This is a genomic window from Rhizobium sp. RU35A, assembly GCF_900156005.1.
GTDB lineage: Bacteria > Pseudomonadota > Alphaproteobacteria > Rhizobiales > Rhizobiaceae > Neorhizobium > Neorhizobium straminoryzae.
The window spans coordinates 1-114,439 of sequence record NZ_FTMR01000009.1 but is presented as its reverse complement, the minus strand read 5'-3'; the positions used below and the strand labels follow the sequence as shown (position 1 = coordinate 114,439).

99 protein-coding genes and 1 pseudogene (1 of these 100 cut by a window edge) are annotated in these 114,439 nt (G+C 65.2%); 49 read left to right on the top strand and 51 right to left on the bottom strand.

Annotated features, from left to right (window positions below; all coding sequences use genetic code 11):
• Window positions 1-536, bottom strand: partial view of a plasmid partitioning protein RepA gene (gene repA, locus F3H95_RS19400; RefSeq protein ID WP_149747286.1) — the 5' end (the start) only. The gene continues 721 nt to the left of window position 1, outside the view; 536 of the gene's 1,257 nt are visible here — the first part of the coding sequence; it begins with the start codon at window positions 534-536; its stop codon lies off the left edge, out of view.
• 546 nt (window positions 537-1,082) lie between these two features.
• Here repA and F3H95_RS19395 point away from each other — a divergent pair.
• From F3H95_RS19395 to F3H95_RS19385, 3 genes are all read left to right on the top strand, one after another.
• Window positions 1,083-3,227, top strand: a complete 2,145-nt coding sequence (locus F3H95_RS19395; RefSeq protein WP_149747210.1) for a TonB-dependent siderophore receptor — start codon at window positions 1,083-1,085, stop codon at window positions 3,225-3,227.
• A gap of 7 nt (window positions 3,228-3,234) precedes the next feature.
• Window positions 3,235-4,038: a siderophore-iron reductase FhuF gene (fhuF, locus tag F3H95_RS19390; protein ID WP_188134434.1), complete on the top strand. Its 804-nt coding sequence runs from the start codon at window positions 3,235-3,237 to the stop codon at window positions 4,036-4,038.
• A 1,007-nt stretch (window positions 4,039-5,045) separates the two neighbouring features.
• Complete coding sequence (locus F3H95_RS19385; RefSeq protein WP_188134433.1) at window positions 5,046-7,280, top strand: autotransporter domain-containing protein; 2,235 nt, start codon at window positions 5,046-5,048, stop codon at window positions 7,278-7,280.
• Between the two features lie 130 nt (window positions 7,281-7,410).
• Here the strand turns inward: F3H95_RS19385 and fhuB are convergent, their stop codons facing one another.
• The 4 genes from fhuB to F3H95_RS19365 all read right to left on the bottom strand — a co-directional run bounded on the left by fhuB (window position 7,411) and on the right by F3H95_RS19365 (window position 13,035).
• Window positions 7,411-9,567: a Fe(3+)-hydroxamate ABC transporter permease FhuB gene (gene fhuB, locus F3H95_RS19380; protein ID WP_149747207.1), complete on the bottom strand. Its 2,157-nt coding sequence runs from the start codon at window positions 9,565-9,567 to the stop codon at window positions 7,411-7,413.
• A complete protein-coding gene (locus F3H95_RS19375) occupies window positions 9,564-10,463 on the bottom strand; it encodes an iron-siderophore ABC transporter substrate-binding protein (protein ID WP_244618078.1) in 900 nt (299 codons plus the stop codon). Before F3H95_RS19375 ends, fhuB begins: the two co-directional genes overlap by 4 nt.
• Before the next feature lie 13 nt (window positions 10,464-10,476).
• Entirely contained in the window at window positions 10,477-11,310 is an 834-nt protein-coding gene (locus F3H95_RS19370; RefSeq protein ID WP_149747205.1) for an ATP-binding cassette domain-containing protein, read from the bottom strand.
• Between the two features lie 141 nt (window positions 11,311-11,451).
• Window positions 11,452-13,035 (bottom strand): AMP-binding protein, encoded by a 1,584-nt coding sequence (locus F3H95_RS19365; RefSeq protein WP_244618077.1) that lies wholly within the window; start codon window positions 13,033-13,035, stop codon window positions 11,452-11,454.
• A 196-nt stretch (window positions 13,036-13,231) separates the two neighbouring features.
• Between F3H95_RS19365 and F3H95_RS19360 the strand changes: the two genes are divergently transcribed.
• The gene (locus F3H95_RS19360; protein ID WP_188134432.1) at window positions 13,232-13,714 is read left to right on the top strand and encodes a MarR family transcriptional regulator; all 483 of its coding nucleotides are present in this window, start codon (window positions 13,232-13,234) and stop codon (window positions 13,712-13,714) included.
• 74 nt (window positions 13,715-13,788) lie between these two features.
• On the opposite strand, the gene F3H95_RS19355 is transcribed toward F3H95_RS19360, so the two are convergent.
• Window positions 13,789-14,643 (bottom strand): D-amino-acid transaminase, encoded by an 855-nt coding sequence (locus F3H95_RS19355; protein WP_149747203.1) that lies wholly within the window; start codon window positions 14,641-14,643, stop codon window positions 13,789-13,791.
• A 314-nt stretch (window positions 14,644-14,957) separates the two neighbouring features.
• Between F3H95_RS19355 and F3H95_RS19350 the strand changes: the two genes are divergently transcribed.
• Together F3H95_RS19350 and F3H95_RS19345 are read left to right on the top strand one after the other, a co-directional pair.
• A complete protein-coding gene (locus F3H95_RS19350) occupies window positions 14,958-15,902 on the top strand; it encodes a glyoxylate/hydroxypyruvate reductase A (RefSeq protein WP_149747202.1) in 945 nt (314 codons plus the stop codon).
• A gap of 137 nt (window positions 15,903-16,039) precedes the next feature.
• Window positions 16,040-18,358 carry a mechanosensitive ion channel family protein gene (locus tag F3H95_RS19345; protein ID WP_188134431.1) on the top strand — a complete coding sequence of 773 codons (2,319 nt, stop codon included), beginning with the start codon at window positions 16,040-16,042 and terminating at the stop codon, window positions 18,356-18,358.
• A gap of 7 nt (window positions 18,359-18,365) precedes the next feature.
• On the opposite strand, the gene F3H95_RS19340 is transcribed toward F3H95_RS19345, so the two are convergent.
• The gene (locus tag F3H95_RS19340) at window positions 18,366-18,596 is read right to left on the bottom strand and encodes an AbrB/MazE/SpoVT family DNA-binding domain-containing protein (protein ID WP_143125896.1); all 231 of its coding nucleotides are present in this window, start codon (window positions 18,594-18,596) and stop codon (window positions 18,366-18,368) included.
• Window positions 18,597-18,780: 184 nt separating this feature from the next.
• Here F3H95_RS19340 and F3H95_RS19335 point away from each other — a divergent pair, with 184 nt between their 5' ends.
• The 4 genes from F3H95_RS19335 to F3H95_RS19320 all read left to right on the top strand — a co-directional run bounded on the left by F3H95_RS19335 (window position 18,781) and on the right by F3H95_RS19320 (window position 24,263).
• Window positions 18,781-19,962: a M20 aminoacylase family protein gene (locus F3H95_RS19335; protein WP_149747200.1), complete on the top strand. Its 1,182-nt coding sequence runs from the start codon at window positions 18,781-18,783 to the stop codon at window positions 19,960-19,962.
• Between the two features lie 171 nt (window positions 19,963-20,133).
• Complete coding sequence (locus tag F3H95_RS19330) at window positions 20,134-22,422, top strand: FdhF/YdeP family oxidoreductase (RefSeq protein WP_149747199.1); 2,289 nt, start codon at window positions 20,134-20,136, stop codon at window positions 22,420-22,422.
• Between the two features lie 96 nt (window positions 22,423-22,518).
• A complete protein-coding gene (locus tag F3H95_RS19325; protein WP_149747198.1) occupies window positions 22,519-23,013 on the top strand; it encodes a GNAT family N-acetyltransferase in 495 nt (164 codons plus the stop codon).
• Window positions 23,014-23,129: 116 nt separating this feature from the next.
• Complete coding sequence (locus tag F3H95_RS19320; protein ID WP_149747197.1) at window positions 23,130-24,263, top strand: glycosyltransferase family 4 protein; 1,134 nt, start codon at window positions 23,130-23,132, stop codon at window positions 24,261-24,263.
• Here F3H95_RS19320 and F3H95_RS19315 read toward each other — a convergent pair.
• Entirely contained in the window at window positions 24,225-25,685 is a 1,461-nt protein-coding gene (locus F3H95_RS19315) for a hypothetical protein (RefSeq protein WP_149747196.1), read from the bottom strand. The two genes, F3H95_RS19320 and F3H95_RS19315, sit on opposite strands and share 39 nt — an antisense overlap.
• A gap of 139 nt (window positions 25,686-25,824) precedes the next feature.
• Between F3H95_RS19315 and F3H95_RS19310 the strand changes: the two genes are divergently transcribed.
• The 6 genes from F3H95_RS19310 (at window position 25,825) to F3H95_RS19285 (ending at window position 29,656) form a co-directional block, all read left to right on the top strand.
• Window positions 25,825-27,021, top strand: a complete 1,197-nt coding sequence (locus F3H95_RS19310; protein ID WP_149747195.1) for a glycosyltransferase — start codon at window positions 25,825-25,827, stop codon at window positions 27,019-27,021.
• 26 nt (window positions 27,022-27,047) lie between these two features.
• Entirely contained in the window at window positions 27,048-27,863 is an 816-nt protein-coding gene (locus F3H95_RS19305; protein ID WP_149747194.1) for a polysaccharide deacetylase family protein, read from the top strand.
• Between the two features lie 297 nt (window positions 27,864-28,160).
• Complete coding sequence (locus tag F3H95_RS19300) at window positions 28,161-28,370, top strand: cold-shock protein (protein WP_143125888.1); 210 nt, start codon at window positions 28,161-28,163, stop codon at window positions 28,368-28,370.
• 171 nt (window positions 28,371-28,541) lie between these two features.
• Window positions 28,542-28,775: a hypothetical protein gene (locus F3H95_RS19295; protein WP_149747193.1), complete on the top strand. Its 234-nt coding sequence runs from the start codon at window positions 28,542-28,544 to the stop codon at window positions 28,773-28,775.
• 27 nt (window positions 28,776-28,802) lie between these two features.
• Window positions 28,803-29,120 carry a hypothetical protein gene (locus F3H95_RS19290; RefSeq protein WP_149747192.1) on the top strand — a complete coding sequence of 106 codons (318 nt, stop codon included), beginning with the start codon at window positions 28,803-28,805 and terminating at the stop codon, window positions 29,118-29,120.
• Window positions 29,121-29,296: 176 nt separating this feature from the next.
• Window positions 29,297-29,656: a YkgJ family cysteine cluster protein gene (locus tag F3H95_RS19285; protein ID WP_143125885.1), complete on the top strand. Its 360-nt coding sequence runs from the start codon at window positions 29,297-29,299 to the stop codon at window positions 29,654-29,656.
• Window positions 29,657-29,718: 62 nt separating this feature from the next.
• Here the strand turns inward: F3H95_RS19285 and F3H95_RS19280 are convergent, their stop codons facing one another.
• Window positions 29,719-30,357 carry a pyridoxamine 5'-phosphate oxidase family protein gene (locus tag F3H95_RS19280; protein ID WP_149747191.1) on the bottom strand — a complete coding sequence of 213 codons (639 nt, stop codon included), beginning with the start codon at window positions 30,355-30,357 and terminating at the stop codon, window positions 29,719-29,721.
• 118 nt (window positions 30,358-30,475) lie between these two features.
• A complete protein-coding gene (locus tag F3H95_RS19275) occupies window positions 30,476-31,462 on the bottom strand; it encodes an MBL fold metallo-hydrolase (protein ID WP_149747190.1) in 987 nt (328 codons plus the stop codon).
• A gap of 135 nt (window positions 31,463-31,597) precedes the next feature.
• Between F3H95_RS19275 and F3H95_RS19270 the strand changes: the two genes are divergently transcribed.
• The 5 genes from F3H95_RS19270 (at window position 31,598) to F3H95_RS19250 (ending at window position 36,488) form a co-directional block, all read left to right on the top strand.
• Window positions 31,598-32,494: a LysR family transcriptional regulator gene (locus F3H95_RS19270; RefSeq protein ID WP_149747189.1), complete on the top strand. Its 897-nt coding sequence runs from the start codon at window positions 31,598-31,600 to the stop codon at window positions 32,492-32,494.
• Between the two features lie 179 nt (window positions 32,495-32,673).
• Window positions 32,674-34,035 (top strand): O-antigen ligase, encoded by a 1,362-nt coding sequence (locus F3H95_RS19265; protein WP_149747188.1) that lies wholly within the window; start codon window positions 32,674-32,676, stop codon window positions 34,033-34,035.
• The gene (locus F3H95_RS19260) at window positions 33,971-34,795 is read left to right on the top strand and encodes a WecB/TagA/CpsF family glycosyltransferase (RefSeq protein ID WP_149747187.1); all 825 of its coding nucleotides are present in this window, start codon (window positions 33,971-33,973) and stop codon (window positions 34,793-34,795) included. The genes F3H95_RS19265 and F3H95_RS19260 overlap by 65 nt, the downstream gene beginning before the upstream one ends.
• Before the next feature lie 239 nt (window positions 34,796-35,034).
• On the top strand, window positions 35,035-35,562 hold the full coding sequence (locus F3H95_RS19255; RefSeq protein WP_149747186.1) for a cytochrome b: 528 nt from the start codon (window positions 35,035-35,037) through the stop codon (window positions 35,560-35,562).
• Between the two features lie 59 nt (window positions 35,563-35,621).
• A complete protein-coding gene (locus F3H95_RS19250) occupies window positions 35,622-36,488 on the top strand; it encodes a RibD family protein (RefSeq protein ID WP_149747185.1) in 867 nt (288 codons plus the stop codon).
• Here the strand turns inward: F3H95_RS19250 and F3H95_RS19245 are convergent.
• Genes F3H95_RS19245 through F3H95_RS19230 form a run of 4 tightly spaced genes read right to left on the bottom strand, consistent with a single transcriptional unit; the run spans window position 36,414 to window position 39,777 of the window.
• Window positions 36,414-37,220, bottom strand: a complete 807-nt coding sequence (locus tag F3H95_RS19245; protein WP_143125878.1) for a class I SAM-dependent methyltransferase — start codon at window positions 37,218-37,220, stop codon at window positions 36,414-36,416. The two genes, F3H95_RS19250 and F3H95_RS19245, sit on opposite strands and share 75 nt — an antisense overlap.
• Window positions 37,217-38,284, bottom strand: coding sequence for a glycosyltransferase family 4 protein (locus F3H95_RS19240; protein ID WP_143125877.1), 1,068 nt, complete (start codon window positions 38,282-38,284; stop codon window positions 37,217-37,219). Before F3H95_RS19240 ends, F3H95_RS19245 begins: the two co-directional genes overlap by 4 nt.
• Window positions 38,281-38,679, bottom strand: a complete 399-nt coding sequence (locus F3H95_RS19235) for a 6-carboxytetrahydropterin synthase (RefSeq protein WP_149747184.1) — start codon at window positions 38,677-38,679, stop codon at window positions 38,281-38,283. The genes F3H95_RS19240 and F3H95_RS19235 overlap by 4 nt, the downstream gene beginning before the upstream one ends.
• A gap of 15 nt (window positions 38,680-38,694) precedes the next feature.
• A complete protein-coding gene (locus tag F3H95_RS19230) occupies window positions 38,695-39,777 on the bottom strand; it encodes a zinc-binding alcohol dehydrogenase (RefSeq protein ID WP_244618076.1) in 1,083 nt (360 codons plus the stop codon).
• Between the two features lie 166 nt (window positions 39,778-39,943).
• On the opposite strand from F3H95_RS19230, the gene ribA reads away from it, so the two are divergent.
• On the top strand, window positions 39,944-41,050 hold the full coding sequence (ribA, locus tag F3H95_RS19225) for a GTP cyclohydrolase II RibA (RefSeq protein ID WP_149747183.1): 1,107 nt from the start codon (window positions 39,944-39,946) through the stop codon (window positions 41,048-41,050).
• 500 nt (window positions 41,051-41,550) lie between these two features.
• On the top strand, window positions 41,551-42,339 hold the full coding sequence (locus F3H95_RS19220; protein ID WP_149747182.1) for a CDP-alcohol phosphatidyltransferase family protein: 789 nt from the start codon (window positions 41,551-41,553) through the stop codon (window positions 42,337-42,339).
• Here F3H95_RS19220 and F3H95_RS19215 read toward each other — a convergent pair.
• Window positions 42,291-43,259: a lysylphosphatidylglycerol synthase transmembrane domain-containing protein gene (locus F3H95_RS19215; protein WP_149747181.1), complete on the bottom strand. Its 969-nt coding sequence runs from the start codon at window positions 43,257-43,259 to the stop codon at window positions 42,291-42,293. The genes F3H95_RS19220 and F3H95_RS19215 overlap by 49 nt on opposite strands.
• On the opposite strand from F3H95_RS19215, the gene F3H95_RS19210 reads away from it, so the two are divergent.
• The 4 genes from F3H95_RS19210 to F3H95_RS19195 all read left to right on the top strand — a co-directional run bounded on the left by F3H95_RS19210 (window position 43,258) and on the right by F3H95_RS19195 (window position 46,856).
• On the top strand, window positions 43,258-43,497 hold the full coding sequence (locus F3H95_RS19210; RefSeq protein ID WP_143124730.1) for a hypothetical protein: 240 nt from the start codon (window positions 43,258-43,260) through the stop codon (window positions 43,495-43,497). The genes F3H95_RS19215 and F3H95_RS19210 overlap by 2 nt on opposite strands.
• On the top strand, window positions 43,475-45,133 hold the full coding sequence (locus tag F3H95_RS19205) for a sulfatase (protein WP_149747180.1): 1,659 nt from the start codon (window positions 43,475-43,477) through the stop codon (window positions 45,131-45,133). The genes F3H95_RS19210 and F3H95_RS19205 overlap by 23 nt, the downstream gene beginning before the upstream one ends.
• Before the next feature lie 70 nt (window positions 45,134-45,203).
• On the top strand, window positions 45,204-45,461 hold the full coding sequence (locus F3H95_RS19200) for a WGR domain-containing protein (RefSeq protein ID WP_149747179.1): 258 nt from the start codon (window positions 45,204-45,206) through the stop codon (window positions 45,459-45,461).
• Between the two features lie 414 nt (window positions 45,462-45,875).
• The gene (locus F3H95_RS19195; protein WP_149747178.1) at window positions 45,876-46,856 is read left to right on the top strand and encodes a substrate-binding domain-containing protein; all 981 of its coding nucleotides are present in this window, start codon (window positions 45,876-45,878) and stop codon (window positions 46,854-46,856) included.
• A gap of 23 nt (window positions 46,857-46,879) precedes the next feature.
• Here the strand turns inward: F3H95_RS19195 and F3H95_RS19190 are convergent, their stop codons facing one another.
• From F3H95_RS19190 to F3H95_RS19115, 16 genes are all read right to left on the bottom strand, one after another.
• Entirely contained in the window at window positions 46,880-47,272 is a 393-nt protein-coding gene (locus F3H95_RS19190; protein WP_185969770.1) for a BPSL0067 family protein, read from the bottom strand.
• Window positions 47,273-47,522: 250 nt separating this feature from the next.
• Entirely contained in the window at window positions 47,523-48,791 is a 1,269-nt protein-coding gene (locus tag F3H95_RS19185; RefSeq protein ID WP_149747177.1) for an ABC transporter substrate-binding protein, read from the bottom strand.
• Window positions 48,792-48,823: 32 nt separating this feature from the next.
• On the bottom strand, window positions 48,824-49,660 hold the full coding sequence (locus tag F3H95_RS19180) for a carbohydrate ABC transporter permease (RefSeq protein WP_149747176.1): 837 nt from the start codon (window positions 49,658-49,660) through the stop codon (window positions 48,824-48,826).
• Window positions 49,657-50,583, bottom strand: coding sequence for a sugar ABC transporter permease (locus tag F3H95_RS19175; protein WP_149747175.1), 927 nt, complete (start codon window positions 50,581-50,583; stop codon window positions 49,657-49,659). Before F3H95_RS19175 ends, F3H95_RS19180 begins: the two co-directional genes overlap by 4 nt.
• Window positions 50,576-51,751 carry an ABC transporter ATP-binding protein gene (locus F3H95_RS19170; protein ID WP_149747174.1) on the bottom strand — a complete coding sequence of 392 codons (1,176 nt, stop codon included), beginning with the start codon at window positions 51,749-51,751 and terminating at the stop codon, window positions 50,576-50,578. Before F3H95_RS19170 ends, F3H95_RS19175 begins: the two co-directional genes overlap by 8 nt.
• Window positions 51,748-52,596: a metallophosphoesterase gene (locus tag F3H95_RS19165; RefSeq protein WP_149747173.1), complete on the bottom strand. Its 849-nt coding sequence runs from the start codon at window positions 52,594-52,596 to the stop codon at window positions 51,748-51,750. Before F3H95_RS19165 ends, F3H95_RS19170 begins: the two co-directional genes overlap by 4 nt.
• A 185-nt stretch (window positions 52,597-52,781) precedes the next feature.
• Complete coding sequence (gene bioB / locus F3H95_RS19160; RefSeq protein WP_149747172.1) at window positions 52,782-53,861, bottom strand: biotin synthase BioB; 1,080 nt, start codon at window positions 53,859-53,861, stop codon at window positions 52,782-52,784.
• Entirely contained in the window at window positions 53,858-54,454 is a 597-nt protein-coding gene (locus tag F3H95_RS19155) for a biotin transporter BioY (RefSeq protein ID WP_149747171.1), read from the bottom strand. Before F3H95_RS19155 ends, bioB begins: the two co-directional genes overlap by 4 nt.
• Window positions 54,455-54,994: 540 nt before the next feature.
• Window positions 54,995-55,666 carry a GntR family transcriptional regulator gene (locus F3H95_RS19150; RefSeq protein ID WP_149747170.1) on the bottom strand — a complete coding sequence of 224 codons (672 nt, stop codon included), beginning with the start codon at window positions 55,664-55,666 and terminating at the stop codon, window positions 54,995-54,997.
• Between the two features lie 49 nt (window positions 55,667-55,715).
• On the bottom strand, window positions 55,716-56,522 hold the full coding sequence (locus tag F3H95_RS19145; protein ID WP_149747169.1) for an ABC transporter permease: 807 nt from the start codon (window positions 56,520-56,522) through the stop codon (window positions 55,716-55,718).
• Window positions 56,519-57,385, bottom strand: coding sequence for an ABC transporter permease (locus F3H95_RS19140; protein ID WP_149747168.1), 867 nt, complete (start codon window positions 57,383-57,385; stop codon window positions 56,519-56,521). The genes F3H95_RS19145 and F3H95_RS19140 overlap by 4 nt, the downstream gene beginning before the upstream one ends.
• A 481-nt stretch (window positions 57,386-57,866) precedes the next feature.
• A complete protein-coding gene (locus F3H95_RS19135; RefSeq protein ID WP_143124745.1) occupies window positions 57,867-59,036 on the bottom strand; it encodes an extracellular solute-binding protein in 1,170 nt (389 codons plus the stop codon).
• 60 nt (window positions 59,037-59,096) lie between these two features.
• Window positions 59,097-60,191, bottom strand: a complete 1,095-nt coding sequence (locus F3H95_RS19130; RefSeq protein WP_149747167.1) for an ABC transporter ATP-binding protein — start codon at window positions 60,189-60,191, stop codon at window positions 59,097-59,099.
• 3 nt (window positions 60,192-60,194) lie between these two features.
• Complete coding sequence (locus tag F3H95_RS19125) at window positions 60,195-62,267, bottom strand: hydantoinase/oxoprolinase family protein (RefSeq protein WP_149747166.1); 2,073 nt, start codon at window positions 62,265-62,267, stop codon at window positions 60,195-60,197.
• On the bottom strand, window positions 62,264-63,955 hold the full coding sequence (locus tag F3H95_RS19120; protein WP_149747165.1) for a hydantoinase B/oxoprolinase family protein: 1,692 nt from the start codon (window positions 63,953-63,955) through the stop codon (window positions 62,264-62,266). The genes F3H95_RS19125 and F3H95_RS19120 overlap by 4 nt, the downstream gene beginning before the upstream one ends.
• 123 nt (window positions 63,956-64,078) lie before the next feature.
• A complete protein-coding gene (locus F3H95_RS19115) occupies window positions 64,079-66,769 on the bottom strand; it encodes a LuxR C-terminal-related transcriptional regulator (RefSeq protein WP_149747164.1) in 2,691 nt (896 codons plus the stop codon).
• 436 nt (window positions 66,770-67,205) lie between these two features.
• Between F3H95_RS19115 and F3H95_RS19110 the strand changes: the two genes are divergently transcribed.
• The 5 genes from F3H95_RS19110 to F3H95_RS19090 all read left to right on the top strand — a co-directional run bounded on the left by F3H95_RS19110 (window position 67,206) and on the right by F3H95_RS19090 (window position 71,828).
• The gene (locus F3H95_RS19110; RefSeq protein WP_143124764.1) at window positions 67,206-67,985 is read left to right on the top strand and encodes a FadR/GntR family transcriptional regulator; all 780 of its coding nucleotides are present in this window, start codon (window positions 67,206-67,208) and stop codon (window positions 67,983-67,985) included.
• 319 nt (window positions 67,986-68,304) lie between these two features.
• A complete protein-coding gene (locus F3H95_RS19105) occupies window positions 68,305-69,327 on the top strand; it encodes an ABC transporter permease (protein ID WP_143124750.1) in 1,023 nt (340 codons plus the stop codon).
• Window positions 69,327-70,211 carry an ABC transporter permease gene (locus F3H95_RS19100; RefSeq protein WP_143124751.1) on the top strand — a complete coding sequence of 295 codons (885 nt, stop codon included), beginning with the start codon at window positions 69,327-69,329 and terminating at the stop codon, window positions 70,209-70,211. The genes F3H95_RS19105 and F3H95_RS19100 overlap by 1 nt, the downstream gene beginning before the upstream one ends.
• Window positions 70,212-70,215: 4 nt before the next feature.
• A complete protein-coding gene (locus tag F3H95_RS19095; RefSeq protein WP_149747163.1) occupies window positions 70,216-71,049 on the top strand; it encodes an ABC transporter ATP-binding protein in 834 nt (277 codons plus the stop codon).
• Window positions 71,049-71,828: an ABC transporter ATP-binding protein gene (locus F3H95_RS19090; RefSeq protein ID WP_149747162.1), complete on the top strand. Its 780-nt coding sequence runs from the start codon at window positions 71,049-71,051 to the stop codon at window positions 71,826-71,828. Before F3H95_RS19095 ends, F3H95_RS19090 begins: the two co-directional genes overlap by 1 nt.
• 36 nt (window positions 71,829-71,864) lie before the next feature.
• On the opposite strand, the gene F3H95_RS19085 is transcribed toward F3H95_RS19090, so the two are convergent.
• From F3H95_RS19085 to F3H95_RS27205, 3 genes are all read right to left on the bottom strand, one after another.
• Window positions 71,865-72,401 (bottom strand): hypothetical protein, encoded by a 537-nt coding sequence (locus tag F3H95_RS19085; protein ID WP_149747161.1) that lies wholly within the window; start codon window positions 72,399-72,401, stop codon window positions 71,865-71,867.
• A gap of 203 nt (window positions 72,402-72,604) precedes the next feature.
• Complete coding sequence (locus F3H95_RS19080; RefSeq protein WP_149747160.1) at window positions 72,605-74,686, bottom strand: acyltransferase family protein; 2,082 nt, start codon at window positions 74,684-74,686, stop codon at window positions 72,605-72,607.
• A 439-nt stretch (window positions 74,687-75,125) separates the two neighbouring features.
• Window positions 75,126-75,293 (bottom strand): hypothetical protein, encoded by a 168-nt coding sequence (locus tag F3H95_RS27205; RefSeq protein WP_185969771.1) that lies wholly within the window; start codon window positions 75,291-75,293, stop codon window positions 75,126-75,128.
• A 31-nt stretch (window positions 75,294-75,324) separates the two neighbouring features.
• On the opposite strand from F3H95_RS27205, the gene F3H95_RS19075 reads away from it, so the two are divergent.
• Together F3H95_RS19075 and F3H95_RS19070 are read left to right on the top strand one after the other, a co-directional pair.
• Window positions 75,325-76,263: a hypothetical protein gene (locus F3H95_RS19075; RefSeq protein ID WP_149747159.1), complete on the top strand. Its 939-nt coding sequence runs from the start codon at window positions 75,325-75,327 to the stop codon at window positions 76,261-76,263.
• Entirely contained in the window at window positions 76,260-77,081 is an 822-nt protein-coding gene (locus F3H95_RS19070) for a sulfotransferase domain-containing protein (RefSeq protein WP_188134430.1), read from the top strand. Before F3H95_RS19075 ends, F3H95_RS19070 begins: the two co-directional genes overlap by 4 nt.
• Before the next feature lie 130 nt (window positions 77,082-77,211).
• Here the strand turns inward: F3H95_RS19070 and F3H95_RS19065 are convergent, their stop codons facing one another.
• The 4 genes from F3H95_RS19065 to F3H95_RS19050 form a co-directional block, all read right to left on the bottom strand.
• Window positions 77,212-78,810, bottom strand: a complete 1,599-nt coding sequence (locus tag F3H95_RS19065; RefSeq protein ID WP_149747157.1) for an ABC transporter substrate-binding protein — start codon at window positions 78,808-78,810, stop codon at window positions 77,212-77,214.
• A gap of 85 nt (window positions 78,811-78,895) precedes the next feature.
• Window positions 78,896-79,525 carry an SGNH/GDSL hydrolase family protein gene (locus tag F3H95_RS19060; protein WP_149747156.1) on the bottom strand — a complete coding sequence of 210 codons (630 nt, stop codon included), beginning with the start codon at window positions 79,523-79,525 and terminating at the stop codon, window positions 78,896-78,898.
• Window positions 79,526-79,532: 7 nt separating this feature from the next.
• The gene (locus F3H95_RS19055) at window positions 79,533-80,681 is read right to left on the bottom strand and encodes a mandelate racemase family protein (RefSeq protein ID WP_143124760.1); all 1,149 of its coding nucleotides are present in this window, start codon (window positions 80,679-80,681) and stop codon (window positions 79,533-79,535) included.
• Window positions 80,682-81,024: 343 nt separating this feature from the next.
• Window positions 81,025-82,227: a Xaa-Pro peptidase family protein gene (locus F3H95_RS19050; RefSeq protein ID WP_149747155.1), complete on the bottom strand. Its 1,203-nt coding sequence runs from the start codon at window positions 82,225-82,227 to the stop codon at window positions 81,025-81,027.
• A gap of 593 nt (window positions 82,228-82,820) precedes the next feature.
• Here F3H95_RS19050 and F3H95_RS19045 point away from each other — a divergent pair.
• Both F3H95_RS19045 and F3H95_RS19040 read left to right on the top strand, forming a co-directional pair.
• Window positions 82,821-84,215 carry a malonyl-CoA decarboxylase gene (locus F3H95_RS19045; RefSeq protein ID WP_149747154.1) on the top strand — a complete coding sequence of 465 codons (1,395 nt, stop codon included), beginning with the start codon at window positions 82,821-82,823 and terminating at the stop codon, window positions 84,213-84,215.
• A gap of 15 nt (window positions 84,216-84,230) precedes the next feature.
• Window positions 84,231-85,745 (top strand): malonyl-CoA synthase, encoded by a 1,515-nt coding sequence (locus F3H95_RS19040; RefSeq protein ID WP_149747153.1) that lies wholly within the window; start codon window positions 84,231-84,233, stop codon window positions 85,743-85,745.
• Window positions 85,746-85,974: 229 nt separating this feature from the next.
• Here F3H95_RS19040 and mmsB read toward each other — a convergent pair whose 3' ends face one another.
• The 6 genes from mmsB to araD1 all read right to left on the bottom strand — a co-directional run bounded on the left by mmsB (window position 85,975) and on the right by araD1 (window position 93,802).
• Window positions 85,975-87,165 carry a multiple monosaccharide ABC transporter permease gene (mmsB, locus tag F3H95_RS19035; protein WP_142880384.1) on the bottom strand — a complete coding sequence of 397 codons (1,191 nt, stop codon included), beginning with the start codon at window positions 87,163-87,165 and terminating at the stop codon, window positions 85,975-85,977.
• Window positions 87,162-88,724: a multiple monosaccharide ABC transporter ATP-binding protein gene (gene mmsA, locus F3H95_RS19030; RefSeq protein ID WP_142880383.1), complete on the bottom strand. Its 1,563-nt coding sequence runs from the start codon at window positions 88,722-88,724 to the stop codon at window positions 87,162-87,164. The genes mmsB and mmsA overlap by 4 nt, the downstream gene beginning before the upstream one ends.
• A 64-nt stretch (window positions 88,725-88,788) precedes the next feature.
• Window positions 88,789-89,853 carry a multiple monosaccharide ABC transporter substrate-binding protein gene (gene chvE, locus F3H95_RS19025; RefSeq protein WP_142880382.1) on the bottom strand — a complete coding sequence of 355 codons (1,065 nt, stop codon included), beginning with the start codon at window positions 89,851-89,853 and terminating at the stop codon, window positions 88,789-88,791.
• Window positions 89,854-90,002: 149 nt separating this feature from the next.
• Window positions 90,003-91,820 (bottom strand): IlvD/Edd family dehydratase, encoded by a 1,818-nt coding sequence (locus tag F3H95_RS19020; RefSeq protein ID WP_149747152.1) that lies wholly within the window; start codon window positions 91,818-91,820, stop codon window positions 90,003-90,005.
• Between the two features lie 48 nt (window positions 91,821-91,868).
• Complete coding sequence (locus tag F3H95_RS19015) at window positions 91,869-92,795, bottom strand: Gfo/Idh/MocA family oxidoreductase (protein ID WP_149747151.1); 927 nt, start codon at window positions 92,793-92,795, stop codon at window positions 91,869-91,871.
• Between the two features lie 17 nt (window positions 92,796-92,812).
• The gene (araD1, locus tag F3H95_RS19010) at window positions 92,813-93,802 is read right to left on the bottom strand and encodes an AraD1 family protein (protein ID WP_149747150.1); all 990 of its coding nucleotides are present in this window, start codon (window positions 93,800-93,802) and stop codon (window positions 92,813-92,815) included.
• Between the two features lie 576 nt (window positions 93,803-94,378).
• On the opposite strand from araD1, the gene F3H95_RS19005 reads away from it, so the two are divergent.
• Both F3H95_RS19005 and F3H95_RS19000 read left to right on the top strand, forming a co-directional pair.
• On the top strand, window positions 94,379-95,116 hold the full coding sequence (locus F3H95_RS19005; protein ID WP_142880378.1) for a FadR/GntR family transcriptional regulator: 738 nt from the start codon (window positions 94,379-94,381) through the stop codon (window positions 95,114-95,116).
• A 131-nt stretch (window positions 95,117-95,247) separates the two neighbouring features.
• Entirely contained in the window at window positions 95,248-95,406 is a 159-nt protein-coding gene (locus F3H95_RS19000; protein WP_142880377.1) for a YqaE/Pmp3 family membrane protein, read from the top strand.
• Between the two features lie 54 nt (window positions 95,407-95,460).
• On the opposite strand, the gene F3H95_RS18995 is transcribed toward F3H95_RS19000, so the two are convergent.
• On the bottom strand, window positions 95,461-96,837 hold the full coding sequence (locus F3H95_RS18995) for a PepSY domain-containing protein (RefSeq protein WP_149747149.1): 1,377 nt from the start codon (window positions 96,835-96,837) through the stop codon (window positions 95,461-95,463).
• A gap of 69 nt (window positions 96,838-96,906) precedes the next feature.
• Entirely contained in the window at window positions 96,907-97,332 is a 426-nt protein-coding gene (locus F3H95_RS18990) for a DUF2946 family protein (RefSeq protein WP_149747148.1), read from the bottom strand.
• 340 nt (window positions 97,333-97,672) lie between these two features.
• Between F3H95_RS18990 and F3H95_RS18985 the strand changes: the two genes are divergently transcribed.
• The gene (locus tag F3H95_RS18985) at window positions 97,673-99,235 is read left to right on the top strand and encodes a carboxypeptidase (protein WP_149747147.1); all 1,563 of its coding nucleotides are present in this window, start codon (window positions 97,673-97,675) and stop codon (window positions 99,233-99,235) included.
• A 60-nt stretch (window positions 99,236-99,295) separates the two neighbouring features.
• Here F3H95_RS18985 and F3H95_RS18980 read toward each other — a convergent pair whose 3' ends face one another.
• The 4 genes from F3H95_RS18980 to F3H95_RS18965 form a co-directional block, all read right to left on the bottom strand.
• Window positions 99,296-99,838: a hypothetical protein gene (locus F3H95_RS18980; protein WP_149747146.1), complete on the bottom strand. Its 543-nt coding sequence runs from the start codon at window positions 99,836-99,838 to the stop codon at window positions 99,296-99,298.
• A gap of 152 nt (window positions 99,839-99,990) precedes the next feature.
• Entirely contained in the window at window positions 99,991-101,196 is a 1,206-nt protein-coding gene (pcaF, locus tag F3H95_RS18975) for a 3-oxoadipyl-CoA thiolase (RefSeq protein ID WP_142880372.1), read from the bottom strand.
• 10 nt (window positions 101,197-101,206) lie between these two features.
• The gene (locus tag F3H95_RS18970; protein WP_142880371.1) at window positions 101,207-101,905 is read right to left on the bottom strand and encodes a CoA transferase subunit B; all 699 of its coding nucleotides are present in this window, start codon (window positions 101,903-101,905) and stop codon (window positions 101,207-101,209) included.
• Complete coding sequence (locus F3H95_RS18965) at window positions 101,902-102,624, bottom strand: 3-oxoacid CoA-transferase subunit A (protein WP_149747145.1); 723 nt, start codon at window positions 102,622-102,624, stop codon at window positions 101,902-101,904. The genes F3H95_RS18970 and F3H95_RS18965 overlap by 4 nt, the downstream gene beginning before the upstream one ends.
• Before the next feature lie 149 nt (window positions 102,625-102,773).
• On the opposite strand from F3H95_RS18965, the gene F3H95_RS18960 reads away from it, so the two are divergent.
• The 9 genes from F3H95_RS18960 (at window position 102,774) to F3H95_RS18920 (ending at window position 112,803) form a co-directional block, all read left to right on the top strand.
• Complete coding sequence (locus F3H95_RS18960; protein WP_149747144.1) at window positions 102,774-103,535, top strand: IclR family transcriptional regulator; 762 nt, start codon at window positions 102,774-102,776, stop codon at window positions 103,533-103,535.
• 164 nt (window positions 103,536-103,699) lie between these two features.
• The gene (locus F3H95_RS18955) at window positions 103,700-103,888 is read left to right on the top strand and encodes a hypothetical protein (RefSeq protein WP_149747143.1); all 189 of its coding nucleotides are present in this window, start codon (window positions 103,700-103,702) and stop codon (window positions 103,886-103,888) included.
• Window positions 103,889-103,894: 6 nt separating this feature from the next.
• On the top strand, window positions 103,895-104,491 hold the full coding sequence (locus F3H95_RS18950; RefSeq protein ID WP_149747142.1) for a zeta toxin family protein: 597 nt from the start codon (window positions 103,895-103,897) through the stop codon (window positions 104,489-104,491).
• An 87-nt stretch (window positions 104,492-104,578) separates the two neighbouring features.
• Window positions 104,579-105,964, top strand: a complete 1,386-nt coding sequence (locus F3H95_RS18945; protein WP_149747141.1) for an amidase — start codon at window positions 104,579-104,581, stop codon at window positions 105,962-105,964.
• Between the two features lie 511 nt (window positions 105,965-106,475).
• Complete coding sequence (locus F3H95_RS18940) at window positions 106,476-108,317, top strand: FUSC family protein (protein ID WP_149747140.1); 1,842 nt, start codon at window positions 106,476-106,478, stop codon at window positions 108,315-108,317.
• A 215-nt stretch (window positions 108,318-108,532) separates the two neighbouring features.
• On the top strand, window positions 108,533-109,771 hold the full coding sequence (locus F3H95_RS18935; RefSeq protein ID WP_188134429.1) for a GH25 family lysozyme: 1,239 nt from the start codon (window positions 108,533-108,535) through the stop codon (window positions 109,769-109,771).
• A gap of 1,168 nt (window positions 109,772-110,939) precedes the next feature.
• Window positions 110,940-111,155, top strand: coding sequence for a hypothetical protein (locus F3H95_RS18930; protein ID WP_142880365.1), 216 nt, complete (start codon window positions 110,940-110,942; stop codon window positions 111,153-111,155).
• The gene (locus F3H95_RS18925; protein WP_149747139.1) at window positions 111,152-112,318 is read left to right on the top strand and encodes an EAL domain-containing protein; all 1,167 of its coding nucleotides are present in this window, start codon (window positions 111,152-111,154) and stop codon (window positions 112,316-112,318) included. The genes F3H95_RS18930 and F3H95_RS18925 overlap by 4 nt, the downstream gene beginning before the upstream one ends.
• Window positions 112,315-112,803, top strand: coding sequence for a hypothetical protein (locus F3H95_RS18920; protein ID WP_149747138.1), 489 nt, complete (start codon window positions 112,315-112,317; stop codon window positions 112,801-112,803). The genes F3H95_RS18925 and F3H95_RS18920 overlap by 4 nt, the downstream gene beginning before the upstream one ends.
• Window positions 112,804-113,204: 401 nt before the next feature.
• Here the strand turns inward: F3H95_RS18920 and F3H95_RS18915 are convergent, their stop codons facing one another.
• Complete coding sequence (locus F3H95_RS18915) at window positions 113,205-113,903, bottom strand: cyclic nucleotide-binding domain-containing protein (protein ID WP_149747137.1); 699 nt, start codon at window positions 113,901-113,903, stop codon at window positions 113,205-113,207.
• A gap of 209 nt (window positions 113,904-114,112) precedes the next feature.
• Here F3H95_RS18915 and F3H95_RS18910 point away from each other — a divergent pair.
• Window positions 114,113-114,299: pseudogene (locus F3H95_RS18910) on the top strand (respiratory nitrate reductase subunit gamma); the annotation flags it as partial.
• Window positions 114,300-114,439 lie beyond the last annotated feature (140 nt).

Genomic DNA, 114,439 nt, shown 5'->3' with positions numbered 1-114,439 from the left:
AACAGGGCCGACAGCGAGGCCTGCGGATCGAGATCGACCGCCAGCACCCGGTGGCCGGTCAGCGCCAGATACTGCGCCAGATGCACGGCAGACGTGGTCTTGCCGGAACCGCCCTTGAAATTGGTAACGGAAATGACCTGGAGATGCTCGCCGCGGGCGCCATCGCGGCGCGGCAGATAGCTGCGCGCCTTGGCGAGATTGCCCTTCGAGAGCGCCTGTTCGGACAGATAGGAACGCAGCGCATGGATATCGGCCAGCGAATAGAAGCGGCGGCCGCCGGCCCCGGTTTCCGGCTGCGGCCCCTCGCCCGCCAGGGACAGCTGGCGCAGATAGCCATCGGAGACGCCGATCAGCTTGGCGGCCTCGCCAGAGGAGAAGGCGCGCAGGGTCTTGCTGGCGGCCGGCGGAAACAGCCGCTCGCGCATGGCCTTCAACTGCTCCGACAGCGCCTGCGCATCGGCCGCAATGGTCTGATCGGCCGGCAGGCGGGCGTCCGCGCCGGATGCCGATGTGCTGTTTGCCTGACCGCGCGTCATCGACGCCATCCTCATTCTCCGTTGTCGTTCCGGCTACCGTCAAAGCCGCCGGGCCTTGTCTGCCTGCCGGGCGGGACAGGGCGCAGATCAGACCCGCTGCCCCATCACCGCCACCCCTGCCACCCCGCACGGCCTGATCACCGGCCTTGCGAAGCCGGCCGCGGTGCTGCAGGCTTTGCGCAATGCCACCGTTCAGCGCTGCGGACGCGACCGATTCTCTCGATCCATCTTATACGCCCGCTTCCGATACTAACAGGGACCGAAAGCTCTAACGCTGGACAAGGGCAGTTTCGCCCTTATTCCGTAACAGCGTTGCGACATGCACAGAGTCGCGTCAAGCAGTTTTTGGTTAACGCCCGTTAACCGGAAGGCCCTGCCGCGCCGGGATTTTGCCGATATCAGGAAATTATGACGGCGCTTTTCCCCGGCATTATAACTTGACTCTTTTCATCTTCTTTCTATGGTCTGCCCGCAAGACGATCACGGGCGCGTGATCCTGAGGAAGCCGGGTGTGACGCCCCGGGTGTAAGCGAAAGGATGAAGGCGATGCAGCATGTTTCAACACCAGCCGGACGGGCAAGGACAGGGACGCGGCATCGCCTGCTGAGTGCCTCCGTTGCTGCCGTGGCCCTGCTTGGGACCGCCCCGCTGCCAGGTGCCGGAAACATCGCGCATGCGCAGGAAACCGTGCTGGATCCGGTTCTCGTTCAGGGCTCGGGTTCTGTGGAAGGCAACGGGTCGGTGGTGGCCAAGCAGGCCCGCACCGCCACCAAGACCGACACGCCGATCCTCGATGTGCCGGCCTCCGTCTCCGTCGTCACGCAGAAGGAAATCGAGGAACGCGGCGCAACCAACACGCAGGAGGTCCTGGCCTACACGGCGGGCGTCTTCGTCGACGAGTTCGGCTCGGATGACCGTTACGACTATTTCCGCATCCGCGGCTTCGACCAGACCACGCTCGGCACCTATCGCGACGGGCTGGCGGCGCGCATTCCCGCCTGGTTCACCGCGCAGCGGCTGGAACCCTACGGGCTGGAGCGGGTCGAGGTGCTGAAGGGCTCCACCTCCACCCTGTTCGGCCTCAATGCGCCGGGCGGCCTGATCAACGCCATCACCAAGCGGCCGCAGGATGCGCCGCATGCGGAAGTCTACACCACGCTCGGCGACGGCCATGTGGAAACCGGCACGGATTTTGGAGGCCCCCTCGATGCCGAGGGTGTCTACAGCTACCGGCTGACCGCCAAGTGGCAGAATGCCGACATGGGCACCGCCTATTCCAATGACGACCGGCTCTATATCGCGCCGGCGCTGACCATCAGCCCCGATGCCGGCACGTCGCTGACGCTGCTGGCCGATTACAGCAAGCGTGAATCCTCCGTGTCCCGCGGTTTTCCGATGGGGGTCGCGATCGACACGAAAAGCTTTCTCGGAGAGCCGGAACTCAACCGCTTCAACACCATCCAGAAGGATATCGGCTATCAGTTCAGCCATGACTTCGACAACGGGCTGACCTTCCGCCAGTCGGCGCGCTACACGCATATCAGCCTGAACTATGGAGATGTCTACGGCGCCTCCACCGATCCGACCGCCGACCGCACCGCCTTCACCGTGGATGGCGTGGCCGACCGCTTCGTCATCGACAACCAGCTGCAATATGATGCGAGCCTTGACCGCGTGGACAGCAAGACGCTGGTCGGCCTCGACTATGCCTATGACAAGACGCATGAAAACATCCTGATGGGCACGGCCGGCGGCATCGACATCTTCAACCCCGTCTATTGCGGCCTCTCCTGCATCACGCTCGGCCCTTACGTGGACTGGAAGGTGAAGCAGAAGGCGCTCGGCCTCTATGCGCAGGAAGAGCTGACGCTGGACGACCGCTGGATCCTGACGCTCGGCGGGCGCTATGACCATGTCAACACCCGCGCCGACTACCTGCTGACCGGCACCGCCGACGACACCACGGAAAACGCCTTCACCAAGCGCATCGGGCTCACCTACAAGGCGACGCCGGCGCTTTCGGCCTATGCCAATTATTCCACCTCCTTCCAGCCGCTGGTGGCGCCGACGGTCAATTACGGCACCAGCGCCAGCCTGAAGCCGCAGGAGGGCGAGCAGGTGGAATTCGGCGTGAAATACCAGCCGGAAGGGTTCAACGGCCTGTTCTCGCTCGCCGTCTTCGATCTGAGCCAGACCAATGTGCCGACCACGATCTCACCCACCGAGACGCGCCAGACCGGCGAAGTGACGGTGCGCGGCATCGAGCTGGAGGGCAAGTTCGAGCTGTCCGAGCGCTGGAACATGACGCTCGCCTATTCCTACTGGGATGCCGAAATCACCGGCGACGACAATGCCGCTCTGATCGGCAACCGGCCGGAGCGGGTGCCCAGGCACATCGCCTCCGCCTGGGCATCCTACACGCTGCCGGGCAATGGCGTGCGCGGTGACATCACGCTTGGCGGCGGCGTGCGCTATGTCGGCGCAAGCTATGGCGACCGCGAAAACACCGTGAAAGTCGCCGATTACGCGCTCTTCGATCTCTCGGCCCTTTATAAGGTGACTGATAATCTCAACTTACAGGTGACAGCAAAGAACCTGTTCGATAAGGAGTATGTCACCACCTGCTATTACGGCAGCTGCTATTTCGGCGATCGCCGCAGCGTGCTCGCCAGCGTCAAGTACACCTGGTAGGAGGGGCATGGACCTCTGCGAGACAGCGCCTGCGGCGCAACCCGATGCGGCGCCGCACATGCCCGTTCAGGATCTTGGCGATCTGCTGATCGCCCGGACCGGCGACCGTTATGCCGCATTCTGCCGCGGCAGCCACCTGACGGTGGTGCCGGAAGATTGCGAGAGCCTGCCGCTCGTCGAGCTGACGGAACCTGCCACGCTGGACCGCCTGCTCGACCGTTTCGCAAGCCCCCTGCCCGCCGGGACCGACAGGCGGGCCATCGCCTCGCTCTGGTCGCTCTATTATGCAAGCAGCCTGATGATCGGCGCGAGCCTTGCCTTCCTGGAACTGCGGCGCATCCTGCCGCTTTCGCTTGGCGAGGCAAGCCTGCTTATGGACCGGCAAAGCGGCGGCCCGCGCGGCTTCCTCCTGCCCCATCTCGGCCACGTGGATGAGACCGCAAACGTGTTTGCCGGCCTTGCGCCCGCCATTCGCGACAATCTCGACCCGCTGTTTGCCGCCATCGCCCGCCACACCGGCCTTGGCCGCAAGACGCTGTGGAACAACGCCTCGGCCTATCTCAGCTGGGCCGCGTACGAGGCCGGCCGCCACGCCGGCGAAACCCTTGCCGCCGAAGGCCGCCTGCTGACCGAAAGCCCGACCTGGCCGGACGGCTGGAAAAACCCGCTTGCCCGCCTAATCCGCGTGGAATTGGACGAGACAGGCGCCTATGCCGGCCACCGCCGCATCTGCTGCCTGCGCTACGCCATCCCCACCATTGGCGGATGCGGCGCAATCTGCCCGGTCAAGGAAGGGCGCTGCGGGCTGTGAGGCTTTCTTTGGGGGCTCGGAATTGGGGCCGGACCTCAGGCGCAAGGCCGTCGTCCTGCCCTCTTATCAGAATCCAGCATAAAACAATCCGCGTTGGCCTAGGCTGCCGGCACAACCATTCCAGCGAAGATGAGAGTTGCGAAGCAGCTCTCTGACTTTTGTTGTGACGCAATTCCAGCAAGATCGGGCCGCTTTCGCCAAAATTGCTGTCGCTGGACATTAAGACGAGCGCTGGGGTCGTCGATGCTCTTAAAAGAAGCCGCCCCTTGAAGAAGAGCAAACGCTTACATCTCGGCCCGACAAGATTTCATAAATCGAATACCATACATCTACAGATAGATAACAAACCCCAAAAACTCAACGTATTATCGATATTGAAATTAAATAATGAAAATATTAAATTTAATTGATGTGATCGCATATTATAAAATATTAATCGTCAAAAACCTTCCTTGAAAATGAAGGCTTCCGTAGACACCATGACCTATATTCACAAAGACAGAAGGTTATTCGGATTTATTTTGATCGCAAGCACGGCTCTCACCGCCTCGACCGCTTTTGCGGATACCACCTTGGATACATTTGGATTTGTCGCCAGAGGCTCCATTGCCCAAAACGGCACCTCTATGGGCGGTTTTTCGCAATCCAACCTGTACACATCATTTCAGGGTGAGACATATCAGGCGTCTGGAACCAGTTTTCTGAGCGGCCCGACCAGCTTGCTTGCGCCGGCCAGCCAGCAGGGACTGACAGATCCTGACGGGAAAACCGTATCGCCGGTGACCTATATCCTGACTGTTCCCTCGATAGACGCGGACGGAAAGGCAGGCACGTCAACCTATACCTTCGATCGTCTCGGGAAAGTCCTCGTTTCCCCGCAATCAAATAAGTATTCGTTCGAACTCTACGGAACATCGGACAGCGGCGAAGCCGCAAAGCTGACGGTCTCTGGCACTGAGACAACAAACAGCTTGACCGGCCCGGGAGCGAACAGCCTGAGCTTTGCCTTGAGAACCGACAGCGTGACGGTGACCGGCAAGGCAACTGGCCTGACCATGGAAAGCGTCGCCCAGATCGGCGAAGGTTTTACGCTGAACTATAATTTCTCCGATGGCGAAACAGGGTTTGCAGGTTTCCTCACCCTCCCCGGCGTTCTGACCGATTCCAGCGTACCCGGCAGCGTCATCATCAAGAATTCCTCCGATCCGGGCAATGGCAACGGCACGATCGTCTTCGTGAAGGACCAGCAATATACCGGCGGCACGACGATCAACGGCGGCGCCACGCTGCAACTCGGCAATGGCGGAACCAGCGGGTCGGTTCTCGGCGACATCGTCAACAATGGCCAGCTGATCGTCGACCGGTCCGATACCCTTACCTATGCGGGCGTCATTTCCGGCACCGGCTCGCTCACCAAGACCGGCACCGGCACCCTCATCCTGACGGGCGACAGCACCTATACGGGCGGCACCACCATCTCGGAGGGCACGCTGCAGATCGGCAATGACGGCACAACCGGTTCGATTGTCGGCGATGTCGTGAACAATGCCACCCTCGTTTTCGATCGCGCCGGAACCTATGATTTTCCGGGCACCATTACCGGCTCGGGCGCCGTCATCATCGTCGGCGGCTCCACGGTCAACTTCACCGGTGCGAGTGGCTATGATGGCGAGATCACTGTTTCGGATTCCGACTTCGTGCTCTCGTCGGGGGCCGTATCCGGCTCTGCCTATACCATCGAAAGCGGCGGCCGGATCGGCGGCAGTGGAACCATCGGCGGGCTGACGGTGGCCTCCGGCGGCACCGCCGCCCCCGGCTATTCACCGGGCACGCTGACGGTTGCCGGCAATGTCACCTTCCTGGCGGGCTCCACCTATGATGTCGATGTGACCGCCGCCGGTGCGCACGACCTGATCACCGCCACGGGCACCGCCAGCATCCTCGGCGGAACGGTGGCAGTGAATGCAAGTCCCAGCAGCTACAATCCGATGACGAGGGTCACGATCCTTCAGGCGAACGGCGGCGTCACCGGCACCTTCTCCGATGTCACCTCCAACCTCGCCTTCCTGACGCCGCAGCTCAGCTATGACGCCAACGACGTCTACCTGACGCTGTTCCGCAACGACATCAGCTTCGCCAGCCAGGCCGAGACCGCCAACCAGCGCGCGCTGGCGGGCGCCGCCGATCCGCTGGGCTGGAGCAATCCCGTCTATTATGCCCTTGCCAACCTTGCCACCGGTGCGGCACCGGCCGCCTTCGACAGCCTGTCGGGCGAAGCCTATGCCTCCGCCAGCGGCGTGATGCTGCAGCAGTCGAGCTATCTGCGCGATGCGGTGAATGCACGGCTCGCACAGGCGCTGACCCCGGAAAGTGCTGCCTCCGGCCCCGCCACCGCGGCGCTCTCGCCGGAGCTTGCGCCAACGCTGTGGATGCAAGGGTTCGGTGCCTGGGCCAATGCCTCGGGCAATGGCAATGCGGCAAGCACAGCCAGCACCATCGGCGGCCTCTTCGGCGGCCTCGATGTGGCCCTAGATGACACCTGGCGCGCCGGCCTGGTGGCCGGATACAGCCGAACCACCTTCGATGTTGACGGCCGCAACAGTTCCGGCACGAGCGACAATTACGACATCGGCGCCTATGCCGGCGCGCGCTATGGCGACCTCAACCTGAAAACCGGCATCAGCTATACATGGCACGATGCCGACATGCGCCGCGCCGTGGCATTCGACGGCTATAGCGGTGTCAACAGCGCGGGTTATGACGCCGCAACGACGCAGGTGTTTGGCGAGGCAGGCTACACGGTCCACATGGACGACATGACGCTGGAGCCCTTTGCGGGCCTTGCCTATGTCCATCTTGCCACCCGTGACCTGACGGAAACCGGATCGACATCCGCGCTCTCGGTCAGCACGCAGGACATGGACACGCTGTTTTCCAGCATCGGCGTGCGGCTTGGCAGCCAGGTAACGCTGGCGCCGGGGGTCACGATCAGCCCCAGCCTCAGCCTCGCCTGGCAGCATGCCTTCGATGACGTGACCCCGGTCTCCACGGCGCGGTTTGCCTCCGGGTCCCAGGATTTTGCGGTGGCCGGCGTGCCGCTGGCCCGCAACAGCGGGCTGATCCGCGCCGGGCTCGACTATCACCTCGGTCCGAACGCAGTGCTTTCCGCAAACTATAGCGGCCGCTTCGCCGGAGGGGCGCACGACAATGCCGTCAAGGTCGGGCTCACGGTCAATTTTTGACCCCGGCCACCGGACGGGCAGTCGCCTGCGAGTGATGAAGGGCGGATGATGCGGGGGCTCCCGTCTCGTCCGCCGCCTGTTTTCACGAGCCGCTGAACGTTTCCGGCGCGTTCCGAATGCGCCTTTCCCCTTACCGCCCCCGTCGCATCAGCACGATCAAAAACGGCGCGCCGATCAGCGCGGAGACGAGGCCGGCGGGGATTTCGTAGGGGTAGACGGCGCTGCGGCCGATCCAGTCGGCGGCAACCATCAGCAGGCCGCCGAACAGGCAGGCGGCGAGAAGCTGCGGCGCGGCGCGGGTGAAGCCGAGCTGGCGGGCGAGATGCGGCGCCATCAGGCCGACGAAGCTCAGGGGGCCGACGCTCATGGTCGCGGCCGCGCTCAACAGCCCGGCAAGCCCCATCAGGGCAAGCCTTGCCTGGCGCAGCGGCACGCCGATGGCGCTTGCGGCCGAGGCGCCGAGCGGCAGAAGATCCAGCCAGCGGCGGCAAAGCGCAGTCAGGCTCAGCAGCAGCGCGGCGGCAAGCCCGGCCAGCATCGCCCCCTCCAGCGTTACGCCATAGGTGGAGCCGCTCATCCAGCGCAGCAGGAAGATAGCGCGCGGATCGCCGGTCGCGCCGATCACGCCCACCACCGCATCCACCATCGCGCCGAGCGCAATGCCGGCCAGCAGCACGCGTTCCGGCTGAAGGCCGGAGCGGGACGCAGTCAGCACGATGATGGCCAGCACCGCAAAGGCGCCGAGCGCGGAAAAGCCGAGCTGGGTGAACAGGCCGGGTGCTGCAATGACGAAGACGGCAACCGCCACCCCGAGCGTTGCGCCGGCGCTGATGCCCAGCACTTCCGGGCTTGCCATTTCGTTGCCGGTCAGCCGCTGCAGAATGCTGCCGGCCGCCGCCAGCATCATGCCGGCGGCAAAGGCGGCCAAGATGCGTGGCAGGCGCAGCGACAGGAGATCGCCGAAAAGCGCCGGCGGCATCAGGCGGAAACTCATGTCCGGGCTGCGGCCGAAGAAAACGGCCAGCAGCAGCACCAGCATGGCCACGGGCAGGATCACCCGCAGCGCGGCACCGCCGCGGCTGCCGGCAAAAACGGCCGCGACCCGGCGCCCGGCCGCCGGCGCCTGCATCACCCGGTGACGGGTCTTGAGCCTCGGCAGCAGGATCAGCAGCAGCGGCGAGCCGAAAATCGCCGTCACCGCGCCGGTCGGCAGGAAATCGGCGATCTGCCCGGCCAGCGCCATCAGCGCCGTATCGGTGAGAAAGAGCAGCCCCGCCCCGATCAGCGTCGACCAGAACAGCTGGGCACCGGGACGCCGCGTGCCGGCCAGCCGGGCAATGGTCGGCGCCACAAGCCCGATGAAACCGATCACGCCGACGGCGCTCGTCACGAAGGCGGCAAGCGCCACGGCAATCACAATCGCCGCGAGCCTGAGCTCCGCCATGCGAAGGCCAAGCGCCTTTGCGCCGGCCTCTCCCAGCTCGTTGAGGAAGAGCGGACGCAGCAGCAGCACGACCAGAAGACCGGCAAGCCCGAGTTTCGGCAAGAGCGACAGCGGAATGGTCCAGCTCTGCTGCGAGAGCGAGCCGGCGCCCCAGATGAACAGGCTTTCGAGATAGCGGTCGTTCAGCAGCGTCAGCACGGCGGCCAGCGCCCCGCACCACAGGCTGACGACGAGGCCGGACATCACGAGCGAGAAGGGCGAGAACTGGTGCCGCGCCCCCATCAGGAAGACGAGACCGGCCGCCAGCAGGCTGCCCGTCAGCGCCACCAGATCCCGCCCGAAACCGAGCAGGCCCGGCATGAACAGCATGGCCGCCACCAGCGCCAGATTGGCGCCGGCCGAAATGCCGAGCGTGGTGGGCGACGCCAGCGGATTGCGCAGCACCAGCTGGAACAGCGCGCCGGAGAGCGCCAGGCACGCGCCGGCCAGCAGCGCCGTTGCCATGCGCGGCAAGGTGGAGAAGAAAAACAGCGTGGCGGCCATGGCAGACGCCGCATCCGGCGCCGGCTGCGGCGCGGCCAGGATGGGGGCCGCCTGCCGGAAGGCGAGCAGCAGCGCAAGGCCCATCAGCACCGCAACCACCGCCGCCGGCCCGGCATGGGCCCGGAACGCCTGCGGGAAAACAGCCCGCGCCGAACCGGTCACAGCGGGACGTTCCGCCGCCCCGGACAAGGAGACCTCTCCGGCAGCGGCGTCCCCGGCCGCCGTTGCGCACGGTCCGGCCGTGCCTATCCCGCCGGGGGCGGGGCTGATCGCCTGTGGCGTGCCCGGGCGTTTCGTCATGCCGTCTGCTCCAGATGGTCGGTGAGGATGCGGGCAAAGCGCACGGCATCATTCAGCATGCCGAACATCAGCGAGCCCGGCAGCACGGAAAAATGGCCGGGCCGGGCAAGCGGCAGCGCCTGCCAGAGCGGGCTTAGCGCAAGCTTCGGCAGCACATCCGCCGGCACCGGTTCGAAGGCGATCAGCCGGGCGCGTTCGTCGCCGATCTCCGCCAGGCGCTCGATGCCGATGGTCTCGAAGCCCCAGAAATTGCCGGGCTTCGCCCAGGCATTGGTGAGGCCGATCCGCTCCAGCACATTGTGATAGAGGCCGGGCGCGGTATAGATGCGCGCATGGCGGGCATCGAGGAAATTGATCAGCGCCAGCGGCGGCGGCGCAACCCGCGCCAGCCGCGCCCGGCAGGCATCGAAAAAGGCCTCCGTGCGGGCAATCAGCGCCTCGCCCTCCGCCACGCGACCGACACCTTCCGCCAGCCCCCTGGTCGCCGCCACCGCCTTCGGCAGCACATCGCCGCCATCGGCGGTATAGACGCCGAGGCTCAGCGTCGGCGCGACGGCTTCGAGCCGTGGCGTCAGCGCCGCATTGTAGGGCGTGGTGAGGATCAGGTCCGGCTTCAGGCTGGTCAGCACCTCGAAATTGATTTCCCAGGAGGCGCCGAGATCGGCAATGCCGGCCGGCAGCGGCGGCTCCACCACCCATTTGTCCCAGTCGTCGCGGGCGGCGATGGCAACCGGCGTCAGGCCGAGCGACAGCAGCGTGGAGGCAAGGCCGTAATCGAGGCTGGCGATGCGCGTCGGCCCGCCGGCCTTCAATGCATCGGCATAGCCGGGGCCGACCAGCAGCGGGCCGACCAGCGCGCCGGCAGCCAGCCGCAGCGCATCGCGCCGAGCGAACATCCGGGGCATCGGCTCAGCAGACATAGGCGAGCGGGATGTCGAGCCCCGGATGGCGGGTGACATTCATGGCGATGCCGTAGATGTGCTGCAGGTTGTCCGGTGTCATCATCTCGTCCGGGCGGCCTTCGGCGATCAGTTCGCCAGCCTTCAGCGCATAGAGCCGGTCACAGAAACGGCCGGCCATGTTGATGTCGTGCAGCACGATGACGACGCTCAGGCCCTTGTCGCGCGACAGGCGGCGTACCAGCGCCAGCACCTCCATCTGGTGAGCGATGTCGAGCGCCGAGGTCGGCTCGTCGAGCAGCAGGCATTCGGTATCCTGCGCCATCAGCATGGCGATCCAGGCGCGCTGGCGCTCGCCGCCGGACAGGGTATCGACCAGCCGGTCGGCCATCGGCTCCAGATGGGTCAGCGCCAGGGCCTCCTCCACCTTCTGCCGGTCGAGCGCCGAGAAGCGACCGAGCGCGCCATGCCAGGGATAGCGGCCGCAGGCCACCAGTTCACGCACCGTCATGGCATGGGCGGCCGTCACGTCCTGCGGCAGATAGGCGATCCTGCGGGCAAAATCCTGGGCGCCGAGTACGGTGACCGGCTGCCCGCCATAGCGCACGAGGCCGCGACTCGGCAGTTGCTGGCGGGCGAGAAGTTTGAGCAGCGTCGACTTGCCGGAGCCATTATGGCCCACCAGCCCCGCCATTTCGCCGGGCCGGAAGCGGATCGTCACATCCTTCAGCAGATCGCGCCCATCGACGGAGAAGGAAAGCCCCTCGGCGCCGAGCGCCGGCCGGTCACGATCACCGGCGGCTGCCGTTGCAACAGCAAGGCCGGGTGTTGCGGACGCATTCATCTCCATCTCCCACCATCTGACCGGATCCGGCACGGACCCTCCGGCATGGGGGACTACTAAATATGAATGCATCCATCAAGTATTAATGCGGGCTTCTCGCAGGAAGACGGCGTTCCTTCCTGCGCAAAAACCGACACCGTGTCAGGCGGCAGAGCGGGCAGCCCAATCGGCCCGCAACACGGGCTTCAGCGGCTTGCCGCCGGCATTGCGGGGGATCGCATCCATGAAGATCACGTGGGTCGGGCGCTTGTAGGCGGCCAGCCGTTCGCCGCAATGGGCCTTGATCGTCTCGGCATCCAGCACGGCATCCGGGCGCCGCACGATGAAGGCCACCCCCACCTCGCCCCAGCGGGCATCGGCCACGCCGATCACGGCAACTTCGGCCACGGCCGGATGGCTGAGGATCGCCGCTTCCACCTCGGCCGGATAGACATTCTCGCCGCCGGAAATATACATGTCCTTCAGCCGGTCGGCGATCACGTGGAAACCGTCCTCGTCGCAGCGCACCATGTCGCCGGTGCGGAACCAGCCGTCCACGAAGGCGGCGGCGGTCTGCTCCGGCTTCTGCCAGTAGCCCGGCGAGACGGAGGGGCCGCGGATCCACAATTCGCCGACGGCGCCCGTCTCGCAATCGTGCCCGGCCTCATCGCAGATGCGCACCTCGATCAGCGGGGCCGGAAAGCCGACGCTGCCGTGGCGACGGGCGATCTCGGTCTCGTCGAGCGGCATGTGCATCACCGTGCCCGCCTCGCTCATGCCGTAGCCGTTGACCAGCGCCACACCATCCTTGAGATAGGCATCGACCAAAGGCGGCGGCAGCGGCGCGCCACCGATGAAGATCGCCTTCAGCCGTGCCATCCGCTCCGGCGAATAGCCCGGCTGGTCGCGCAGGATGGTCGCCATCTGCGGCACGGCGAAATAATGCGTCACGCCGATCGAATCGTCATTGAGGCAGTTGATGGTCCGTTCCGGCACGAAGCGGTCGGCAATCACCAGTGTGCCCCCCATCATCAGCGTGGTGCGGGCAATCGCCACAAGGCCGATGGTGTGGAAGAAGGGCAGGTCGCAGAAGGTCACGGAACCCGGTACCACCTCGCCGACGAAGGAGAAGTTGACCGCCGAATAGAAGAGGTTGCGCCGCGTCAGGATCACGCCCTTCGGCGCACCCGTGGTGCCGGAGGTGTAGAGGAGGATCGCCGGCTTGTCCGGGTCGCCCTTCAGGCGCTGCATCGGCGCGGTGTCGGCCAGCGCCTGATCGAGACTTTCCGGCGCGCCGGCATAGGGCATGATCGAAAGGCCGGGACGGCCCTCGCGCAGTGTCTCTGCGGCGGCCTGGAACTCCGCCTCGTAGACCACCAGTTCCGGCGCGCAATCGGCGACGATGCCGGCGAGTTCCGCCACGCCGAGCCGCCAGTTCAACGGCACGAAGATCGCACGGATGCGCTGGCAGGCAAAGGCCAGCACCAGAAGATCGACGCTGTTGCGCCCGAGCCCTGCCACGCGAAACCCTTCGCCGCGCGCCTGGAAGGCAGCGTAGAGAAAGGCGGCACAGCGGGCGATGCGGTCGTCGAGTTGCGCATAGGTCAGCGTCGCACCGTCGTTCAGCAGACGGGTGGCGATGTGGCCGGGCGAGACGCGGGCCCGGTATCCCACCGGATCCTCGGCCACCAGCGTAAAGGAATTGCCGAGCGCAAAGCCGGCCATATCCACTTCAGTTGCATGCATCCTCAAGGCCTCCTCCTGCTGATCGCCCCCACGACCAATTAGTATGCAATGCATACGATTTTGCCTGTCATTTGGCAAGAGCGCTTCTGACATCGACGGTTTGCGTATTAAGCACGTCGGCAGGCACTTTGCCGCCGGTCTTGCCATGGCCGCCTCCGGCATGCCTGATAGGCAAAGAGAGATCAGGGACGATTCGATGGATGGAAAGGGGATCCCCCCGGACACGGCAGCGGACGGCGACGGGCTGGAGCGCACCTGGCTGAAGAAGCTGGTGGGGTATCACCTGCGCATGGCGCATCTGGCACTCTACCGCGATTTCGTGGCAGCCATGAGCGATTTCGACCTGACGCAGAAGCAGCTGGCCGCGCTGGAACTGATCGCCACCAATCCCGGCGCTTCGCAGGTGGAGATCGCCAATGCGCTCTCCATGGACCGCGCCACCATGATGGGCATGGTCAAGCGGCTGCTCGGCCGGGACCTCATCGAACGCCGCGCCTCCGAAATCGACCGCCGCCGGCAGGAAATCCGCCTTTCGGCGCTCGGCGAAGAAACGCTGAACACCGTGCACGGCATCATCGACCGGCACGAGGAACGCTTTCTCTCGGTGATATCGGAGCACGAACGGGAGGAACTGATCCGCCTGCTGCGCCGGCTCTACGAGCGCGGGGGCGGGACTTAGAGAGATAGAGTGCGGCCCCTCCCCAAAGACTGGGGAGATCTGTGGGCAATCGCGACTGCGGCTCCGGCAAAAACTCAGATCGCCGAGGCGAGGCGATCCTCGATATAGATCTCGCGCAACCGCGTCGACACAGGCCCCGGACGGCCATCGCCCACCGGCTTGCCGTCGATTGCAACGACCGGCATTACGAAGGCGGAAGCCGAGGTGATGAAGGCCTCCGCCGCCCCCTTCGCCTCCTCGGGCGAGAAGGCGCGTTCCTCGACGGCGAGGCCGGCGCGGGCGGCGAGATCCAGCACCGAGCCGCGCGTGATGCCGTGCAGCAGCGCGTTGGACAGCGGACGCGTCACCAGCACGCCCCCGGCGGTGACGATATGGGCATTGGCCGAGCTTGCCTCCGTCACCAGCCCGTCCTCCACCAGAAACACGTCGTCGGCGCCTGCCTTCTTCGCTTCCATCTTGGCCAGCGAGGAATAGAGAAGCTGTACCGTCTTGATCTGGCGGTTCACCCAGCGTCCTTCCGGCCAGGTGATGACGGAAATGCCGCTCTCCCATTTCGGATTGCCGAGCACCGGCTTCTTCTGCGTGAACATCACGAAGGTCGGCGCGAGATCGGAAGAGAACAGGAAATCGCGGTCTTCCGCCCCGCGCGAAATCTGCAGGTAGATCAGCCCTTCGGTCAGATCGTTACGGGCCATGATCTCGCGATGCAGCGACAGAAGCGTCTCGTCGGATACCGGCGCGGGGATGCCGAGCGCATCGAGCGAGCGCTTCAGCCGCGCCACGTGGCCGGCATAATCGATCAGTTTGCCGCCGATCACCGCCGTCACTTCGTAGATCGCATCGGCAAACAGGAAGCCGCGGTCGAAGACGGAGACTTTCGCCTCGGCTTCCGCGACCCATGCGCCGTTGAGATGGACAATGCGGGACATGCTGCGCCTCCAGCCGAATCTTTGCGTCGGATCGGGTTATGGTCCCGCCCGGCGCATCCGTCAAACGGGATGTCGATCGCAAGCAAGGCCGGTACCGGCTGCGGATCTGGCGAAGCAACCGGCGGGTGGTCGCATTTTCGTGCGTCTCCCCTTACAAGCTTGGGCACCTGCGCCCGATCCGTCGGGTCTGTTCCTGCCTGCCTGCGGAGCCAAGGGAAAGCCGATGGCCAGCCCTGCTGCCCGCTCGCTTTCGGCTTGACGCCTCAACGGAGCGGACGCACAAGGCGCACAAGCCCATACCGGAGATTCTGGCCATGCTGCCGCCGATTGCCTTCGTCACCCGCCTCTCGCCCGAAGAAGAACAGGACTGGCTGGAGGTGTTGCGGCGGACCATGCCGGAGGAGCGCATCCTGCCCTTCCGCGAGCTGATGCAGGAGGAACGGCGGCTGGCCGAAATCGCCATCGTCGCCAATCCGGACCCGGCCGATGTCGCGGCGCTGCCCGGCCTCTCCTTCATCCACAGCCTATGGGCCGGCGTCGAGCGGCTGGTGATGGAACTCGGCGTCACCGCGCCGCCCATCGTGCGCCTCGTCGATCCGGAACTGTCGCGGGTGATGGCCGAGGCGGTGCTGGCCTGGACCTTCTACCTGCAGCGCGACATGCCGGCCTATCGCAAGGCCCAGAGCGAGCGCCGCTGGATCCAGCGCGACTATCGCCATCCGGCGGAAGTCTCCGTCGGGCTGCTGGGTCTTGGCGCGCTTGGCAGCCTGAGCGCGGCCCGCCTCATCGAGGCGGGCTTTCGCGTCGAAGGCTGGAGCCGCACGCCGAAGGACATGCCCGAAATCACCACCCATCATGGCGAAGCGGGCCTCGACACGCTTCTCGCGGCCAGCGACATCGTCGTCTGCCTGCTGCCGCTGACGGCCGAAACGCGCGGCCTGCTGAATGCAGAGCGGCTGGCGCGCATGCCCGAGGGAGCCTCGCTCATCAATTTCGCCCGCGGCGCCGTTGTGGTAGCCGATGACCTGATCGCCGCACTCGACAGCGGCCACCTGGACCATGCCGTGCTCGACGTGTTCGAGGTGGAGCCGCTGCCGGAAGCCTCGCCCTTCTGGTCGCATCCGAAGGTGACCGTGCTGCCGCATATTTCCGCGCCGACCACGCCGGCGACGGCCGCGAAGATCGTTGCGGCCAACATCGCTGGCTGGCGCCGCAACGGGGCGCTGCCGGCCACCGTGGATCGCGGCCGCGGCTATTGATCCCAGGCGAAACCCGCCGTTGCCAAGCGCGCGGCTTGTGAGGCATGATCCGCGCCAGACGACAGGGACGGCGTTCGTCACAGTAGCCGCCTCCTGCCGCAATCATGGCCGGGCGCATGCCCTTGGAACCCAAGCAGATGACGCCATTGCGTTTCCTCCTCGCCCTCTGCCGCCTTTCGGCGATACTCTGCCTTGCCACCCTTCTGTTCGAGACGACGGCCGGCAAGCCAGCCCTGGCCGACGAGACGCCGGTGATCATCCGCCTGCAGCCCGGACAGAGCGAAGCGGATATCGCCGCCGCAATGAAGGCGGCGGGCGGCCGGCCCGTGCAGGTGGAATTTGCCACCGGTGCCGCCCCGGGCGCTGCGCTGCCGCCTGCAATTCCGGCCGCAAGTCCGGCCGCTTCGGCCACCGCCCCGGCGCCCCCCGCTGCCGCCCCCGCCAAGGCCCATGCGCCCGCCACCGCACCCGCAGCAGCCTCGGGCGCCTCGACCGAGGATACCGGCATGCCTGTGGTGGCAATGAACGACATGTGGATGGTCGCCGATGTGTGGAACGCGCTCGCCCAGGGCTCGCAGCGCTCCATCGACGGCCTTGCCGGCCTGCCCGCGGCCTTCCGCTCCAGCTGGCATACGCTGCGGGGCGACAATCACGGTCCGGCTGATGCGCTTCTTTCGGCACTGCTGGCCGGGGGCGTGGGGCTTGCCCTTGCGCTGCTGTTGCGGCGGCTGCTGACAGCCGCGGTTCTGTCGCATGTGCCGGCAAAGCCGGCCTGGCGGGGCATCACGCTGCTGCTGTTCGATCTGGCCGGCATCGTCGTCTACCTGTCGGTCGCGCATGCGGTGCTGCGCCAGCTTCTGACGCGCGGCATGTTTTCACATCAGGTCGGCATGGCGCTGATTTCCTGCGGCGCGGGCGTCCTCATCTACATGGCAATCGGCAGGCTGGCCTTCCGGCCGCCGCTCGAGGGATACCGGCCACTGATCCCGATCAACCGGCCCCACTGGCATTTCGCCATGCTGACCATCTACGGGACGCTGAATGCCTTCATCGGCAACAGCGTGCGGCTGGCCGATATCCGCATGCTGGAGCCGACCGCCGCCGACAGCTGGCTGTTTCTCTCCAGCACGGTGCTGACCATCTTCAAGCTGTGGTGGTTCATCGCCGGCCGGCAGGATATCGCCCGCGTCTTCGCCGGACAGGATGACACACCGTTCCGCCGTGCGGTTGGGACCGCGCTCGCGGATTTCTACATCGTCTCGGCGGTGCTGATCTGGCTGGCGGGCCTGCTCGTCGCCGGCACCTCGCAGAACACCGTCTGGGCGCGGGCAGCCGGCATCACCCAGTTCCTGATCATCATGATCCCAATCCTCGACATGGCGATCGTCTCGCTGCTCGGCCATTTCGCCCGCAAGCGGGAACGTACCTACGGCCCCGGCCTGCCCTCGGTCATCCTGTGGAGCCTGAGAGCCCCGCTCGCCGGCGCGATCTGGCTGACCGGGCTGCACCTCATCGTCGACATGTGGCAACCCCTGATGATGGGCGCCTCGACGCTGGTGACCGGCTGGCTGCTGTGGCTGGAGCGGATCAGCCTTGCCCTCATCGTCAGCTGGAGCCTGTGCGCCTTCCTGATGCGCTATTTCGAGGCAATCGCACCGACCGCCGCCGTCATCATGCCCGGCACGGAGGACGACCAGCCGCGCGAGACGAGCCGCCTGACCACGGTTCTTCCTGTCGTGCGCAACCTCATCCTCGGCGGTGTGATCGCGATCGCCGGTCTTGTCGTCGTCTCCTCGGCCGGCATCGATGTCGCGCCGCTGCTCGCCGGCTTCGGCGTGCTGGGCCTTGCGCTTTCCTTCGGCTCGCAGACGCTGGTGAAGGATGTGGTGTCGGGCATCTTCTTCCTCGCCGAGGATGCCTTCCGCATCGGCGAATACATCGATACCGGCAAGCTGATGGGCACCGTCGAACAGATCTCGCTGCGCTCGCTGAGGCTTCGCCACCACAACGGCCCGATCCACACCATCCCCTTCGGCCAGATCAATTCCGTCACCAATTACAGCCGCGACTGGGGCACCACGAAGTTCAACCTGCGCTTCGACCGCGACGCCGATGTGGAGGTAATCCGCAAGACTGCCAAGAAGGTCGGGCAGTCGCTGCTGACCCATCCCGAATTCGGCGAGGATTTCCTGGTGCCGGTGAAGATGCAGGGCATCTTCGACGTCAACGAAACCTCGATGGTGATCCGCTTCAAGTTCACCGCGCGTCCCGGCAAGCCCAGCATCATCAAGCGCGAGGCGATGAAGCGCCTGCTTGCCGCCTTCAAGGAGGCCGGCGTGCCGCTTGCCTCCAATGCCGTGGTGGTGCGCTCCGGCACCGGTATCGTCCCGGATGGCGCCATCCACGATGGCGGCGCCGCCGCCACCGTCGTGCCGCTCGCCGCCCATCAGGCGTGAGGGGATTTCAGCGGGTCATCGCAAGAATCTGGCCGGTCGAGAGACCCTGACCGGCATGGCCGCGCAGCAGGGCAAATCTCGGTGCGATGGAAGACTGGGGCGCTCCCAGCGGGGTCAGCGTCAATACCCCGTCAGGGCCTTCCCGAACATCCACGCGGCTGCCCGGTTGCAGGCCCAGCCTGTCGCGCAATTCCTTGGGAATGGTCACCTGTCCCCTTGCCGTCACGGTGGATGTCACGCGCGGTCTCCTTTCAGCACCCTCGTCATCGGCAGCGGCAGGCTTCGCAAGAGAGGCCGGGAGCGCCGGAATGGCACGATACACCCGCCAATGCCTTTCTTTCCGCCGAACACTCGGTCTATGCTGGCCGCTTCACCTGCGAGCAACCCCATGCTCCCGCTTGCCCGAACAACCGGATACCCCCATGCTGCACGACAATACGCTGGCCCGTCTCTCCGATTTCGAGGAGACGCATGCCGAATTCACCGCGATCCGCCGCCACCTGCACCAGCATCCCGAACTGTCGCACGAAGAGGCGGAGACGGCGCGCTTCGTGGCGGAGAAGCTGGAAGGCTGGGGCTTTGACGTGACGCGCGGCGTCGGCGGCCATGGCGTCGTCGGCCGGCTGACGGTCGGCACGGGGAAAAAATCCATCGGCATCCGCGCCGACATGGATGCGCTGCCGATCACCGAGGAAACGGGGCTGGCGCATGCGAGCACGGTGCCAGGCGTCATGCATGCCTGCGGCCATGACGGCCACACCACCATGCTGCTGGCCGCCGCAGACTATCTCGCCCGCACGCGACGCTTTTCCGGCACGTTGACCGTGATCTTCCAGCCGGCGGAAGAGGCGAGCGGGAAAAGCGGCGCACAGCGGATGATCGCCGACGGCCTGTTCCAGCGCTTTCCCTGCGATGCCGTGTTCGGCCTGCACAACCATCCGGGCCTGGAAGAGGGCCGCGTGATGCTGCGTTCCGGCCCGATCATGGCGGCCTCCGATACGGCGCGCATCACGATCACCGGCAAGGGCGGCCATGCCTCGCGCCCGCATCTCGCCGTCGATCCGGTCTATGTCGCCTGCATGCTGGTGGTGGCGCTGCAATCGGTCGTCTCGCGCAGCATCGACCCGACCGAGACGGCCGTGGTAACGGTCGGCGCCATCCATGCCGGCGAGGCAGCGAATGTCATTCCGGAGACCGCGACGATGGCGCTCAGCATCCGCTCCTTCAATGCCGGCGTGCGCGACCGGCTGCAGGCGCGCATCACCGCACTTGCCACCTCCGTCGCCGAAGGCCATGGCGCAAGCGTCGAGATCGATTACGGGCGCGGCACGCCGGTGGTCGTCAATTCCGAAGCCGAAACCGCCTTCCTCAAGAGCGTGGTGGAAGATCTGCTGGGGCCGGACAAGGTCAGCCTCTGCCCGCTGATCCCCGGCAGCGAGGACTTTGCCTATATGCTGGAGGAAAGGCCGGGCTCCTTCCTCCGGCTCGGCAACGGGGTGGCGTCCGCCTTCCTGCACAATCTGCGCTATGATTTCAACGATGCGGCGATCCCCGTCGGTGCCGCCATCTGGGCGCGTCTGGCGGAACGCTTCCTGACGGAGTGACGCCTCCGCTCCCGGATCGAAAGCCTGCCCGGCGCGCGGGCAAAGGTCTCCTCGCCGGCCTCTCCCCACAAGGCGAGGCCCGACCCCGCATCCCCCAATCCCCCTCTCCTGCGGAACCTTGCTCCGCCCTCCCGAGTTGCCCGTGGAGCAATCATCGCAGGGAGATGCGCCATGGCCGATCGAGACACCGTGCATTATGATGGGCCGGCGGGGGGCTGGGGGTCGCTGCGCGGCATCACCCGCATCTTCGGCAAGGAATTACCGGCACCGGGCGTGCTCGACACGCTGGCGCACCAGAACAAGCCGGGCGGCTTCATGTGCACGTCCTGCGCCTGGACGAAGCCTGCCCACCACAACCCTCTGGAATTTTGCGAAAACGGCGCCAAGGCGACGCTCTGGGAGCTGACGACGCGGCGCTGCACGCCGGATTTCTTCGCCGGCCATACGCTCTGCGAACTGAAGGGCTGGAGCGATCACGATCTGGAGCAGCAGGGGCGCCTCACCCATCCGCTGCGCTATGACCGCGAGACGGACCGCTATCTGCCCTGTTCCTGGGTGGAGGCCTTCGCGGCCATCGGCGACAATCTGAAGCGGCTCGATCCGCAATCGGCGGTGCTCTACACCTCCGGCCGCGCCAGCCTGGAGACCGCCTATCTCTACCAGCTGTTTGCTAGGCTCTACGGCACCAACAACCTGCCGGACAGTTCCAACATGTGCCACGAGACCACCTCGGTCAGCCTGAAGAAGGTGATCGGCGCCTCGGTCGGCACCTCCGTCTTCGAGGATTTTTCCGCCTGCGATGCGATCTTCTTCTTCGGCCAGAACACGGGTTCGAACAGCCCGCGCTTCCTGCACCCGCTGCAGGAGGCGGTGAAACGCGGCTGCCGCATCGTCACCTTCAATCCAGTCGTGGAAAAGGGGCTGGTCGCGATGATCAACCCGCAGAGCCCGACCGAGATGCTGACCGGCCACGAGACGCCGATTTCCAGCCATTACCTTCAGGTGAAGGCCGGCGGCGACATCGCCGCGATCATGGGCCTGTGCAAGCATGTGCTGGACCGGGAGGACGAGGCCAGGGCACGCGGCGAAAGCGTGCTGGACCATGATTTCATCGCGCGCCACACCCATGATTTCGAAGCCTTCACGGACAAGATCCGCGCCACCTCCTGGGAGGAGATCGAGGACAATTCCGGCCTGACGCGCGAGGCCCTGCGGGAGGCGGGTGAGGTCTATGTCGAGGCCGAGCGGGTGATCGGCATCTACGGCATGGGACTGACACAGCAGGTGCACGGCTTCGACAATGTCGCCATGCTGGTCAACCTGCTGCTGATGAAGGGCAATATCGGCCGTGACGGCACCGGCATCTCGCCCGTGCGCGGCCATTCCAACGTGCAGGGCCAGCGCACCGTCGGCATTTCGGAAAAGCCGGAACTGGTGCCGATGGACAAGCTTTCCCGCCTGTTCGGCTTCTCCCCGCCGATGGAAAAGGGCCTGAACACCGTGGAAACCTGCGAGGGCGTGCTGGCCGGCACGGTGAAGGCCTTCATCGGCCTCGGCGGCAATTTTCTGCGCGCCATTCCCGAGCAGGAGGCGGTGGCGGAGGCCTGGCAGCGGCTGGAGCTGACGGTGCAGATCGCCACCAAGCTCAACCGCAGCCATCTGGTGCCGGGCCGCGCAGCCTATCTCCTGCCCTGCCTTGGCCGTTCGGAGGAAGACCGGCAGGCCGGCGGGCCGCAGACGGTGACGATGGAGGACACGTTCAGTTGCATCCATGGCTCGGTCGGTCGCCGCAAGCCGGCGAGCGAACACCTGCTCTCCGAACCCGCCATCGTTGCCGGCATCGCCAAGGCGGTGCTTGCCCCCAATCCGAAGCTGCGCTGGGACGAATGGGTCGGCGATTACGGAAAGGTGCGTGACCTGATCGAGGCGACCTATCCGCAGGAATTCCGCGGTTTCAACGAGCGCCTGTTCACGCCGGGCGGCTTTTATCGCGGCAACAGCGCCCGCGAGCGGATCTGGAAGACCGAAAGCGGCAAGGCCGAGTTCACGGTACCAAAGGAACTCTCCGCCACCGGCTTCGAGGACCGGCCGGGCCGCTACCGGCTGATCACGCTGCGCAGCAACGACCAGTTCAACACCACCATCTATGGCTACAGCGACCGGCTGCGCGGCATCGAGGGCACGCGCGACGTGCTGTTGATCAACCCCGACGACATGGCCCGCGCCGGGCTTGCGGAAGGCCAGGTGGTGGCGCTCGCCTCGGATGCCGGGGACGGACGGGAGCGACGCGTCGGTGGCCTGAAGGTTCTGCCCTTCGATCTGCCGGATGGCTGTCTCGGCGGCTATTATCCCGAACTCAACCCGCTGATCCCGCTCTCGCATCACGACGTGCAGTCGAAGACGCCGGCGGCCAAGGCGGTGCCGGTGCGGATCCTGACCGGCGCTGCGGCCAGCGGCTAGGACCATGGCCAAATCGCCTCCGGCAGTATAGGCCTTGCATCAGGGCGAGCGGCCGCGACAGAGCGCCCGCGATGCGATGCAGGAGGGGACCGCGCCATGGACATGCTCGTCAAGCTTTACGACCTGAAGCCCGATCCGGCGATCGACCGGCGCATGGCAGACCAGGGCGTGACAATCCGCCGGGCGCTGCCGCCGGAGCTTGCGGCCATCGGCGAGTGGATCGCGCCGCGCTTCGGCAAGGGCTGGGTCAGCGAGATGACGGTGGCGCTGACGCGCAGCCCCGTTTCCTGCCTGATTGCCGTGCAGCAGGGAAAGCTGATGGGCTTTGCCTGCTACGATGCCACCATGCGCGGCTTCTTCGGCCCGACGGGCGTCGATGAAGCGGCGCGCGGCAAGGGCATCGGGCAGGCGCTGCTGCTGAAAACGCTGCTCTGCATGGCCGAAGCCGGCTATGCCTATGCGGTGATCGGCGGTGCGGGTCCGCAGAGCTTCTACCAGCGCAGCTTCGGCGCCACCCCGATCGAGGGCTCCGAGCCCGGCATCTATCGCGGCATGCTGAAATCCTCGAAGCCCGATGGCGTTTCGAGCTGAGGCTTCAACGCTTTCTTGGCAAAGGCCGGGATAGAACGAGGGGAACCGCAGCAGGGCCGCCGGCGTTTCCGGTCCCGGCTGGCGAAAGCGTCACGCCCCTTGCGATCCGAGCCTTCATGACAGAGCCCCTGCCGGCCCCCGCGCCGGAGCCAATTCCCCCCATCGACCCCGCAACCCCCGCGCGGGTTCTGCAACTCGTCACGCATGACAAGCTCGGCGGCGTGCGCGTGCTCGTCTCCATGGTCAGCGAGGGGCTGCGCGAGCGCGGCTATCTGGTGGAAGAGCGCGCCGTTGAGGTGCCGGGCAGGCTTGCAACGCTTGCCAACATGGCGGCCCTTGCCCGCGATATCCTTGCCGGGCGCTACCACGTCATCTTCACCTATCAGGCGGCCGCCTCGATCTTCGGCAATGCCTTCGGCTTTCTGCGCAAGGTGCCGGTCCGGGCGGCGCATCACACCGCCTCGCCGGAGGGCATCCGCCCGCACTGGCGGCGTCTCGACCGGGCCTTCGGCACGCTCGGCCTCTACACGCACATGATCGTCAATTCGGATGCCACCCGCGACGCCTTTGCCGCCTGGCCGGCACGCTACCGCGCCCGCTTCGTCGACATTCCGCACGGCGTCGATCCGCTGCCGCCGGCCGCACACCGCATCGACTGGCGGCGGCGCCTTGCCATTCCCGCCGGCGAGCCGCTGCTGGTCGCCACCGGCCGGCTGGTGGATCAGAAGGACCATGCCACGGCGGTTCGGGCGCTGGCGCGGCTGCCGGAGGTGCATCTGGCGATTGCCGGCGACGGGCCGGAGGAACAGGCGCTGAAGACGCTGGCCACCACGCTTGGCGTGCAGCATCGCCTGCATCTGGTCGGGCCGCTGAAACGCGCCGATCTCGGCGATTTCTTCGCGGCCGCCACGCTCTATCTCTTCCCCTCGGTCTGGGAAACCTTTGGGCTGGCGGGCGTGGAGGCGGCCATGGCCGGGCTGCCGCTGGTGGCTGCCGATCTGCCGGTGCTGCGCGAGGTTCTGTCCAAAAGCGATGCGCCGGCAAACGCCGCGATGACCCGCTTTCATGCCGTGGGCGACGAGGCGGGGCTTGCCGCAGCGGTTGTCGCGCTGCTCGGGTGCCTCCCCTCTGCCGAGATCCGCGACCGCTACGCCGCCGATCACCGCCGCCACCACAGCCGGCAACGCATGCTGACGCTCTATGCCGGCTTCCTAGAGGCCGCGCTTCGCCAGACGGCCAAGCAGCGGTGAGGCGAGCTTCTGCGCCATGGCGCTCAGGTTGAAGATGTTCCAGCGGATGGCGAGGACAAGGCTCGCAGCGCCGATGGCGAGCACCGAAAGCGCGGTGCCGGCGACCGGACCGAACAGTGCCTCCGCCTCGAAACCGCCCGCGAGGATCAGCCCGCCGAGCCCGACCAGCAGAGCGGCGCGCGGCCAGTCCACCGGCATGCGCAGCGCCTTCGGTGCGCCCACCACGTAGACCACGAGCGCCGCCGCCTGGCCGATGGCAAAGGCAAGCGCCGCCCCATGCGCGCCCATCGGCTCGATCAGCAGCAGCGCGGCGCAGGCGGCTGCGGCAATCATCACCACCGAGGCTGCGAGTTCGATCAGCGAGGACGCGCCAAGATAGATCACCTGCCCGAAATAATGGGCGCGCAGCACCAGAAGCGCATTGCCGATCAAAAGCGCCGGCAGCACGTCGAGCGCCATGTCGAGATAGGCAGGCGCCAGCACCACGCTGAACACCAGCCGCCCGAGCAGGAGGAAGGCGACCGTGCCGAACACCACGACGAAGGCCTGCGAGACGAAATCGCGCCGCAGCACGGCGTTCGCCGCCTCCCGCTCACCACGCATCATGTGGATGCGGGCATGGGCGACATAGCCGGCGCTGATCGCTTCGGCGAGAACGAGAAAGGTCTGCTTCATCAGGTCCATCACCGCGCCATAGGGTGCCACGGTGGCGGCATCGGCGTGATGTTCGAGCAGGATGCGGTCAATGTTCATCGCCGCCGCCGAGGCGCCGAAGGCAATCGCCAGCGGCCAGCCATAGCGCAGCATGGCCGCGATTTCCGCACCGACCGGCTGGCGCAGGCCCTCGCGCCAGAGCGTGCGGGCAAAATGCAGGTAGACCGGCACGGTGCCGAGCGCATAGCCGAGCCCCACCGCCACCAGAAGCGCTGCCGGCTCATGGAACAGCAGCAGGCTCGCGCTGCCGAGCCCCAGCGACAGCAGGCTGCGCAGAATGGTCGCCACCGCCACCAGCCCCGGCTTCAGATGCGAGCGGCTGATTTCGGTGCCGGCGAAATGCAGGGTAAAGCAGGCCGAAAGCACGGCACTTCCCCAGGCGATGTGGCTGTCGATCACCGAAAGTGCGGCCAGCACCCAGATCGCCAGAAGCGCAGGCGCCAGAGCGATGGCGGAAATGGAGAGCAGCGACAGGGCGAAGCGATCCGCCGCCTCCTGCCGGAAGGTGCCGAAATGCGCATAGACGGCCCATTGCACGGTGAGACTATAGACGATGAAGCAGATGGAAAAGCCGATCAGATACTGGCCATAGAGGTCCGGGCTGGACAGCCGCGTGAACAGCGCGACGGACACGACGTTGATGACGGCCGCCAGCGCCCGGCAGGCCAGGTAGATCGATACGTCGCGTTCGCCGGAGTGCGCGCTCACCTTGTCCGCCATTCGTCTAAAATTAGTGTTTTCCGTCTAGGTCTTGCATCTGAGACACGCCGCAGGGCGCGTGTGAACAGGGTCTATCAGGAAGCGCTTAACATCCTCTCCGAGGTGAAGGGTAACGAATTTGTCCGGTATGGCTAACGCGGCTGCGGGTCGCCTTGCCTTCCTGGTGCGGGGGCTGGATGGCGGAGGGGCGCAGAAGGATGCGATCCTGATGGCCAATGCGCTTTCGGCTCTCGGCATCGCGACTGCGATCGTCACGCTTGAGGCCCGCGGGCCGCTGCGTACGCTTCTTCGCGCCGATGTTCCCCTGATCGATCTCGGCGCCGGCGAAAAGCTGCGGCTGGCGGCTGCCGGCCCCGTGCTTCGCCGCCTGCTCTCGCAGACGCCGCCCCGCGCGCTGATCGCCTCCGAGGCCGGGGCCAATGCGCTCGTCTCGCTGGTCGCCTCCACCCTTCCCCGGCGCAAGCGCCCCTTCATCCTGCTGCGTGAGGTGGCAACGCCCTCGGTGGCGGTGACCGGCGACCCCTACTGGCAGAACCGGCTGGGCTATCGGCTGGCCCCCTTCACCTATCCGCGTGCCGATCTCGTCACCACCTTCACCGAAGGGGCGCGACAGGATCTGATCAGCCGCTTTCGCGTGCCCGCCGGCCGCGTCGTCAATCTCGGCACCAACACGGTGGTCACGCCGGAAATGCGCCGCCAGATCGAGGCCACGCCGCGCCGGGTACAGCCGGGCGCCATCGTCTCCGTCGGCCGGCTGTCGCCGGAAAAGGGTTTTGCAACGCTCATCGCCGCCTTTGCCCGCCTGCGCGCCACGCATGCCGAGGCAACGCTGACCATTCTCGGCGAGGGGGCCGAACGGCCGGCGCTGGAGGCCGGGATCGCCCGTCTCGGGATCGGCGATCGGGCGCGGCTTGCAGGCCACGATCCGAACCCGGTGGCGCGGCTCCGCGAGGCGGCCCTGTTCGTCTCCGCCTCCAGCCATGAAGGTTTCGGCAATGCCATCATCGAGGCGCTGGCCTGCGGCGTGCCGGTGGTGGCAACCGACGCACCCTATGGCCCGCGCGACATTCTGGACGGCGGCCGGTTCGGCCCGCTGGTGCCGGTCGGCGACGCCGAAGCGCTGGCCACCGCCATGGCTGCGACGCTGAGATCCCCGCCGGACAGCGCGGTTCTGATGCGCCGCGCCGCCGATTTTTCCGTGGAGGCGGCGGCAGAGCGTTTTTGCGCCGTGCTGGTCGAGGCGGGGCTTGACGTCAATGGCGCCTCCATTTCGACGAGAGAGACCCCTTCAGGCACGCCGGAGACGGTCGTCCGTCGGAGGTGACGGCTTCGCCCGGCAAAGGATCGAGCATGAGGATCAACAGAGATGAAACCGGGCGCGGCCTGCGCGACACATCGATCAGGGAAATCCTGCACGGGTTTTCCCGCAAGGTCGGCCGGCATATTCCCTTCCGTCCCCACTGGCTGACCCTGCCGGAAGCGGTGGTTGCCTTTACCTTCGATGATTTTCCGGTCTCAGCCTATGAGAATGCCGCGCCCCTTCTGGAACAGGCCGGCATGCGCGGCACCTTCTATCTGGCAAGCGGTCTGATGGGCGGGGCGGAAAACGGCGAGCCGATCGTCAGCGAAGCCATGGTTGCCGATCTGGCAGCGCGTGGCCACGAAATCGGCGGACACACCCATGGTCACATCAACGTGCAGCGCACGGCGCGCGCCGACCTTCTGAACGATGTCGCCGAAAACGAGCGACAGATCCGCCGCATCGTCGGCGAGCCCGCCCACCCCTTTTCCTTCGCCTATCCCTTCGGCATGATCTCCACCCGCTCGAAACTGGCGCTGATGGGCCGCTATCCCGGCCTGCGCGGCATCAAGATCGGTCTCAATCGCGGCCTCATCGACCTTGCCCACCTGAAGGCACAGGAGCTTTACGACACCGCCCAGGACCGCCGGTCGCTCGGCGCCCTCCTGGACAGGGCGAAGGAAGAGCGCGGCTGGCTGATCTTCTATACCCATGACGTGCGCGAAAACCCGACCTCCATCGGCTGCTCCCCCGCCCTTTTCCGCACATGCGTCGAGGAAGTCGCCCGGCGCGGCATGCGGGTGGAAACGGTTGCCGAAACGCTGGCGCGGATCGGCACGCATTCGCTGCCCTGCAGATTTTTTTGAGAAAAATTGCGCGCTTCAAAGCGGTGGAATGCCGCTTTCATTGTCCTTTGGAAATTCATCGACCGAATAATGGGCAGCGTTTGCAGGATTTCACGCCGCAGGTCTCGACCGAAAACAAATGTTTGACTTATGGGCTGAGGGAGCCTATGTAGGTTTTATCGATATTTTCTTGCCGAGATTTGTTTACTGCGCGATTGGCACCGCGTGTTGATCGACCCTCTCTTTAAAGCATCGTTATCACCTCCGCTGCGCGCTCCCGTGCGGCGGCCCCTCACTGTTGCTAAGAAAGGGTCCATCATGACCACTGGCACCGTAAAATGGTTCAATTCCACCAAGGGCTTCGGCTTCATTCAGCCGGACAACGGCGGCGCTGACGCCTTCGTCCACATCTCTGCCGTCGAACGCGCCGGCATGCGCGAAATCGTCGAAGGCCAGAAGATCGCCTATGACCTCGAGCAGGACCGCAAGTCCGGCAAGATGTCGGCCTGCAACCTTCAGGCTGCCTGAGCCCGGTTTCTCTGCTTTCCCTTGACCACGGATGTACTGGCACTGCCGAGAGCGGAGAACATGTCCCGGTTCAGTGGAGCCGTCCTGACCGGAACCGGCTCCCACACCACGAGAGGTCAGGCGATTGCCTGGCCTTTTTTTCTGCAAAGCGCAGCCCACCGGAAGATCATCATGAACGAAAAGCACAGCAAGGCGCGGCAGACCGCGGAGAAGGCATTCAGCAAGACCCGCGTCGAAACCGCCAGCCGTGAACGCGCCTTCCAGGAGGTTGACACGATCGACCGCGCCCGCCAGATGAAGACGTCGCGCCTCAGGGAAGCACGTCTTGCCAGGGAAGCGGTGGAAACCGCGCGCGTCGAGCGCGAAGGCTCCGGCACGCGTGCGCCGAGCCCGAAAACCCTGTAAACACGCAACCGCAGGACCCAAGACACCATGAACACGCATGTTCCGACCGTCATTCCCGACATCGAGCTGACGCCGACCCAGCTGCGGGCGCTGAAGCTTGCCAAGGATGGCGACCTCCATCCGCAGGACGGCAACCGCTGGACGCATCGCGATGCGACTGTCACCTATGCCCGCACGGATCGCTTCAAGGAGCGGCCGATCAAGATCAAGTTCACCACCACCGCTGTCGTCACCCTGCTGCGCGAAGCCGGGCTGATCCGCGAATTGGACGGGGACGCCACCGAGGCCGGCCGCCCGCACGGCATCACCATGGCCGGCAAGATGTGGCTGCTGAAGCACAAATGAGCCGGACGACTGCGGCGACAGAGCGGGAAACGCCCTCTCCCGCCGATGCCTGTCCCGATACGGGGGCGGTCGTTGCATCTGCGCCCGTGTCAGCTGCTCCTGCCTCCGCGCCGGTTGTGTCCACGCCCGCGGCAGCTCACCTCGCCGCCCGGTTGCCCGATCACTGGGCCGCCCGGATGGCCAGTCATTGGGCGCCCGAATGGGCCGAACCGCAGCCGTCCGGTGAACCGGACGACGAGGCGGAGCTTCGGCCCGACTGGGACTGCCAGAGCTGCGGCGCCTGCTGTTCCTATTCCGCCGAATGGCCGCGCTTCACACTGGAAACCGACGAGGCGCTGGCACTGATCCCGCCACAATTCGTCGCAGCCGACGAACGCGGCATGCGCTGCGAGGACAATCGCTGCTCCGCCCTTGCCGGAAAGGTCGGCGAACACACCGCCTGCCAGGCCTATGCCGTGCGCCCGGAGGTCTGCCGCGACTGCCTGCCCGGCGACCACGCCTGCCGCACCGCGCGCGCCGCACACGGGATAAGGTAGGCGAAGGTGCCTTCGGGCCGCTCTTGCAGGATTCCGTGCCGCACCCGTGCCTGCAAGGGTTATCAATCGCCCCCGTCGGGAGACTCGAGCGTATCCAGCCGCCGGCGCAGGCTCGCATTCTCGGCTTCAAGCCGTTGCAATCGCTCGCGAAGCGGAGCCACCGCCTGCTCAACCTGCTGTTCGGTATAGCGCGGGGTGATGTGCTGCGGGCAGTTCCAGTCGAACGCCTCCAGCCGAAGCCTGAAGATCCGTTCCGCTCTTCCCCTGTAGGTCGCGTCCGAAACCAGATCCGTGAGGTGCGGGTCGGCGTCGAGCGTCAGCCGCTCCACATGCGCATAGATCTTCAGCCTCGCCCGTCGCACATAATCCATCAGAAACAGGCAGGTCCGGTCATTGGCCGCGAAATTGCCGGCGCTGATATACTGCCGATTGCCGCGATAGTCCGCGAAGGCCAGCGTCCGGGGATCGACGACCTTGAGGAAGCCGGGCTTTCCGCCGCGATGCTGAACATATGGCCAGCCCGTTTCGGAAACTGACGCCATGTAGAAGCTGTCGCGTGCGGCAATGAAGGCGATCTCGGCTTCCGTGAAACTGTCGGAGGGGCGGTCGTGCGCGCCCATCCATATCTCCTCCACCCCCATATCCGCCTGAGCGGCACGCACACTTGGCGTCACGGCAACCTCGAGGAAATGATAGGGCATGTCCGATCTCCCTGCACCGGCAGGCCCGCATCATCGACTGTGGATGCGGGGCCGGTCCGTCATTGGCAAGCCGAACCGCAGCCCGCCACGTTGTATCCTTCGGCCCGTCGCGCGGCCCTCAGTCCTGCAGGGCCCAGTCTGCCACGTCCCAGCGCATCCCGCCACGTTCGGCCACGATACGGCCGAGCCCGGGGAAAGGCATGTGCGTGGCAGCGATCAGCGCACCCTCCGACGCCGCACGCGGAAAGAAGCGATCGCGCATGGCTTTCGCAGCTACCCGATCCTGCTCGAACAGGAAAAACACATCGGTCGCGGCCGGATGCACGACCGGAAAGACCATGTCCGAAACCATGATCAGGCTCTTGCCGCCATCGTCGATCCGCACCCCGATATGGCCGGGTGTATGGCCGGTGAGATCGACGATCGAGACGCCCCGCACGATCTCGCGCTCCCCGTCGATTGCCTGCAGTCTCGGATAGAGCCGGACAATCTCCTCGGCCATCCTGAAGCTGGTCTGCAGATAGTCCGGTGCGCCACTGCGCTTGGCGGGGTCGGTCCAGTGGCTGACATCGCGGCGATCGATGTAGAGTTCGGCCTTGGGATAGTTGTTCTTTCCCCCCAGAACGAGGCCGCCCATGTGGTCCTGGTGCATGTGCGTCACGATGATCGCATCGATATGATCCGGCGTCAGGCCGAGCGTCGCCAGCGCCTTGGGCAATCGGCCTGTCTGGCCGATGGAACCGGCCGCGCCGGCATCGATGAGGATGCGGCGTTCTCCATCCTCGACCAGATACTGATTGAAGAGAAACCGCACGCCGCTCTGGCGGGCGGTAGACTGCGCAACGGCCGCCTTCTCCACATCTGCGGGGCTGCGCCCTGGAAAATAGTCATAGGGCATGTCGGCATAGCCGTCGGTCAGGGCCGTTATCGTGAATCGGCCGATGCGAATCTGCGCGAGCGGCGTCACGCTGACAGGCGTCTTTGCGGCCGCCTGCGTCGAGGCAAGGGCAGAGACCGGTTCTGCCGTGAGTCCCCCAAAAAGGCTGCCGCCGAGGAGGCCGAGCGGAAGCGCTGTTGCAAAGGCGCGGCGGGAAAGCTGAGGCATGACGTATTCCTCCTGATGATCGGCGAGGCGGGGAGCAGGGCTGCGCCCCGTGACGGAAGAAAGCGTATGACATCTACAACCGGCAGGATATGATACTCATTCGGGAAGCTTGTTCCCGTTTTCCGGAAGGATGCCATGGACCGGTTTGACGCGATGTCCGTGCTGCTGGCCGTGGTTGATGCCGGCAGCCTCTCAGCCGGGGCGCGGCGGCTGAATGCGCCGCTCGCCACGGTCAGCCGCAAGGTCTCCGACCTCGAAAAACATCTCGGCGCGCGGCTGGTGCTGCGCACGCGCCGGGGCCTGACCCTGACGGAGGAAGGGCGCGCCTTCGTCGTCGCGTCGCGTCGTATCCTGGACGAGCTGGACGCAGCCGAACGACAGGCGGGCGGCGATTACGGCGCGCTGCGTGGCGGCCTGCACGTGACCGCCCCGATTGTATTCGGCGAGCGCTTTCTCATGCCCATCGTGCCCGAATTCCTCAAGGAACAGCCGGACATCAGTCTTCGCCTCAGCCTCATCGACCGTCAGCTCAGCCTGACGGACGAGCATATCGATGTTGCGGTGCGGATCGGGCACCTGACCGATAGCGCGCTTGTGGCGACCCGCGTCGGCGCGGTGCGTCGCGTCATCTGCGCAAGCCCGGACTATCTCGCCCGCCATGGCGTGCCGCACAAGCCGGACGACCTTGCCCGTCACGACGGCATCAGTTTCCAGGGATTTGCGACGGCGCCCGAATGGCGCTACCGGCGGGATGGTGCAGCCTTTGCCGTCGAGCCACGCCCCAAGCTTTCGGTCAATACGACAGAGGCCGCCATTCAGGCTGGCCTGGCGGGCATCGGCATTATCCGCGTGCTGTCCTATCAGGTCGCCGAGCATCTGGGCTCCGGCGCCCTCATGGAACTTTTGCCGCAATTCGCGCCGGAGCCGCTGCCGGTCAATGTTGTGCATGGGCCAGCCGATCCGCTGCCCGCCAAGGTGCGCTGCTTTCTGGACTGGGTGGCCCCCCGCCTGCGCGCGCAGATGGCATCGTGACGTCCCCCACCAGCCCCGTGACGGGAAGCCGCTGCCGGCAAAACGCCGCATGCCCTTTGCACTTTATAAACCATAAGCTGTTTCACTGATGGCGACGGAGCCTGCCGGGCGGGTGGGCCGAGGCGGATCCGGGTTCCGCCACCGCCCACCTTTCTCTTGCCTCACCGGAGCAGCCTGCCGTGCCGACATCCCTTCCGCCGCTGCCAGACAGAGCCGAGGCGGAGCCTGCCAATCCCGGCGCAAAGCTTCTGTTTGCCCTTGTCGGCCTGTTCTACTGGATCACGCTGACGCCCTTTCCCGATCTCAGCATCGATCCGGTTCTCGTCAAACCCGCCGGCTGGTCGCAGATGCTGGCGGCCATCCTGTTCCTCGTCCTGATTGCCCATGCGCTGCAGCCGCAGATCCGCGGCATGGTGATGCGGCCGCGCGCCTTTCTCTGCCTTCTCTTCGGTTGGTTCGTCTTCACAGCCGCCGTCTCGCCGGACATGGCCAGCGCGCTGAAGCGCATCATGATTGCGATGACCGTCACCGTCAGCGCCAGCATCTTCCTGCTTTTGCCGCGCGACGAGCGGCAGTTTGCCAGGCTTGCCGGCGCCGGCGTGATGCTGATCCTCGGTCTTTGCTATCTCGGCGTGCTCGCCTTCCCCACCCGCGCCATCCACCAGACGAACGATTTTCTGGAGCCACAGCATGCCGGCCACTGGCGCGGGCTCTACATGCAGAAGAACGAGGCGGGCGTGGCGATGGTGCTGATCAGCTTCGTCGGGCTTTATGTGGCGAGCAGCTGGTCGAAGCGCATCGGCTACGCCATCGTGGCGGCCGCGGTCTTCTTCCTGCTGCACACCGGCGCGAAAACCTCGATGGGCATGCTGCCGGCCATGCTGGTGCTGGCGGCGCTGGTGGAACGCTTTCCCGTGACCCGCCTGCCAATCGTCTTCGGTGGCGTTGCGCTTCTCAACCTTCTCACCATCGGTGTGGTGGCGATCCGGCCGATCCGCGATTTCGTGCAGTCGCTCGGCATCGACGCAACCTATACCGCGCGCGCCGACATCTGGCTTCTCGGGCTCGACGCCATCGCGCAGCGCCCGATCACCGGCTATGGCTTCGACGGCTTCTGGCAGACGCCGGAACTGAAGAACAGCACGCTCTCCATCGCCACCTGGGCGGTGAAGGCGGTGGATGCGCACAATGCCTATCTGGATGCCGCCATCAATGCCGGCCTGCCGGGTCTCCTGCTGATGCTGGTATGGGTTCTCTATCTTCCGCTGCGACATGTCGCAAAAGCGCAGGAAAGGAACAATTTTAACGCTCTGGCGCGGCTGTTCTTAAGGGTCTGGTTATATTCGATCTTCCTGGCCGGTCTGGAAAGCGTCTTCATGACGCGATCGGGTCCGGTGTGGTTTTCCCTGTGCGTGGCCATGTTCGGCCTGGGCTATCAGGCCCGCTGCCGCGCTGCGGGGGTCAGGAGTATCGAACATGACGATGATCAAGCTCTCGCCCAAGGCTCTGCCGGTTTCCGATCCGCGCAAGGACAAGGATGACAAGACCGCAACGCTGTTCGGCATCCGGTTCAGCACCGTGGATACCGATGGCCTGGTCGATACGCTGGCTGAAGAGGCCGTGCCGCGCGGGGCGGGCCTTCGCCTGCTCGTGACCGCCAATGTTGATCACATCGTCAACCTGCGGCGGAACGAACGATTCCGCGAGGCCTATCGCTTCGCCTGGAGGGCCGTGATCGACGGCACGCCCGTCTTTCTCTATGCCCGGCTGCGCGGCCTTGCCCTGCCCGGCAAGGTCACCGGTTCGGATCTCTTTCCACGGCTGATCGCCCGGCTGGAGCCCGGCGTGCACCGCATCCTGCTCGTCTCGCCGACAGAGGATACCAGCCGCCGCCTTTACGAGCGGCTGCAGCAGATGGGCTTTACCGATCATATCGTGATGACCGCACCGCCGGCCTTCGAGGACGACAAGCGTTTCGCCCGCTGGCTGATTGCCGCCGCCCGTCGCCAGCAGACCACCCACCTGATTCTCGGGCTCGGTGCGCCGAAATCGGAGATCTGGATGCACGAGCACGCCCGCCAGTTGCCGGATTGCTACGGCATGGCGCTGGGGGCGGCACTCGAATTCTACGCCGGCACCAAGCAGCGGGCGCCCGTCTTCATGCGCCGCGCCGGCATCGAGTTCCTCTGGCGGGTGATTTGCGAGCCGCGCCGGCTTGCACGCCGCTATTTCGTCTCGTCCTGGTCCTTCTTCCGTGCCATCGCGGAAGACCTGCGTGGCAAGACTTTGCCGCGCCCCTGAGGCGACGGCCTGTCTGCGACCGGAAGATCATTCCCGCTGCGACGTGTCCCCGCGGACCGTCCGGTCGCGAGGAGTTGATCGCAACGCTGCGCCATGCCTTAATCCGGCCGAACGGATCGGGCGTACAGCATCCCGTCACAAACCGGCGATGGGCTTCGGAAAGACCGTTGCCCACGAGGCAGGATGGCCCGGGCCCCGGCAGCTTTTGCGGGAGCGCCGCCGGCCAGAGGGGGGAAACCATGAGCGAAGAACGGCGGGAGGCGCAGTATCCGGCACGGTTGAAGGCCCTGCACTGGCTGGTGGCCGGGCTTGTGCTGGCGGTGTGGCCGCTTGGCTATTTCATCCGCTTCACCCGCGATGAGGTGAAGCTCGATTTCTACCTGCTGCATGAAAGTCTTGGCTTTCTCGTTCTGTGGCTGATGCTGCTGAGGGTCGGGGCACGGCTGACGGCACCTGCCTTGCCGGATGCGGCACCGGGGCTGGAAGGCGTTGTCGCACGCGCCGTGCATGGCCTGCTCTACCTGCTTCTGGTGGTCATGCCGGTCAGCGGCTTCCTCGCCACCAATGCGCATGGCTTTCCGCTCTCCTGGTTCGGCCTGATCCCCATCTGGAGCCCGATCGGAAAGGCGCCGGAGATCGCGCCGATCTTTTCTGCCATCCACGCCTGGAGCGCATGGATCCTGTTGGCGAGTTTCGCGTTACATCTTCTGGGCGTGTTCTATCATCACCTCATCCGCCGCGATTCAACCCTGTTTCGCATCCTTTGAGCGAACCGACGGCTGGATCGCGACCCCAGACAGCAAGACGACGACCGGAAAGACGGATAATGCGCACCATCAGGATGACCGAGACGATCTGGGCGAGCCTCCTTGCCATGCGCAGCAGGCCCCAGGGGTCAAAAGGGACACAGGCGCTGAAGGGCGACATTCCGGCGCTTGAACTCTACGGGCCGATCGCCGCCGCGGATGGTCCCTTCGTGCTGGGTCAGGTAGGCCAGTCGCTCGACGGACGGGTCGCGACACCTGCCGGCGATGCGCGCGATATTTCCGGCCCCGACGGTCTTGCCCATCTGCATCGCTGCCGGGCGCTGGTCGAGGCCGTCATTGTCGGCGTCGGCACCGTGAAGGCCGACAATCCGCGCCTGTCGGTGCGCGAGGTCCATGGTCCGGACCCGGTGCGGGTGGTGATCGACTGCCACGGCGAACTGACCGGCGAGGAAGGCCTGTTTCACGATGGCGGCGCGCCGGTGATCCTCGTCCAGTCGCGCGAGGCCTGGGCAAGGCCACGCGGCGCGCAGCTGATCCGCCTGCCGCTGACCTCCGCCGGACTGTGTCCGCATGCCATTCTGGAGGCGCTGTCCGAGCGCGGGCTGTCGCGCATTCTGGTCGAAGGCGGGGCGCGCACGCTCTCCCGCTTCATCGATCAGGGTCTGGTCGACCGCCTGCATGTGGCGATTGCCCCGCTGATCATCGGCTCCGGCCCGACCGGGATTTCGCTGCCGCCGATCGAGCAGCTTGCCGATGCGCAGCGCCCCGCCGCCAGGGTGTTCAACCTCGGCAGCGACATCCTGTTCGACTGCGCGCTGAAATCCCCGGCAAACGCGGGCCTCGCGGCCGGATCAGCCCGGCGGCAGGGCCAGAAGGTCGAGATGCCCCACCGCGCAGCCGCCGCGCTCGCCCCGGACATAGGCTAGCCGGAAGGCCAGCCATTCGCCGATCACCTCGGCCGGCAGCGTTCCCACCTCCAGCACGGGATCGACCATGCCGCGCAGGAAGGCGATGTGCAGGTCGGCTTCCGCAGTGCCGATCCGCCACGGCGTTTCCGCCGTTTCCACCCGATAGCCATGCGCGAGAAGGGCGGCCGACAGATGCGGCACGGCCTCCGGTCCGAGTGCGGGGCCAAGCCCCTTGTCCGTCAGCTGGTGCCGGTTGAAATCGGCAAGCACGCGCTGGTCGAGCGGGTGCGGCCGCGCCCAGGTGACCTTGCCGTCGTAATTCAACGCCGCATAGAGGGCGATGCGCCGCTCCGCCAGCCGCGCCACGAAGCGATCGATGAAGTCTGCGGAGGCGAGGTCGAAGAAGGCCGAGGCCGTGACCAGAGACACGCCATCATCCGGCAGCGCCTCCACGATGCCAAGATCGCGGGTAAAGAAATCGATGTTTTCCGTGCCGATCTGCCTTGCCGCCTCTTCCAGCAGCGCCGGATCGTGGTCGAGCAGCCGCCAGAGGCTTCTGGCCGGCAGATGCGGGTTCAAGGCCCGATAGGTGGAGCCCGTGCCGCAGCCCACATCCAGCACGGCGACGGGCCCTTCGGCGGCCGCCCGCGCGGCAAAGAAGGCCGCCGCCTTGTCCAGGAGAACCGGGCTTCGGGCCGCCTGATCGGCCGGTTCGCGCAGGGTCAGCCATTTGGCATCGAAGCCGCTCATGAAACGCCTTTCGCAAGATCGGCCAGAAGGCCGGAGAGGGAACGGGACACGATTGCGGCGGTATCCTGCCAGCCGGGCAAATTTAAGCCCGCCGCGCGCGAAGCCTCGGCAAATTTGCGGCGTTCCTGCGGCGAAGACAGAAGCCGGCGCAAAGCCGCGGCAAAGGCTGCCGGATCATCCGGGGCAACCAGCAGCCCCGCCCCGTCCGGCACCACATCCGGCACCGCGCCCGCATGGCAGGCAACGACCGGCAGCCCCTGCGACAGGGCTTCCGCAAACACCATGCCATAGCCTTCATAGCGGCTGGCAAGCGCGAAGAGATCGCCGGACGCCATCAGCGCGCGCGCATCCGGCCGGTCGCCGAGAAAGGTGACCCGATCGGAGAGGCCGAGTTCGTCGCAGAGCGCCGCCAGCGCCTGTGCGGTGTCCGGGTCGAGGTCGCGGCTGCCGGCAATCGAGGCCCGCCAGTCGAGGTCTGCGATGGCGGAAAGCGCGCGAAGCAGCGTGTCATGCCCCTTGCGCTTCGTCAGCGTGCCGACCGAGACGATATGCGGCGGCACGTTGCCACCTGCCGCCAGCGGTCCGGGTTCGGTTCCCGGCAGGGCCACCGTGATCCGCGCCTCCGGAACATCATAATGGGCGACGAGTTCGCGCGCCGTCATCGGCGAGGTGACGATGACATGGCGCGCATGGGAGAGCGCACGGATTTCCGATTGCCGCAGCACAGCCTGCGCCGCCTCGGAAAGTCCGGTTTCCAGCGCCAGCGGGTGATGCACGAGCGCAACGATGGCAAGACGCCCCGCCTCGCGCGCCGCCCAATCCGGCAGCACACCGAAAGCAAGGCCGTCGATCACCACCAGCCGCCCGTCCGGCAGGGCAGAGAGGCGCTCCTCGGCGCCTTGCCGCTGTGCCGCATCGGGGGCCGGAAAACCCTCGCCGAGCGACAGCGGCTCCACCGCCCAGCCGAGCGCGGAAAGCCCGGTGATCAGCTGGCGATCATAGGCATAGCCGCCGGTGTTGAGATCGAGTCGGCCCGGAAAGGCGAAGGTCAGCGGCGTCCTCACAGATCAGCCTCGTACCAGCCGCGTGCCGCATGGCTTTCGTGAAGCAGCACGCGCAGGCGGCAGATGCGGGCACTGCCCGGCCCCAGCCTGCCCTCCGAAACGGCCTCTTTCAGCGCCTCAAAAATGTGCTTGGCCAGCACTTCGGTCGTGGTGATCCTGCCCTTGAACACCGCAAGCTCGTCAAGGTTCTGGTAGTTCAGCGGCTTCAGCACGGCAGAAAGAACCTGGGTGGCAAGACCGATATCGACCGCCAGCCCGTCCTCGTCCACATCGCGGGTAAAGAAGGCGGCATCCACCACGAAGGTCGCGCCGTGCATGCCCTGGGCCGGGCCGAAGACGGGCCGCGGCAGGCTGTGGGCAATCATGATGTGGTCCCGGACCTCGACAGCAAACATGCTTTTTCTCTTTCTCTATACATCGGACTGGTAGGTGATGCGGTGGCACAGCGTGGCGGTTGATTCTACGATACGGGCATAATCTTCCGGTAGATCAGCAAAGCGGCTCTCGCCGGAAATCAGCGCATCGAGACGCGGATCGGCAAGCAGTTGCAGCGCCTTGCCGAGGCGGCGGCGGAAGCTCCAGCGGGCGCGACGGTGTGCAGGGATGCTGCCCACCTGCGAGGAGACGATGGCAAGACGGCGGGAATGGAAGGCGCCGCCGAGCGGCAGGCTGACAGTGCGCGCCCCATACCAGCTGGCCTCCACCAGCCGCGCCTCGGGACCGGCAAGATCGATCGCCTGCGACAGTGCGGCCCCGGAGCCGGACGCATTCACCACCACGTCGAACTCGCCCTCCACATGGTCGGCAAGCGCAAAGTCGAGGCCGAGACCGGCGGCAAGGCTTGCCCGCCCGAGATCGCGGTCGATGAGGAGAACCTCGGTGCCGGCGATAGAGGCGGCAAGCCGCGCCGTCAGCGCGCCGACCACGCCCGCGCCGAAGACCGCGACCCGGTCGCCCGGCTGGATCAGCGCATCCCAGACGATATTGAGCGCTGTTTCCATATTGGCCGCCAGAACGGCACGTTCTGGCGCGAGATCCGGGGGCAGCGGCACAACGGCCTCTGCCGGCACGACAAACAGATCCTGATGCGGATGCAGCACGAAGACCGGCCGGCCGAGCAGCGCCTGCGGCCCCGCCTCGACCTGGCCCACCATGGCATAGCCGTATTTCACCGGGAACGGAAAGGCGCCCCCCATGTTCGGTCCGCGCATGCGTTCGTGCTCGCTTTCCGGCACGAGGCCGTGAAAAACGGTTGCCTCGGTGCCGCGGCTGATGCCGCTGAACAGGGCACGCACCAGCACCCGCTCGCCGGCACAGGTCGTTTCGCCGGAAGGCACTGCCGAGGTGTCAAATGTCAACGGCTCCTGACGCAGAACCGCCTGCCCCGGCGCATCGAACCAGAGGGCCCGCGCGGTCAGCGCCGGAGTGACGGGGGCAGAGGTGGAAGAGAGGGACGAGGCGGTGGCAGGCGGTCGTTCCGGTGGATGGTCCATGCGGCTCCCTGGCGTCGGTTCGGGTGTGGCGGTTCAAGCCGCCTCTATCTAGGGCAGTCGCGCCGAAAGACGCCGGGGCAGCCCATCAAAATTAATTTATATTCGCTCTGCGATCCGTTGTCTTTGGCGGGGCGTAGCGCCACCTAACAAGACCAAGGAGGCCAGCATGACAGCCAAGAGCCCATTTTCGCTTGAATTTTCCGATCCCGCCATCGAGGTGGAGCGTGCCGTTTCCGAGCTGCGCTACGGTCGACCCGTGCTGTTCGGCAACAATACGCGCCAGCTTGCGGTGCTGGCCCTCGATGCCGTTTCGCCCCGGGTCTTTGACCAGTTCGCGGAAACAGTCGGCGATAGCCATGAATTGCTGATCACCCGCCAGCGCGCCACGCGCCTCTCGCTCAAGACCAATGGCGACGTGGCCGTGCCGCTTGCCGGCATGAGCTTCGACGAGGCCTCCCGCCTGTCCTATGCGCTGGAGGCAAAGATGCCGGCGCGCGTGCGCCCGGCCGAGGCGCTGCTCTCCTCCACGGCGGAGCTTGCCCGCACGGCGCTGCTGCTGCCGGCCATGGTGGCCGCCGACGTGACCGATCTTCAGGATCGCTTCAGCGCCTGCTGCCGCCTGCACGCCGACCGGCTGACGCGGCTTTCGCCGGCGCGCGAAAACTTCCAGAAGGTGGTTGAGACCCGCGTGCCGCTGAAGGATTACGGCAATGCGCAGTTTGTCGTCTTCCGCGGCGGGCTGGCGCAGAAGGACCAGGTGGCCATCATCGTCGGCAAGCCCGACATGACGAAGCCGGTGCCGATCCGCATCCATTCCTCCTGCATCACCGGCGATCTCTGCGGCTCGCTGAAATGCGATTGCGGCGACCAGCTGCGCAACGGGCTGGAGCTTCTGGAACAGGCCGGCGGCGGCGTTCTGCTCTATCTCGATCAGGAAGGTCGCGGCACCGGCATCGGCGCCAAGATGCGCGCCTATGGCTATCAGCATCGCGGCCTCGACACCATCGATGCCGATGCGGAACTGGGCTTTGCCGAGGATCACCGCCGCTACGAGATGGCGGTTGCCATGCTGCGGCTGCTCGGCATCGCGGAAGTCGTGGTCTACACCAACAACCCGACCAAGATCGCGGCGCTGAAGGCCGGCGGCATCGGCGTGCATGCCCGCACCCCGGTTCTCGGCCGTGTGACGGCGGAAAACGAGAACTACCTGCGCACCAAGACGCTGCGGGCCGGCCATATGCTGGACATCGAGACGCTGGTGGCGGCGGAGTGAGGACGCCGGGTGGGGGAAAACGCTCATCCGTTCGCAACACCCCTTCACGCAGCAAAAGTCCCCTCCCCAACCCCTCCCCACAAGGGGGAGGGGCTAACCTAGCGGCAACGCCCCTGCACCCATTGAACGAACACGGCCTCTTCTGCGGTCTGATCCTGATACCGGGCGAGGCGGCGCCACACGGGGTCTCCCCCCCTTGTGGGGGAGATGGCGGCAGCCAGAGGGGGTTTTTGCCGCAAAGTTTAATGTGGCGGGGTCCGAAGGACGGGTCGAGACAAGCGGCTCGAACCCAGGCGGCAGCCAAAGGGGGTTTTGCCCCCGGCATTCGACGTGGCATGGTTCGAAAGCCGGCCGAAACTTGCCCGCCGCCAACGTCCGGGATCTGAAATCGCAACCGATGCCGGCCCACCAGGGCCCAGACAAAACCGTGGTCCATCACAGATGCCGGTCCGGCCGCCGCCCGTGACGGCAAGGCGCCGCAGGCGCAAGGAGAGCGTCCCATGTCGATCAAGACCCGTTTCACCGGTGCTCGCTGGGCGCCGAGGCTTGTTGCGATCACCCGCACGGTGGATCCGCTGCTGGCCGATACGCTGAAGGTGCTGGGGCTGGTCTATGTGGCCTGCGTGTTCAGTTGGGGCATGGCCGCCCTGCATCTGCCGCTGGAGATCCATGTGCCGGTGATTGCGGCCCTGCTTCTGGCCGGCATTTTCGCCCTGGTATTGCGCGGCCTTCCCGCCCACCGGCATGCCCGCTTCGGCTTTGCCAATCTCGTCACCTCGCTCCGCGCCGGCATCGTCAGTCTGGTCGGCGCGACCGTGCTCTTCTCGCACAGCTTTGGCGCGGCACATTTCGACAGCCTGATCTGGTGGACGGTGGCGGCCGTGCTGTTCGCGCTCGCCCTCGATGGCGTCGATGGCTATCTCGCCCGCCGCTATCGCCAGCAGTCGGAGCTTGGCGCGCGCTTCGACATGGAGGTGGATGCGCTGCTGATCCTGATCCTGTCGATCGGCGCAACAGTGCTCGGCAAGGCGGGCCTCTGGGTCGTGCTGATCGGGCTGATGCGCTACGCCTTCGTGATGGCGCAGTGGTTCCTGCCAAAGCTGCGCGGCGAGCTTGCGCCCTCTTTCCGGCGCAAGGCGGTCTGCGTCGTGCAGGTGGCGGTGCTGTGCCTGGTGCTGGTGCCGCAGGTGGTGCCGCCCGTTTCCACCGCCATGGCGGCCATCGCGCTTGCCGCACTCCTCTATTCGTTCGGCGTCGATGGGATCGCGCTGATGCGGCGGCCTGCGTGAGCATGGCGGGCGCCTTTGGGATGCCGGCCAAGCGCCAGAATGACGAGCCCCGGCAGGGCGCCCGCAAGCGCCAGCGCGCCATAGAGAAGGCTGGCGGAAAGCCCGGACGCACTGGAAAGGCCGGCCAGCGGCCAGAGCGCTGCGGCCGCCGCCTCGCGCGTGCCCCAGCCGCCGAGACCGGTCGGGATCAGCATGGCGGCCAGCGTCATCGGCACGATGGTGACCATGGCCGCAACCGGCAGCGGCGCGCCGACCGCATCGGCACTGACGAGAAACAGCGCGACATAGCCGCAGACCACCGCAAGGCTGAGGCCGCCCTGCCGCAGGAGCGCGCCGCGCCGGACAAAAACCTCCGCCAGCTCATCCCGCAACCCGGAAAAGCGGCGCAGCAGCAGCAGGGCCGCTATGACGGCGGCGGTGAGCACCGCCCCAGCCAGCAGCAGATGGTGACCGGCCTGCAGGGCCGCACCCGGCAGCAGGGGCCAGAAGGGAATGCCGACGAGACAGAGCGCCAGAAAGGCGATCTGGCCGGACAGCCGCTCGTAAACCACCGCGCGCGCCGCCCGCTGCCAGCCGCCCGCGCCATCTTGCGCCATGCGCCAGGCGCGCAGCACATCGCCCGCCATGCCGCCCGGCACCACCTGGTTGACGGCGCTGGCCACATAATATTCCCGGATCGCCGCGCCGGCCGTGATCTGCTGACCCAGCCGTTCGGCCGCCAGCCGCCAGCGGAGAGCGGACAGCACGATCTGACCCTGCACCAGCACCAGCCCGAGCGCCACATGCCACAGCGAGACCTGCGCCAGCGCGTCGAGGATCGTGGCCGGCTTGATCCAGAAAGCGAGCAGCGGCAGCAGGCACAGCGCCGCAAGGCTTGCGGCGATGCGGACCAGTATTCTGGCGCGCGAGGCGGTCTGCATGGGTCTGCCCTTCCGTGGCCGCGGCAAGCACGGGCTTGGCGGCGGGTTCGTGTTTCGCATCCTCGAAAGCCGGCGCACCCCCGGAAATTCCAGCGAGAGCCAGGCAGGTGTTCATCCGGCATTGCGGCGCGGGCATGGCGCCCTTGCGCGGCTTTCCCGCCGGGGCTTTCTCCGGCGCAATGTCATATCCTACGCAGAACGGCAGACGATAGACCATGACGACCCCGACGATCGATAGGCCCATCCCCGGCTCCCGATACGGCGCGCGCCGCGCCTGTCCCCCGATGCTCTCCGCCCTGCTGTTCCTGCTGGTCGGCGCGACCATTCTCAACCTGCCGGATCATCCGGGTGCGCTGAAGGTGGAATTCTTCCTGCGCCTGCCGCTGGAGGTGCCGGCCCTTGGCGTGCTGCTGCTGTTACCCGGCCGGCGCTGGAAGCGGGTGCTGACCGGTGTCGTCACGCTGCTGGCCACCCTCATCCTGTGGCTCAAGCTTGCCGATATCGGCACGCAGGCTGCCTTCCAGCGTCCCTTCAACCCCTATCTCGACGGCAAGATGCTGCGGGACGCCTGGAACATCGCCGCCGGCAATCTCGGTGCGTTCACAGCATTGCTCTGCGTCGTGGCGGCGCTGCTGGGGCTCGCCATCGTGATCCTGCTGTTGCGGCAGGCGATGGCCGGGCTCGCGCGGCTTGAAGGCCGGCCCCGCCGCCTCGGCCTTGCCGCCGCCGCAGCGCTGCTTGCCATCGGCGGCCTGCTGCACGGCAAAGACGCGGACCTGCCGGTCACCGCCGAGGCGGGCCCCTATCTCTCCGAACGCCTGCAGCTGATCGTCGCCTCGGTGCGCGATCTCCAGGCCTTCGACCGCGAACTCGCCGAGGCCCGGGGACCGCAGAGCGGCCGGGGCCTGTTTTCCGCCGTCAGCGGCCGGGACGTCATCCTGGTCTTCGTCGAATCCTATGGCCAAAGCGCGGTGGAGGATCCGCGTTACGCCCCAACAATCCGTCCGCGCCTGGAGGGCATGCAGCGCGATCTGGCGGCAGCGGGCTTTGCCAGCGCCAGCACCTGGATCACCTCTCCGACCGTCGGGGGCCTGAGCTGGCTCGCGCATGGCACCTTTCTCTCCGGCCTCTGGACCGACAGCCAGGCGCGCTACGACCGGCTGATGATCAGCAAGCGCCCCAGCCTCAACCGGCTGTTTGCCGAGGCTGGCTGGGAAAGCGTCGCGGTGATGCCGGCCATCACCATGGACTGGCCGCAATCGGCCTATTACGGCTATGACCGGATCCTTGCCGCCGCCGATCTCGGCTATCGCGGAAAACCCTTCAACTGGATCACCATGCCGGACCAGTACACGCTGTCTGCCTTCCAGCGCAGGGTGCGCGACACACCAGACCGCAAGCCGGTGATGGCGCAGGTGGTGCTGATCTCCTCGCATGCGCCCTGGACGCCGGTCGCGCATCTCGTCGATTGGGACACGATCGGCGACGGAAGGATTTTCGACGCGCAGGCCACCGGCGACCAGCCGCCGGCCGTGGTCTGGGCCGATCCGGACAATGTGCGCCGCCACTATCTCGAAACGATCGATTACAGCCTTGCAGCGCTTGGCAGCTATATCGCCCGCGATGGCGGCGACGCGCTGTTCCTCATCATCGGCGATCATCAGCCGGCCGCGATCGTCACCGGGCCGCAGGCCTCGCGCGCGGTGCCGCTGCATGTGGTGAGCCGCGACAAGGCCCTTGTCGCCCGCTTCGAGAAGGATGGCTTTGCCGCCGGCCTCGTGCCGCCCTCCGCCCTGCCCGCCACCCGGATGGACAGCCTGCGCGACCGGCTGATCCGCCTTCTGTCCGGCGCACCGCTTCCATCACAGGGGTGAATCGAAGCCAGCCGACCGATTCAAAACTCTCGTTGGACAGCGAGGGCGCCGGCTTGCGAATCTTGCCCCCATGCAAAACGACAGCTTTCCGGTCTTTCTCGGCCACCGCATCGACCCGGCGCGCAACATGGCGCGCTTCTATCTGATCGCCATCGAAACCAACCTGTTCGGCGAAACCTGCCTGCGCCGCACCTGGGGCCGCATCGGTACGCGGGGCCGGATCGCCGAGGAGATCTTTGCCGATGCCGCCAGCGCCGAACAGGCCATGGCGGCGCTTGCCCGGCGCAAGCAGCAGCGAGGCTATCGGGTGGCGGGGGAGGGTTTGTGAGGGGGCGGACGGGTCAGCCCCTCCTCCTTGTGGGGAGGGGTTGGGGAGGGCCTTTTTGAAGCTTGCGGAACGCTCTGTGGCAGGCCAAACCGCGTGTCTCGGCCCATCCTTCGGACACCACCACATTAAACTTACGGGCCCCCCCTCTGGCTGCCGCTTGGGGTCGAGCCGCGTGTCTCGACCCGTCCTTCGGACCCCACCACAAGGGGGGAGACCCCGTGTGGCACCGCCTTGCCCCAATCGGCCCGCAGACGGTGATGGGGTCGCGGGCGTTGCGGCCAGGTCAGCCCCTCCCCCTTGTGTGGAGGGATTGGGGAGGGGTCTTTTTCGGGGAGCGCACCATCCATGCGCCCTCCCCTGTCGCATCCCCGACATGCAGAGCGGCTAATCAGCCACTCCCATGAGGATTGCGCGATGACGACATTGCAGGAAGTGGCGGAGCGGGCAGGCTGTTCGCTGGCAACGGCGAGCCGGGCGCTGAACGCCTCCGGCTCGGTCAGCCAGACTGCGATGCGGCGCGTGCGCAAGGCGGCGGCCGATCTCGGCTACCGCGTGCCGCCGCCCGCCACGCGCCGCGCCGCGGGCCGTCCGGTGATCGGCGTGCTGATCCCGAGCGTCACCAATCCGGTGTTTGCCGCCTCGCTCTCCTCGATCCAGAACCGCATGCTGGTGGCCGGCCACGGCGTGCTGATCGCCCAGTCGAACTATGATCCCGTGCAGGAGGCCGATGCGGTAGCGGCGCTGCTGACCGAACGGCCGACGGGACTGATCCTCACCCTCTGCGATGCCGAAAACAGCCGGGTGCTGAAGCAGCCGCTGCCGCCGACCGTGCTGTTGAACAACCGCCCGACGACGGGTTTTCCCGCCGCCGTGACGGTGGACAATCGCGAGGCCGGACGCCTCATCACCCGCCATCTCGTCACGCTCGGCCACCGGCGCATCCTGTTCATTTCCGGCGATTTCCGCGCTTCCGACCGGGCCAGGCTGCGCTATGACGGATATCTGGACGTACTGCGGCAGGAGGGTCTGCCGGATTTTGCGGCGCTGCAGATCCCCTTCATCGGCGCGCCCGACCAGCTCGACCTGTCGCCGGCGCTGGCGGAGATCGCGCCGAGCGCCATCATCGCCTCCAACGACCTGCTCGCCTGCGGAGTGATCGGCGCGCTGCGCCGCCTCGGCCTCAGCGTCCCCGGCGACATCTCGGTCGCCGGCTTCGACGGCATCGCCATCGGCCAGCTGATGGACCCGGCGCTCACCACCATCGAAATGCCGGATGCCAGCATGGGCGCGGTGGCCGCCTCGCTGCTGCTCGACATCGCCGACAACGGCGCCGCCCCCCGCCATCTGGAAGTCGGGTTTTCGTTGAGAACCGGCGGCACCGCGCGGCGGCTCTGACGGGCGACGCGACACCGCGTGGGTCACTCAATGATATAAAAGCACTCCGCCCGGTTGGAGCGCCTGCGTGTGACGGACTGGCCGGTGCGGATAGTGCGCTGCCTGACCTCGCCCTGCTTGTTCCACTGATCGAGAACCTCGATGCCGGCTTCGCTGTGGGAGAGGTAGATCGCGGCGTGCTGCCCCAGATCGTCCGTCACATTGTATTTTCCGTCCGCGAAAGTGGCGATGGCCGTGCCCCGCGCAATCTCGTCCGACCCGCACTCCATCACCCGGCGACCGGGATGCCACGACGCGGTTTGTGGCGCCCCCGTCGCCTGCCGGACGAACTCCACGCATTCGGTATTGCCCTTGGCATTGGCAAAGCGGCCGCGACCAAAGACATCGGCCTCGCTGATCTGCAGGAGATAGGCCATCCGCACCCCCATTGTCACCGGATGCATCACGACAGTGAAACATGGAATATTATTTATTTTTTGCTAGAAACTTTCAATCAAAATCATCGGAAATACGCATACTGAATATCGACAACATATATTTACGGCTCGATCTCGCAATGGAGAAGGCGAGTCCTGCTTTTTTATTTGATCCCCTTTCTCGAGAAATAGAAAACCCGCCATGCAGATACACGGCGGGCTGTTTGTCATTCGCAAAGAGCAGTGCGGTTTACGTGCGCGGCAGCAGGCGCTTTACCTCCTTGGCGGCATCGTCCAGAGCCTGCTGCGGGGTGGCGGACTGGTCGACGACGCGGGAGATGTTGTCGACGATGGTCTGCGTCACGCGCACGCCGTTCGAACCCGGGAAGGCATACCAGGGGATCATGCGCGGCATCTGGTTGAGGCCGGCGAGGAAGAGCGGGTTTTCCTTGTAGAAGTTGCCGAGATAATCCGGCGACTTGGCGGCCAGCTCGTTGTTCGGCACGTAGCCGGTGCCGGGAACGACGACGGAAGCGCCATAGGGGCCGGCGGCAAACTTGGCGAACTTCCAGGCGGCGGCCTGCTTGGCGGCGTCATGGGTCAGGATGACGACGGCATTGCCGCCGGTCGGCAGCTTGCCGTTTGCCGGGTCGATCAGCGGGATCGCGGCAGTGCGCAGGTCGAACTTGCCGCCGACATTCTTGATGGTGTTGCGCAGCGCACCGGTGGTCTGGAAGGTGAAGCCCACCTTGCCGGCCACGAAGGCCTGTTCGCCCGCCGCCTTGGTGAAGACCGGCATGCCGGCTTCCTTGACCATGCGGTCGATGATGGTCATGGCCTTCAGGCCTTCCGGACCGTTGAAGGCCACCTGGCCCTCGTCCTTGGAGAGCATGGTGCCACCGGCGCCGAACAGCAGCGCGGAGAACATCCAGTCATCGCCCTGCCAGCGGAAATCGATGGAATCGACGCCATTGCCGAGCGCCTTGATCTTCTTGCCGAGTTCGATCACCTCGTCCCAGGTCTTCGGCGGCTGGTCCGGGTTGCCGCCGGCAGCCTTCACCAGATCGGCATTGTAATACATGATCGGGTTGGAGGTCGCGAAAGCGAGGCCCACCTGCTTGCCATTGACCTGGGCAAGTTTCAGGATGGTGTCGGAGAAGCCCTGATCCGCCATGCTCTGCTTGTCTTTCGCGATCATCGGGCCGAGATCGACCGGGATATCGCGCTCGTTGACCATGCGCAGGCGGTTGAGGCCGATGAAGGTCACGTCAGGCATTTCGGCCGTGCCGGCCTGGCGCATGATGGTCTGGATGCCTTCCTCATAGGTGGCCGAGGGATTGGCGAACTGGATCTTGATGTCCGGGTTCTCGTCCATGAACTTCTTCGAGATCGTGTCCATCACGTCCTTGAAGAAACCGGGCATCGGGTAATGCACGGTCAGCACCGTGTCTGCCTTTGCCGGCAGGGCAAAGGCCATGGTGACGGCGGCGGCCGCCAGGATTTTCTTGAAATGCTGCATGGCAGGTCTCCAGTGGGATGGGATTGAACCGGTCAGCCCTTCAGACCGGTCATGGTGATGCCCTCGACGAAGCGTTTCTGTGCCAGCAGGAAGGCGGCGACGAGGGGAAGCGTGATGATGAGGGTGGCGGCCATCAGCGCGCCGTAATCGTCTCCGGCTTCGGCGGCGCGGAAATAGAGCAGGCCGAGCGGCGGCGTGGCATAGGCCTGGTTGGAGACGACAATCAGCGGCCAGTAGAGGTCGTTCCAGTGGGCGACGACCGAGAAGATGGCAAAGGCGGTGACCGCCGGCCAGGCATTCGGCACGATGACGCGCGCCACGATGCCAAGCTCCGACATGCCGTCGAGCCGCGCCGCGTGGATCAGATCGTCCGGCATGGCCCGGAAGAACTGCAGGAACAGGAAGATGCCGAACACCGAGATCGAGAAAGGCGCCACCAGCGCGACATAGCTGTTCAGCACGGAAAGCTTGTCGAAGGCGACATAGAGCGGCAGCGCGGTCGCATGGATCGGCACCAGCAGACCCAGCATCACGAGCGCCATCATCAGCTTCGCGGCGGGAAATTTCAGCTTGGCCAGCGCATAGGCGCAGGGCACCGCGATCACCACCTGGAAGACGAGGATCAACCCGCAGACCACCACGCCGTTCCACAACAGCCGCGGCATCGAGACCCGCGAAAACGCCTTGGCAAAATTCTGCAGGAAATAGGGCTGGTCCGGGATCAGCGACAGCGAGGAGGTGAAGATCTCGCTCTGCGCCTTGCCGGAGGTGGAAACCATGAAGATGTAGGGCGCAAGAAAGATCAGCGCGCCGAGGATGAGAAGGCCGAGACGGAAGGCGCGGCCGAGCGTGAAGGGGGTAGCGGTCATGCGTAATGCACCTCCCGGTCCAGCAGGCGGTATTGCAGCACCATCAGCACCACCAGCACCGCGAGGAAGACGACGGTCATGGCCGAGGCATAGCCGACGCGCAGATAGACGAAGCCTTCCTGATAGATGGTGAAAAGCAGCACTTCGGACGCCTTGTTCGGGCCGCCCTCGGTCAGCGTCTTCACCGTTTCGAACACTTTGACCGCATTGATGATGCTGATGGTGATGACGAAGAGCGTGGTCGGCCCCAGCATCGGCCAGGTGACGAGGAGAAAGCGGTCGAGCGCGGATTTCGCGCCATCCACTTCGGCTGCCGCATAGAGATCGCGCGGAATGGCGGTGAGGCCGGCGAGAAACAGCACCATGTTGAAGCCGGCGCTCTGCCAGATGCCGATGATGGCGAGGCTGTAGAGCACCATGTCGGAGGCGCCGAGCCAGTTCGGCCCGGCAAGCCCGATCATCCTCAGACCCGCATTGATCGGCCCGATCGAGGGGTGGAACAGGTATTGCCAGACGGTGGCCATGGCCACCAGCAGCGAGGCGACCGGCAGGAAATAGGCGGTGCGGAAAAACGAGCGGCCGATCTTTTCGCCTTCGATCAGAAGCGCCAGTGCGAGCCCGAGCAGCAGCGAGACGGGCGCGACGATCGCCGTATAAAGCGCGGTGTTCGACAGCGATTTCAGGAAGGTGCGGTCGGAGAAGAGTTCGGCATAGTTCTCGAAACCGACGAAGCGGAAGCTGCCATAGCCCAGTTCGAAATCGGTGAAGCCGAGGAAGACGACGGCAACCATCGGCCCGACGATGAAGGCAAGGATGAGGATCACCGCCGGCGCGACCAGCAGCCAGGCGGTGCGCGACTGGCGGCGCGCCTGCACGTCGATCATCGGCGCGGAAAGCGAGGCGGTTGCGGCGAAACTAGCCATGAATGCTCTCCCGCACGGTTTCGGTGGTTAGCGCCGCCTCCAGCCGTTCGCCGGTCGCGGCAAACACCAGCATGCGCTCCGGCTCCGGCAGCACCGACACCGGCATGCCGACGGCGATGCGCCGCGCCTCGGCCGGCGAAAGCTTGGCCAGCATCCCCTCGCCCATGCCATCGAGCCGCACCGAGACGATCACTTCCGAGCCTAGAAATTCCAGCCGCTCTGCCTGGGCCGGCAGGCCGATAGCGGGTCCGGAGGCGGCGCGCGGCACCACACGGACATGTTCCGGGCGGATGGCGAGCGTGACCGCCGCGCCGGGCGTAAGCGCCTCGCGCGGCTGGAGCGTGACGGGACCGAAAGCGATCCGGCCATCGGCGCCCACCCGGCTTTCAATGCTGTTGATGCGCGGCTGGCCGAGGAACCGCGCCACCTCGATATGGCGCGGATCCTCGTAAATGGCCTCGGGCGAAGCGAGCTGAAGAAGGTTGCCGCCGATCATCACGGCAACCCGGTCCGCCATCGACAGTGCTTCGGCCTGGTCATGTGTCACGTAAAGGGTGGGAACGCCGGCGCGACGATGCAGATCGACGATTTCGCCGCGGGCATGGACGCGCAGGTTGGCGTCGAGGTTGGAGAGCGGCTCGTCCATCAAAAACAGGCTCGGACGGCGCACCATGGCGCGGGCGAGCGCCACGCGCTGCCGCTGGCCGCCGGACATCTGGCCGGGCTTGCGGTCGAGCAGGTGCTCGATCTTCAGCGCGCGGGCCATCTCGGCCACCTGGCCCTGGATGGTCTTGCGGATCGCCTTCTGGCCGGGGGCAAGCGCGCCGAGAAGCGGCGTGCGGCCAAGCCGCGACAGCTGGCGCATGGCCAGCGGCACGGCAATGTTCTGCCCCGCCGTCAGATGCGGATAGAGCGCATAGGACTGGAAGACCATCGCCACATTGCGCTCGGCCGCCGGCAGCACGGTGAGTTCACGTCCGCCCGCCGTCACCGAACCGGTGGTCGCCTGTTCGAGGCCGGCGACGATCCGGAGCAGCGTGCTCTTGCCGCAGCCGGAGGGACCGACCAGGGCGATGAACTCGCCGGCTTCCGCCTGAAGCGTGATGCCCTTCAGGATGGCATTGTCGCCGAAGGATTTCGTGATGTTGTCGAGGTGCAGCGCGCTCATTCCGCCGCCTCCCCCGATGTTCCGGCGTCAGGTGCGGCCGGCTTCGGATAGACCTCGTCGATGACGTCATCGATGACATGGGCGACCATGCCCGGCACCGCGACGATCTCGCTGGAAACCGCAGGCCCCTCGAAGGTGTGGATGACGGCGCCGATCAGCCGCTCGCCGGGCATTTCGCGCTCCAGCGTATCGATGACGAAGGCGGCGGACGGACCCCAGACGAAGCGGGTCCCGTTCCATTCGCCCGTCCAGGCCCAGTGCAGGTGGCCGGAGCCGACGAGGCCGACATCGTGGCGCTCCATCATCTCGTAGAGGCGGGCGCGCGGTGCGGGGCGCACGCTCCAGTAGCCGGTATCGCCCTCATGCGGGTCGTCGACGAAGATCGGCTTGTGGGTGAACAGCGCGATGCGGCGGGTCCCCGCGCCCGCCATCGCCTCGGCCAGCCAGTCGAGCTGTTCCTGCTCGTCCGCATTGTCCATGCCGAGCAGCAGCGTGTTGAAGCCGATCAGCCGCCAGCCCTCGATATCGTGGATGAAGCGGTCGGCGCCGACCAGCCCGTTCCAGCGGGCAAGCCTGACGGCATCGACCGGCTGGTAGGAGCCCGGCAGATGGCCGACATCGTGATTGCCGGGCACGATCAGCATCGGCGCGGAGGCCTGGCGCATCAGCGCCAGCGAGAAGGCGATGTCGTCTTCCTTGTCGGCGCCGTCCACGGTCAGGTCGCCGGTGTGGATGATCAGATCCGGCTTCTCCGCCTCCAGCCAGGACAGCAGGGGCGCCCAGTTGCCGTTGAAATGCGTTTTCGACGGGCTGAAATGGGTATCGGTGATCTGGATGACCTTCACGTGCGCAACTCCGATGCGGGGGCGCCGGGCTCACCGCCCGGCTCTTCATCGGCAGAGGTCATAGAGGCCGCTGTTGTCAGCCGCGTAACAGGCCTTTCCGTCCTGTTTCCATTTTTGTCATCCGGGCGTCATGGTTTGCCATCGGGGCGCGAGGCCCCGGCAGCCCCTCAAATTTCAGGGGGCCCTCAAATTTCGGGAGAAGGAGCAGTGGTCGCAAAGCGCATGCCGAGCCGTTGCATCAGATCCACATCGCGGGCCCGTTCCGGATTGCCGGTGGTCAGCAGCACATCGCCGGTGAAGATGGAATTGGCGCCGGCGAGAAAGGCGAGCGCCTGCAACTCGTCGCTCATTGCATGGCGGCCGGCCGACAGCCGCACCACGCTTGCCGGCATCAGGATGCGGGCCAGCGCCACCAGCCGCACGAAGGCAATCGGCTCGACGGGTTTCGCCTTGCCGTGGATCGGCGTGCCGGCAATCTCGTTCCACATATTGAGCGGCACGCTTTCCGGATGCGGAGCAAGGCCAGCCAGGATCACCAGCATGGCAATCCGGTCCTCCACCGTCTCGCCCATGCCGACGATGCCGCCGGTGCAGAGCTTGATGCCGCCGCGCCGCACCTCGGACAGCGTCTCCAGCCGGTCGTCCATCGTGCGGGTGGTGACGATCTGCGAATAGAAGTCGCGCGAGGTATCGATATTGTGGTTGTAGTAATCGAGACCCGCCTCTCCCAGCCGCGCCACCTGCGCCGGGCTCAGCATGCCGAGCGTGACGCAGGTTTCGAGACCGAGATCGCGCACGCCCTCGATCATGGCGCAGACGCTATCGAGATCGCGATCCTTTGGCGCGCGCCAGGCAGCGCCCATGCAGAAGCGGGTGGCGCCGGCCGCCTTGGCGCGGCGCGCCTCCTCCAGCACCCGCTCCACCGCCATCAGCTTCGTCGCCTTCACGCCTGTCTTGTGATGCGCGCTCTGCGAACAGTAGCCGCAATCCTCCGGGCAACCGCCGGTCTTGATGGAGAGCAGTGTCGCAGTTTCGATCACCGCCGGATCGAAATGGGCGCGGTGGATGGTCTGGGCGCGAAACAGCAGCTCGGGAAACGGCAGGTCGTAGAGCGCACGCGCCTCATCTTGCGTCCAGTCGAAGCGCAGGCCCTTTTGCGGGGCTAGTTGCGCGTGGTGGGCCCCTGCGGCGGCGCTTATCGCGCCGGCCGGCGGCGGGGTGGTCCGGTGCAGCGCCGGACCGGTTGCCGTGAACGCCGCGCTCATCGGCCGGAGTTTCCGCCAAAGGGGCCGCCAGAGGGGCCGCCAGACAGGTTGCCCAACCGCTGCCAGGGCAGCGTCGCGCCCGCCGCCACCAGCGCCATCTTGACGATATCGGCCGGCAGGAAAGGCAGGAGACCCACGGCCATCACCCGGTCGCCGGGCACGAACTGCGCCAGCCAGGCAAGACCAAGCGCATAGATGACGGCAAGGCCGCAGAGCATCGCGCCGATGCGGCCGAGCGTGCCGCGCCCCCTCGCCAGCCAGGCCGTCACGCCGGCGCCGATGAGATAGCCAGCCAGATAACCGCCGGTCGGCCCCATCATGTAGGCGATACCGATGCCGCGCTCCGGCGTGCCGGAAAACACCGGCAGACCCGCCGCCCCGGCCGCCAGATAGGTGGCCAGCGTTGCGAGCGCCAGCCGCGGCCCGGCCGCCACCGCAATCGCCATCACCGCCAGCGTGTGCAGCGTCATCGGCACCGGCCAGAACGGAATCTGCAGCTTCGCCGAAAGCGTGATCAGGGCTGCGCCGCCCACGGCCAGCGCCGCCTGACGGGACAGAGTGCGCCAGTGCGGCGCGGGAGTGGATTGCAACATGGGTCACCTCGTAAATTATAGATAATTTTGCAGTGCCGGGCGAGGATTCCAGATATGAGGGAGAGTCGCAAGGGTATTTTATAGATAATTTGAGGATTCAGATAAAACATCGGGAAGATGGCGGTGGGAGGCAGGCCTGTGCACGTGCCGGGTGGATGTGCGGCGAGCAGGAGTTTTGGGGGAGAGATGACGGCGGTGGCGGGAGAGCGCGCTGGAAAGGATAACGGCCCACTCGGTGGATGCAGCCCCCTCATCCGCCCTTCGGGCACCTTCTCCCCGAGGGGAGAAGGCAGGGAGGATGCCGCTCGCTACATTTCCTTAAGCACTTTTTTTCAACGGTATTGAATGGTGACAGCCATTCGAACCGCTGTGACTTTAGGGTGGCAAGGCCGCCACACATCCCTTCTCCCCCACGGGGAGAAGGTGCCGGCAGGCGGATGAGGGGGCGGCACCCGAAACCGATCAGGCCTGCCGGAGCCAAACCTGCGGGCCGCGCGACCAAGGCTCACTTCTACCAATCTCAAAATTATCTATAAAATTTCATCCGATGATCGCAAACGCATCGCGGGTCGCGCCGCCGGCGGTCGCGACGGGGCGGCGGCCGATCCATTGGACGTGGCGGGAAAGGATGGTGCAGGCGGCATCCACCTCGCCCTGGCGCAGCGCGGAGAGAATGGCCTGGTGGTCGTGGTCGGTCTGGGCTTCCCAGTTGGAGCGCCAGGCGGCGAACAGGAAACGGGCGCTTGCCTGATGCAGGTCGTCGATGGCGGCCAGCAGGCGCGGCATGCCGCAGGGGGTGACGATCAGCCGGTGAAAACGGCGGTTCGCCTCCTCCCAGCTGCGCACGTCGCGCGAGGCGTCGCCGGCGCGCGTCGCCTCCTCGGCGGCATCGAGAATGGCGGGCGTCAGGTGGGCGGCGGCGTGCTTCAGCGCCAGCACCTCCAGCGCGGCGCGCATTTCCGCCACTTCCTTGACCTCGGAGAGCTGGAAGGAGGCCACGCGCACGCCGCGGCGCGGCTCGCTGACGGCCAGCCCCTGCGCCTCCAGCCGGCGAAAAGCCTCGCGCACCGGCACGTGGCTCGCCCCGAATTCCTCCGCGATATGATCCTGCCGCAGACGCGTGCCGGGCGCGATCGCGCCGGCGATGATCCGGTCGGCCAGCGTGCGGCTGATGCGAACCGCAAGCGTCTCTTCTTTCTTTGCTGCGCTCATGGCGCCTTGATAGGCCGCGCGCGGCCGCTTGTCGATTGGGCAAACCGCCTCATTCGGTCAGCCGCCCGCGACGCCGGATGAGCGCCGGCCCCGCCACCAGCGCCACGCAGAGCACGGAGACGAGGAAGATCGCCCCGGACATGGCATAGATCGTCGGCGACGCCCCGGCATTCATCTTGCCGAACAGCACCACCGGCAGCGTGTTCTGCCGCCCCGCCAGATAGAAGGCGCGGGTAAACTCGTTGAGCGACAGCAGGAAGGCGAAGAGGAAGGCGCTGACGAGGCCGGGGCGGATCAGCGGCAGGGTGATGTCGAGGAACTGCCGCAGCCGCCCGGCGCCGAGATCGGCCGCCGCCATCAGATAGCTGCGCTTGACCACCGACAGGCTGGTGAGAATGACGATGAAGGCAAAGGGCAGCGCCCAGAGCAGGTGCCCGCCGATCACCGTAAGCATCGAGGCCTTGATGCCGGCGCGCTGGAACACAGCAGACAGCGCCAGCCCCTGGATGACGCCCGGCACGAACATCGGCAGAAGCACGGTGAGGAACCAGGCGGTGCGGCGCCTATGCAGTTCGCGATGCGCAAGTGCGGCGAGAAGTGCAAGCAGCGTCGCGACAAGCGCCGTCACCAGCGCGATCAGCAGCGACTGTTCGAGCGCCGCGATCAGCTGATTTTCACCGCCAAGCGCCAGATACCATTTGACGGTGAGATCGGAGAGATGCGGCAGGCCGGGCTGCAGCGCCGGATTGAAGGAAACGCCGAGCAGGTAAAGTGGCGGCGCATAGATCACGATCAGGCCGAGCGCCGTGATCGTCCAGATCGCCAGCCGCGAGAGGGTGCCTTCCGTCTGCATCATGCATCTCCCTCGCCAAACAGGCGGGCAAGGCCGAAGCGCGCATTGCCCGCCAGCACCAGCCCGAACACCACGGCAAGCACCACGGTGGAGATGGCAAGGGCCAGCGGATAATTGGCGACCCGCATCACGTCGTTGATCATCACGGAGACGATGCTGGCGCCGGCCCCGCCCAGCATCTGCACTTCGGTGGAGGAGCCGGCCACCATCACGAAGACGAAGAGGAAACCGGCAAACACACCGGGAAAGGTGAGCGGCAGAAGCACGGTGCGCAGCATGGTCCAGAAGCCGGCGCCGAGATCGCGCGCCGCCTGCATCGTCACCGGGTCGACGCGGCGCATCGAAAGAATCAGCGGAAAGGTGGCAAACGGCAGATAGGAGGCAACAAGCCCGACGATCACCGCGAAATTGGAAAACAGCAGCCAGTCGAGCGGCCTGTCGATCAGCCCCGCCTCGATCAGCAGCGTGTTGATGACACCGGTGCGCCCCAGCACCAGCCGCCAGGAGAAGGAGCGGATCAGATAGGAGGTAAAGAAGGGAATGGTCATCAGGGCCAGCAGCACCAGCGACAGCCGCCGACCGGCGAGAAAATGCACCGCATAGGCCGTTGGCCAGCCGATCAGCAGGCAGATCAGCGCGGTCACCAGCGCCTTGGCAAGCGTGGAGAGGATCACCGTCCAGCGCCCGGCCTCGAGGATCGCCGCATAGGCGGCAAGGCTCATGTCCGGCCGGATCCAGTAGGTCACCGGATCCCAGGACCAGAAACTCCACACCACCACCACCATCAGCGGCACGAAGCCAAGCGCCAGGATCGCCGCAAGCGGCAGGGCGGCAAGACCGAACGTGGAAAGGAGAGTGCGGTTCATCGGCGGGCAACCTTGCGGGCGGGGGGCGGATCGGGATGGTTCATGGCGTGGCTTTCAGGGGTGCAGGATGGTGGCGCCAGGGGCTTTGGCGGGCAAGGGCTGGCGCGACGAACCCTGCCGGAAAGGCCGCTCCCTCTCGGACACCCCCACCGGTCGTCATCCTCGGGCTTGACCCGAGGATCCAGGGTCGCCACCACCGTCGGGTTCTTGCAGTGGCATCCGACGACATGGACCGTCCCTCATCATCGCGGCTGGCGGGTTTGTCGGTGGATCCTCGGGTCAAGCCCGAGGATGACGACGGAGAGGTTTTGACCGCAAAACAGGAGCCGCCACGCACCCGGAAGCCGTGGGGAACCGCCGCCGCCTGCCGATCTCCCCCCTTGAGGGGGAGATGTCCGGCAGGACAGAAGGGGGTGCGCCGCCCGGCATAAGGCCAGTCGAAAAGGCCCGCCCCTGCCCTGCCGGACAGGGTGATCCGCCCTCACGCGTTGCGCAGCTTCTGCCACCATTCCTCGTAGAGCTGGAAATTGTCCGGCCGGCAATTCTGCCAGTAGACTTTTCCGCCGAACTTGGCCTTCACGTGGTTGCCGAGCGCCTCGACGGCCTCCGGCTTGTAGGCGGAAGCGTTCTTGCGGGCATAGGCGACATTGTTGTCGGTCGGCACCAGATAGCCACGCAGCTGGCCGAGTTCGCAGCCATAGAAGCCGCCGAGCAGGCCGTTGACGAAGGCATGCGCCGCATCGGTCACGCCGCGGGTGGCCGCGCCCTTCAGCAGCACGGTGTTGTTGCCCCAGCCCTCGTACCCTTCCACGGGGGCTGCATATTCCACCTGCAGGCCGCGCTTGCGGCCCTCGTAGACGATCGGCTCCCAGCCGGTCATGGCGTCGACTTCCTCGTTCGCCACCAGCTGCACGCCCTGTTCCCAGCCATTCCAGAAGGTGCGGAACTGGCCGTCCTTCTTGTGCTTGATGAGGAATTCCATGACGAGGCCGAGTTCGGATTCGGAAAGATTGCCCGGATCCTTGATCGGCTTGTTTTCCGATTCCTTGAGATACATCGCCGTGAAGATTGCGCTGTTGATCCAGGCGTCCTCCATGGCGACGCGGCCCTTCAGCTTCTTGTCGAAGATCACGCCGTAGCTGTCGACCTTGCCGAGCTTGTCGGGGCGGTAGATGATCGAGTCGGCATTGACGACGGTCGGAATGCCGTATTGCTTGCCCTCGTGGCGCAGATACGGAATGTCCTTGGCCCACTGCCAGACGCTGTCATAGTTCGGGATCTTGGAGAGGTCCCAGGGAATGATGGCGCCCTGTCGGGCCAGTTCCTTCTCGGCGCCGCCCTGGAAACCGCCGACATCGAAGAGATCATTGGCATTGCCGGCAACGAGGCGGGCAATGACGGGGCCGACATCGTTGCCGTTGTCGGTGAATTCCGGCATCACGCCGGTCTCCTTGGCAAACGCCTGCCACTTGTCGGCAATGTCGAGCGTGGCGGTGGCCCAGAAGGCGACGCTGCCGGCCGCCCGTGCGGCGGAGGCGCCGAGGCCGGAGAGCGTTACCGCTGCCGTGCCGGCCCCCATCAGCTTCAGCAGATCGCGCCGGCCGAGATTGCTGGCCAGCGCGGAAGAGGGTGTTTTCAAAAAGTCTCTCATGTCATTCCCCTTTTTTATCAACCAGGATTGAGAGGCGTGGCGCCCCCCGGCAATGAAAGGTCATGCGGCGGCCGGCAGCCCCGCATTGGAAATCAGCATGGCGCCGCCCGGCTTCAGCCCCACCTCGACCAGATGGCCCTCGGCCGGCACGGGCTGGTCCGCCTCCAGCGACACGACCACCCGCTGCCCATCGGCAAAGGCCAGCGTCACATCGTGATGGAGACCGCGATAGCGGGTTTCCACCACCTTGAGACGCAAGGCAAGCGCATTCTTCAACTCAACATCAGAAGACGGGTGAAGAAGCAGCCGGTCCGGTCGCAGGGCAACGACGCTGTCGGCCGGCCCTGCGGGTCCGCCCATCCGGACCGGCACTTTCTCACCCGCAATCATGGCATAGGTTGCATCGGCCTCGCGGATAACACCCTGATGCGTCAGCAGCGTGTCGATGCCGACGAAGCGCGCCACGAAGGCATTCGCCGGCGCCTCGAAGAAGCGCGCCGGGGCATCGATCTGCTCCAGCCGGCCGCGATGCATCACGGCCATGCGGTCGGAAAGGCTGAGCGCCTCGTCCTGATTGTGCGTCACCAGAATGAAGGTGGCGCCGGTGCGCTTGTGCAGCCGGCCGAATTCGTCGCGCATCTGCTGGCGCAGCCGCTCGTCAAGGCCGGTCAGCGGTTCGTCGAGCAGCAGGATGCCGGGTTCCATGACCAGCGCCCGGGCAAGCGCCACGCGCTGCCGCTGGCCGCCCGAGAGAAGATTGACGTCGCGCGGACCAAAACCGCCGAGTTCCACCAGCTCCAGCGCAGACTCGATGCGGGCGGAAAGGGCGGCCCCGCGCAGCCCCTTCAGCCGCAGCCCGTAGCCGACATTCTCCGCTACCGTCATGTGCGGAAAGAGGCCGAGGCTCTGGAACACGGTGTTGACCGGGCGGCGATTGGCCGGAATGCCCGCCATGTCGCGCCCGTCGAAGGCGATGCGCCCGCCGGTCGGCGCGTCGAAACCGCCGATCAGCTTCAGAAGCGTGCTCTTGCCGCAGCCGGACGAGCCGAGAAGCGTGAAGAATTCGCCGGCCCGGATCTCCAGCGAGACCGCGTCCACGGCCCGGACGGGGCCGAAGGCGCGGGTGACGGTCTCGATCTGGATCGAAATGGCCATGGATCAGCGCTCTCCGCCCGGTGCGTCATCAATCTCGCGGATGATCATGATGCCTTCCGGCGTCAGATCCAGCCGCTGTCCCTTCAGAACCAGAGTTGTGGCGGTAGATTCCTCCACAATCAATGGGCCTTTGAGCGTCATCCCCTGCGTCAGTCGGCCGCGCTCCCAGACCGGGCAGGACACCCAGCCATCCAGCCCGCCGAAATAGACGTTGCGATGGCCGCTGGCGCAGAGCTCTTCAGCATTCCCGGCCGGCTTCTGCTTCGGCACGGCAATCACCGGGCCGCTCAGCACCGCTTCGAGATGCAGCATGGTGATCTCGATCGCCGAATGCGGCAGACGGAAGGAATAGGCCTTTTCATGGGCGGCGTGGAAGCGCTCGGCAAAGGCTTGCGCGCTCTCGCCCTTCTCGTGCAGGGTGAAGACGCCGTGTTCCTGCCCCCGGTAGCGCGCCTCGATGCGGTGGGTGAGGCGGATCTCGGCCTGCTCCCCCTTGGCGAAATAATCCACCGCCTCGCGCTCCAGCCCGGCAAAACGGCTGTCGGCACCGGCAAGCGCCGCATCATCAAGCGCGGAGAACCAGCTGGCGCGGAAATCGGCGCGCGGTTCGGCCGCCAGCATGCCCCAGGCGGAAAAGATGCCGGGATGCAGCGGCACCACGGTGGATTTCACCTTCAGTTCGCGACCGAGGCTTGCGGCAAGCGCCGGGCCTGCGCCACCGCTGATCACGAAGGCCGCATCGCGGGGATCATGGCCGCGCTGCACGGTGACGAGTTTCAGCGCATTGATCATGTTGGCATGGGCGATCTCGATGATCGACAGCGCCGCATCCTCGATGGTCATGCCGAGCGGTTCGGCCACGGTGGCAATCGCCGCGCGGGCCTTCTCCACGTCAAGCGTCATGGTGCCGCCGGCAAAGGTGGCGGGATCGAAGACGCCGATCGTCACCAGCGCATCCGACATGGTGGGTCTGTCGCCGCCGCGACCATAGCAGGCAGGCCCCGGCATGGAGCCGGCGCTTTCCGGACCGACGGTCAGGGCACCGCGACCATCGATACGGGCAATCGAACCGCCGCCGGAACCGATCTCGACGATATCCACCACCGGCACCTGCACGGCGTAGCCAGGGTTGATGCGGCTGCGCTCCAGCCGGTATTCGGCATCCAGCGTCGGGCGACTGTCATGGATCAGCGAACATTTGGCGGTGGTTCCGCCGACATCGAGCGACAGAACCTCCGTCTCGCCGATCAGCGCACCGATGCGCGCAGCCCCCGCCACACCGCCGGCCGGGCCGGATTCCACCAGCGTCAGCGGGCTCTTCACCACCTGGTCGAAGGTGGCGATGCCGCCGTTCGACTGCATGGCATAATAGGGGCAGGTCAGCTCCTGATCGGTCAGCGATTCTTCCAGCCGTTCGAAGTAATACTGGATGATCGGCTGCACATAGGCATTCATGACGACAGTGTTGGAGCGCTCGTATTCGCGCCACTGGCGCGACACCTCGTGGCTGGCGCAGATGGTCGCAAAGGGCAGCGCGTCGGCAAGAATGTCGGCGCACAGCGCCTCGTGCTCCGGATTGGCATAGCTGTGCAGGAAAAGGATCGCGACCGCATCCACCTCCGCCTTCATGCAGGCGGCGATGATCGGCTTGAGGTCGTCGAGTTCCATCGGCGTGACGACCCGGCCCCTGGCATCGATGCGCTCGCGCACCTCGAAGCGCAGGTTGCGCGGCACGAAGGGTTCCGGGCTGTGGAACTGCAGATTGTAGAGATCCGGCCGGTTGCCACGGCCGATCTCCAGCACGTCGCGAAAGCCGGCGGTGGTGACGAGCGCGGTGCGCACACCCTTGCGCTCGGTGATCGCGTTGATGACAGTCGTGCCACCATGCGCGAAGAAGGTCACGTCGCGGCGGCGCAGGCCGTCCTTGCGCTCGGCCATGGCGATGGCATCGAGCACGCCGAGCGACTGGTCGTCCACCGTCGTGAGGCTCTTGGCCGTAAACACCTCGCCGGTGCGTTCGTCATAGCCGACGAGATCGGTAAAGGTTCCGCCGACATCCGTTGCAAGCCTGATCATGGGGTCTCTCCCTGATAGCCGTAGAGTTGCCGTGCCGCCGCCTCGGTCAGCAGGCCATGGGTGATATCGCGTCTGACATGTTCGGTTTCGCGCTCTTGCGCAGGTCCCCAGCCGCCGCCGCCACCGGTGATGATGCGCACCACATCGCCCTGCGCGAGCGGAATATGCGGCTCGCGGCCGAGGCGGCGGGTTTCCGTCGCATCGGCAGGCACGATCTCCAGCCGGTTGGGCGAGCCGTCCGCGCCGCCATCGATGCCCCAGGGCGCGGTCTCGGTGCGGCCGAAGCTGCAATAGGCCGACGCGGTCTCGCCGAGGATCTCGTATTCGCGGATGATGCCGAAGCCGCCGCGCCGGCGCCCGGCGCCGACCCCACCCTCGACATTCAGGGCATAGCGGCGCACCCGCACCGGAAAACGCGCCTCGATGGCTTCGACCGAGTAGTTATAGGTATCGCCGTCGGTCAGCGCGATCAGCGCATTGGCGCCGTCGCGGCCCTCGCTGGCGCCCCAGCCGCCATGCTGTGGCTCGATATGGATGAAGGGCTGGCCGGCTTCGTCGACCCCGGAAATATAGACCACGCAGAGGCTGGAATAGGAGCCGGCGGAAAAGCGCGACGGCATCAGCGGCGCCAGCGCCTTCCAGACGAGTTCGGAGGCATGCACCGACCCTTCGTAATACCAGCCGGTCGGCGCCGGCTTTTCGGCGGTAAACAGCGTGCCGGGCGGCGCGATCACCGTCAGCGGCCGGAACCAGCCCTCGTTGGAGGGGGCCTGCGGGCCGACCAGCGCCTTGACGATGGTGCGCACCGCCGATTGCAGTGCGCCGCGCGCGCAGTTGATCGGGCCGGCGACGGACGGCGGGCAGCCGGTGAAATCGGCGGTGATCTGGTCGCCGGCAATCGTCACGGAGACCCGCACCGGGATCGGATCCGGGTTGACGCCATCGCCATCGATCACGTCCTCGGCGCTGTAGGTGCCATCCGGCAGGGCGGCAATCGCGGCACGGCTCAGCCTCTCGCTGGCGGTCAGCAGGTTTTCGAAGGCATGGGCAAGCGTGTCCGCCCCGTATTTGTCGGCGATCTCGCCGATACGGCGGGCAGCCACCCGCACGGTTGCCATCTGGGCGGTGAGGTCGCCGAGCGCAATCTCCGGCAGGCGCACGTTTTCGCGGATGATCTGCAGGATATCGTCGCAGAAGCGGTCGCCGCGGGCGATCCTGACACCCGGCAGGCGCAGCCCCTCCTGAAAGACGGAGGTGGCATTCGGCGCAAGACTGCCTGGCACCGAGCCGCCGACATCGAGATAATGCGCGACATTGATGGCATGGGCGACCAGCCTTCCCTTGTGGAAGATCGGCTTGACCACCGCAAAGTCGCAGGCATGCGTGCCGCCGGCGTAAGGATCGTTGGTCAGAAGCACATCGCCATCGACAAGATCGGCGCCGAAGCGGGCGAGAAGGCCCTTCACCTGCGTGCCGAAGGTGCCGGTGAACAGCGTGATGCCGTTCATCTGCGCCGCCAGTTCGCCCTCGGCGGTCAGCACGCCGCAGGCAAAGTCCAGCACCTCGTAGATCACCGGGCTCATGCTGGTTCGGGCCATGACGATGCCCATCTCGTCCACGGTCGCGAGCAGCTTGCCCTCGATGATTTCCTGCGTCACGGGATCGACATAACCGCCGCCTGCCAGCATGCCTCGCCTGCCCTCTGCCATTTCTGCACGAGGGCGATGCTAAGGCGGAAGGGGCAGCGGTGAACAGCCTGCCAAAAGGGTAGGCCACCCGTCCACCCGCCCCACCCGTTCGGGTGGGTTGCATCAACGGCGCAGCACACCTTTTTCCCGCGCCGTGGTGACGGCAGCGGTGCGGGTGCTGACATTCAGCTTGGTGAAGATGTTGCGCAGGTGGAACTTGATGGTGTTGTCGCTGAGATCGAGCCTGCGACCGATCTCCTTGTTGCTGAGACCGGCAGAGAGCAGGTCCAGTACGCCGCGCTCGCGATCGGTGAGCGCGGCCCCGGGAATGGCGATTTCGGACGCCATGCCCTTGACCAGAAGGTCCGGCCCTGCATCGGCGAGCATGCAGCGCTCGAGCCTCTGCCGGGCCACCACCGGAAAGGCCGGATCGGCGGCAAGCCCCCGCAGCGTCTCCATGAACGGAGCCCCCTCGATGCTGAGCGAGGCGGGATAATCGGCAAGCGGCGTCGTCGTCGCGAGATCGCAGAGCATGCTGCGCGCCTCGTCCACCCGCCCCTCGGCAAACAGCAGCCGGATGCTGACCAGCGTCAGTTCCACCGAACGCAGAAAATGCGGTTTCTGCTGCTGGTGGGTCAGCAACCAGTCCAGCGCCTCGCGCGCCTTGCCGGGCTGCCCCAGCGCCAGATAGAGCCGCGTCCACAGAAGGGCCGGCGTGGTGCCGCGCAGATGGACCGGCAGGGCGTTCAGCCGCTCGGACTGGATGAAGACGCGCCCGTAGCCGGAGCTTTCCGCCGCGCGAACCGCCTGTTCCACATCGCCGGAGCAGAGAAACAGGATGCAGCGCTCGCCATCCACCAGCCGGATCAGCCGTTCGAAGCCGCGCCGCTTGGCCGCCGCCCGCACCCGGTCGATGGAGCCATGCGCGCCGACGTGATCGCCGCTCAGCCGCAGCACCCGCTGCTGGGCCATGAAGCCAGCGGCGAGCAGATCGAACCAGGTGTCGTGCCGCTCTACATGCGGCAGCGCCCAGGCTAGCCGCTCGGCCGCCGGCGCCAGCTCGCCGCGCATCGAAATCAGTTCCGCCTTCAGCACCTGGCCGACCGCATCGAGATCGCTGCCGGCGCCGATATTGGCCTGCGCCTCCTCGATGAGCCGGTCATAGGCATTCTCCGCCTCCGCCACATCCCCGCCGAAGAAGGCCGCCTGTCCGACATGGGTATAGAGATGCATCGCACCGAAATCCGCCCCGCCATCGCGGAAGGTGCGGATCGCCAGCTGCCCGTAATGGCGGGCCCGCTCCAGATCGCTGCGGATCAGGAAATTGTAGGAGAGCATGTTGAGCGCCAGCGCCCGGTGGATCAGTTCCAGCCCCTCCTGACGCATCAGGTCGTCCTCCAGCGCGGCCAGATCGGCGGCGCTGGCGAAGTGATCGAAATAGAGCGACAGCAGGACCTTCACCACACGCAGATCCGCCGCATAGGCGGGCAGGCTGCCGACGGCGCGCTCGGCAATCGCCAGATAGTGGTTGGCGGACTCCAGTTGCCCGGCCTTGGCGCTGACCACCGAGAGGCCGAGCGTGGTCAGCGGAAAGCGTTCGAGATCGATCTCGCAGGCATGGGCGCTGATGGTCTGAAACAGCATGGTGCCGCCGCGCGTGGTGGCATAGACGCGCCGCCAGCCGCCGGCGGTCTCGACGATGCGGGCGGCGAGATCCGCACTGCCGGCCGAGAGCGCATGGCGCACGGCCTGATCGCAATCCCCCTGCCGCTCGTACCAGCGGGCCGCGCGCCGCAGCGGCGACAGCGTGTCATAGCCGCGCCGCGCCGCCATCTGCTTCAGGAAGGTGTTGAACACCGGGTGCGAGCGCATGAAACCGCCCTGCCCCGCCAGATGGGTGATCGGTAGCGCATGCTGGCCAAGGCGCTCCATGACCGCGCCCACGTCCGGCTGGTCGATGATAGCGGTAACCAGTTCGCGACTGAAGGCCGGCAGCGCGGCCGTCTGCAGGAGGAAATGCTGGATGTCGTCCGGCAGCTGCTGGAACACCTGTTCCGAAAGATAATTGCCCATCTCGGCATTGCTGCCGTCGAAGGAGGCAAGCACGGCATCCGCCTGCGGCTGCTCGCTGACCAGCAGGCGCACCATCTGCAGCGCCACCGCCCAGCCTTCGGTTCGCCGGTTCAGTTCCTCCACCTGGGCCGGCGTGAGGCCGAGGCTGCGCTCGGCAAAGAATTCCTGCGCCTCGTCGCTGGAAAAGCCGAGATCGGCGACGGTGATCTGCTTGAGTTCGCCATGCAGGCGCAGCTGCGACAGCGGAAAGCGCGGCGGGCTGCGCGAAATCAGCACCAGCTTCAGGTGGTCGAGGCTGCGATCGGCCAGGAGCTTGGCCATCAGCGTCTCGGTCGCGTCGTTCTGCGCGAGGTGATAATCATCGAGGAACAGCACCAGCGGGCGGGTGATGCGCTTGAGGCGGGTGGAGAGTATGGACAGCATCGAGGCAACCGGCAGGCTGCCGGCATCGAGGCCGCGACTGTCTTCCGGAAGGACCTGCTCCAGCGCCTCCAGAAGCGTCGCCAGGAATTGCTGCTGGTCGGCATGTTCCTGATCGAGCGCCACCCAGAGGCAGGCGATGCCCCTGGCCGACAGCGCCTCATACCATTGCTGGCCGAGCGACGTCTTGCCGTAACCGGCCGAGGCAACCACCGTCGTCAGCCGGCGCGGGCCGGACCGCTGCAGGGTCTGCAGCAGGCCGCGCCGCCGGATGGGCCTGTGGCCGCTGATCGGTGGTGCAAAACGGTTTTCGTCGCTCATGGCTGACAGCTTGCTGCGAGCCATGGCAAATGGCAAGCTGGCGAGAGTGCTGAAATGCGCTTAAACCCCTGCAAACCCTACAGAAGTTGGGGGTTCTGACAAAGAAAATTCACGTTCCTCACAACAAATGTGATCAGTCTGCGACACCGCCCAACCATCGCGAGCGGCATTCGCCACCCCGCCGGGGGCACGTGTAACGGCGGCAGGCGGCCTGCAAAATCCGCTCGCTGGTGATGGGGCCTCTCCATGGGCCGGTTTCAGACCGGCGTCGACAGGGACAGCGGCCACCACCCAGGGAGCAAAGCGGCAGGTCGGCGGTGCCGGACTCACGCCTCCCCTAGGCAACCGCCCCTGCCTCGCGTAAAGATGCCTGACAGGTTTGCAGGTCAACGGGGCAGGCATGCAGAGAACGGGGAACAGGATGGCAGAGCAGACGATGGCCGCAATACCGGCGGCAGGATCGACCGAGGCAGTGCTGGCTGCAGACGGCCAGCAGGGCAAGTCGCTCGCCTTCCGAATCAGTTCGGCGCTGCGCCAGCAACTCACGGCCGGCGCCTTTCGGGCCGGCGACCGGCTGCCGAGCGAAAGCGCGCTGACCCGCGAATACGGCGTGAGCCGCACCGTGGTGCGCGAGGCGATCGCCATCCTGCGCGCCGACGGGCTGGTGGAGGCCCGCAAGGGTGCCGGCGTGTTTGCATTGGAGATGAAGCCGGCGGAGGAACGGCCGTTCGACGACCTGACCACGGAGCGCATCTCCTCCGTGATCGAACTCCTCGAACTGCGCACGGTGTTCGAGGTGGAGGCCGCCGCACTCGCCGCAGCCCGCCGCTCGGCCCTGCAGATCGAGGCCATCGTTGATGCGCATCGCATCGTTGCCGACTGTCTCGCCGCCAGCAAGCCGACCCGCGACGCCGATTTCAACTTCCATCTCGCCATCGCCAAGGCCACCCAGAACAGCCGCTTTCCGGAATTCCTGCAGCTCATCCGCACCGGCATCATCCCGCGCGGCGACCTGCAGGGTTCACCGCCCGGCAGCCGGCCGAAGGACTACAACCTGCATCTGCAGGAAGAACACGCACAGATCGTCGACGCCATCATCGAGGGTGATGCCGAGGCCGCCCGCAGCCGCATGCGCGCGCATCTGAAGGGCAGTCTGGAACGTTACCGGGCCCTCTTGCGCAGCCAGACCGCCGCACAGCCGGACGGCGATCGCTGAGGTTCTGGCGGGGCCAGCCGGCGCGTTTCGCTCGCTCGTCCATCTCCCGAGATCCGCTCCCCAACCCTGCTCCACACGCAAACGTGCCGCCCTAGCCCTTTGGTTGGGGCGCCCCCCCGGCACGCGCCGCGATCACAGGTCAGCCAGCCCCCTCGGGCGCGGCCCCGCATCCGTTGCGCCAGGACGGGGGCAGAGCGACAACCATACCCCCGCACCCGACCTGCCGGCTTGACACCGGAAGATCCATGTGACAGGTTCGACCAAACCTGTCTGACAGGATGACGTGGCCGCGTGAGGAGCGGTCGCATCTGGAGGAACCATGCCATTCCATTCCCTTCGCATCGGGCGGGCCGCGGGGCAGGCCGGCAGCATTGCCGTCACGCTTCTCGGCCTCCTGATGCTGACCTTCTTCATCGGCCGCATGATGCCGGCCGATCCCGTGCGCGCCATGGTGGGCGAGGATGCGACCCGCGAGACCTATGAACAGGTCTATCGCGCGCTCGGCCTCGACCGGCCGCTGTGGGAGCAGTTCTTCTATTATCTCGGCGATGTCGCGACCGGCAATTTCGGCACCTCGATCCGCACCGGCCAGCCGGTGATCAAGGACATCCTGCATGTGATGCCGGCCACCATCGAGCTTGCCACCTTCGCGATCCTGATCGGCGCGCTGCTCGGCATTCCGATGGGTGTGCTGGCCGCCGTCAACAAGGAGCGCTGGCCGGATCACGTCATCCGCGTGCTGAGCCTGATGGGCCATTCCATGCCGATCTTCTGGACGGGCATGATCGCGCTGATCGTCTTCTACGCCCATCTCGGCCTGGTCGGCGGCAGCGGGCGGATGGACCAGTTCTATATCGGCCTTGTCGACGAGCGCACCGGCTTCCTCCTGATCGACAGCCTGATGGCCGGCGAGATGGACGTGTTCTGGTCGGCGCTCAACCACCTGATCCTGCCGGCCTCGCTGCTTGGCTACTCCTCCGCCGCCTACATCACCCGCATGACACGCAGCTTCATGCTGGACCAGCTCGGCCAGGAATATGTCACGACCGCCCGGGTGAAGGGCCTGTCGCGGGCGCAGACCATCTGGCTGCATGCCTTCGGCAACATCCGCGTGCAGCTCGTCACCATCGTGGCGCTGGCCTATGGCTCGCTGCTGGAAGGCGCCGTGCTGATCGAAACCGTGTTCGCCTGGCCGGGTTTCGGCCAGTATCTGACCAGCAATCTCATCATCGGCGACATGAATGCCGTGATGACCTGCGTGCTGATCGTCGGCGTCATCTTCATCGGCCTCAACCTCTTCTCCGACCTTCTCTACCGCTTCTTCGATCCGAGGACCCGCTGATGAGTGCCCGCACGCAAACCCTGACGGCGCCGGCCTGGCTCGGCACGCTGTCGCGCATCGCGCTGTTCCTGCTGCGCAGCCCCACCTCCGCCTTCGGCCTGCTGGTGCTTGCCCTGCTGATCGTGTCCGCCCTGTTCGCGCCGCTGATCGCCACGCACGATCCTTATGTGCAGAACCTCGCCAACACGCTGAAGGCGCCGGGCAACGGCCACCTGTTCGGCACCGACGAACTCGGCCGCGACATTTTCAGCCGGCTGATCTTCGGGGCCCGCATCACGCTGTCGATCATCTTCCTCGTCTCGATCATCGTCGGGCCGATCGGGCTTGGCATCGGCGCCACCTCCGGTTATCTCGGCGGCAAGGTGGACATGGTGATGATGCGCATCACCGACATTTTTCTCTCCTTCCCGAGCCTCATCCTGTCGCTCGCCTTCGTCGCTGCCCTGGGCCCCAGCCTCAACAATGCGATCATCGCGATTGCGCTCACCGCCTGGCCGCCGATCGCGCGGCTGGCGCGCGCCGAGGCGATGACGGTGCGCAGCGCCGATTACATTGCCGCCGCCCGCCTGCAGGGGGCGTCCGCCACCCGCATCATCGTCAAGTCGATCATGCCGATGTGCCTGCCCTCGGTGCTGATCCGCCTGACGCTGAACATGGCGACCGTGATCCTGACGGCCGCCGGCCTCGGCTTTCTCGGCCTCGGCGCCCAGCCGCCCTTGCCGGAATGGGGTGCGATGATTGCCACCGGCCGTCGCTACATGCTGGACAACTGGTGGCTCGTCACCTTCCCCGGCCTTGCCATCCTCTGCGTCAGCCTCGCCTTCAACCTGCTGGGCGATGGCCTGCGCGATGCGCTCGATCCCAAGCAGATGAACCGGAGGTGAGACGATGAGCCCCATTCTCCAGGTTGAAAACCTGAAGGTGCGCTATGCGGGTGCGACGAGCGATGCCGTGCGCGGCATCTCCTTCACGCTGGGTCGCGAGCGGCTGGGCATCGTCGGCGAATCCGGCTCCGGCAAGTCCACCGTCGGCCGCGCGCTGCTGAAGCTTCTGCCGGGCGCCACGATCAGCGCCGACCGGCTGCGCTTCGAGGATGTCGATCTGAACGGCCTTTCCGAGCGGCAGATGCTGTCGGTGCGCGGCAGGCGCATGTCGATGATCCTGCAGGATCCGAAATTCTCGCTGAACCCGATCCGTCGCGTCGGCGATCAGGTGGCGGAAACCTATCTGCGCCATTTCGACGTCAGCCGCAGCGCCGCCCGCGAACGGGCGCTCGCCATGCTCGCCGCCGTGAAGATCCGCGATCCCGAGCGGGTCTACCGCCAGTATCCCCACGAGATTTCCGGCGGCATGGGCCAGCGCGTGATGATCGCCATGATGCTGCTCGCCGATCCGGATCTGGTGATTGCCGACGAACCGACCTCGGCGCTCGACGTGACCGTGCGCCTGCAGGTGCTCGACATTCTGGACGGGCTGGTGCGCGAGCGCGGCATCGGGCTGATCATGATCAGCCACGATCTCAATCTCGTGCGCAATTTCTGCGACCGGGTGCTGATCATGTATGCGGGGCGGGTGGTGGAAACGCTTTCCGCCGCCGATCTTGACCAGGCGGAGCATCCCTATACGCGCGGGCTTCTGGCCGCGCAGCCGCGCATTGGCGGGCCACGCCGGCCGCTCGCCGTCCTGGACCGCAAGCCCGACTGGCTGGAGGAGAAAGCCTGATGTCCGTGTCCGTCGATGTCCGCAACCTGTCGATCACCTTCGGCGCCGGCCCCTCGGCCGTGAAAGTGCTGCCCGACGTGTCCTTCTCGGTAAAGCCCGGCGAATGCTTCGGCCTCGTCGGCGAATCCGGCTCCGGCAAGTCCACGGTGCTGCGCTGCCTGTCGATGCTGACCGATTTCTGGCAGGGCGACATCCTGCTGGATGGCCAGTCCGTGCGGCAGCTGCCCTTGATTGCCCGCTGCCGCATGCTGCAGATGGTGTTCCAGGATCCCTACGGCTCGCTGCATCCGCGCCAGTCGGTGCGCACCGTGCTGCACGAACCGCTGGCGATCCACGGGCTGGATGACCGCGAGGCCCGCATGCGCCGGGCGCTGACCGATGTCGGACTGCCCGTCGCCTTCCTCGACCGCTTTCCGCACCAGCTGTCCGGCGGCCAGCGGCAACGCATCGCGATTGCCCGTGCGCTGATCCTCGAACCCTCGCTGCTGCTGCTCGACGAGCCGACCAGCGCGCTCGACGTGTCCGTGCAGGCGGAAATCCTCAACCTGCTGCAGCGCCTGCGCGAGGAGCGCGGCTTCACCTATCTGCTCGTCACCCACGATCTGGCGGTGGTGGACCATATGTGCGACCGCTTTGCCGTGATGCAGCGCGGCGAGGTCACGGAAATCCTGCCGCGCGAGGCCATCGCCGACAATCGCGCGAGCCACCCTTACGCCCGCGAACTGATCGCCGCATCACTCGCCTATGAGGGCGTCCGCCCCGCCACGGCCCGGGCCTGACGGCCCCTCGCCGGCAGGGGCGGAGGATGCGTGTGCTCAGGCGCTTTCGTCGGGCGCGGCAAACGGCTCCAGCTCCGGGTCGAACGCCACCTCGGCGACGTTGTTGAACACGGCGGTTGCCAGCATGATGCCGCCGAAGGCGACGAGATCGACCAGCACCTTGGCCGGATAGCGCGCCTTCAGCGCCGTCCAGATCTCGCCCGGCACCGCGCGGGAATTCAGCACCATCGCCCGGCCGAAGGCATCGAGCAGGTGATCCTCCGCGCGCAGTTCCAGCCGGTCCGGATCGGCACCGGAGAGAATGAGCGCCCGCCGGAAAAAGGTGACGGCGATCTTCGAGCCCGCCTCCTCCGAAATCGCCTTGCAGAACACCTGCACCGCCCGGTCGTCCAGCGCCGGGTCAAGCTCCGCGCGCAGTGTGAACCATTCCGCATAGATGCGATGCGCCTCCGGCGAATGCAGAAGCGTGCGCTTCATGTTGGTCATGCGCCCGCGCGCGGCAATTTCCGCGTCATGCGCCGCGCGAATATGGTCCGGCGCTGTATCATAGTCGATCATCGGGATATGCGGCATGGGGAGCGGGTCCTGCGGTTTGCTGCGATACGGGCGGTGTGAGCGCCGGGTCGGAAATTCAAGAAGGGCAACCGCTCCGACCATGTCGGACCGGCCAGCTGCAACGGTTGCAATGTGCCTGCAGAACCACCAGCGCCAATCAACGGGATTGTCAGGTCAATCTCATGGATTGGGCATGCGGTAAACGTGATGCAGGCGTGTTCCTATCGAAATTTATCCCATAAACGATGAACGACATATTCCGAACCGCGACGGCTGAGATGGTCATCGTCACTGTAGAGGAGGACGCCATCCTTGCTGCCATAGCAGTATTTTTCGTCGCACAAGGCCTCCGCCAGATCCACAACCTTCACATCCGCTCGGGACGCCAGAACCTGGCTCAGCCGCGCTCGAAAATCCCGATTTCGGGACTCAAACTGGGACCTCAAAACTGCGCAGGGTTCCCTTGTCCTGGAGGTCAAGGTTATCGGTCGAGAAGCCAGGCATGAACGAATATCAAAACCCAACTCCGGAACATCGAGCAGGTATGTCACCTTTTTGCCGGCAGCCAGCAGGGCATCAAGTGTGGCCCCGAGCGCCCCGAAGAAGACGTCGGAATTGCTCTTTGCACCCTGCGGGTTGTTTTCGTCATGAAGAACCCATTGACCGTACCGATCACCGTCAAAATCGCCAAAGCCATTGGAAGTCGTATACAAGGGGCCTCTTGATGCGAAGATCACCTCTTCAATCGTTGGAGTGTTGATGATTTGTTTGAGAGGGTCGCTCATTTTGACCAGGCAGTTCTGGGTGTCATCACCTGAACTCATTTTACTGACGACATTCAGCAGCGGCGGGCACCCGCCACCACCACCGAAGACAGCGACGCCCTTGCCCTGCGCGGAATAGAACTCCCGAAGCCCCACATATATTCTGGCAGCGTGACTATCACCCATGATAACAACCGAGGGGTTCGAACCAGAATAAAAACATCTCGTTCCCCTGGCGATGAGAGGATCGCAAAGCCAACCCTTGGTCATTCGGTCAATCTTGAAATCCAGATCATCCATCTGATTCTGAACAAATTTGACAGAATCTCGAAATTTCAGCCCATCATGCACATACACACTATATCCGGCAGACCCGATGACGATCATCAGCAGAACAAGAATCGAAACCTTCGCCTTGCTGCCGCCATCCTGGCGGATGGGACGCTCCACGAACTGATAGGTGAGCCAGGCAAGTCCGACGGACATCATTACCGCCGCGATACGAATCGCGTGCCCCGGCACCTCGCCCTCAACGATTCGAGCAAACGACAGCAGCGGCCAATGCCACAGATAGAGCGGATAGCTAATCAGGCCAAACCACACAAAGATTCTATTCGATAATATTTTTCTGCCGATCCAGGCAGATTCACCGGAAAGAATAATAAAGATAGCAGACAAAACCGGCACGACGGCCCATTTCCCGGGAAATTCCGCGCCTTTGTCAATGTTCACAAAACCATATAAAAGGATAAATATTCCAAATACAGAAATAATATTTGATATAAAAACTTTGTTATCAGATATAAAATTCAGAACAATAAGCCAAATTGCATTTAAATGCTTCTTTCCCTTCAATTCATGGTGACAACGATGCGCGGGGAGCAAAAGCCAGGCCAGAATGCTTCCGCACGACAACTCCCAAAATCGGGTCTGAGGCGTATAGAAGGTGGCGACAGGATCCTTTTCAACATTCCAGACATTCATAGAAAACGAGACTATCGTAATCAATAAAACGAATAATAAATTTGATTTCGATTTACCGTATCGCAAAATCCATATCATAAACGGCCATATTATGTAAAACTGCTCTTCTATGCACAAGCTCCACAAGTGCAAAAGAGGTTTTGTATCTGCAGCATTATCAAAATAACCTGTCTCGCTCTGCAGCAGGAAATTTGAAACGAAACCAGCAGCAGCGGCAATGTGTTTTCCCAACTGCTTATACTCATCCGCCAGAAGTCCGAACCATCCAAAGGAGAAACTGGCGGCGAGCACCAGGAGCAAAGCCGGGAATATTCGCCGGATACGCCTTGCGTAGAAAGCGGAGAAACTGAACATGCCGTTATCAAGGCTCTCAAAGATGATGGTCGAGATCAGGAAGCCCGAGATAACGAAAAAGACGTCAACGCCAATGAAGCCGCCTTTGACCACCTGAGGGAATGCGTGGAACGCGACGACAGCCAGCACGGCAATAGCCCGCAGACCATCAATGTCGGGTCGATATTGAGGATGGGCCAGATGCCGGGGGGGTCTTGTCATTGCGCTGTCGGAGCCTTGTCGGATGGATCAGACTGCGCGTTTGCCAGCCTTCCCGGCAATTCATAGCGGCCATGACAGGATTTGTCCCGACCCTCTGTGTGGAGAGGTCTTGCGACGTTTGCGTGTGGCGTGAGAAGCCATCAGGCTTGGCTGCGCCGGGCAAACAGCAGCATAACGCGAAATGCGGGTTGAGTTCCCGGACAGTCTCTCGGCACCGACCAAAGCGGACGGAACACAGCGAGCCGGCCGGCCCTCATCGGGGATACCACCTGCGATCCGCGGCACCCCTCGATCACAGTTCGAAACGAGAGGATCCAGGACCTGCCGAACCGCTGCCTCGCAGGTTGAAAGGGCGCCCCTTGGAGCGGGTAGACCACCCGGTGGTCTCGGGCTGGTCAGATAGGCTAAAATCGGACAACCGACAGAGATAGTATTGTTTTCACACCTGATATTCCCATCTATCGAGTTCCGATAGCATGTTTTCCTCAGGGATTTTCAGATATGCAAGCGACAGGTGAAATAACCTGCCGATGCGGATTTGACGAACACCCATTGGCCAGACCAGCACCCATTGGAAGGAGAAGATCCCCGTAATGCCTGATGCCATGTTGAATCGCCATGCGTGTGTCGTTCTAGGCATGCATCGAAGTGGGACTTCGGCTCTGGCGAAGCTTCTGGTGACGCTGGGGGCTGATCCGCCGGCGCGGCCCAATCCCCCCTCGCCCGACAATCCGGAAGGCTATTTCGAACCGGCGGAGATCATCGAACTTCACGATCAATTGCTGGCCGCCTGCGACACGGCCTGGTTCGATCTGAAACCGTTTTCCCTCGAGGCAGCCGCCCCTGAACGGCTGGAGGCGATCACCGGCGCCCTCGCCGCAGCACTTGCGGTGGATTACCCGCCGGCAACCGCCCCGTTTCCGCTGATCAAGGATCCGCGGATGTGTCGCTTCTTCCCCTATGCGCGCCAGTTGCTGGCGGCTTCGGGCATGGCCTGTTCGGTTGTGATGGCCCTTCGCCATCCGACGGAGGTCGCTGCCTCGCTCGGACGGCGCGACCAGATCTCGGCAACTTATGCCGGCCTTCTCTGGGCGCAGCATGTCATCGCCGCCGAACGCGACAGCCGCAGCGTGCCACGGGTCACGGTCTCCTACGGGGCGATGATGGCCGACTGGCAGGGCACTGCCCGGCGGATCCGCCGTCTGCCCGGCCCGTGGGGTGCCGCGGACCTCGCACAATCCCCTCTGAGGCCGGATCTGCGGCACCACACCGGCCTTGATCCGGTCGACATGTTCGGTCCCCGCCTCGGCCCCCTGCTCGACCGCCTCCACACCGCGCTGACAGGACTTGCAGACCTCGATGACGATCTGCAGCAGGCCCGCATCGACATTGCCGCCGAAGACCTGCTGGAGGCGGCAGGCCGGCATGAAAAGGTGATGACGGCGGAGTATCTCTTCCGGCGGCTTTCCGCATCCCCGCCGTTCTGGCGCTCACCCGACCCTGTCCGCGATCAGACTGCACTTGCCGCGATTTTCGACGATCTGCACCAGGCATGCAGCAGGACCGACGACGCGTGACGGGACACAGCGCCGAACGGGTCGGTCTCTTCATTGCCGGGGTGCAGAAGGCCGGCACCACCAGCCTGGATGTGTATCTTCGAAGCCACCCGTCGCTCGCAGGCGCACGGGTGAAGGAGCCCCATTTCTTCGATGACGAAAGCCTGGACTGGAGCAATCCGCAGATCGAACGCCTGCATGCCCTCTATCCGCCACCCGTGGCGGGCACCCTCCGCTTCGAAGCGACGCCGATCAGCAGCTTCTGGCCGCATGCACTGGAGCGGATCCAGCGCTATAATGCCACGGCGAAGATCATTCTCCTGCTGCGCGATCCGATCGAAAGAGCCTGGTCGCAGTGGTCCATGCAACTGGATCGCGGAACGGAAACATTGTCGTTCCCGGAAGCAATCGAGGCCGGCCCGCGGCGTCTGATCTCAGAACCGCTCGGACGAGCCTGGCGGGATCACTCCTATGTGGAGCGCGGCTTTTACCTGTACCAGGTCCGCCGCGTGCTCAGCCTGTTTCCGGCCTCACAGGTTCTGTTTCTCGAATCGCGGGGCCTTGCAGCGGACCCTGCCGGCACAATGGCGCATATCGCCGGCTTCCTCGGCGTTGCGCCATTCCCGCCGGTTTCCTCCCTTCGCGAACGGCAAAATCCTTTGCCGGACCTCGCACCGCAGCCGAAAGACATTCTTCGGCTGCGCGACCTCTTTGTTGCCGATGCCAGGGCGACCGTTGCGGTCACCGGCATCGACGCCCGCCACTGGCCCACATTGGCGGCCGATCCGGTTGCCGCCTTCCTGGCAAGCCATCGGACAGAAAGGACGGGTGGGCCGTAACCGGTCACCGGCGCAAGATGCGATGGCGCACTTCAAGCCAGGCAGGCCGGGCACGACCAGGCCGCGCAGCGGCGGAGCCCGATGACGGGCCATGCCCCCGCCGAGGGCCGACGGGGTGGGCGCCTTTCGATCAGCGGCTCTTCGTCACCTTTTCGAAGCGTGACAGCCAGGGGCTGACGATCATGCCCTTCACGTCGCTGCGATAGGCAGCGGTGTCGATCACCTCGGAGAAGGGCTGGATCGGCATGACCAGTTCGTCCATGTAGCCCTGGAGATCCTCGTAGAGCTTGGTCTGGCGGGCCGGGTCGCGTTCCACCAGCGCCGTCTCGATCATCTTGTTCAGCTTGTCGTCGAAGAAGCTGGTGCGCCAGCTCTGGTAGTTGGTGAGCTTGGCCTCATCCGCATTGTTGGGATTATAGGCCATCGAGCGCAGGTTGTTGTCCGGATGCGGCTGCTGGCCGCCGCCGCCGCGGCCGACGAGCAGTTCGAACTTGCGGTCACGCATCGCACCGTAGATCTGGTCGCCGGAACCGCTGATCATCTGGGCGCGGATGCCGGCCTGGGCGAGCGTGTTCTGGATCGCGGTCGCAGCCTTCAGGAAGGGATCCTCGGAGAGAACGCGCAGTGTCGTGTCAAAGCCGTTCGGATAGCCGGCTTCCGCCAGCAGCGCCTTGGCCTTCGCCACGTCCAGCCCATAGCCCTGGTCCGGCAGCGAGCCCATCACGCCGCTGCTCAGCGACCGCTGGTGGAAGGTGCCGTAATAGGGCATCACCGCATCGTTGATACCCTTGTAGTCGATGAGGTAGCGCAGGGCCTCGCGCACCTTGCGGTTGGCAAATTTCTCGTCCTTCATCGACACGGCCAGATAGTAGAAGCCGGAACCGGGCGTCGACTGGATGGTGATCGCCTTGTCCTTTTCGAGTGCGGCGAGATCCGGCGCCTGCATGGAATAGGCGACGTCGATATCGCCCTTTTCCAGCATCAGGCGCTGCGACTGGGATTCCGGCAGATGGCGCATCAGCACGCGCCGCATCGCAGCCTTTTCTCCCCAATAGGCATCATTGCGGGTGAGAATGATGTATTCGTTGGATTTCCACTGGGTCAGCGTGAAGGGGCCGGAGCCGGCGGAGTTTAGCGTCAGCCAGCCGCCGCCGAGATCGCCGTCCTTCTCGTGCGAGAGCGCCGTCTTGCTGTCGATGATCGAGCCCGGGCCGTTCTGGGCAAGGATCATCAGCAGCAGGTTCGGGTCGTCCGGCTGCGGCAGGGTGAGGACGAAGGTGTGATCGTCTTCGGCCACCATCAGCTTGTCGGCCGCCTCCAGCTTGAAGCCGCGCGTCTTCAGGAACGAGGATTGCGCGAGGTTGCGCAGGAGCAGGCGCTTCAGGCTCCAGGCCACGTCCTTCGCCGTCACCGGATTGCCCGAGGAGAATTTCGCGTCCTTGCGCAGGAAGAAGCGGATGGAGCGGCCGTCGGCGGCAATCTCCCAGCGCTCGGCAAGGCGCGGATGGACGCTGCGATCCTCGGGCGACAGCATCACCAGCGTGTCATAGACGTTGTTCAGCACCTGCACCGTTTCGCGGCCGGTGATGGCGGCCGGATCGAGGGTCAGGATATTGCTCATGGTCGTGGCGACCACCAGCTGGTCCTTCGGGGTCTCCGCGCCGGCCGGCAGCGGCAGCGATCCGATCAGAAGGGCGCCGAGCGCCACGGTTGCAAGTCGAAGTTTCATGATTTCCTCCCTGATGGTCGCGCCTTCGGCGACCCTTGCTGTTGCGATCCGCGGCCGTCGTCCTCCGCCGGCCGTGCGGATCCGGTCATGCCATTATCGCGCGCACCGGCCCTTCGAGCGCCCGCCCGATCGCAGCGGTGGCGGATCCATCGAGATGAACGCCATCGGCGGGCGAAGCCTTCGCCACCGATCCCGCATCGAAGAAGCCGGCGCCGGCCTCCTCAGCCACCAGTGCGAGAAGCGGCGCCAGCCGTTCGGATTCCGCAATGCTGCGACCGCCGGCCGGCACGCCGCCCGGTCCCGCACCGCAGGGCGGCGGCGCCACGATCAGAAGTTTCGGCCGGGCGCTGCGCGGCTTGTAGGGAAAGGTCTCGACGATTTCCGCCAGCCGGCGCATCCCGGAGGATGCCGCCTCGGCCCGCCCGCCATGCGCGGGCTTCAGATCATTGGTGCCGAGCATGATGATGACGAGATCGAGCGGCATGTGGCTGGCCAGCGCCACGGCCAGCGCCTTTGCCCCGTTGCGGCAGGCAGGGCCGGTGTGATCGTCATAGCAGGTGGTGCGCCCGCCAAGCCCTTCGGCAATCACCCGCGCCGTGCCGTCAAGCGCCTGCTCCAGCACCTCCGGCCAGCGATGCTGCGGCGGGTGGCGAAGCCCGGTTTCGGGATCGGCACCCCAGGTCAGACTGTCGCCGAAGGCGAGGATGGTTCGCATCGGCCCCTCACCGCACCCGGTTGTTTTCGATGACATCGAAATCGATGTCCTCGCCGAGGCCGGGGCGATCCGGCACATGCACGAAACCGTCGGCATCCATCGGGTCGGACAGCGATTTCAGATAGTCGTGCCCGTCGTCATATTCGAGGAAGGGATGCAGCAGGCCGCGCTCGTACCAGCGGCAGTTCTTGGCGGCGGCCACCACATGCAGGTTCATGGCCGTGTTGCCATGCACCTCGCAGTCCATGCCGAAGCATTCGGCCATGCGCATGGTCTTCAGCGCCGGCGTGATGCCGCCGACATCGTTGACGCCGGTGCGCAGGATGTCGCAGGCGCCGGCCTTCACCCATTCCGCCCGGTGCCAGTGCTTGCCGGCCGCGCTTTCCGGCCCGACGACCGGGATATCGAGATTGTCCGCCAGCCACTGGTAGGAGGACATCGACTGCTCGTCCATCGGCTCCTCGATCCAGTCGAAGCCGAGCTTTTCGAGGCCGCGGCCGAGCGCCAGCGCATCGCTGCGCGAATACCAGTGAAAGGCATCGATCATCAGCCGGATATCCGGGCCGACCGCCTCGCGCACTGCGGCACAGGCCTTCAGATCCATGCCGACATCCGGCGCCCAGCTGACCGGCGGCATCCAGGTGTGCAGCTTGATGCCCTTGTAGCCGCGCCTGACCAGCGTTTCGGCAAAGCGGCCGTAATCCTCGGGCGTCGCAAGGCCGCCCTCCAGCTCGTCGCCGCACATGATGGAGCCATAGGCCAGCACCTTATCGCGATAGGCGCCGATCAACTTGTAGACAGGTGTGGACAGCACCCGGCCGGCCAGATCCCACAGCGCGCAGTCGACCACCGCCAGCGTCCGGTCGGTCAGCTGGGCGGCGGACCCGCGCTGCCAGTGGGCGAGATCCTGCCACAGGCGCTCGCGGTCGCGGTGATCCTGGCCGATCAGCACCTTCTTCACGAATTTTTCGATGACATGCGGCCGCACGATTTCCGGCGCGGTGAAGGAATGGCCTTCCGCCCCATCCTCGGTGCGGATGGTCAGGATCGCCTGCTCCACCTGGTGCGGCGGGCCGGGATGCGCATGGCCGGCGCTGTCGGAATGGCGGCGGGTGGTGGTGCGGAACACGCGCACGCTAACATCGGTGATGATCATCGGCTTACCTGCAGTCTGCGGAGACAGCGCCTCCGCTCGTTGTCGCACAGGTTATACGAGAACCTCGTTATTTCTGTCAAATAGATATCACCAACCTATCAGACAGATTTTTCTTGAACGCGTATGCGCTCTGCTCCCGCGCGAAGCGGGCGGGACGCAAGGCCCATGCCGGAGGTTTTGCCCGGACCGTGAATATGCCACCGGCGTTCCGCTGTGACTCGTCAGTCAGGGCGCGCCGACAGGACAATATGCCGGCGCATCACGTCGCCCACGGGCGGACGAGACATGTGCGCGGTGCGTCAGGAACGCAATGAGGAGCGGATCCCGGAGCGTCCCGTCATCGTCACCCGAACGGCCGCGTGATCGAGGTCGCCGGCTCGGTAAAGAAGACGGGGCCGGTGTCGGACATGTAGATGATGTCTTCCAGGCGCACGCCGCATTCGCCATAGATCGCCAGCATCGGTTCGTCGGAAAACACCATGCCCGGCGCCAGACGGGTCGTGTTGCCGCGCACGATGTAGGGGTCCTCGTGGATGTCCATGCCGAGGCCGTGGCCGGTGCGGTGCGGGAGGCCGGGCACCTTGTAGTCGGGGCCATAGCCCGCATCGGTCAGCACCTTGCGGGCGGCGGCATCCACGGCCTCGCAGGTCGCGCCCAGTTGCGCGGCGTCAAAGGCGGCGCGGTGGGCCTTCTGCTCCAGCGCCCAGATCTCCCGCTGGCGGTCGGTCGGTTCGCCGAAGACGTAGGTGCGGGTGATATCCGAGCAATAGCGATGGATATGGGCGCCGAGATCGATCAGCACCATATCGCCCCGCTTCAGGGTCTGGGGATAGGGCACGCCATGCGGATAGGCCGTGGCCTCCCCGAATTGCGCAGCGGCGAAGATGTGGCGCATGCCGAGCCTTGCATGCGCGGCGGCGATGAAATCCGTCACCTCCGTTGTCGAGACGCCTTCGTAAAGCCCCTGCCAGACCGCCTTGTGGACGCCGAGGCTTGCCGTCATCGCCGTCTGGATGATGGCGATTTCCGTGGCGGACTTGATCTGGCGGCAGCCAGTGATCAGGGGCTTTGCGCTGATCACCGGCAGCCGCTCCCCGAGATGGCCGGCGATCGGGTCGGAGAAGGTGAAGGGGGTGGCGGGGTCAAGGGCGAGACTGTTGCCCGCAGCCGGAAGCCGGCAGGCGATATCGGCAACGAGCGCCGTCGGATCCTCGTGCTCCTCCCAGGTGGCAATATCGCCAGCAAGGGTGATGAGGGTTTCCGTCTTCGGCTGCTCGAAGGCGGGGCTGATATAGATGGGGGCGCCCGAGGACGGGATGATCGCGCCATGCAGGCGCTCGCTCGCCCCGAGCGACATCGCGGTGAAATAGGTCAGGCTGGAGGAGGTGTCGAGATAGACGGCCTTCACCCCCGCCTCCCGCATCAGCGCCTGCAGCCGGGCGACGCGCGCCTGCAACTCCGCAAGCCCAATCGGGGGCACCGCTGCCGCAATGTTCTCGAAGGTGCCGAGAGACTGGGCAAACGGGATATAGTGAGGCGCGCTCATGCTGGACATTCCTGTGGATCGGGCCTGTGGATGGGGCCGTTGGGTTGGGTCGGTGGGTTGGGCCAGTGGGTGGGGCCAGTGGCTCGGATGACGGGGACACGGCGGTCTCGCCGGCGGCCGCACCATGCGGTCGCACCGTCGCATAGGCTTTTTCAGGCGGACAGTGGCAATGGCATCATCCCTGTTGACCAAGATCATAATACAAAATGTCGACATTGTCGCAATCAACAATCGGGGCTGATGGCTTGCCGCCCGCAAACCCGCACCGCTCGCAGCGGCCGCGCCTGCCGTTTCGCCGGAAGAGACGGGATCGGCTTCCAACTCCCCTTCTCGCCCGGCGCTCCCTGCTTCAGGCAGCCGCCCGCTCCATCCCTGATCGGCACGGGCGCTTTCATGATGCACGGTTGAGTGGCATCATGGCGGCAGCCGGCCTTGAGCCCGACGCTCGACCGCATCGCTAATTATGCAATACGCCTCTTCATGTATGCAAGATTGTTGACAATGTGTACGATGTCGTCCAGTTTGCTGCTGTGCCGCCCACAGGGCGGGGAAGGCACGCGCAAAGGTCGCAGCCGCCCAACAGAGGAACGCACATGTCTGGTACCTCCTTTCTCAGCGACATGTTGCAGGGCATCACCGAGCGCGGGCGTGCACTGTTTTTCGCTGGCCCGCGCGCCCGCGACGCGGCAGCGGAACTCGATATCTCGACGCTGTGCGACATGCTGCTGTCCAGCCGCGGTGAAGCATCGGGCATGGCGATCGCGGCGGAAATTCTCGACCGCTGGAGCCGGCTTGACGCCGGTGAGGCCGCAGACTTCCTCAAGATGCTGGCCAGAGGCTTCGGCGCCGATCCCGCCCGGCTGGAGCAGGCGATCGACCGCTACCGGACGGAGAAAAGCCCTGCTTCCGTCATTGCGCTGCACGAGGCAGCCGAACCGCGACGGCAGGAACTGCTCCGGCGGCTGAATCTGGCGCCGAACGGAACGGAACGGCTGGTGCGCATGCGCGAGCAACTGCTGGCGATCAAGGCCGGCGATGCCGATCTCGGCGCCGTCGATCTCGATTTCGCCCACCTGTTCGGTTCATGGTTCAACCGTGGCTTCCTGACCCTGCAGCCGATCGACTGGTCGACGCCGGCGCATATTCTCGAGAAGATCATTCGCTACGAGGCCGTGCACGAGATTGCCGGCTGGGACGAGCTGCGCCGCCGGCTGCAGCCCTCGGATCGCCGCTGCTTCGCCTTTTTCCACCCGAGACTGAAGGACGAGCCGCTGGTCTTCGTGGAGGTGGCGCTGACCCGCGGGGTACCGGCGGCGATTGCCGACCTCCTGGACGAGGGACGCGCGCCGATTGCCGCCGACCAGGCGACGACAGCGGTCTTCTACTCCATCTCGAACTGTCAGGATGGCCTGCGCGGCATTTCCTTCGGCAATTTCCTCATCAAGCAGGTGGTGGAGGATCTGCGTCGGGACCTGCCGGGGCTGAAGACCTTCGTCACGCTGTCGCCGGTGCCGGGATTTGCCGGCTGGCTGTCATCGGCACGCCGCTCCGAAGCGGGGCTTGGCCTTGGCGAGGCGGACATGGCCCTCCTCGAGCGGCTGGGGGATCCGGCCTGGGCCGGCGATGCCACCCTGGCGGGGGCGCTGGAGCCGGTGCTGCTGTCACTTGCCGCCCGCTATTTCCTGGTCGAACGCACGGCCGCGGGCCGTCCCCTGGATCCGGTGGCACGGTTTCATCTCGGCAATGGGGCGCGGCTGGAGCGACTGAATTTTCTCGGAGACCGGTCGCCGAAGGCGCTTGCCCAGGCACATGGGCTGATGGTCAACTATCTCTACAAGCTCGAGGACATAGAGGCCAACCACGAGGCACTGGCCCAGCGCGGCGAAGTGACGGCGGCCCCGGCGGTGACTGCGCTGCTTGGTCGGGAGAAGGACATGCGACGCAGCCCGCCGGCCATGCCGGCAAGAGCCGCGCGCGCGGCGAACTGAGGAGGAGAACACGCGATGAGCAACCATCTTTTCGATGCCATTTGCGCGGCCGCACCCGGCCATGCGCCCTTCATCCTGCTGAAGGACGGCACGGTCTGGACCTATGACGACGCAATCGCGCTGTCCGGACAACTGGCCGGCGCCATCAGGCGGCTGGGCGTCACGCCGGGAGACCGGATTGCCGTGCAGGTGGAGAAGAGCGCGGAAGCCCTGATCCTCTATCTCGCCTGCCTGCGGGCCGGCGCCATCTATCTGCCGCTCAACACGGCCTATACGCTTGCCGAACTCGACTACTTCATCGGCGATGCCGAACCACGCCTCGTGGTCGTCTCGCAAAGGGCGCGGGAAGGCGTGCTCGCGATCGCCGAGCCGCGCGGCGCCATCGTGGAAACGCTGGAGGCCGATGGCACGGGTTCTCTCATCGACCTCGCCCGGAACGAACCCTCCGATTTCAGCAATGCGCCTCGCGAACCGGACAATCTGGCTGCAATTCTCTACACGTCGGGAACCACCGGCCGCTCCAAGGGCGCGATGCTCTCGCATCACAACCTGTTGTCCAACGCGCTGACGCTGAAGGACTACTGGCGGGTGACGGCGCAGGATCGGCTGATCCATGCGCTGCCGATCTTCCACACCCATGGCCTGTTCGTGGCAACCAATGTGACGCTGCTCGCCGGCGCCTCGATGCTCCTTCTGCCGAAATTCGATCCGGACGAGGTGCTGGGGCTGATGCCTCAGGCCACGATGCTGATGGGCGTGCCCACCTTCTATGTGCGCCTGCTGCAGAGCGCCGCGCTGGACCATGCGGCCACATCCGGCATGCGTCTGTTCGTCTCCGGCTCCGCGCCGCTGCTTGCCGAAACCCACGCGGAATTTTTCCGGCGCACCGGCCATGCCATTCTCGAACGCTATGGCATGACAGAAACCAACATGAACACGTCCAATCCTTATGACGGCGAGCGGATCGCGGGTACGGTCGGCTTTCCGCTGCCGGGCGTTACGGTCCGGATCACCGACCCCGCAAGTGGCGCGGTCCTGGCGGCCGGGGAAACCGGCATGATCGAGGTCAGCGGCCCCAACGTGTTCAAGGGATACTGGCGGATGCCGGAAAAGACGGCGGCCGAATTCAACGCCGACGGCTTCTTCATTACCGGCGATCTCGGCAAGATCGATGCGAAGGGCTATGTGCACATCGTGGGCCGCGGCAAGGATCTCGTCATCTCCGGCGGCTACAACATCTATCCGAAGGAAGTGGAAAGCGAGATCGACCAGCTGGAAGGTATCGTTGAAAGCGCGGTGATCGGAGTACCGCATCCCGATTTCGGCGAGGGCGTCACCGCGATCGTCGTGCGCAAGGCGAATGCCGCCGTCGACGAGCGCGCGATCCTCGCCGCCCTGCAGGACCGGCTTGCCCGCTACAAGCAGCCGAAGCGCATCATCTTTGCCGAAGACCTGCCGCGCAACACGATGGGCAAGGTGCAGAAGAATGTGCTGCGCGAGCGCTATGCCGCGCTCTACCAGCCGGCATAACTGAACCGCATCCGCCATGGCGCCCTGCAACAGGCAGGCCTCCGCATGTTCCGCGCCCGGTGGCGCGGACGTGTCAGCTCGCTTGCAGCTGCAAGCAGGCCTTCAGCTGTCGAGGGCCGCCGCAGGTCATCGACGCATGCCGGAAAAAGCCTCCGGAAAAATGCAGAAAGGCCGCAAACCCCGGAGGATTTGCGGCCTTCCGCTCAGGTCGGAACGCTTGGGAGGATGCTCAACGACGCTGGTTGTAGACGTCCACGCAGACGGCGCCGAGCAGCACCAGGCCCTTGATGACCTGCTGGTAGTCGATGCCGATGCCGAGAATGGACATGCCGTTGTTCATGACGCCCATCAGGAAGGCGCCGATGACGGCGCCCGTCACCTTGCCGACGCCGCCATAGGCGGAGGCGCCGCCGATGAAGCAGGCCGCGATGACATCAAGCTCGAAGCCGGCGCCGGCCTTCGGGGTGGCGCTGTTGAGGCGGGCCGCGACGACGAGGCCGCCGAGCGCTGCCAGAACGCCCATGTTGACGAAGGTCCAGAACACCAAGCGCGCGGTCTTGATGCCGGACAGTTCGGCGGCGCGGGCATTGCCGCCGACCGCATAGATCTGGCGGCCGATGATCGTGCGGTTGGTGAAGAAGCCGTAGGCCGCCACCAGGATCGCCATGATGATCAGGACGTTCGGCATGCCGCGATGCGAGGCAATCAGATAGGCGATGTAGCCGACGGCGGCGAGCACCACGATATTCTTGCCGACGAAGAAGCCGAAGGGCTCGGTCTCGACGCCATGCGAGAGATGACGCGCGCGGCTGCGGATGTTCTGCCATACGAGCAGCAGGGCAAGGGCCACGCCCAGGATCAGCGAGGTGACGTAGAGCCCGCCTTCCGACGAGAAGAATTCCGGAATGAAACCGGACGAGAGCTTCTGGAAGGTCACGTCGAACGGGCCGATGGAGCGGCCGCTCAGCACCGCGATCATGAAGCCGCGGAAGACCAGCATGCCGGCCAGCGTGACGATGAAGGACGGAATCTTGAAATAGGCGACGAAATAGCCCTGCACCGCGCCGATCACGCCGCCGAGGATGAGGCAGATGATGCTCGCCGTGACGAAGTCGAAATTATACTGCACCATCATCATCGCCGCGACGGCGCCGATGAAGCCGGCCACCGAGCCGACCGACAGATCGATATGGCCGGTGACGATGATCATCAGCATGCCGAGTGCCATGATGACGATGTAGCTGTTCTGCAGGATGATGTTCGTCAGGTTCAGCGGCTTCAGCAGGATGCCGCCGGTGGCAACCTGGAAGAAGATGACGATGACGACGAGCGACATCAGCATCCCGTATTCGCGCAGATTGTCCTTCAGGAACGCGGCCGCCGAGGGACGCGCGGGCGCGGAGGTTTCAGTCGTGGTCATTCTTCTCTCCCCTTGCGGCGCATGATGGCGCGCATGATGTTCTCCTGCGTGGCGTCCGCGCCGGCCACTTCGCCGACGAATTCGCCCTCATGCATGACCAGGATGCGATCGCAGATCCCGATCAGCTCCGGCATTTCCGAGGAGATCACCACGACTGCCTTTCCGGCATCCGCGAGTTCGTTGATGATGGAATAGATTTCGTATTTCGCACCGACGTCGATGCCGCGGGTCGGCTCGTCGAGGATCAGCAGGTCCGGATTGGTGAACAGCCATTTCGACAGCACCACCTTCTGCTGGTTGCCGCCGGAGAGCTTGCCGGTTTCCTGATAGACGTTGTGGCTGCGGATGCGCATGCGCCCGCGGAATTCCTGGGCGACCTTCATCTCGGAAATGTCGTCGATGACGGCGCGGCGCGCCACACCCGGCAGATTGGCGAGCGAGATGTTCTTGCGGATGTCTTCCGACAGGATGAGGCCGAGCTGCTTGCGGTCTTCCGTCACATAGGCCAGGCCCGCATCGATCGCCTTGGTGACGGTGGAGACATCCACGGGCTTGCCGTGCATCTTCACCGTGCCGGTGATATTGCGGCCCCAGGAGCGGCCGAAGATGCTCATGGCGAATTCGGTGCGACCGGCGCCCATCAGGCCGGAAATGCCGACAACCTCGCCGGCGCGAACCTGCATGCCAAGGTTCTTCACAACCTGGCGCTGGGTGTGCTGCGGGTGGTAGACGGACCAGTTTTCCACCTCGAAAATCACCTTGCCGATGTTCGGCGTGCGCTTCGGGTAGCGGCTTTCCATGTCACGGTCGACCATGCGGCGGATGATTTCGTCTTCCGAAATCACGTCGGCATGGCAGTCCATCGTGCCGACGGAGCGGCCGTCACGCAATACGGTGATCTGGTCGGCCACCTCGGAAATCTCGTTCAGCTTGTGGCTGATCAGGATCGATGTGATCCCCTGCTTGCGGAATTCCTTGAGCAGTTCGAGCAGTGCCGCGCTGTCCTTCTCGTTCAGCGATGCGGTCGGCTCGTCGAGGATCAGCAGGCGCACGTCCTTCGACAGTGCCTTGGCGATTTCCACCAGCTGCTGCTTGCCGACGCCGAGATTGGTGATCAGCGTATCCGGCTGTTCGCCAAGACCCACCTTGGCCAGCAGCGCCTTGGTGCGCTCGTGTACGGCCGAACGGTCAATCACGCCGAAACGCGACGGCGCATTGGCGAGAAAGATGTTCTCGGCAATCGACATCAGCGGGATCAGCGCCAGTTCCTGGTGGATGATGATGATGCCGAGGGCTTCGGTATCGTTGATATTGCGGAAGTGCCGCTCCTCGCCCGCAAACAGGATGGAGCCTTCATAGGAGCCGTGCGGATAGACGCCGGAGAGCACTTTCATGAGGGTCGATTTACCGGCGCCGTTTTCGCCGACCAGCGCGTGGATTTCCCCTTCGCGCACGGTGAAACTGACCTCGGACAGTGCCTTGACCGCGCCGAAGGACTTCGAAATGCCGCGCATTTCAAGAATCGGCGGGCGTTCGGCCGCAGTGACGGGTGCGAGCATGCCATCTTCTCCGATGGGGAGTTGGAAATGGGCGGCGGCGTTTCCGCCGCCGCCCCGATTGATCTTACTTCAGCTTGTCTTCGGTGTAGTAACCGGAACCGACCAGAACTTCCTTCCAGTTGGTCTTGTCGACGGCAACCGGCTTCAGCAGGTAGGACGGAACGACCTTCTTGCCGTTGTCGTAGGTCTTGGTGTCGTTGACGGTCGGCTGCTTGCCGCTCATGACGGCGTCAACCATGTCGACGGTGACCTTGGCGAGTTCGCGGGTGTCCTTGAAGATCGTGGAGTACTGTTCGCCAGCGATGATCGACTTGACGGACGGAACTTCAGCGTCCTGACCGGATACGAACGGCATCGGCATGTTGCCGGAACCGTAGCCCACGCCCTTCAGCGAGGACAGGATACCGATGGAGATGCCGTCATAGGGCGACAGAACAGCGTTCAGCTTCTTGTCGGCGTAGAAGGCGGAGAGGATGGCGTCCATGCGGGCCTGGGCGGTTGCACCGTCCCAACGCAGCGTGGAAACCTTGTCCATGCCAACCTGGCCCGAACCGACCTTCAGCACGCCCTTGTCGATCAGCGGCTGGAGAACGCTCATGGCGCCGTTGTAGAAGAAGAAGGCGTTGTTGTCGTCCGGCGAACCGCCGAACAGTTCGATGTAGAACGGACCCTTTTCGGTGTCGGCCTTGAGAGCCTTGACCAGCGTGGTGGCCTGCAGAACGCCGACCTGGAAGTTGTCGAACGTGGCGTAGTAGTCAACGTTCGGCGTGTCGCGGATCAGGCGGTCATAGGCGATGACCTTGATGCCCTGGGTTGCAGCCTGCTGCAGAACGTCCGACAGCGTGGTGCCGTCGATGGAGGCGATCACGAGAACCTTGGCACCCTTGGTGACCATGTTCTCGATCTGCGACAGCTGGTTCGGAATGTCGTCTTCCGCGTACTGCAGGTCGACGCTGTAGCCGCGTTCCTTCAGCACCTTCACCATGTTGTCGCCGTCGGCGATCCAGCGGGCGGACGACTTGGTCGGCATGGCCACGCCGACGAGGCCCTTGTCAGCGGCGCCGGCCGGCGCGGCGAAGGCCATGGCTGCAAAAACGGCAGCCGTGGTGAGAGACTTCAGAAATTTCATGTTTACTCCTCCTGAGTGGCGAGGCTCCCTTCGAACCCGCCCGTAAAATCCCCCGTGGGCGGCGTAGCCGTCGCCCACATGTTCTCTTGAGCCTTGAAGCACCCCCGGCTCCGGGTCCTTGGACCCTGCACCGGATCGGGCGCCCCCTCTCAGTGGTTGTCGCGCGGAATACCTTCCGTCTGCGCGATCCGCTGATACTTCACGGCCGGTTCCAGAACCGCGCCGGTTTCCATCTGCCCCACGATGCCGCGCTGGATTTCCTGCCACGGCGTCTGGTGCTTCGGATACTGGTAACCACCCTTCGCCTCAAGCTCGGCGTAACGGGCGGCGATCTCCTCCCCGGAGATCAGGATGTCGGCCTTGCCGCGGCCCACGTCGATGCGCACGCGGTCCCCGGTCTTGAGGATCGCCAGACCGCCGCCGGCGGCGGCTTCCGGCGAGGCATTCAGGATCGACGGGCTGCCGGACGTGCCGGACTGGCGGCCGTCACCGATGCAGGGCAGCGAGGTGACGCCCTGCTTCAGCAGGTAATCCGGCGCGCGCATGTTGACGACTTCGGCAGCGCCCGGATAGCCGATCGGGCCAGCGCCGCGCATGAACAGCACGGTGTTGGCGTCGATGCCGAGCGAGGGGTCGTCGATGCGGTGATGGTAGTCCTCCGGACCGTCGAACACCACGGCGCGGCCTTCGAAGGCATCGGGATCGTTCGGGTTCGACAGATAACGGTCGCGGAACTCCTTGGAGATCACGCTCGTCTTCATGATGGCCGACGAGAACAGGTTGCCGCGCAGCACGCGGAAGCCGGCGCGCTCCTTGAGCGGCTGGTCGTAGGGGCGGATGACCTTCTCGTCCTCGATCACGGCGCCACGGCAGTTTTCGCCGATGGTCTTGCCGTTGACGGTCAGCGCGTCCTCGTTGATGAGGCCCTTCTGCATCAACTGGTTGACGACCGCCGGCACGCCGCCCGCATGGTAATAGTCTTCACCCAGATATTCGCCGGCCGGCTGCAGGTTGACGAGCAGCGGGATCTCCTCGCCATAGGTCTGCCAGTCGTCGACCGTCAGTTCGACGCCGAGATGGCGGGCAAGGCCGTTCAGATGGATCGGCGCATTGGTGGAGCCGCCGATCGCCGAATTGACGCGGATCGCGTTGATGAAGGCATCCTTCGTCATGATGTCGGACGGCTTCAGGTCTTCCTTGACCATTTCGACGATGCGAAGGCCGGTCAGGTAGGAGATTTCCTGGCGGTCGCGGTAGGGCGCCGGGATCGCGGCCGAACCCGGCAGCTGCATGCCGAGCGCTTCGGCAAGCGAGTTCATCGTGGTGGCCGTGCCCATGGTGTTGCAGTAACCGGTGGACGGGGCCGAGGAGGCAACCAGCTTGACGAAGCCGGCATAGTCGATCTCGCCCTTTGCCAGCAGTTCGCGGGCCTTCCAGACGATGGTGCCGGAACCGGTGCGTTCGCCGCGGAACCAGCCGTTCAGCATCGGGCCGACCGACAGCGCGATCGCCGGGATGTTGACGGTGGCAGCGGCCATCAGACAGGCCGGCGTCGTCTTGTCACAGCCGATGGTGAGCACCACGCCGTCGAGCGGATAGCCGTACAGCACTTCCACGAGGCCGAGATAGGCGAGGTTGCGGTCGAGGCCCGCCGTCGGGCGCTTGCCGGTTTCCTGGATCGGATGCACCGGGAATTCGATGGCGATGCCGCCGGCTTCGCGAATGCCCTCGCGCAGACGGTTGGCCAGTTCCAGATGGTGGCGGTTGCACGGCGACAGGTCCGAGCCGGTCTGGGCAATGCCGATGATCGGGCGGTCGGACTGCAGTTCGGCCTGGCTCAGGCCGAAGTTCATGTAGCGCTCCAGGTAGAGCGCCGTCATGTCGGCATTGGCCGGATTGTCGAACCAGGCGCGCGAGCGCAGCTTGCCATTCGGGCCGGTCGCGGTGGGAAGGGTATTGTTGCTCATGGGCTTGTCTTCTTCTGCAAAAGCGTGAACGGGAAGGCCGGCTCCGGCTCAGTCCTCGAAGGTTTCGACCACGTGCCGACGGCCCAGCATGAAGGCATCGGCCACATGCACCAGCGGCGAGAAATCCGTGTCCGACTGACCGCCATTCACCAGAGACACGAAATGCTTGTAGAGATTGCGGTATTCGCGATCTTCCTCGACGATCTGGGCCTCTCCGTCAACGAAGAGGCGGCTGCCGCCATGGGTCAGCACGACCGGGCCTTCTTCCGTCTCGACGCGGATGTCCCAGGTCTGCGGGCCGGTCTGGCGCCAGTCGAAGGCCGCCGTCAGGGCGATGCCGCTCGCACTGCGGAATTCGAGATCGGCCGCAATCGGTGCTGCCCGGTTGGCCGGGAAGGACAGATCGGACGCGGTGAGGTGGAAGCTCTCCGGCATGATGCGCGTGACGATCGACAGCGCATTGATGCCCGGATCGAACACGCCGAGACCGCCCGGCTCCCAGATCCAGTCCTGGCCGGGATGCCAGTGGCGCACGTCTTCCTTCCACTCGACATGGACGGACTTGACCGTGCGTTCGGCAAGAAGCTTGCGGGCCGGCTCGACGGCGGCCGCCTCGCGCGAGTGCCAGGTGGCGAACAGGGAAACGCCCTGCTGGCTGGCCAGACGGTCCAGCGCGAAGACTTCCGCAATGGTAGCGCCCGGCGGCTTTTCCAGCATCACATGCTTGCCGGCGAGAAGGGCTGCGCGCGCCTGCTCGAACCGGCCCTGCGGCGGGGTGCAGAGCGACACCGCATCAATCTCCACGCCGGAGGCGAGCAGCGCATCGATGTCAGTGAAACAGTGGACGCCATCAAGCCTGGCATTGCGGCTGGCGACCGCAACCAGCTCGATACCGTCATTGGCGGCGATCGCCTGGAGATGCTGGTCGCGGGCGATCTTGCCGAGACCGACGATGGCGAGACGAATGGAGGACATGAGAAACGCGAGACCTCTTAGAGCGGACGGATGGCGACCGGCGCGTCCTCGGCGACGGCCAGGCGGTTGACAAGCGTCAACTTGAACGGGGCAGCGGAAATCTCGAACTGGTCGCCCGGCTCGGTCTTCACGCCCGCCGTGAACGACAGCGTCGCCGTACCGAAGAAGTGCACATGCAGGTCGCCCGGACGGCGGAACAGATCATACTTGAAGTTATGGTGCTCGAGATTGGCGATGGTGTGCGACATGTTCGCTTCGCCCGACAGGAAGGGCTTTTCGAAGATCACCGCGTCGCCACGACGGATCAGCGAGGTGCCTTCCACATGCTGAGGCAGTTCGCCGACCAGAAGTTCCGGGCCGAGCGCGGCCTGGCGCAGCTTGGAATGGGCGAGCCACAGATAGTTGCCCTTTTCCGTAACGTGGTCGGAGAATTCGTTGGCAAGGCAGAAACCGAGGCGATAGGGCGTGCCGTCCTCGCCGATCAGATAGATCGCCGCAAGTTCCGGCTCCTCGCCGCCATCGAGCGCGAAGGCGGGGGAGACGAGGTCCTCGCCGGTCGCTTTCAGCTGCGAGCCGTCGCCCTTGTAGAACCATTCCGGCTGCACGCCGGTTTCGCCGGCCTTCGGCTTGCCGCCCTCGACGCCCATCAGGAACATGCGCATCGAATCGGTCGGCTTTTCTTCCGACTGCGCCGCCTTGTGCATCTTGTCACGGCCATCGGCGGAGCCGAGATGGGTCAGCCCCGTGCCGGCGACGATGAAATGGGCCGGGTCGGCATGGGTGACCGGCAGCTGCAGGCGGCCTTCGGCCTGCGCCACGGAAAGGTCCACAACGGGGCCGGCCGGCAGGGTTGCGATGTAGTCGGCAAAGCCCTGGCCCGCGGCGATCGCCTTGCTTGCCAGCTCGTAGGTGGAGGAAACGCCCTCGACAACCCGTGCCTCGCCCTCGCCATCCCAGGCAACAACACGCACCCGGCCATCGACCGCAACCTGCAGAAGTCTCAACATGATTTTAATGCACCCGTCTCACGATTCGGCATGGCGCCCGTATCCGGCCATGCCCTCCTCCCCGCGCCGTGGGACGCGGTCTTGTCAATAATATGACTATTTGCCCGAAAGCCCTGTTGTCAAGCAACCTAGCACCCTTTCTTCTGCATGCACAACAGGCAGGCACTGGGCAAAATGCCATCAATCACATCAAATTATAACGATTTAATCCGAAAGGGCGCTGTTTTCTTCGCAAAGCCGACAAAAAGTCCGTTTGCAAAAGTCATATTATATGATCCTTATGCCCTCCAATCTGTCATCATCCGGGGGAGGACTTGATGAAACGGATGCACCTCAGGCTGGCGTGCGCGGGAATTCGCGCCCTTTTCGGCTCTGAAAATGCATGGGTTTTTCAGCTCCGGGAGGACGGAATCGGGCCGAAACCGGCCTTGTCAGTACGCGCCCTCGGGACCTACACGAGACGCGGTGCTGAGATGGAACCGGAGACGGCGAAGCGATTGCGGGCAGCGATATTCGCACCGCCGGGGAGAAAGCCCGGGCGGCTGTGGATAACGGGCCGATCTGAAGGAGAGTTTCGTGGGTCTGCTTGAAACGACCATCGCCGGCAGGAAGCGGGGCAGCAGCCACGCGCATGTGGTGGCAGAGCTTGGCAGTGCGATCGTATCGGGTGCCATTGCCGAAGGGGCGATCCTGCCCGGCGATGCGGACCTGTCGCTGCGATTCGGTGTCTCCCGCACCGTGCTGCGCGAGGCCATGAAGACGCTCGCCGCCAAGCGGCTGATCGAGCCGAAGGCTAAGGTGGGCACCCGCGTGCTGCCCCGCTCGAACTGGAATTTTTTCGATCCCGACGTGCTCGGCTGGCGCTGCGATGCGGGCGTCGATCTCGATTTCATCGAATATCTGGCCGAAATGCGCATGGCGCTGGAACCGGCGGCGGCCGCCGCCGCCGCAGAGCGCGCCACCAGCGACGATATCGTCGCGCTCTATGCCATCGCTGCGAAGTTCGACGATCTCACGCACACGCCGGAAAGCATTGCCAAGGTGGATCTCGAATTCCATCTGGCGATTGCCCGCATGTCCGGCAATCCGTTCATGCGCTCGGCAAGCGCGCTGATCGAGGCGGCGCTCGCCATCGCGTTTCGCCTCTCCTCGCCTGCCGCCTCGCCGGACATGCTGGACGAAGTGGCGGCGAATCACCTGCGCATCGCCCATGCGATTGCCTCGCGCGATCCGGAAAAGGCCGTGGCCGCCATGCGCCACGTCATCGAGATCGGCCGCGGCCGCATCGAGAAATCCCTGGAAACGGCGGGCTGACACCCGCCGCCTGCCCTGCTGCATCCGGATTGAACCAATCGGCTTCTGTCGCGTTGCTGCGGCTCAGACCGATATCCGGCGACAAGCCCGGATGCCGGTGAACCGCAATCCGTTTGCCAAAGGGGCACTCCGTGGACCTGATTCGCCTTCTCTTCGCCATCCTGCTGCCGCCGCTCGGCGTCTTCCTTCAGGTTGGGCTTGGCCTGCAGTTCTGGCTGAACATTCTTCTCACCCTCTGCGGCTACCTGCCCGGCATCATCCATGCCGTCTGGGTGATCGCCCGCCGGTAAACAGAGATCAGAGGGGGCATCAGCGGATGCCCCCTCCCCTCTTCGCCCTCTGTTTCAGGCGCGCGCCCGGCGCGGCCTCGAAAGCTTCAGATAGGCCATGTCGAGGATCAGCAGCACGATCAGCGAGGCACCGACCAGCGGGAAGATCAGGCCGCCCACGACGAGGATGGCGATCAGGCCGCGAAACACGCGCGGGTCTGATGGCATCGGCGGCACGCCGAGCGCGCCTTGCGGGCGCCGCTTCCACCACATGACGCCGGCCGAGACGGCCAGCAGGATAATGGCCATGCAGGCCATCGTCAGCACGATCTGGTTCGCCAGCCCGAACTGCTGGCCGAGATGCACGTTGATGCCCCATTCCAGCGCGCGGCCGAGCGGGCCGTAATCGGCATAGCTCATGTCGAGGAGCGGCGTGCCGCTATACTGGTCGAGATGCACGACGCGCTGCTTTGCGAGATCATCCGGATAGACCGAGCCACTGTAGACGCCGCTTGCCTTCTGCGGCAGCGCCACGGAATAGCCGCGCGTCAGCCCCAGCCCGTCGAAGGTGGCGATGGCGCGGTCGAGGCCGATCGGCTGCATCCCCTGCCCGGCCCCCGGTGCAGCTTGTGGTGACAGCGGCACCTTCGCCTGCTCCAGCGACCAGGTGGTTTTCGCCACGTGATCCAGATGCTCGCCGGACATCGGCACATCCACGCGCACGCCCGCCGGATAGCCGAAATTGTTGCCGTTCGCCCATTCGTTGACCTTGGCGCCCCAGACGCCCGACCAGGGCATGCCGGTGACGGCGAGGAAGACGATGACGACGCCGACGAAAAGCCCGGTGACCGCATGCAGGTCGCGCCAGAAGACACGCCGCGCCGGCGTGCCGCGCACGGTGATGACACCGCCCGTCTGCTGGCGCGGCCACCACAGATAGAGGCCAGTGCCGACCAGCAGGATCGACCAGCCGCCGGCGATCTCGATCAGATAGCGGGCATAGGTGCCGAAATATTTGAGGCTGTGCAGCGTGCGGATCGTCCACATCACTGTGCCGCGATCCGGCAGACTGCCCAGAACATCGGCCGTATAGGGATTGACGTAGACGGCAAGGCGGGCGGTTTCGGTTACCACCGTCACCTCCGTGGAGGCGGTCGGCGTGGCGGGTGTGGTGAATTTCACCGCCTTGCCCGGAAAGGCGGCGAGTGCGGCCGTGACCTGCGCCGAGGGTGTCGCGCGCGTCTCCTCCACCGCCACCTGCTTCAGATCGCGGTGGATGAGGTTGTCGAGTTCGTCGCGGAACAGATAGAGCGCGCCGGTCAGCGCCAGCGTGATCATGAAGGGCAGGACCAGCAGCCCCGCATAGAAATGCCAGCGCCAGACGGCGCGGTAGAGATCGGCGGCGCGCGTCGGGCTCGACGCGGCGCTGCGCCCGAAGGTGATGTCGGACATGGTGTTTTCCTGAAATGAAGACAGAGCAGGCCGGCGCAATCCCTGCTGCCGGCGGTGCGAAAACTTGGCTCAGATCAGGATAGGCGGAGCGCGGGCTGCCCCGCTCAGGCCGCGCAGCAGGGGCTGCGGGCGGGCATCTGCGGCTCTTGCAAAGACCGGTTCGTCCGGTGGCGCGACAAGCGTTGGCGAGCCGGCTGCAGGGGGCGCGAGCAGCGCGACAGACAGGTTGGCCGCCAGCCGGCAGAGCGTACCGCAGCAATCCGGCAGGAGCCTGCCGTGATCGGTCTCGTGATCGCTCTGGCCGGCACCGGTGGCGGCCGCCTGATCTTCATGGGCGGCGGGTCCCTGCGGACCATGCGCGGTGCAGAGCGTGCCCTGATCGGTCAGCAGGGCGGCTGCCATCATGCTGCGGCTGTAATCGCCGACGGCGGCCTGCAGCAGCAACAGGTAGCCGAACACCAGCGCAAGCGCGCCGGCGAGCATCCTGTCCCGCATGATCTGCCGCATCACCTGCATAAGTGTGGCGTTGCCCCTTGACCCTTGTCCCTTGGTCAGGTGACCAGAAAACCGGCCACCTTCCAGCGTCCGCCCCCGCGAACGCATCCCCTCGCCGCTCCCGTCACATCTGCATCCGGCATGGGCTGACCTCTTCTTTACCGGCTTGTGGCGGCCGTTCAAGCCAAGTTGAGTTTCCCTATTGTCGCACCGCCCTACATTGAGGGCGTCTTGCGGCGGCACGGACTGTTTTGAAGGCGGACATCGCAACGGTGTCTTCGAAGCCAGCCCCTCGCCCGGACCAGATACAGCGGCCTCTGCCGCAGCAGGAGATAACGACATGCGCCTTGCCACATGCTTTGCCCTTCTTGGCGCCTGCCTGCTTTCGGTAGCCGTGGCGGCTCCCGACCTCGTCGCCCCACCCGCCTTTGCCCAGCAGGCCGGCGGCGGGGATACAGGTGGGGAGGAGCACCCGCCGCGCACTGCGGGGGCGGAGCGCAGCGGCGGGCTACTCGATCTGCTGCCGGCCGATGCGGTGAGCGAGCATGTGCTGCAGACCGCCGCCGGCCCCCTCCCCTATTCGGCCACCGCCGGTACGCTTGCGCTGCGCGGCCAGGATGGCAAGGTGACGGCGAAGATCTTTTACACCGCCTATCGCGCCAGGGATCGCGCGCCGGGGCGCCCCGTGACCTTCGCCTTCAATGGGGGGCCGGGGGCATCCTCCGCCTATCTGCATCTCGGGCTGGTCGGCCCGAAAATTCTTCCGTTTTCCGGTGACAATGCCGATGGCAGCCGGCCGGCGCTTGCCGACAATCCGGAAAGCTGGCTGACCTTTTCCGATCTCGTGCTGATCGATCCGGTTGGCACGGGCTGGAGCCGCGCCGTCAGCGACGAGGCGGCCGGGCGCTTCTATTCCGTGCGGCAGGATGCCGAGAGCCTTGCCAAGGCGATTTCCCTCTATCTGCGCGACAATGCCGATCTCTTGCCGGCACCCAAATATCTGCTCGGCGAAAGCTATGGCGGTTTCCGCGCCGCCAAGGTGGCGCTGGCGATGAAGAACAGCCAGGGCCTGATCCCTTCCGGCATCGTGATGATCTCGCCGCTGATGGAAGGCCGCTTCGTGTTCGGCAATGACGGCGATCCGCTGGCGGCGGCGCTGCAGTTTCCCGCCTTGGCCGCTGCCGAACTGGAACGGCAGGGCCGTTTCGACCCTGAAAAGGTCAGCGAAGCCGAACGTTTTGCGATGACCGACTATCTCGCCACCCTTGCCGGCCCCTGGCCGCAGGGCGAGGCGGCGGAAGCCTTCTATCGCAGGATTGCCGGCTGGACCGGGCTTTCGGAACAGGCCATTGCGCCGACCCGCGGCTTTGTCGGCGATCTCTACGCCAAGCAGGCCGGCGGCCCCGGCCGCATTCTGAGCCCCTACGATGCGGGCGAAACCCATGCCGATGCCTATCCGGAATCGGTCTTCGTGCGCAATGACGACCCGGTGCTGGAAGGCTATACCCGCGCCTATGCGGCCGCCTTTGCGGCTTACGCCCGCGACAGCCTCGGCTTCCGCACCGAGATGACCTACACCCTGCTGAACGAGGAGGTGAACCGGCGCTGGGAATGGAACGGCGGGCGCGGCGGCGACAGCCGGGTGACATCAAGCATCGCCAGTGACCTGCGCGACCTTCTCTCCACCATCCCCTCCTTCCGGCTGATGGTGGCGCATGGCTATTCCGACATCCTCACCCCGTTCGGCGCCAGCCGCTACGTGCTGAACCACCTGCCGCCGACGCTTGCCGAGGGCCGCACGCAGCTTACCCTCTATCGCGGCGGCCACATGTTCTACACCCGCGACGACGACCGCCGGCAGATGTTTCAGGATGCGCGGGCGTTTTACGGCGGTGGCATGTGACGGCACCTACCCATTCTTCCTGTACCACATGAGTGGCAAGGTTCGAACGGATCGCGTCCGCTATTCGCGATGCGGCGCACGAGGCATGATGAGGTCAAAGGCGCCCAGCAGCTTCGTCCCGCCACTGAGGGCTTCTGCCAGAGCCTTTTGCAGTTCCATGATGGTGGCTTCCCGCGCCCTCTGGGATACCACCTGGAACGACGGCTTTGTAAGGCTGGCCGCCAGAAGGCCGATGTACTCAAGCTCGCCATAGAATTGTACGATGTTCTTGATCAGAACATCAGGCAGATCAGATAGCGTGTTGAACTTCGATTTGTAGATGTCACTGTAATAGAACACCACGATATGCGGCGCATTCTGCGGAGACGCGGCGAGAAAGCCCGCAATATCATGAAAATCAATCTGCCCCCCGTCCTCTCGCAGATTATCGACGTTCAGCTTCACCTCGGTATACAAGGCGAGGATCATCTTCCGTCTCTCACGGATGTTTCGCCGCCTGCCGATGTATCCGTCGATGACGTATTTCAGAAAAAACGTAACAAGCGCGATGATCGCAGCAATATTCACGACATTATCGAAATGAAACGTATCAGCAACGGGCATTTTTGCTCTCCGTATCTGACAATGTTTTCAATAGTACAGAAAAAATGGATTATGTAAAAGGAATATTAATTATTCTTGCTGCGAAGCATGTATGCTTGATGCAAGCCGGTTCGATCCGCCGCAAGCACCACGGCGGATCGAACGGTAGAGGGTTATACCCGCTCGAGCGCCACGGCGATGCCCTGGCCCACGCCGATGCACATGGTGGAGAGCGCGTAGCGGCCGCCGGTGGCCTTCAGTTCCAGGGCGGCGGTGCCGGCGATGCGGGCGCCGGACATGCCGAGCGGGTGGCCGAGCGCGATGGCGCCGCCATTGCGGTTGACGCGGGCATCGTCATCGGCGATGCCGAGGTCGCGCAGCGTCGCGATGCCCTGGGATGCGAAGGCCTCGTTCAGCTCGATCACGTCCAGCTGGTCGACCGTCAGGCCCAGCCGGGCGAGCAGCTTCTTCGAGGCGGGCGCCGGGCCAAAGCCCATGATGCGCGGCGGAACGCCGGCGGTCGCGCCGCCGAGAATGCGGGCAATCGGCGTGAGGCCGTGCTTCTTCGCCGCCGCTTCCGAAGCGATGATCAGCGCGGCCGCGCCATCATTGACGCCGGAGGCATTGCCCGCGGTGACGGTGGCGCCCTCCAGGCGGTTGACCGGCTTCAGCTTGGCCAGCGCCTCCAGCGAGGTGGCGCGGGGATGCTCGTCGCGATCGACGATCAGCGGATCGCCCTTGCGCTGGGCGACGCTGACCGGGGTGATTTCCAGGGCCAGCCGGCCATTCGCCTGGGCTTCCGCAGCCTTGGCCTGGCTGCGCACGGCAAAGGCATCCTGGTCCTCGCGGCTGACCTTGAAATCGATCGCCACGTTGTCGCCGGTCTCCGGCATCGAATCCACGCCATACTGCTTCTTCATCAGCGGATTGACGAAGCGCCAGCCGATGGTGGTGTCGTAGATTTCCGCATTGCGCGAAAAGGCCGTCTCGGCCTTCGGCAGCACGAAGGGGGCGCGGCTCATGCTTTCCACGCCGCCGGCAATCATCAGCTCCGCCTCCCCTGCCCGGATGGCGCGGGCCGCGGTGATGACCGCATCCATGCCCGAACCGCAGAGCCGGTTGATGGTGGTGCCGGTGACGGAGACCGGCAGGCCGGCAAGCAGCGCCGACATGCGGGCGACGTTGCGGTTGTCCTCGCCCGCCTGGTTGGCGCAGCCGAAGATCACGTCTTCCACCGCCTCCCAGTCAAGCCCGGCATGGCGGGCGATCAAAGCTTTCAGCGGCACGGCGCCGAGATCGTCGGCACGCACGGAGGACAGCGAGCCGCCGAAGCGGCCAATGGGCGTGCGGATGTAATCGCAGATAAAGGCGTCTGTCATGATCTGTTCCTCAAAGCGCCGGCACGGTGAGATCGGCCACGGGGCCATCGGTGTGAAGGGGGGCGCCGGTCATCGCCTGCAATTCCTCCAGGCTCATGGCGGCAAGCTTTTCGCGCACCACGAACCGGCGGTCGCGGATATCGATGACGGCATGGCTGGTATAGACGCGGGTGATGCAGCCGACGCCGGTCAGCGGGAAGGTGCATTTCTCCACCAGCTTCGGCTTGCCATCCTTGGTGACATGTTCGGTGATGACGAAAACCTGCTTGGCACCATGTACCAGATCCATCGCGCCCCCGACGGCCGGCACGCCCTTGGAGCCGACGCGCCAGTTGGCGAGATCGCCGTTTTCCGCCACCTGATAGGCGCCGAGGATCGCCACATCCAGATGCCCGCCGCGCACCATGGCGAAGCTGTCGGCATGGTGGAAGAAGGCGGCGCCCGGCTTCAGCGTCACGGCCTTCTTGCCGGCATTGATCAGGTCCCAGTCCTCCTCGCCGGCGGGCGGTGCCTCGCCGAAATTCAGGATGCCGTTTTCGGTGTGGAAGATCGCCTGCCGGCCGGGCGGCTGGAAGCGGGCGACCATTTCCGGAAAGCCGATGCCGAGGTTCACATAGGCGCCGTCCTCGATATCCTGCGCGGCGCGCCAGGCGATCTGGGCGTTGGAGAGCTTGATGTCCTCGCGGGTGTTGAGCGTGGTGTCGGTCATACGTGGGCCACTCCGGCTCGGATGAGCTCTTCTTCCTGTTGCGGGTTTTCGACTTCGACGACGCCGTTGACAAAGATGCCGGGGGTGACGACCTGTTCCGGATCGATGCCGCCGGCCGGGACGATCTTCGAGACCTGGGCAATGGTGGTGGCAGCCGCCATGCACATCAGCGGATTGAAGTTGCGGCCGGCCTTGTTGTAGGTAAGGTTGCCGTAGGTATCGCCGAGCTGACCCTTGACGATGGCGAAATCCGCCTTCAGCCAGCGCTCCTGCACGTAGGCGCGTCCCTCGAATTCGGCGATCACCTTGCCTTCGGCCAGTTCGGTGCCATAGCCGGTCGGGGTGTAGAAGGCGGGGATGCCGGCGCCGCCGGCGCGGATGCGCTCGGCCAGCGTTCCCTGCGGCACCAGTTCCAGTTCGATCTCGCCGGCCAGATATTTGTCCGTGAAGGCGCGCGGATCCGACGAGCGCGGGAAGGAGCACACCATCTTCTTCACCATGCCGGCATCGATCATGGCGGCGATGCCGATGCGCCCGTTGCCGGCATTGTTGTTGATGACGGTGAGGTTCTTCGGGCTGCCGGTCGCGAGGAACCGGTCGATCAGCGCGTGGATGAGTTCGATCGGCGCGCCGGAGCCGCCGAAGCCGCCGATCATGAGGGTAGCCCCGTCATGGATGGCGGAGACGGCCTCTGCCACGCTGGCAAGGGTCTTGTCCATTCTGTCTCTCTCCCAAGGACATTCGAGATGGCAGCAGTTAGCGCCTTCGAGTTGCCAGCCGTCAACTTTTTTTGTGCGTTATTTGACTTTTGTTCATATATCGCACAATCTGACGTCCAGATGCCAGTATACGCGCACGGGGAGGGATCATGCGGGACACGGATTTCATCGGCGGCCTCGCCAAGGGCCTGCGCGTGATCGAGGCCTTCGGCGAGGCTGAGCCGCGGCTCTCCATCTCCGACGTGGCAAAGCTGACGGGCCTCGACCGCGCCACGGCCCGGCGCTGTCTGCTGACGCTCGCGGAACTCGGCTATGCCGATTACGACGGCAAATTCTTCACGCTGACACCGCGCATCCTCCGGCTTGGCCACGCCTATCTCTCCGCCACGCCGCTGCCGCACATCGTGCAGCCCTTCCTTGACCAGCTCTCCGAAACGGTCAGCCAGAGCGCATCGGTCAGCGTGCTGGACGGGGCGGAGATCGTCTATGTGGCGCGCGCCTCGCAGCGGCGGGTGATGTCGATCAACCTGATGCCCGGCAGCCGCCTGCCTGCCGCCTGCGCCTCCATGGGCCGCGTGCTGCTGGCGGCGCTGCCAGAGGCCGAGGCGCGTGCGCTGATCGGCCCCGCCCCCCTGAAAGCCTATACACCGCGGACCAAGACCGATCCGGAAGAGGTGATGGCAGAACTGGCGGAGGTGCGGGGCCAAGGCTACGCGGTGATCGACCAGGAGCTGGAGCTTGGCCTCTGTTCCATCGCCGTGCCGCTTGCCGATGCGAGAGGAAGGGTGGTGGCCGCACTCAACATCGGCGCCCCCGCTGCCCAGGTGGCCGCCGCCGGCATGGCCGACCGCTACCTCCCCGCCCTCCAGGCCGTCGCCCGCCAGCTGCGCCCGCTGCTGCGGCAGGGCTGAGGCGACTCACGGCGGGACTTGGCCTGTTGACAGCTGTCAACCGATTCGTTGGCGGGCGCACCGGTGGGGTGATGGAGGGGGTGCGACGACCCTGCCCGCTTCTCAAGGCGGCGTTTGCCTTTCCCCTCTCCCCTCTGTATCCTTGCGCGCAAAGGAGCATGATCATGTTGCTTGAGACGCTCGAAAAAAACCGCGCCGCCTTGATGCGGATCGGCCACCAAGCCGTAGAGCGCGGCGGGGCTGTTGGGCTTGTGCCGAGCTGCGGCGACCTGAAGGCAGACAAGACGACAGAAAGCGGGGATGCGCCGCATACTCCAAAGGCGAAACTGCCGGCGCGCGTCGCCAGACGATAGACGCTTATGCCGCCCGCCCATTGCATCGTGCTGGCCGGCCCGAACGGTTCGGAAAAATCCTCTTCCTTCGAGGCGCTGCGTCCGCCGGGCATCCTCGTCAACGTCAATGATATTGCCCGCTCGCTCGGCTCGGCTGCGTCCGACAGTGCGCGGGCCATTCGTGCCGGCCGCATGGCGATTGCACAGATCGAGGCGTTGATCGCCTCCAGGACCAGCTTCACGTTTGAAACGACGCTCAGCAGCCACCACGCGCTGGACGTAATGCGGCAGACACGCGCCGCCGGTTTTTCCGTCGGCCTGTATTATGTTATTCTGGATACGCCCGCGCGCTGCATCGAGCGGGTCGCGTTCCGCATTGCCACGGGCGGGCATCCCATTCCGCCGGGCGTGATCGTTCGGCGCTACGAGGCCTCGCTGGCGCATCTCCGCGAGGCCTTGCGGATGGCGGACGAGGTGGTCATCGTCGACAACTCGAACCTCACGCCGCGCATCCTGTTTGAGATTAAGAGCGCCGTCCTTCGCCGCCAGGACATCGAGCGGGACAATCCTCTTCATGACAGGTTGCAGGGCATCATCTCGGACGCCTATGGCCTGGCGATCTGACGAGACGACGGGCTGAGCGACATCTTGCGCGCCGCCGCGAAACATTCAAGGATGGCGGCCTTTCATCCCCGAATCCGGTTGCCGCTCATGACATCGTTCTCGCCCGAATTTTCCGATCGCTCCGCCACCATCGAAACCGCTGCTGCGGCGCTGAAGGAGGGCCTTGCCACGGCCCGGCAACTGGCGGAGGCGGCGCTGGCGCGGATCAACGATCCGGAAGGGGAGGGCGCGCGGGTCCATGTGCGGCGCAACGACCAGCGTGCGCGAAAACTGGCCGAGGCCTCCGATGCCGTTCGCGCGGCCGGGCATGTGCGGTCAGCGCTGGAGGGCCTGCCGATCTCGGTGAAGGACCTGTTCGATCTTGCCGGCGAGACGACGCTCGCGGGGTCCGTGGCGCTGAAAGATCAGCCGCCGGCCGCCGCCGATGCGCCGGTCGTGCAGCGGCTGGTCGCGGCGGGCGCCGTCATCACCGGCACCACCAATATGAGCGAGTTCGCCTTTTCCGGCATCGGCATCAATCCGCATTACGGCACGCCCAAAAACCCCTTCGACCGCGCCACCGGTCGCGTGCCGGGCGGCTCTTCCTCCGGGGCGGCCGTCTCGGTGACGGATGGCATGGCGATTGCGGCGATCGGGACCGATACCGGCGGCTCGATCCGCATTCCCTCGGCGCTCTGCGGCCTGACCGGCTTCAAGCCGACGGCGCGGCGCGTCCCGACGGCGGGCGTCGTGCCGCTGTCCACCTCGCTCGATTCGATCGGTCCGCTTGCCCGCAGCGTCACCTGCTGCGCGCTGATCGATGCGGTGATCTCCGGCGAAGGGCAGGGGGTGCCGGCGGCCTTGCCGATCCGTGGGCTGCGGCTTGCCGTGCCGCAGACCGTCGTGCTGGATGCCATGGACGCAACGGTGAGTGCCGTGTTTGCCCGCACGCTGTCGCGCCTCTCCGCCGCCGGTGCCATCCTCAGCGAGATCGCCGTGCCCGAATTTTCCGAGGTGGCCGGCATTTATGGTCGCGGCGGGCTGGTGGCGCCGGAAGCCTATTTCTGGCATCGCGACCTCCTGCAAAGGGCCGGCGACACCTACGATCCGCGGGTGAGGACCCGCATCCTGCGTGGCCGCGATCTTTCCGCGGCCGATTATCTCGATGCGCTTTCTGCGCGCGCCGACTGGCAGGCGCGGACCATGCACCGGCTTGGCGGTTACGATGCGGTGATCCTGCCGACCGTGCCCGTCATCGCGCCGGAAATCGCGCCGCTGCTTGCCGATGATGCCGCCTTCTTTGCCGCCAACGGGCTGGTGCTGCGCAATTCGACCCTCTTCAACTTCCTGGATGGCTGCGGCCTCTCGCTGCCTTGCCATGCGCCGGGCGAAGCGCCGGTCGGCCTGATGGTGGCGGGCCTGCCGATGCAGGACCGTTCGATCCTCGCGGCCGGCCTTGCCATCGAGGCGGTGCTGGCAGGGCAGGCGGGGTGAGGGCGGGGCATCAACCCGGCCCCTTGACCGCGTCCGTTCTCTGCGAAGATGATGCAGTGCATGAAGCAGTCTGTGGCGATCAGTTCTCATTCGCAGATGGCGCAAGCGCAAGCTGAAGGGGAGGGGAGGGCAGCGACAGACGACGGACATTCTTGCCCTCGACAGCCTGTGCGATTTCCTGCAAATATTTGCCACCATCCGCACATCTTTGGGGCCGGCCGATCGTGGCGCACGGAATAGGGGCAGCAGCGACAGGTAGAGGCAAGCAGGCGGGAACCACGCCCGCAAGCATTGGCGACGACACCTGATCGCCCCGCGCGCCCGGCGATTACTGTGTAAGTGATTGGTCGGACCAAATATTCTCCAAAATACGTGCAGAAAAGCCGGATTTACGGTCAAAGACGAAACTGGCAGGACCAATTACAGACCAGGCGCGCGAGACAGCTGCGCGCCTGGGCGAAAAGAACAACAAGCCGGCGCCGGGGAGGGGCGCCTCTGGCTGGGGTGACATATGACGAGACGTCTTCGGTGGCTGGGGCGCCGCCTTGAGCTGCGATCCTTCGGATTGATCCCCGAACACTTCAACCGCGTCGAGGGCTATCGGGCGGCGCTGGCCGTGGCCATGCCGCTCGGCCTTGCGCTGGCAACCGGTCACGCAGAATGGGGCTGGGCGGTGTTTGCCGCCTACTGGACCTGTCTTTGCGATGCGCCGGGGCCCGATACCTTGCGCAGCCGTCTGCTCGGCGTGTTCGTTGCGGGCGGCACGCTTGTGGCCTTTCTGGGGTCGTGGCTTGCCTCCTTTTTCCCCCATGCGGACATGGTCATCGGGCCGCTTCTGGTCTTTCTCGCGGTCGTTGCCGCGGCCCTTCTGCCCTATGGCGGGCTGGTCGGTACACTGCTTGCGGTCGTTGCGGTGGTCGCCGTCGGCTTTCCCCATCCCCTGCCGCAGGCGCTCGGCCAGTCATTCGCCTTTCTTGGGGGTGCCACCTGGGCCTATCTGCTGATCAATGTCGTCTGGCGGATCGATCCGCTGGCGCCGCTCCGCCGCGCCACCGAGGCGGTGACCGTCCGGCTGCTGGATATGGCCGACAATCTGGTGGCGCTCGGGGATGGGGCGCACCGCGATGCGGACTGGCACAGCGACCATGCCGAACACAGACGGGCCGTGCGCCTGGCCATCGAGCGGCTGCGCAGTCTGCTCGCGCGCTATGAAGGTGAAAACGGCGCCAGCCCCTCCGTGCACCAGGCGCTTGCCGCGGCAGAAACCACCTTCGGAACCCTGATTGCCCTCGACCAGGCCTATATCGACCGGGTGGGATTGCTTGGCGAGCGGCTGGCCACGGCGCAGGCGTGCCGAAAGGCTCTGCTTGCCTGGCATGTCACCCTACGTGCCGGAACGGAGGAACGCGCGATCGCCCGGGCGAGGGCGCGGGTGCGAGCGTTGCGCCATCACCTGACGGAGCCCGTCTTCGTGGGCTGCGCGCTCGCCCTCGAACGGGCACTCCACCGTCTTGCAGAGCCGCTGACCGCATCGGCTCCGGACTCCCTGCCGCCTGCGGGCCAGAAGGGCAGGGGAGACAGACTTCCCACACCGATGATCCGGCAGGCCGCGCGTCAGGCCGCCGGTCTGCTGGCCGTCTATGCGGTCGCGACGCTGTTCCAGCTCGGCTATCCCTATTGGGCGGCCATGGCCGTCATCGTCGTTCTGCAGGGCGGGCTTCGGATCACTTGGGCGCGGGCGCTGGAGCGGATTGCCGGCAGCCTGCTCGGCGGGCTGATCGCGCTGATGGTTCTGCAGGTCATCAGCGCCCAACTGCCGCTTTCGCTGCTGGCGGTGGCGCTCGCCGCAGCCTCCATCTCGCTGCGCTCCGTCAACTACACGATCTTCGTGGTGTTCCTGACGATGCTGTTCGTCTTCGTGACGGACATGCTGCATCCGGGCGCGGGCATCGCATCCGCCCGCATGCTCGACAATGTCATCGGCAGCGTGGCGGCCCTGCTCGCCGTCTTCCTGTTCTGGCCGGATTTCGGAACCGCCCTGTCGCTCCTTATCCGCGAGGGCATCGAGGCCAATGGCCGCTACCGCGACGCCGTGCTCACCGCCGAGCCGGCTGACTCCATCGAAAGGGCACGCCGCGAGGCGGGCGTGGCGAGCGTCGAGGCCGAAGTCGCCTTTCACGATCTCGGCGGCCTTCTGCAGCGCCTCGGCAACCGGGGCGCCGATGTCCACACGCTGCAGGACATGCGCAATCTCGCCGGCCGAGCCGCCATGGACTGGCATCGCCTGCTCGCCAATCAGGCGCCGGGGGAGGGCGAGAGGGATGTCGAGGACGACCGGCCGGTACGGCACTGAACAGCCGGCGGACCGATCTCCCCGCTGCGGCCCCGACAGGTCATCGCAAGGGCTCCGGCTTTCAGAGGGTGCCCGTCACGCGGCGGCTTGCCGCGCGATCGGTCTGTAAAGATTGCATTCAGCTTTTTACGGTAAAACTCTGTTAGCATTTGCCGTGAACCGCCCGTACCGGGCAGGCTTGCGGAGAGACACGCGCGTACAGAGTATTGGGTCCCATGCGTCATCCTGTCCTTTCGAGCCTTCTGCTTGCCTGCCTCATGATTGGCGGATGCCGTGCCAGTGGCACGGAGGATGTGCTGGCGGTGGGACCATCCGACGAGAAGACCGGCGCGATTACAGGCATCGCGGCGCCGGTGCCGATGGCCCAGGTAGGGCAGGTAGGGCAGACGGGGCCGGGACCTTCGATTGCCGCACCGCTTCCGCCGGCACCCATGCCGCAGGGCGCATCAGCCGGTGCGCAGCAGAAGGCGGGGCGTCTGGCATCTGCAGCCTCCGTTCCGGCCAGGACCGCGTCCGGCGTGACGCCCGGCCTTTCACAGACGCAGCAGGAACTCGCCGGTCCGGCAACCCAGGTGCCGCTGCCGGCTGCCGCCGTGGAAGTGGCGGACGCCTCGCAGCATCCGCAGGCGCTGGCCTGGGCCGGTGCCGTCCCGCAGCCGCCGGTTCTGGTCGGTCGACCGCCGATGGGGGGTATGCCGGTGCCGCAGGAACGGCCCGCCGCCTTTGCCACGCCGATGGCCATGCCGCCGGCCGAGCCGGCCATCCTGCGCGAACGGATCTACCGCCACCGCTTCAAGGATGCCAAGCCGATCAACTTCGGGCGCGCCTCGCCGCGCAATCATGCCGTCCACGGCGTGGATGTCTCGCGCTGGCAGGGCGATATCGACTGGCCGACGCTGCGCACCCAGGGCGCCAACTTCGCCTACATCAAGGCGACGGATGGCGGCGACCATCTGGACCCGATGTTCCGTGAGAACTGGCGTGGCGCGCATGCCGCCGGCATCCGCCGCGGCGCCTATCACTTCTTCTACTGGTGCCGGGTGGCGAGCGAACAGGCCGAATGGTTCATCCGCAACGTGCCGCGCGATCCATCCGCGCTGCCGCCGGTCATCGATGTCGAATACAACGGCGATTCCGCGTGCAAGCGCCGGCTGACACCGGCCCTGGTACGCGAAAAGATGCAGGTCTTCATGGACCGGCTGGAGCGCCATTACGGCAAGCGGCCGATCATCTATACCGCCCCGGATTTCTATGCCGATCACCTGCAGGGCGCCTTCCCGCATCATCACTTCTGGCTGCGCTCGGTCGCCGCACACCCCTCGAAGGTCTATCCGGGCCGCAACTGGCTGTTCTGGCAGTATTCCGGCTCAGGCCTTTCGCAGGGCGTCGACGGCAAGATCGATCTCAACGTCTTCCGCGGATCCGAGGCGGACTGGCACCGTTTCGCCGGCTGACATTGCCGCCTCGCGCATCGAGGGATGTTTGCCGAGACACGCGCGTCACGTGTTCAGCTTCGTGCAAGCTTCGAAAGGCATTGTTTACCCAGTCCACGAGGACGGCGGTGATTCGGGGCGGACGAATCACCGCACATTCTTTCCACTGGACATGCAGTTTTAGCGCGATGCAAACGAACCAATTTCGCCAAAAAAGGGAAATTGGTTCGCCGCGCTGACGGCACAGACTAATTTTTTTCAGAGCAGCAGACGCCCGATTGGCGCTTGCCCGCCCCACACGACGTGCTGCCTCCCAATGCCTCGGCGGGTCGCGCGGCAATGTTCGGAAACGATCGACTTCTCTCCCCATCATAGTGCCAAAATGGCGCTCGATGCGCACCACGTCTCCAAACTCCCCCGGCAGACTCCAATTTCGTCCCGCGACGATTCAGTGTCGGACACATTAAAGTCCCATTTTGAACCGTCATCCGTTTTCTATTGTCCATCAGGGACCATGGCACCTGCCATCTCCTGTCGGCACGTTGATTTGCAGCCGTCACTATCCAAAATTGCGGCGAAAATACTGCACTTCTATTTGAATCCGTGCCCGTCCCATCCAAGCAACCCGGTTCGTCCGGAACCGGCGCCCGGCTGCCGCGCTTTGTTTCCGAATGTCTCCGCAAGGGGAAGGGGGGAGGCTGCGCGCACGGGTTGTCCGGCCGGGCGCCGCACAAACCGGAGTCACACAAAAATTGCTTTGCAACAGGAATCCGATGCTGTAGACCGCAGCCCACCAGAAAACAGGCGCCATTCGTGAAGGCATTGAACCTGTTGGGTAATTCTAAATTAGTGCACAGCGGGCCTGCAAAGGATCTGTTAACGATTCCTGAAGGAGTTACGGTATACAAAAGGTTCAGAAGCCGGTGCGCGACAGGCCGGTTTTCTGTCGAACAGAGACAGGATGTCTTCCGTTTCGGCAGGATTTGAACTTGCCTGTGGCCTTGCTCACGGAGTGTTCAACCTCAGTTTCCAGTCCCTATGCTGCAAGGACACTATAGTTCGTCCCATTGACAATAATCGAAGCGGTCCGGTAAAAATAAATCATATTTTTGATGGATCGACTGACGCGACAATTCTGGAAAGCTCTCGGGCTTTCTGATCGAAATCACCGACGGAAAAGGATCCCTTCATGCAGGGTGAGATCAGCTATGATGGCTGTGATCCGGGGTATGGTGAACGTGCGATGTTTCTGCACAAACCCTACCCGGACCGGAAAGCGGTCAACTTCTCTGGCACGTCGAACGGCGTTTTCCGCCCGTTTGCCAATGAAGTGAATGGCGCAGTCTGTTACGCCGGTGGCGTGTCGGGCAGTGTCTATATGATCAGCTGGAGCCGCTCCTCATGAACGCCGCCGGTTCGGTTTTCATCGTCATCGACAATCTTGACGACATTTCCTCGCATTTCGGTGAGGGCGTTGCCGCCCGCGTGCTGGCTGAAGTGGCCCGCCGCCTGGAGCGCACGCTGCATGTGCCGTTTGCCGTGGAACCCTGGGGCCTTGCCGCCTCGCCCTTCGACTTTGCGGACGGCATGCCGATCTGGTCGCGCGTCGACGAGGCCATCTGCAGCGCCGCCAGCCTTCCGATCGCTGTCGGCAACAACCGCATCGTCGTGGCACTCAGCCATTCGGCATCGCTGCCGGAACTGACGGCAGTGCGCCGCACCGCCTCGCAGAACAGCGCCCAGGACTATCGCATCGACATGAGCGCGGCAGCCCTTGCCTATGACGCCCTGTTCAACGCCCGCTTTGCCCTGGTCGAGCAGCCCGTGTGCCGCGCCGGTTCGGAAAGCGACGTGCTCTATTCGGAATGTGTCGTGCGCCTCAGCGATGAGGATGGCCGCGTGGTGATGCCGGGCGTCTATGGCCCGGCGCTTGAGCGCCTCGGCCTGACGCGCGTGTTCGACCGCAGGATCGCGGAAGCCGTGATCTGTGAACTGCGCCGCCGACCGGATGTCGTGCTCGGCTGCAACATGTCGGTTCTGTCCGCCTCGGTGGATCTGTGGTGGCGCGTCACCTTCCCGCGTCTGCTGAGCGAAGCCGGCATCGGCCATCGCCTGGTGATCGAGATTGCCGAGACCGTGCGTCCCTACAGCTTCGAGACCATCATCGACTTCGTCAGCCATGTGCAGCAGGCCGGCTGCCGCGTCGCACTCGATGATTTCGGAACGGGGTTCAGCTCCATCGGCTATGCGCGTCACACGCGCTTCAACATCATCAAGATCGATGCCGCCCGCATCCGCACCCGGGGTTCGGATGCACCGCAGCTGCTCGGTCATCTCATTTCGCTCGCCCGCCACGTGGCGGATGAAGTCGTGGTCGGCGCCGTGGAATGCGACGTTGATCTGGCCGGTGCCCGTGCAGCCGGTGCCCAGTGGGTCCAGGGCTTCCTGTTCGGTCGTCCGCACATGCCCCCGCAGCCACTCGAGCGGCGCATGCCACCCATGGAGCCGCGCACGGAAGCGCGGATGGAACAGCGGCGGGCGCTCGCCCGGGCCGGGGCTGCCCGATGAAGTCCCTTCCGGCCGTGCTTCTTCTCGTCGCGGCCGTCTGTGAGGTCGCGCTGGTGGCAGCGGTGGTGATGGGCCAGTATCAGCTGGCACTGGAGATCATCGCCTGCGGCAGCCTGTTTCTCTGGGCGGTTCTGGCCTTCTTCGGCAAGGACCTGCTTGCAGCGCGCCGTGACAGCGAACATGATCGCTACATGGCGCATGTTGCCGGTCGCTATGCGCGCTATGGCGTGCGCCGCGCACCCATGGTGCGCAAGCGCGCCCTCTCAACACCCGTTTCCCTGCCCGTCGTGCTCGCCACGATCGCCGGTGCCAGCGTCACCGGTGCTGCGGCAGGCTTTGTCATGGCCGGCGACGTTGCCATGGCGAGTGCCGTCTGCTGTGCAGCAGCCCTCGGAGCACTCGCGGTCTATTGTGGCCAGCCCCGCCGCGGCGGGGAGGGCAGTGCGCAGCGACCGTCGCTTCGCCCGCTATTTCGCCGCCGCTGACCGACACGCAGGCAAGGGCTATCGTCCGGTCGATGGAACCGGTGAGTCTGTCTTGCTCTTGGCTTGCAGGAAAGAGCCGCCGCGTGATGTCCTCGGATGCGAAGGACGGGGAGACGGTGCACAGGATGGCGTCAGCCGGTCGCGATTCCGGCAGCCATCGCTCGGACCAAAAGGCCCGCAGGACTTACAGCACGCCGCTGTTCAGCAGATAGATCACGGTAATGAGACCGGCAATGAACAGCAGGCCGATCTTCTCGTAGTTCGGTGCGATTTCCATCATTCCTCTCTTTGTGAATCCGAATGTAGGCAAGTTCTAATGTTGCTTTTAACCGGGTGTTCACGATGATGAAATTGCGCGTTTTTGGGAGTGATTTTCTTGGGGAACGCCTTTCAGGTTCGGTTCAGCTTGCGTCGACGTCGATGAAGGCACTCGGTTTTGCAAGCGTTTCCAATGCCTTGCGATCAGTCAGTCGGATCGTTGATCCGCTCACCAGCACGCCATAGGGCTTCAGGGTGCGCAATGCGCGCGAGAGGTTCTCCGGCGTCATACCCAGAAGCGAGGCGAGAATCCGTTTCTCATAGGGCAGTTCCAGCACGCCATGGCCGCCCTGTTCGGCCTCGTAGCGGATGAGGCGATTGGCAAGCCTCTCCACCGAGGAGCGCAGCTTGATGTTCTTGTGCTCCTTCACCACCCCGCGATACCGCGTGGCAAGTTCCGAAACGATGGCACGGGCAAAAGCCGCGTCTTCCTCGAAAGCCAGCCGCACATCCGCAGCCGGCACCAGCAGGATCCGCGAGCGCGCGATGGTCCGGGCCGCCATCAGATAGACCGCATCCTTCAGCACGGCCGCCAGGATGAAGGTTTCCACCGGGCGCAGCACGGCCATGGTTTCCTCCCGCCCGTTGGCGGCGGCATACAGTTCCACCGCCCCCTCCACCAGCACATAGAGAAAATCCGCGGTGTCGCCTTCGTGGATCAGGGTCAGATGCGCCGGAAAGGTCTGCAGATAGGCCGCCTGCATCAGACGCTCGAAGCTCTGCTCGCTCATGGTCTCGAACAGGCCGAGCGCCTTGACCTGGGGCAGTTCCGAGGATCGCATCCTGTCCTCCTCCTTGAGGGTTTTCACGTCACGGATTGATCAATGTCATGCCGCCCTGTCCTGATATCCGGCTGGTGCCTGATCTCTGCCCAGCCCGCCCTTGCGGTTGCGGCGCTGCCTTCTTGTTTCTCAAAACGGGCAGGCGAGAGTTGATGTAAATCAAGCAGGATTGACCTCTCCCCGTAGCAAGCTCCTCCGCAACGAAAGCAATGGCTTTCCTTTCGGGGACAAGGGGCTTTATCCAATGCATGCTTGCCATCCGCTACGACCGCGCGCCTTGTTTCTGGCGCTGCGGTTCCAGCCAGCTTTTGCGGCGCAAGCAGTGGATATGCGGCTCCGTGCTTTTTCCATCTCGGTGTGCCGATGATTTTTCTCGGCCACCTTGTCGGTCTGCTGCAGCTTTCCCGCCATGCCGCCGCGCTGTTTGCGGCGGGTGTGAAATGTGGCGGAGGAGTTGGAATGTCCGCTGTGCTGCAAAGTAGAAATGTCCGCAGCAGTCACTACACAGCACCACGATCAGCCCCGATCTGAGCGGC

Bases quoted from the DNA above. Each gene is read 5' to 3' on its own strand.
- F3H95_RS19330 (WP_149747199.1), top strand. From the start codon at position 20,134: ATGGCCGATCGAGACACCGTGCATTATGATGGGCCGGCGGGGGGCTGG.
- F3H95_RS18920 (WP_149747138.1), top strand. From the start codon at position 112,315: ATGAAGTCCCTTCCGGCCGTGCTTCTTCTCGTCGCGGCCGTCTGTGAG.
- F3H95_RS19045 (WP_149747154.1), top strand. From the start codon at position 82,821: ATGTCTGGTACCTCCTTTCTCAGCGACATGTTGCAGGGCATCACCGAG.
- F3H95_RS19365 (WP_244618077.1), bottom strand. From the start codon at position 13,035: ATGCATGCAACTGAAGTGGATATGGCCGGCTTTGCGCTCGGCAATTCC.
- F3H95_RS19325 (WP_149747198.1), top strand. From the start codon at position 22,519: ATGGACATGCTCGTCAAGCTTTACGACCTGAAGCCCGATCCGGCGATC.
- F3H95_RS19370 (WP_149747205.1), bottom strand. From the start codon at position 11,310: ATGAATGCGTCCGCAACACCCGGCCTTGCTGTTGCAACGGCAGCCGCC.
- F3H95_RS18980 (WP_149747146.1), bottom strand. From the start codon at position 99,838: ATGCCCGTTGCTGATACGTTTCATTTCGATAATGTCGTGAATATTGCT.
- F3H95_RS19260 (WP_149747187.1), top strand. From the start codon at position 33,971: ATGACGATGATCAAGCTCTCGCCCAAGGCTCTGCCGGTTTCCGATCCG.
- F3H95_RS19015 (WP_149747151.1), bottom strand. From the start codon at position 92,795: ATGTCCTCCATTCGTCTCGCCATCGTCGGTCTCGGCAAGATCGCCCGC.
- F3H95_RS19190 (WP_185969770.1), bottom strand. From the start codon at position 47,272: ATGGCCTATCTCCTGCAGATCAGCGAGGCCGATGTCTTTGGTCGCGGC.
- F3H95_RS19200 (WP_149747179.1), top strand. From the start codon at position 45,204: ATGCAAAACGACAGCTTTCCGGTCTTTCTCGGCCACCGCATCGACCCG.
- F3H95_RS19215 (WP_149747181.1), bottom strand. From the start codon at position 43,259: ATGCAGACCGCCTCGCGCGCCAGAATACTGGTCCGCATCGCCGCAAGC.
- F3H95_RS19285 (WP_143125885.1), top strand. From the start codon at position 29,297: ATGGCCAGTCATTGGGCGCCCGAATGGGCCGAACCGCAGCCGTCCGGT.
- F3H95_RS18995 (WP_149747149.1), bottom strand. From the start codon at position 96,837: ATGTCCGACATCACCTTCGGGCGCAGCGCCGCGTCGAGCCCGACGCGC.
- F3H95_RS19040 (WP_149747153.1), top strand. From the start codon at position 84,231: ATGAGCAACCATCTTTTCGATGCCATTTGCGCGGCCGCACCCGGCCAT.
- F3H95_RS19310 (WP_149747195.1), top strand. From the start codon at position 25,825: ATGGCTAACGCGGCTGCGGGTCGCCTTGCCTTCCTGGTGCGGGGGCTG.
- F3H95_RS19250 (WP_149747185.1), top strand. From the start codon at position 35,622: ATGCGCACCATCAGGATGACCGAGACGATCTGGGCGAGCCTCCTTGCC.
- ribA (WP_149747183.1), top strand. From the start codon at position 39,944: ATGACAGCCAAGAGCCCATTTTCGCTTGAATTTTCCGATCCCGCCATC.
- F3H95_RS19270 (WP_149747189.1), top strand. From the start codon at position 31,598: ATGGACCGGTTTGACGCGATGTCCGTGCTGCTGGCCGTGGTTGATGCC.
- F3H95_RS18955 (WP_149747143.1), top strand. From the start codon at position 103,700: ATGTTGCTTGAGACGCTCGAAAAAAACCGCGCCGCCTTGATGCGGATC.
- F3H95_RS19305 (WP_149747194.1), top strand. From the start codon at position 27,048: ATGAGGATCAACAGAGATGAAACCGGGCGCGGCCTGCGCGACACATCG.
- F3H95_RS18915 (WP_149747137.1), bottom strand. From the start codon at position 113,903: ATGCGATCCTCGGAACTGCCCCAGGTCAAGGCGCTCGGCCTGTTCGAG.
- fhuB (WP_149747207.1), bottom strand. From the start codon at position 9,567: ATGACGAAACGCCCGGGCACGCCACAGGCGATCAGCCCCGCCCCCGGC.
- fhuF (WP_188134434.1), top strand. From the start codon at position 3,235: ATGGACCTCTGCGAGACAGCGCCTGCGGCGCAACCCGATGCGGCGCCG.
- F3H95_RS18925 (WP_149747139.1), top strand. From the start codon at position 111,152: ATGAACGCCGCCGGTTCGGTTTTCATCGTCATCGACAATCTTGACGAC.
- F3H95_RS19145 (WP_149747169.1), bottom strand. From the start codon at position 56,522: ATGATGCAGACGGAAGGCACCCTCTCGCGGCTGGCGATCTGGACGATC.
- F3H95_RS19105 (WP_143124750.1), top strand. From the start codon at position 68,305: ATGCCATTCCATTCCCTTCGCATCGGGCGGGCCGCGGGGCAGGCCGGC.
- F3H95_RS19140 (WP_149747168.1), bottom strand. From the start codon at position 57,385: ATGAACCGCACTCTCCTTTCCACGTTCGGTCTTGCCGCCCTGCCGCTT.
- F3H95_RS19275 (WP_149747190.1), bottom strand. From the start codon at position 31,462: ATGCCTCAGCTTTCCCGCCGCGCCTTTGCAACAGCGCTTCCGCTCGGC.
- bioB (WP_149747172.1), bottom strand. From the start codon at position 53,861: ATGAGCGCGGCGTTCACGGCAACCGGTCCGGCGCTGCACCGGACCACC.
- F3H95_RS19395 (WP_149747210.1), top strand. From the start codon at position 1,083: ATGCAGCATGTTTCAACACCAGCCGGACGGGCAAGGACAGGGACGCGG.
- F3H95_RS19065 (WP_149747157.1), bottom strand. From the start codon at position 78,810: ATGAAACTTCGACTTGCAACCGTGGCGCTCGGCGCCCTTCTGATCGGA.
- mmsA (WP_142880383.1), bottom strand. From the start codon at position 88,724: ATGCTCGCACCCGTCACTGCGGCCGAACGCCCGCCGATTCTTGAAATG.
- F3H95_RS19220 (WP_149747182.1), top strand. From the start codon at position 41,551: ATGTCGATCAAGACCCGTTTCACCGGTGCTCGCTGGGCGCCGAGGCTT.
- F3H95_RS19185 (WP_149747177.1), bottom strand. From the start codon at position 48,791: ATGCAGCATTTCAAGAAAATCCTGGCGGCCGCCGCCGTCACCATGGCC.
- F3H95_RS19205 (WP_149747180.1), top strand. From the start codon at position 43,475: ATGACGACCCCGACGATCGATAGGCCCATCCCCGGCTCCCGATACGGC.
- F3H95_RS18945 (WP_149747141.1), top strand. From the start codon at position 104,579: ATGACATCGTTCTCGCCCGAATTTTCCGATCGCTCCGCCACCATCGAA.
- F3H95_RS19295 (WP_149747193.1), top strand. From the start codon at position 28,542: ATGAACGAAAAGCACAGCAAGGCGCGGCAGACCGCGGAGAAGGCATTC.
- F3H95_RS19350 (WP_149747202.1), top strand. From the start codon at position 14,958: ATGCTGCCGCCGATTGCCTTCGTCACCCGCCTCTCGCCCGAAGAAGAA.
- F3H95_RS19060 (WP_149747156.1), bottom strand. From the start codon at position 79,525: ATGCGAACCATCCTCGCCTTCGGCGACAGTCTGACCTGGGGTGCCGAT.
- F3H95_RS19375 (WP_244618078.1), bottom strand. From the start codon at position 10,463: ATGTTCGCTCGGCGCGATGCGCTGCGGCTGGCTGCCGGCGCGCTGGTC.
- F3H95_RS19100 (WP_143124751.1), top strand. From the start codon at position 69,327: ATGAGTGCCCGCACGCAAACCCTGACGGCGCCGGCCTGGCTCGGCACG.
- F3H95_RS18990 (WP_149747148.1), bottom strand. From the start codon at position 97,332: ATGCGGGACAGGATGCTCGCCGGCGCGCTTGCGCTGGTGTTCGGCTAC.
- F3H95_RS19195 (WP_149747178.1), top strand. From the start codon at position 45,876: ATGACGACATTGCAGGAAGTGGCGGAGCGGGCAGGCTGTTCGCTGGCA.
- F3H95_RS19155 (WP_149747171.1), bottom strand. From the start codon at position 54,454: ATGTTGCAATCCACTCCCGCGCCGCACTGGCGCACTCTGTCCCGTCAG.
- F3H95_RS19290 (WP_149747192.1), top strand. From the start codon at position 28,803: ATGAACACGCATGTTCCGACCGTCATTCCCGACATCGAGCTGACGCCG.
- F3H95_RS19335 (WP_149747200.1), top strand. From the start codon at position 18,781: ATGCTGCACGACAATACGCTGGCCCGTCTCTCCGATTTCGAGGAGACG.
- F3H95_RS19110 (WP_143124764.1), top strand. From the start codon at position 67,206: ATGGCCGCAATACCGGCGGCAGGATCGACCGAGGCAGTGCTGGCTGCA.
- F3H95_RS19300 (WP_143125888.1), top strand. From the start codon at position 28,161: ATGACCACTGGCACCGTAAAATGGTTCAATTCCACCAAGGGCTTCGGC.
- chvE (WP_142880382.1), bottom strand. From the start codon at position 89,853: ATGAAATTTCTGAAGTCTCTCACCACGGCTGCCGTTTTTGCAGCCATG.
- F3H95_RS19075 (WP_149747159.1), top strand. From the start codon at position 75,325: ATGCATCGAAGTGGGACTTCGGCTCTGGCGAAGCTTCTGGTGACGCTG.
- F3H95_RS19235 (WP_149747184.1), bottom strand. From the start codon at position 38,679: ATGTTTGCTGTCGAGGTCCGGGACCACATCATGATTGCCCACAGCCTG.
- F3H95_RS19115 (WP_149747164.1), bottom strand. From the start codon at position 66,769: ATGAGCGACGAAAACCGTTTTGCACCACCGATCAGCGGCCACAGGCCC.
- F3H95_RS19050 (WP_149747155.1), bottom strand. From the start codon at position 82,227: ATGAGCGCGCCTCACTATATCCCGTTTGCCCAGTCTCTCGGCACCTTC.
- F3H95_RS19175 (WP_149747175.1), bottom strand. From the start codon at position 50,583: ATGGCTAGTTTCGCCGCAACCGCCTCGCTTTCCGCGCCGATGATCGAC.
- F3H95_RS19245 (WP_143125878.1), bottom strand. From the start codon at position 37,220: ATGAGCGGCTTCGATGCCAAATGGCTGACCCTGCGCGAACCGGCCGAT.
- F3H95_RS19120 (WP_149747165.1), bottom strand. From the start codon at position 63,955: ATGCTGGCAGGCGGCGGTTATGTCGATCCCGTGACGCAGGAAATCATC.
- pcaF (WP_142880372.1), bottom strand. From the start codon at position 101,196: ATGACAGACGCCTTTATCTGCGATTACATCCGCACGCCCATTGGCCGC.
- F3H95_RS19345 (WP_188134431.1), top strand. From the start codon at position 16,040: ATGACGCCATTGCGTTTCCTCCTCGCCCTCTGCCGCCTTTCGGCGATA.
- F3H95_RS19130 (WP_149747167.1), bottom strand. From the start codon at position 60,191: ATGGCCATTTCGATCCAGATCGAGACCGTCACCCGCGCCTTCGGCCCC.
- F3H95_RS19095 (WP_149747163.1), top strand. From the start codon at position 70,216: ATGAGCCCCATTCTCCAGGTTGAAAACCTGAAGGTGCGCTATGCGGGT.
- F3H95_RS19170 (WP_149747174.1), bottom strand. From the start codon at position 51,751: ATGAGCGCGCTGCACCTCGACAACATCACGAAATCCTTCGGCGACAAT.
- F3H95_RS27205 (WP_185969771.1), bottom strand. From the start codon at position 75,293: ATGGCATCAGGCATTACGGGGATCTTCTCCTTCCAATGGGTGCTGGTC.
- F3H95_RS19055 (WP_143124760.1), bottom strand. From the start codon at position 80,681: ATGATCATCACCGATGTTAGCGTGCGCGTGTTCCGCACCACCACCCGC.
- F3H95_RS19020 (WP_149747152.1), bottom strand. From the start codon at position 91,820: ATGAGCAACAATACCCTTCCCACCGCGACCGGCCCGAATGGCAAGCTG.
- F3H95_RS19135 (WP_143124745.1), bottom strand. From the start codon at position 59,036: ATGAGAGACTTTTTGAAAACACCCTCTTCCGCGCTGGCCAGCAATCTC.
- F3H95_RS19280 (WP_149747191.1), bottom strand. From the start codon at position 30,357: ATGCCCTATCATTTCCTCGAGGTTGCCGTGACGCCAAGTGTGCGTGCC.
- F3H95_RS19230 (WP_244618076.1), bottom strand. From the start codon at position 39,777: ATGGACCATCCACCGGAACGACCGCCTGCCACCGCCTCGTCCCTCTCT.
- F3H95_RS19080 (WP_149747160.1), bottom strand. From the start codon at position 74,686: ATGACAAGACCCCCCCGGCATCTGGCCCATCCTCAATATCGACCCGAC.
- F3H95_RS18960 (WP_149747144.1), top strand. From the start codon at position 102,774: ATGCGGGACACGGATTTCATCGGCGGCCTCGCCAAGGGCCTGCGCGTG.
- F3H95_RS19355 (WP_149747203.1), bottom strand. From the start codon at position 14,643: ATGTCCCGCATTGTCCATCTCAACGGCGCATGGGTCGCGGAAGCCGAG.
- F3H95_RS19180 (WP_149747176.1), bottom strand. From the start codon at position 49,660: ATGACCGCTACCCCCTTCACGCTCGGCCGCGCCTTCCGTCTCGGCCTT.
- F3H95_RS18965 (WP_149747145.1), bottom strand. From the start codon at position 102,624: ATGGACAAGACCCTTGCCAGCGTGGCAGAGGCCGTCTCCGCCATCCAT.
- F3H95_RS18950 (WP_149747142.1), top strand. From the start codon at position 103,895: ATGCCGCCCGCCCATTGCATCGTGCTGGCCGGCCCGAACGGTTCGGAA.
- F3H95_RS19085 (WP_149747161.1), bottom strand. From the start codon at position 72,401: ATGCCGCATATCCCGATGATCGACTATGATACAGCGCCGGACCATATT.
- F3H95_RS19255 (WP_149747186.1), top strand. From the start codon at position 35,035: ATGAGCGAAGAACGGCGGGAGGCGCAGTATCCGGCACGGTTGAAGGCC.
- F3H95_RS18970 (WP_142880371.1), bottom strand. From the start codon at position 101,905: ATGACCGACACCACGCTCAACACCCGCGAGGACATCAAGCTCTCCAAC.
- F3H95_RS18930 (WP_142880365.1), top strand. From the start codon at position 110,940: ATGCAGGGTGAGATCAGCTATGATGGCTGTGATCCGGGGTATGGTGAA.
- F3H95_RS18940 (WP_149747140.1), top strand. From the start codon at position 106,476: ATGACGAGACGTCTTCGGTGGCTGGGGCGCCGCCTTGAGCTGCGATCC.
- F3H95_RS19360 (WP_188134432.1), top strand. From the start codon at position 13,232: ATGGATGGAAAGGGGATCCCCCCGGACACGGCAGCGGACGGCGACGGG.
- F3H95_RS19090 (WP_149747162.1), top strand. From the start codon at position 71,049: ATGTCCGTGTCCGTCGATGTCCGCAACCTGTCGATCACCTTCGGCGCC.
- mmsB (WP_142880384.1), bottom strand. From the start codon at position 87,165: ATGACCACGACTGAAACCTCCGCGCCCGCGCGTCCCTCGGCGGCCGCG.
- F3H95_RS19320 (WP_149747197.1), top strand. From the start codon at position 23,130: ATGACAGAGCCCCTGCCGGCCCCCGCGCCGGAGCCAATTCCCCCCATC.
- F3H95_RS19150 (WP_149747170.1), bottom strand. From the start codon at position 55,666: ATGAGCGCAGCAAAGAAAGAAGAGACGCTTGCGGTTCGCATCAGCCGC.
- F3H95_RS18985 (WP_149747147.1), top strand. From the start codon at position 97,673: ATGCGCCTTGCCACATGCTTTGCCCTTCTTGGCGCCTGCCTGCTTTCG.
- araD1 (WP_149747150.1), bottom strand. From the start codon at position 93,802: ATGTTGAGACTTCTGCAGGTTGCGGTCGATGGCCGGGTGCGTGTTGTT.
- F3H95_RS19210 (WP_143124730.1), top strand. From the start codon at position 43,258: ATGGGTCTGCCCTTCCGTGGCCGCGGCAAGCACGGGCTTGGCGGCGGG.
- F3H95_RS18935 (WP_188134429.1), top strand. From the start codon at position 108,533: ATGCGTCATCCTGTCCTTTCGAGCCTTCTGCTTGCCTGCCTCATGATT.
- F3H95_RS19125 (WP_149747166.1), bottom strand. From the start codon at position 62,267: ATGATCAGGCTTGCAACGGATGTCGGCGGAACCTTTACCGATCTCGTC.